Source organism: Corynebacterium nasicanis (assembly GCF_042658165.1).
In the GTDB taxonomy this organism is placed as follows: domain Bacteria; phylum Actinomycetota; class Actinomycetes; order Mycobacteriales; family Mycobacteriaceae; genus Corynebacterium; species Corynebacterium nasicanis.
The window spans coordinates 337187-449990 of sequence record NZ_JBHSQE010000001.1; the positions used below are offsets into that span (position 1 = coordinate 337187).

At 67.9% G+C, this 112804-nt stretch carries 105 protein-coding genes, 3 tRNA genes, 1 other RNA gene and 1 riboswitch (1 of these 110 only partly in view); of the genes, 40 read left to right on the forward strand and 69 right to left on the reverse strand.

What is annotated here, in order from left to right; genetic code table 11:
- Positions 1-1980: the 3' portion of a Stk1 family PASTA domain-containing Ser/Thr kinase gene (gene pknB / locus ACFPUZ_RS01705; RefSeq protein ID WP_376999257.1), read on the forward strand. Its footprint begins 138 nt before the window's first position; only the last 1980 of its 2118 coding nucleotides appear in the window; the start codon falls outside the window, past its left edge; it ends in the stop codon at positions 1978-1980.
- Positions 1981-2038: 58 nt separating this feature from the next.
- On the opposite strand, the gene ACFPUZ_RS01710 is transcribed toward pknB, so the two are convergent.
- Together ACFPUZ_RS01710 and ACFPUZ_RS01715 are read right to left on the reverse strand one after the other, a co-directional pair.
- Positions 2039-3427 carry a class II 3-deoxy-7-phosphoheptulonate synthase gene (locus tag ACFPUZ_RS01710; RefSeq protein ID WP_376999259.1) on the reverse strand — a complete coding sequence of 463 codons (1389 nt, stop codon included), beginning with the start codon at positions 3425-3427 and terminating at the stop codon, positions 2039-2041.
- Positions 3428-3483: 56 nt separating this feature from the next.
- Positions 3484-3996: a polyadenylate-specific 3'-exoribonuclease AS gene (locus ACFPUZ_RS01715; RefSeq protein ID WP_376999261.1), complete on the reverse strand. Its 513-nt coding sequence runs from the start codon at positions 3994-3996 to the stop codon at positions 3484-3486.
- Between the two features lie 45 nt (positions 3997-4041).
- On the opposite strand from ACFPUZ_RS01715, the gene ACFPUZ_RS01720 reads away from it, so the two are divergent.
- A complete protein-coding gene (locus ACFPUZ_RS01720) occupies positions 4042-5226 on the forward strand; it encodes a glycosyltransferase 87 family protein (protein ID WP_376999263.1) in 1185 nt (394 codons plus the stop codon).
- Here ACFPUZ_RS01720 and ACFPUZ_RS01725 read toward each other — a convergent pair.
- The 12 genes from ACFPUZ_RS01725 to ctaC all read right to left on the reverse strand — a co-directional run bounded on the left by ACFPUZ_RS01725 (position 5154) and on the right by ctaC (position 17971).
- A complete protein-coding gene (locus ACFPUZ_RS01725) occupies positions 5154-6272 on the reverse strand; it encodes an acyltransferase family protein (RefSeq protein ID WP_376999265.1) in 1119 nt (372 codons plus the stop codon). The genes ACFPUZ_RS01720 and ACFPUZ_RS01725 overlap by 73 nt on opposite strands.
- 144 nt (positions 6273-6416) lie before the next feature.
- On the reverse strand, positions 6417-7157 hold the full coding sequence (locus ACFPUZ_RS01730; protein ID WP_376999953.1) for a lysophospholipid acyltransferase family protein: 741 nt from the start codon (positions 7155-7157) through the stop codon (positions 6417-6419).
- A 3-nt stretch (positions 7158-7160) separates the two neighbouring features.
- A complete protein-coding gene (locus ACFPUZ_RS01735; protein ID WP_376999267.1) occupies positions 7161-8060 on the reverse strand; it encodes an ROK family protein in 900 nt (299 codons plus the stop codon).
- Positions 8061-9149, reverse strand: a complete 1089-nt coding sequence (locus tag ACFPUZ_RS01740; protein WP_376999269.1) for a glycosyltransferase family 4 protein — start codon at positions 9147-9149, stop codon at positions 8061-8063. It abuts the gene before it with no gap.
- A gap of 13 nt (positions 9150-9162) precedes the next feature.
- On the reverse strand, positions 9163-10182 hold the full coding sequence (locus ACFPUZ_RS01745; protein WP_376999271.1) for a C40 family peptidase: 1020 nt from the start codon (positions 10180-10182) through the stop codon (positions 9163-9165).
- A 185-nt stretch (positions 10183-10367) separates the two neighbouring features.
- Positions 10368-10982, reverse strand: a complete 615-nt coding sequence (locus ACFPUZ_RS01750) for an NlpC/P60 family protein (RefSeq protein WP_376999273.1) — start codon at positions 10980-10982, stop codon at positions 10368-10370.
- Between the two features lie 9 nt (positions 10983-10991).
- A riboswitch (cyclic di-AMP (ydaO/yuaA leader) is annotated at positions 10992-11154 on the reverse strand.
- A 414-nt stretch (positions 11155-11568) separates the two neighbouring features.
- Positions 11569-13197: a cytochrome bc1 complex cytochrome b subunit gene (qcrB, locus tag ACFPUZ_RS01755; protein ID WP_376999275.1), complete on the reverse strand. Its 1629-nt coding sequence runs from the start codon at positions 13195-13197 to the stop codon at positions 11569-11571.
- Positions 13197-14417, reverse strand: a complete 1221-nt coding sequence (gene qcrA, locus ACFPUZ_RS01760; RefSeq protein WP_376999277.1) for a cytochrome bc1 complex Rieske iron-sulfur subunit — start codon at positions 14415-14417, stop codon at positions 13197-13199. The genes qcrB and qcrA overlap by 1 nt, the downstream gene beginning before the upstream one ends.
- Positions 14414-15313 (reverse strand): cytochrome bc1 complex diheme cytochrome c subunit, encoded by a 900-nt coding sequence (gene qcrC / locus ACFPUZ_RS01765; RefSeq protein ID WP_376999279.1) that lies wholly within the window; start codon positions 15311-15313, stop codon positions 14414-14416. Before qcrC ends, qcrA begins: the two co-directional genes overlap by 4 nt.
- Positions 15314-15378: 65 nt before the next feature.
- A complete protein-coding gene (gene ctaE, locus ACFPUZ_RS01770; protein WP_376999281.1) occupies positions 15379-15993 on the reverse strand; it encodes an aa3-type cytochrome oxidase subunit III in 615 nt (204 codons plus the stop codon).
- A gap of 436 nt (positions 15994-16429) precedes the next feature.
- Complete coding sequence (gene ctaF / locus ACFPUZ_RS01775) at positions 16430-16861, reverse strand: aa3-type cytochrome oxidase subunit IV (RefSeq protein WP_376999283.1); 432 nt, start codon at positions 16859-16861, stop codon at positions 16430-16432.
- Positions 16862-16876: 15 nt separating this feature from the next.
- Positions 16877-17971, reverse strand: coding sequence for an aa3-type cytochrome oxidase subunit II (ctaC, locus tag ACFPUZ_RS01780; protein ID WP_376999285.1), 1095 nt, complete (start codon positions 17969-17971; stop codon positions 16877-16879).
- A 415-nt stretch (positions 17972-18386) separates the two neighbouring features.
- Between ctaC and asnB the strand changes: the two genes are divergently transcribed.
- Both asnB and ACFPUZ_RS01790 read left to right on the forward strand, forming a co-directional pair.
- A complete protein-coding gene (gene asnB, locus ACFPUZ_RS01785; protein ID WP_376999287.1) occupies positions 18387-20309 on the forward strand; it encodes an asparagine synthase (glutamine-hydrolyzing) in 1923 nt (640 codons plus the stop codon).
- Positions 20309-20947, forward strand: a complete 639-nt coding sequence (locus ACFPUZ_RS01790) for a DUF1345 domain-containing protein (protein WP_376999289.1) — start codon at positions 20309-20311, stop codon at positions 20945-20947. The genes asnB and ACFPUZ_RS01790 overlap by 1 nt, the downstream gene beginning before the upstream one ends.
- Positions 20948-20964: 17 nt before the next feature.
- Here ACFPUZ_RS01790 and ACFPUZ_RS01795 read toward each other — a convergent pair whose 3' ends face one another.
- Entirely contained in the window at positions 20965-21309 is a 345-nt protein-coding gene (locus ACFPUZ_RS01795; protein WP_376999290.1) for a HesB/IscA family protein, read from the reverse strand.
- A 143-nt stretch (positions 21310-21452) separates the two neighbouring features.
- Between ACFPUZ_RS01795 and ACFPUZ_RS01800 the strand changes: the two genes are divergently transcribed.
- Positions 21453-22142, forward strand: a complete 690-nt coding sequence (locus ACFPUZ_RS01800; RefSeq protein WP_376999292.1) for a DUF3043 domain-containing protein — start codon at positions 21453-21455, stop codon at positions 22140-22142.
- Positions 22143-22144: 2 nt separating this feature from the next.
- Positions 22145-23125, forward strand: coding sequence for a nicotinate-nucleotide--dimethylbenzimidazole phosphoribosyltransferase (locus ACFPUZ_RS01805; protein ID WP_376999294.1), 981 nt, complete (start codon positions 22145-22147; stop codon positions 23123-23125).
- Here ACFPUZ_RS01805 and ACFPUZ_RS01810 read toward each other — a convergent pair.
- Positions 23122-24228 (reverse strand): branched-chain amino acid aminotransferase, encoded by a 1107-nt coding sequence (locus ACFPUZ_RS01810; protein ID WP_376999296.1) that lies wholly within the window; start codon positions 24226-24228, stop codon positions 23122-23124. The two genes, ACFPUZ_RS01805 and ACFPUZ_RS01810, sit on opposite strands and share 4 nt — an antisense overlap.
- An 81-nt stretch (positions 24229-24309) precedes the next feature.
- Here ACFPUZ_RS01810 and ACFPUZ_RS01815 point away from each other — a divergent pair, with 81 nt between their 5' ends.
- Complete coding sequence (locus tag ACFPUZ_RS01815) at positions 24310-25788, forward strand: leucyl aminopeptidase (protein ID WP_376999298.1); 1479 nt, start codon at positions 24310-24312, stop codon at positions 25786-25788.
- A gap of 17 nt (positions 25789-25805) precedes the next feature.
- Here the strand turns inward: ACFPUZ_RS01815 and ACFPUZ_RS01820 are convergent, their stop codons facing one another.
- Positions 25806-26198: an oxidoreductase gene (locus ACFPUZ_RS01820; protein WP_376999300.1), complete on the reverse strand. Its 393-nt coding sequence runs from the start codon at positions 26196-26198 to the stop codon at positions 25806-25808.
- A 105-nt stretch (positions 26199-26303) separates the two neighbouring features.
- On the opposite strand from ACFPUZ_RS01820, the gene sucB reads away from it, so the two are divergent.
- The 8 genes from sucB to ACFPUZ_RS01860 all read left to right on the forward strand — a co-directional run bounded on the left by sucB (position 26304) and on the right by ACFPUZ_RS01860 (position 37267).
- Entirely contained in the window at positions 26304-28445 is a 2142-nt protein-coding gene (gene sucB / locus ACFPUZ_RS01825; RefSeq protein WP_376999302.1) for a 2-oxoglutarate dehydrogenase, E2 component, dihydrolipoamide succinyltransferase, read from the forward strand.
- A 91-nt stretch (positions 28446-28536) separates the two neighbouring features.
- Positions 28537-31377, forward strand: coding sequence for an aminomethyl-transferring glycine dehydrogenase (gene gcvP / locus ACFPUZ_RS01830; protein ID WP_376999304.1), 2841 nt, complete (start codon positions 28537-28539; stop codon positions 31375-31377).
- Positions 31378-32481 (forward strand): glycine cleavage system aminomethyltransferase GcvT, encoded by a 1104-nt coding sequence (gcvT, locus tag ACFPUZ_RS01835; protein ID WP_376999306.1) that lies wholly within the window; start codon positions 31378-31380, stop codon positions 32479-32481. It abuts the gene before it with no gap.
- Positions 32482-32514: 33 nt separating this feature from the next.
- Positions 32515-32901 carry a glycine cleavage system protein GcvH gene (gene gcvH / locus ACFPUZ_RS01840; protein ID WP_376999308.1) on the forward strand — a complete coding sequence of 129 codons (387 nt, stop codon included), beginning with the start codon at positions 32515-32517 and terminating at the stop codon, positions 32899-32901.
- Entirely contained in the window at positions 32901-33647 is a 747-nt protein-coding gene (lipB, locus tag ACFPUZ_RS01845; protein ID WP_376999310.1) for a lipoyl(octanoyl) transferase LipB, read from the forward strand. Before gcvH ends, lipB begins: the two co-directional genes overlap by 1 nt.
- 43 nt (positions 33648-33690) lie before the next feature.
- Positions 33691-34734 (forward strand): lipoyl synthase, encoded by a 1044-nt coding sequence (lipA, locus tag ACFPUZ_RS01850; protein WP_376999312.1) that lies wholly within the window; start codon positions 33691-33693, stop codon positions 34732-34734.
- A 33-nt stretch (positions 34735-34767) separates the two neighbouring features.
- Positions 34768-35556, forward strand: a complete 789-nt coding sequence (locus tag ACFPUZ_RS01855) for a DUF4191 domain-containing protein (protein ID WP_376999314.1) — start codon at positions 34768-34770, stop codon at positions 35554-35556.
- Between the two features lie 91 nt (positions 35557-35647).
- Positions 35648-37267 (forward strand): aspartate:alanine exchanger family transporter, encoded by a 1620-nt coding sequence (locus ACFPUZ_RS01860; protein WP_376999316.1) that lies wholly within the window; start codon positions 35648-35650, stop codon positions 37265-37267.
- A 5-nt stretch (positions 37268-37272) separates the two neighbouring features.
- Here ACFPUZ_RS01860 and ACFPUZ_RS01865 read toward each other — a convergent pair whose 3' ends face one another.
- Positions 37273-37749, reverse strand: a complete 477-nt coding sequence (locus tag ACFPUZ_RS01865) for an RDD family protein (RefSeq protein WP_376999318.1) — start codon at positions 37747-37749, stop codon at positions 37273-37275.
- A gap of 179 nt (positions 37750-37928) precedes the next feature.
- Between ACFPUZ_RS01865 and glnA the strand changes: the two genes are divergently transcribed.
- Together glnA and ACFPUZ_RS01875 are read left to right on the forward strand one after the other, a co-directional pair.
- On the forward strand, positions 37929-39365 hold the full coding sequence (gene glnA / locus ACFPUZ_RS01870; protein WP_376999319.1) for a type I glutamate--ammonia ligase: 1437 nt from the start codon (positions 37929-37931) through the stop codon (positions 39363-39365).
- 145 nt (positions 39366-39510) lie between these two features.
- A complete protein-coding gene (locus ACFPUZ_RS01875) occupies positions 39511-39900 on the forward strand; it encodes a hypothetical protein (protein WP_376999320.1) in 390 nt (129 codons plus the stop codon).
- Positions 39901-39903: 3 nt separating this feature from the next.
- Here ACFPUZ_RS01875 and ACFPUZ_RS01880 read toward each other — a convergent pair whose 3' ends face one another.
- Positions 39904-40467, reverse strand: coding sequence for an NADPH-dependent FMN reductase (locus tag ACFPUZ_RS01880; RefSeq protein ID WP_376999321.1), 564 nt, complete (start codon positions 40465-40467; stop codon positions 39904-39906).
- A gap of 100 nt (positions 40468-40567) precedes the next feature.
- On the opposite strand from ACFPUZ_RS01880, the gene ACFPUZ_RS01885 reads away from it, so the two are divergent.
- Positions 40568-41365, forward strand: coding sequence for a DUF1206 domain-containing protein (locus tag ACFPUZ_RS01885; RefSeq protein ID WP_376999323.1), 798 nt, complete (start codon positions 40568-40570; stop codon positions 41363-41365).
- On the opposite strand, the gene ACFPUZ_RS01890 is transcribed toward ACFPUZ_RS01885, so the two are convergent.
- Genes ACFPUZ_RS01890 through ACFPUZ_RS01900 form a run of 3 tightly spaced genes read right to left on the reverse strand, consistent with a single transcriptional unit; the run spans position 41366 to position 43897 of the window.
- Positions 41366-42112 carry a metal ABC transporter ATP-binding protein gene (locus ACFPUZ_RS01890; RefSeq protein ID WP_376999325.1) on the reverse strand — a complete coding sequence of 249 codons (747 nt, stop codon included), beginning with the start codon at positions 42110-42112 and terminating at the stop codon, positions 41366-41368.
- Positions 42109-42945 (reverse strand): iron chelate uptake ABC transporter family permease subunit, encoded by an 837-nt coding sequence (locus tag ACFPUZ_RS01895; protein ID WP_376999327.1) that lies wholly within the window; start codon positions 42943-42945, stop codon positions 42109-42111. The genes ACFPUZ_RS01890 and ACFPUZ_RS01895 overlap by 4 nt, the downstream gene beginning before the upstream one ends.
- A gap of 13 nt (positions 42946-42958) precedes the next feature.
- On the reverse strand, positions 42959-43897 hold the full coding sequence (locus tag ACFPUZ_RS01900) for a metal ABC transporter solute-binding protein, Zn/Mn family (RefSeq protein WP_376999329.1): 939 nt from the start codon (positions 43895-43897) through the stop codon (positions 42959-42961).
- 124 nt (positions 43898-44021) lie between these two features.
- Here ACFPUZ_RS01900 and ACFPUZ_RS01905 point away from each other — a divergent pair, with 124 nt between their 5' ends.
- Positions 44022-44378: a zinc ribbon domain-containing protein YjdM gene (locus ACFPUZ_RS01905; protein WP_376999331.1), complete on the forward strand. Its 357-nt coding sequence runs from the start codon at positions 44022-44024 to the stop codon at positions 44376-44378.
- Between the two features lie 10 nt (positions 44379-44388).
- Here the strand turns inward: ACFPUZ_RS01905 and ACFPUZ_RS01910 are convergent, their stop codons facing one another.
- The 4 genes from ACFPUZ_RS01910 to thrC all read right to left on the reverse strand — a co-directional run bounded on the left by ACFPUZ_RS01910 (position 44389) and on the right by thrC (position 50496).
- Positions 44389-44916, reverse strand: coding sequence for an NUDIX hydrolase (locus ACFPUZ_RS01910; RefSeq protein ID WP_376999333.1), 528 nt, complete (start codon positions 44914-44916; stop codon positions 44389-44391).
- A 15-nt stretch (positions 44917-44931) separates the two neighbouring features.
- On the reverse strand, positions 44932-48072 hold the full coding sequence (locus tag ACFPUZ_RS01915) for an exonuclease domain-containing protein (protein WP_376999335.1): 3141 nt from the start codon (positions 48070-48072) through the stop codon (positions 44932-44934).
- On the reverse strand, positions 48069-48926 hold the full coding sequence (locus ACFPUZ_RS01920; protein ID WP_376999337.1) for a trypsin-like serine protease: 858 nt from the start codon (positions 48924-48926) through the stop codon (positions 48069-48071). The genes ACFPUZ_RS01915 and ACFPUZ_RS01920 overlap by 4 nt, the downstream gene beginning before the upstream one ends.
- 127 nt (positions 48927-49053) lie before the next feature.
- Positions 49054-50496: a threonine synthase gene (gene thrC / locus ACFPUZ_RS01925; RefSeq protein WP_376999339.1), complete on the reverse strand. Its 1443-nt coding sequence runs from the start codon at positions 50494-50496 to the stop codon at positions 49054-49056.
- A gap of 126 nt (positions 50497-50622) precedes the next feature.
- Between thrC and ACFPUZ_RS01930 the strand changes: the two genes are divergently transcribed.
- Together ACFPUZ_RS01930 and ACFPUZ_RS01935 are read left to right on the forward strand one after the other, a co-directional pair.
- The gene (locus ACFPUZ_RS01930) at positions 50623-51933 is read left to right on the forward strand and encodes an MFS transporter (protein ID WP_376999341.1); all 1311 of its coding nucleotides are present in this window, start codon (positions 50623-50625) and stop codon (positions 51931-51933) included.
- Positions 51934-51992: 59 nt separating this feature from the next.
- On the forward strand, positions 51993-52394 hold the full coding sequence (locus tag ACFPUZ_RS01935) for a hypothetical protein (RefSeq protein ID WP_376999343.1): 402 nt from the start codon (positions 51993-51995) through the stop codon (positions 52392-52394).
- A gap of 4 nt (positions 52395-52398) precedes the next feature.
- Here the strand turns inward: ACFPUZ_RS01935 and ACFPUZ_RS01940 are convergent, their stop codons facing one another.
- From ACFPUZ_RS01940 to ACFPUZ_RS01955, 4 genes are all read right to left on the reverse strand, one after another.
- Positions 52399-53103: an AAA family ATPase gene (locus ACFPUZ_RS01940; protein WP_376999345.1), complete on the reverse strand. Its 705-nt coding sequence runs from the start codon at positions 53101-53103 to the stop codon at positions 52399-52401.
- 40 nt (positions 53104-53143) lie between these two features.
- Complete coding sequence (locus tag ACFPUZ_RS01945) at positions 53144-53467, reverse strand: hypothetical protein (RefSeq protein ID WP_376999347.1); 324 nt, start codon at positions 53465-53467, stop codon at positions 53144-53146.
- A gap of 102 nt (positions 53468-53569) precedes the next feature.
- Positions 53570-56647, reverse strand: a complete 3078-nt coding sequence (locus ACFPUZ_RS01950) for a bifunctional [glutamine synthetase] adenylyltransferase/[glutamine synthetase]-adenylyl-L-tyrosine phosphorylase (protein ID WP_376999349.1) — start codon at positions 56645-56647, stop codon at positions 53570-53572.
- A 21-nt stretch (positions 56648-56668) separates the two neighbouring features.
- A complete protein-coding gene (locus ACFPUZ_RS01955) occupies positions 56669-58006 on the reverse strand; it encodes a glutamine synthetase family protein (protein ID WP_376999351.1) in 1338 nt (445 codons plus the stop codon).
- Positions 58007-58201: 195 nt separating this feature from the next.
- Here ACFPUZ_RS01955 and ACFPUZ_RS01960 point away from each other — a divergent pair, with 195 nt between their 5' ends.
- Together ACFPUZ_RS01960 and ACFPUZ_RS01965 are read left to right on the forward strand one after the other, a co-directional pair.
- On the forward strand, positions 58202-59296 hold the full coding sequence (locus ACFPUZ_RS01960; protein ID WP_376999353.1) for a DUF2786 domain-containing protein: 1095 nt from the start codon (positions 58202-58204) through the stop codon (positions 59294-59296).
- A 68-nt stretch (positions 59297-59364) separates the two neighbouring features.
- Entirely contained in the window at positions 59365-61236 is a 1872-nt protein-coding gene (locus ACFPUZ_RS01965; RefSeq protein WP_376999355.1) for a CYTH and CHAD domain-containing protein, read from the forward strand.
- A 63-nt stretch (positions 61237-61299) separates the two neighbouring features.
- On the opposite strand, the gene ACFPUZ_RS01970 is transcribed toward ACFPUZ_RS01965, so the two are convergent.
- The gene (locus tag ACFPUZ_RS01970; protein ID WP_376999357.1) at positions 61300-61518 is read right to left on the reverse strand and encodes a hypothetical protein; all 219 of its coding nucleotides are present in this window, start codon (positions 61516-61518) and stop codon (positions 61300-61302) included.
- 113 nt (positions 61519-61631) lie between these two features.
- On the opposite strand from ACFPUZ_RS01970, the gene ACFPUZ_RS01975 reads away from it, so the two are divergent.
- Positions 61632-62909 carry a galactokinase family protein gene (locus ACFPUZ_RS01975; protein ID WP_376999359.1) on the forward strand — a complete coding sequence of 426 codons (1278 nt, stop codon included), beginning with the start codon at positions 61632-61634 and terminating at the stop codon, positions 62907-62909.
- On the opposite strand, the gene ACFPUZ_RS01980 is transcribed toward ACFPUZ_RS01975, so the two are convergent.
- Positions 62906-63619 carry a TetR/AcrR family transcriptional regulator gene (locus ACFPUZ_RS01980; RefSeq protein ID WP_376999361.1) on the reverse strand — a complete coding sequence of 238 codons (714 nt, stop codon included), beginning with the start codon at positions 63617-63619 and terminating at the stop codon, positions 62906-62908. The genes ACFPUZ_RS01975 and ACFPUZ_RS01980 overlap by 4 nt on opposite strands.
- Before the next feature lie 101 nt (positions 63620-63720).
- Between ACFPUZ_RS01980 and ACFPUZ_RS01985 the strand changes: the two genes are divergently transcribed.
- A complete protein-coding gene (locus ACFPUZ_RS01985) occupies positions 63721-64638 on the forward strand; it encodes an alpha/beta hydrolase (RefSeq protein WP_376999363.1) in 918 nt (305 codons plus the stop codon).
- Here the strand turns inward: ACFPUZ_RS01985 and ACFPUZ_RS01990 are convergent.
- The 5 genes from ACFPUZ_RS01990 to ACFPUZ_RS02010 form a co-directional block, all read right to left on the reverse strand.
- A complete protein-coding gene (locus ACFPUZ_RS01990; protein WP_376999365.1) occupies positions 64635-66032 on the reverse strand; it encodes an RNB domain-containing ribonuclease in 1398 nt (465 codons plus the stop codon). The two genes, ACFPUZ_RS01985 and ACFPUZ_RS01990, sit on opposite strands and share 4 nt — an antisense overlap.
- A gap of 61 nt (positions 66033-66093) precedes the next feature.
- An RNA gene (gene rnpB, locus ACFPUZ_RS01995) (RNase P RNA component class A) lies at positions 66094-66490 on the reverse strand.
- Between the two features lie 32 nt (positions 66491-66522).
- On the reverse strand, positions 66523-67677 hold the full coding sequence (locus ACFPUZ_RS02000; RefSeq protein WP_376999367.1) for a bifunctional RNase H/acid phosphatase: 1155 nt from the start codon (positions 67675-67677) through the stop codon (positions 66523-66525).
- On the reverse strand, positions 67674-68399 hold the full coding sequence (locus ACFPUZ_RS02005) for a zinc ribbon domain-containing protein (RefSeq protein ID WP_376999369.1): 726 nt from the start codon (positions 68397-68399) through the stop codon (positions 67674-67676). The genes ACFPUZ_RS02000 and ACFPUZ_RS02005 overlap by 4 nt, the downstream gene beginning before the upstream one ends.
- A gap of 11 nt (positions 68400-68410) precedes the next feature.
- Entirely contained in the window at positions 68411-69544 is a 1134-nt protein-coding gene (locus ACFPUZ_RS02010) for a Nif3-like dinuclear metal center hexameric protein (RefSeq protein WP_376999371.1), read from the reverse strand.
- Positions 69545-69588: 44 nt separating this feature from the next.
- On the opposite strand from ACFPUZ_RS02010, the gene ACFPUZ_RS02015 reads away from it, so the two are divergent.
- From ACFPUZ_RS02015 to ACFPUZ_RS02030, 4 genes are all read left to right on the forward strand, one after another.
- Entirely contained in the window at positions 69589-70245 is a 657-nt protein-coding gene (locus ACFPUZ_RS02015; RefSeq protein WP_376999373.1) for an HAD hydrolase-like protein, read from the forward strand.
- The gene (locus tag ACFPUZ_RS02020) at positions 70220-70732 is read left to right on the forward strand and encodes a low molecular weight protein-tyrosine-phosphatase (RefSeq protein WP_376999375.1); all 513 of its coding nucleotides are present in this window, start codon (positions 70220-70222) and stop codon (positions 70730-70732) included. Before ACFPUZ_RS02015 ends, ACFPUZ_RS02020 begins: the two co-directional genes overlap by 26 nt.
- A gap of 43 nt (positions 70733-70775) precedes the next feature.
- Positions 70776-71687 (forward strand): SURF1 family cytochrome oxidase biogenesis protein, encoded by a 912-nt coding sequence (locus tag ACFPUZ_RS02025; protein ID WP_376999377.1) that lies wholly within the window; start codon positions 70776-70778, stop codon positions 71685-71687.
- 76 nt (positions 71688-71763) lie between these two features.
- On the forward strand, positions 71764-72483 hold the full coding sequence (locus tag ACFPUZ_RS02030; protein ID WP_376999379.1) for a hypothetical protein: 720 nt from the start codon (positions 71764-71766) through the stop codon (positions 72481-72483).
- Between the two features lie 75 nt (positions 72484-72558).
- Here the strand turns inward: ACFPUZ_RS02030 and ACFPUZ_RS02035 are convergent.
- Together ACFPUZ_RS02035 and ACFPUZ_RS02040 are read right to left on the reverse strand one after the other, a co-directional pair.
- Positions 72559-72634: transfer RNA gene (locus ACFPUZ_RS02035), tRNA-Val, on the reverse strand.
- Between the two features lie 61 nt (positions 72635-72695).
- A complete protein-coding gene (locus tag ACFPUZ_RS02040; protein ID WP_376999381.1) occupies positions 72696-73121 on the reverse strand; it encodes a DUF3052 domain-containing protein in 426 nt (141 codons plus the stop codon).
- A 386-nt stretch (positions 73122-73507) separates the two neighbouring features.
- On the opposite strand from ACFPUZ_RS02040, the gene aceE reads away from it, so the two are divergent.
- Positions 73508-76261: a pyruvate dehydrogenase (acetyl-transferring), homodimeric type gene (gene aceE / locus ACFPUZ_RS02045; RefSeq protein WP_376999383.1), complete on the forward strand. Its 2754-nt coding sequence runs from the start codon at positions 73508-73510 to the stop codon at positions 76259-76261.
- An 86-nt stretch (positions 76262-76347) separates the two neighbouring features.
- On the forward strand, positions 76348-76983 hold the full coding sequence (locus ACFPUZ_RS02050; RefSeq protein ID WP_376999955.1) for a DUF1707 domain-containing protein: 636 nt from the start codon (positions 76348-76350) through the stop codon (positions 76981-76983).
- On the opposite strand, the gene ACFPUZ_RS02055 is transcribed toward ACFPUZ_RS02050, so the two are convergent.
- A complete protein-coding gene (locus tag ACFPUZ_RS02055; protein ID WP_376999385.1) occupies positions 76980-77789 on the reverse strand; it encodes a serine hydrolase domain-containing protein in 810 nt (269 codons plus the stop codon). The two genes, ACFPUZ_RS02050 and ACFPUZ_RS02055, sit on opposite strands and share 4 nt — an antisense overlap.
- A 5-nt stretch (positions 77790-77794) precedes the next feature.
- Positions 77795-78829, reverse strand: coding sequence for an alpha/beta fold hydrolase (locus ACFPUZ_RS02060; RefSeq protein ID WP_376999387.1), 1035 nt, complete (start codon positions 78827-78829; stop codon positions 77795-77797).
- A 46-nt stretch (positions 78830-78875) separates the two neighbouring features.
- Here ACFPUZ_RS02060 and ACFPUZ_RS02065 point away from each other — a divergent pair, with 46 nt between their 5' ends.
- Positions 78876-79115 carry an acyl carrier protein gene (locus ACFPUZ_RS02065; RefSeq protein WP_376999389.1) on the forward strand — a complete coding sequence of 80 codons (240 nt, stop codon included), beginning with the start codon at positions 78876-78878 and terminating at the stop codon, positions 79113-79115.
- 163 nt (positions 79116-79278) lie between these two features.
- Positions 79279-80274, forward strand: coding sequence for a class 1b ribonucleoside-diphosphate reductase subunit beta (gene nrdF, locus ACFPUZ_RS02070; RefSeq protein WP_376999391.1), 996 nt, complete (start codon positions 79279-79281; stop codon positions 80272-80274).
- 70 nt (positions 80275-80344) lie between these two features.
- Here the strand turns inward: nrdF and ACFPUZ_RS02075 are convergent, their stop codons facing one another.
- Both ACFPUZ_RS02075 and ACFPUZ_RS02080 read right to left on the reverse strand, forming a co-directional pair.
- On the reverse strand, positions 80345-80749 hold the full coding sequence (locus ACFPUZ_RS02075) for a hypothetical protein (protein WP_376999393.1): 405 nt from the start codon (positions 80747-80749) through the stop codon (positions 80345-80347).
- A 176-nt stretch (positions 80750-80925) separates the two neighbouring features.
- A complete protein-coding gene (locus tag ACFPUZ_RS02080; protein ID WP_376999395.1) occupies positions 80926-81069 on the reverse strand; it encodes a hypothetical protein in 144 nt (47 codons plus the stop codon).
- A gap of 67 nt (positions 81070-81136) precedes the next feature.
- On the opposite strand from ACFPUZ_RS02080, the gene ACFPUZ_RS02085 reads away from it, so the two are divergent.
- Entirely contained in the window at positions 81137-81613 is a 477-nt protein-coding gene (locus tag ACFPUZ_RS02085) for a hypothetical protein (RefSeq protein WP_376999397.1), read from the forward strand.
- 55 nt (positions 81614-81668) lie between these two features.
- On the opposite strand, the gene ACFPUZ_RS02090 is transcribed toward ACFPUZ_RS02085, so the two are convergent.
- From ACFPUZ_RS02090 to ACFPUZ_RS02100, 3 genes are all read right to left on the reverse strand, one after another.
- Entirely contained in the window at positions 81669-82016 is a 348-nt protein-coding gene (locus ACFPUZ_RS02090; RefSeq protein ID WP_376999399.1) for a hypothetical protein, read from the reverse strand.
- Positions 82009-82704 (reverse strand): CdiA C-terminal domain-containing protein, encoded by a 696-nt coding sequence (locus ACFPUZ_RS02095; protein ID WP_376999401.1) that lies wholly within the window; start codon positions 82702-82704, stop codon positions 82009-82011. Before ACFPUZ_RS02095 ends, ACFPUZ_RS02090 begins: the two co-directional genes overlap by 8 nt.
- A 312-nt stretch (positions 82705-83016) precedes the next feature.
- A tRNA-Ile gene (locus tag ACFPUZ_RS02100) sits at positions 83017-83090 on the reverse strand.
- Between the two features lie 175 nt (positions 83091-83265).
- Here ACFPUZ_RS02100 and ACFPUZ_RS02105 point away from each other — a divergent pair.
- Positions 83266-83338: transfer RNA gene (locus ACFPUZ_RS02105), tRNA-Asn, on the forward strand.
- Positions 83339-83535: 197 nt separating this feature from the next.
- Here ACFPUZ_RS02105 and ACFPUZ_RS02110 read toward each other — a convergent pair.
- From ACFPUZ_RS02110 to ACFPUZ_RS02120, 3 genes are all read right to left on the reverse strand, one after another.
- Positions 83536-84390 carry a YwiC-like family protein gene (locus tag ACFPUZ_RS02110; protein WP_376999403.1) on the reverse strand — a complete coding sequence of 285 codons (855 nt, stop codon included), beginning with the start codon at positions 84388-84390 and terminating at the stop codon, positions 83536-83538.
- Positions 84391-84670: 280 nt separating this feature from the next.
- The gene (locus tag ACFPUZ_RS02115; RefSeq protein WP_376999405.1) at positions 84671-85339 is read right to left on the reverse strand and encodes an HAD family hydrolase; all 669 of its coding nucleotides are present in this window, start codon (positions 85337-85339) and stop codon (positions 84671-84673) included.
- Positions 85336-86304, reverse strand: a complete 969-nt coding sequence (locus ACFPUZ_RS02120; protein ID WP_376999407.1) for an ATP-grasp domain-containing protein — start codon at positions 86302-86304, stop codon at positions 85336-85338. The genes ACFPUZ_RS02115 and ACFPUZ_RS02120 overlap by 4 nt, the downstream gene beginning before the upstream one ends.
- A 219-nt stretch (positions 86305-86523) precedes the next feature.
- Between ACFPUZ_RS02120 and ACFPUZ_RS02125 the strand changes: the two genes are divergently transcribed.
- Positions 86524-86763 carry a hypothetical protein gene (locus ACFPUZ_RS02125; RefSeq protein WP_376999409.1) on the forward strand — a complete coding sequence of 80 codons (240 nt, stop codon included), beginning with the start codon at positions 86524-86526 and terminating at the stop codon, positions 86761-86763.
- On the opposite strand, the gene ACFPUZ_RS02130 is transcribed toward ACFPUZ_RS02125, so the two are convergent.
- The 15 genes from ACFPUZ_RS02130 to dnaG all read right to left on the reverse strand — a co-directional run bounded on the left by ACFPUZ_RS02130 (position 86760) and on the right by dnaG (position 104158).
- Entirely contained in the window at positions 86760-87305 is a 546-nt protein-coding gene (locus ACFPUZ_RS02130) for a YdcF family protein (protein WP_376999411.1), read from the reverse strand. The two genes, ACFPUZ_RS02125 and ACFPUZ_RS02130, sit on opposite strands and share 4 nt — an antisense overlap.
- Positions 87306-87377: 72 nt before the next feature.
- Entirely contained in the window at positions 87378-88457 is a 1080-nt protein-coding gene (locus ACFPUZ_RS02135; protein ID WP_376999413.1) for a glycosyltransferase, read from the reverse strand.
- Positions 88454-89698 carry a lipopolysaccharide biosynthesis protein gene (locus ACFPUZ_RS02140; RefSeq protein WP_376999415.1) on the reverse strand — a complete coding sequence of 415 codons (1245 nt, stop codon included), beginning with the start codon at positions 89696-89698 and terminating at the stop codon, positions 88454-88456. The genes ACFPUZ_RS02135 and ACFPUZ_RS02140 overlap by 4 nt, the downstream gene beginning before the upstream one ends.
- The gene (locus ACFPUZ_RS02145; protein ID WP_376999417.1) at positions 89698-91065 is read right to left on the reverse strand and encodes a hypothetical protein; all 1368 of its coding nucleotides are present in this window, start codon (positions 91063-91065) and stop codon (positions 89698-89700) included. The genes ACFPUZ_RS02140 and ACFPUZ_RS02145 overlap by 1 nt, the downstream gene beginning before the upstream one ends.
- Positions 91062-92192, reverse strand: coding sequence for a non-hydrolyzing UDP-N-acetylglucosamine 2-epimerase (wecB, locus tag ACFPUZ_RS02150; RefSeq protein ID WP_376999419.1), 1131 nt, complete (start codon positions 92190-92192; stop codon positions 91062-91064). Before wecB ends, ACFPUZ_RS02145 begins: the two co-directional genes overlap by 4 nt.
- Positions 92193-92194: 2 nt before the next feature.
- Positions 92195-93286, reverse strand: a complete 1092-nt coding sequence (locus tag ACFPUZ_RS02155) for a polysaccharide biosynthesis C-terminal domain-containing protein (RefSeq protein ID WP_376999421.1) — start codon at positions 93284-93286, stop codon at positions 92195-92197.
- On the reverse strand, positions 93283-94308 hold the full coding sequence (locus ACFPUZ_RS02160) for a polysaccharide biosynthesis protein (protein ID WP_376999423.1): 1026 nt from the start codon (positions 94306-94308) through the stop codon (positions 93283-93285). Before ACFPUZ_RS02160 ends, ACFPUZ_RS02155 begins: the two co-directional genes overlap by 4 nt.
- Entirely contained in the window at positions 94309-95550 is a 1242-nt protein-coding gene (locus tag ACFPUZ_RS02165) for a glycosyltransferase family 4 protein (protein WP_376999425.1), read from the reverse strand. It abuts the gene before it with no gap.
- 1 nt (position 95551) lies between these two features.
- The gene (locus ACFPUZ_RS02170) at positions 95552-96175 is read right to left on the reverse strand and encodes a sugar transferase (protein WP_376999427.1); all 624 of its coding nucleotides are present in this window, start codon (positions 96173-96175) and stop codon (positions 95552-95554) included.
- Positions 96172-97308: a DegT/DnrJ/EryC1/StrS family aminotransferase gene (locus tag ACFPUZ_RS02175; RefSeq protein ID WP_376999429.1), complete on the reverse strand. Its 1137-nt coding sequence runs from the start codon at positions 97306-97308 to the stop codon at positions 96172-96174. Before ACFPUZ_RS02175 ends, ACFPUZ_RS02170 begins: the two co-directional genes overlap by 4 nt.
- The gene (locus ACFPUZ_RS02180; protein ID WP_376999431.1) at positions 97305-99125 is read right to left on the reverse strand and encodes a polysaccharide biosynthesis protein; all 1821 of its coding nucleotides are present in this window, start codon (positions 99123-99125) and stop codon (positions 97305-97307) included. The genes ACFPUZ_RS02175 and ACFPUZ_RS02180 overlap by 4 nt, the downstream gene beginning before the upstream one ends.
- Complete coding sequence (locus ACFPUZ_RS02185; RefSeq protein WP_376999433.1) at positions 99122-100033, reverse strand: hypothetical protein; 912 nt, start codon at positions 100031-100033, stop codon at positions 99122-99124. The genes ACFPUZ_RS02180 and ACFPUZ_RS02185 overlap by 4 nt, the downstream gene beginning before the upstream one ends.
- Positions 100017-100640: an arsenate reductase/protein-tyrosine-phosphatase family protein gene (locus tag ACFPUZ_RS02190; protein WP_376999435.1), complete on the reverse strand. Its 624-nt coding sequence runs from the start codon at positions 100638-100640 to the stop codon at positions 100017-100019. Before ACFPUZ_RS02190 ends, ACFPUZ_RS02185 begins: the two co-directional genes overlap by 17 nt.
- The gene (locus ACFPUZ_RS02195; RefSeq protein ID WP_376999437.1) at positions 100630-102114 is read right to left on the reverse strand and encodes a tyrosine-protein kinase domain-containing protein; all 1485 of its coding nucleotides are present in this window, start codon (positions 102112-102114) and stop codon (positions 100630-100632) included. The genes ACFPUZ_RS02190 and ACFPUZ_RS02195 overlap by 11 nt, the downstream gene beginning before the upstream one ends.
- Positions 102115-102247: 133 nt before the next feature.
- Entirely contained in the window at positions 102248-104158 is a 1911-nt protein-coding gene (dnaG, locus tag ACFPUZ_RS02200) for a DNA primase (RefSeq protein WP_376999439.1), read from the reverse strand.
- A 40-nt stretch (positions 104159-104198) separates the two neighbouring features.
- Here dnaG and ACFPUZ_RS02205 point away from each other — a divergent pair, with 40 nt between their 5' ends.
- Together ACFPUZ_RS02205 and ACFPUZ_RS02210 are read left to right on the forward strand one after the other, a co-directional pair.
- Positions 104199-104609 (forward strand): guanyl-specific ribonuclease, encoded by a 411-nt coding sequence (locus ACFPUZ_RS02205; RefSeq protein WP_376999441.1) that lies wholly within the window; start codon positions 104199-104201, stop codon positions 104607-104609.
- 92 nt (positions 104610-104701) lie between these two features.
- On the forward strand, positions 104702-105073 hold the full coding sequence (locus ACFPUZ_RS02210) for a hypothetical protein (protein WP_376999443.1): 372 nt from the start codon (positions 104702-104704) through the stop codon (positions 105071-105073).
- Positions 105074-105083: 10 nt separating this feature from the next.
- On the opposite strand, the gene ACFPUZ_RS02215 is transcribed toward ACFPUZ_RS02210, so the two are convergent.
- Together ACFPUZ_RS02215 and ACFPUZ_RS02220 are read right to left on the reverse strand one after the other, a co-directional pair.
- The gene (locus ACFPUZ_RS02215; RefSeq protein WP_376999445.1) at positions 105084-106349 is read right to left on the reverse strand and encodes a deoxyguanosinetriphosphate triphosphohydrolase; all 1266 of its coding nucleotides are present in this window, start codon (positions 106347-106349) and stop codon (positions 105084-105086) included.
- Between the two features lie 4 nt (positions 106350-106353).
- A complete protein-coding gene (locus ACFPUZ_RS02220; protein WP_376999447.1) occupies positions 106354-106974 on the reverse strand; it encodes a YdcF family protein in 621 nt (206 codons plus the stop codon).
- Between the two features lie 24 nt (positions 106975-106998).
- Between ACFPUZ_RS02220 and ACFPUZ_RS02225 the strand changes: the two genes are divergently transcribed.
- Complete coding sequence (locus ACFPUZ_RS02225) at positions 106999-109017, forward strand: TPM domain-containing protein (RefSeq protein WP_376999449.1); 2019 nt, start codon at positions 106999-107001, stop codon at positions 109015-109017.
- Positions 109018-109173: 156 nt separating this feature from the next.
- Entirely contained in the window at positions 109174-110217 is a 1044-nt protein-coding gene (locus ACFPUZ_RS02230; protein WP_376999451.1) for an Abi family protein, read from the forward strand.
- A gap of 82 nt (positions 110218-110299) precedes the next feature.
- Here ACFPUZ_RS02230 and ACFPUZ_RS02235 read toward each other — a convergent pair whose 3' ends face one another.
- From ACFPUZ_RS02235 to ACFPUZ_RS02245, 3 genes are read right to left on the reverse strand one after another with little or no spacing between them, the layout of a single operon-like run.
- The gene (locus ACFPUZ_RS02235) at positions 110300-110755 is read right to left on the reverse strand and encodes a hypothetical protein (protein WP_376999453.1); all 456 of its coding nucleotides are present in this window, start codon (positions 110753-110755) and stop codon (positions 110300-110302) included.
- A gap of 10 nt (positions 110756-110765) precedes the next feature.
- Positions 110766-111272 (reverse strand): hypothetical protein, encoded by a 507-nt coding sequence (locus ACFPUZ_RS02240; protein WP_376999455.1) that lies wholly within the window; start codon positions 111270-111272, stop codon positions 110766-110768.
- Between the two features lie 2 nt (positions 111273-111274).
- Positions 111275-112654: a glycine--tRNA ligase gene (locus ACFPUZ_RS02245; protein ID WP_376999457.1), complete on the reverse strand. Its 1380-nt coding sequence runs from the start codon at positions 112652-112654 to the stop codon at positions 111275-111277.
- Positions 112655-112804 lie beyond the last annotated feature (150 nt).

Consider the following 112804-nt stretch of genomic DNA (forward strand, 5'->3'; position numbering starts at 1 on the left):
GAGAAGTACATCGCCGACCCCGTCTTCCGGCAGCGTTTCCGCCGCGAGGCCCGCGCGATGGCGCAGCTCAACCACCCGAATCTGGTCAACGTCTACGACTTCGGCTCCGACGGTGACCACCTCTTCCTCATCATGGAGCTCATCACCGGCGGCACGCTGCGCGAGCTGCTCGCCGAGCGCGGGCCGATGCCCCCGCACGCGGCCGCCGCCGTGCTGCGCGCGCTGCTCACGGGCCTGTCCGTGGCGCACTCCGCCGGCCTGGTGCACCGGGACATCAAGCCCGACAATGTCCTCATCAACGGTGATCACCGCGTGAAGCTGGCGGATTTCGGCCTGGTCCGCGCCGCGGCGGCCACCACGTCCAGTTCGCAGATCGTGGGCACCGCCGCCTACCTCTCCCCCGAGCAGGTCGACGGCAGCGACATCACGCCCGCCTCCGACGTCTACTCCGCCGGCATCGTCCTCTTCGAGCTGCTCACCGGCACCACCCCCTTCGCCGGCGAGACGCCGCTGGACCACGCGTATCAACGCCTCACAGAGGACGTCCCCGCGCCCAGCGCCCGCATCTCCGGGGTCCCCCCGCTTATCGACGCCCTCGTGGCCACCGCCACCTCCCGCGACCCGGAGGACCGCTTCGCGGACGCCGCCGAGTTCCTCGCCGCCCTCGACGACGTGGCCGGCGAGCTCGCGCTGCCCGCCTTCACCGTGCCCGTCCCGCAGAACTCCGCCGCCACACGCGCCGCCGCCGTGCCGACGGACATCACCGACCTGGTCGGCCCCCCGACGATGGTCACCGAGTTCACCGACTCCCCCGTCACCGAAACCCGCGTCCACGAGGCCACTCCCCCGGTGCCCGCCCAGCTCCCGGAGGAACCCCCTGTCCCCGCGGAGCCGGAGCAGCGCCCGGTGAGCAACCGCTCGAAGGTGGGCCTGACGGTGTGGCTGCTGGTGATCGCTCTGCTCACCGCCGCCATCGCCGTCGGTGCCTGGTGGTTCGGCTCGGGGCGCTACGGGGAGATCCCGCAGGTCCTGGGCCTCGACCGCACCGCCGCGGTGAGCACGGTGGAGGAGGCCGGGTTCCGGGCGGTGACCGAGATCGTCTACCACGACGACGTCCCCGCCGATCTCAGCGCCGGCACCGAGCCCGCCGACGGGGAGAAGGTGGTGCGCGGCCAGGACGTCACCGTGCTTCTCTCCCAGGGCCGCCCCACGGTGCCCGATCCGGAGGGCCGGGACATCATCTCCTACCAGGCCGCCGCCGCGGAACGCACGCTCAAGGTGTCCACCGGGGATCCCGTGTGGTCCGCGGATGTCGCGGAGGGCCACGTCGCCGAGACCGACCCCGCCGTGGGCGAGGCCGTGAAGATCGGCTCGACCGTCACCGTCCACCTCTCCCGCGGGCCGGAGCCGGTGCAGGTCCCCGCCATCGTGGGCACGCCCCTGTCCGAGGCGGAGACCCGCCTGGCGGAGCTGGACCTCACCATCACCCGGGTGGAGCACCGCTTCGACCCGGACGTACCCACCGGGCAGGTGCTCGCCGTCTCCCCCGAGACCGGCACCACCCTCACCCGCGGCAGCGAGGTCTCCCTCGTGGTCAACAACGGTCTGACCGTTCCCGACGTCGAGGGCATGTCCGAGGCCGAGGCGACCGCCTCCCTCCAGGCCGCCGGATTCAGCGTCGACGATTCCCGCCGGGACCGTAACGCCGTGGGCGCCCGGCCGGACACCGTCGTGCGCACCAGCCCCGCCGCCGGGGAGATCGTCGACCCGGAGGAGGCGTCGATCACCCTCACCCTCGCCGGGCGCGTGACGGTCCCCGACGTCGTCGGCATGACCGGCGGGCAGGCCCGCGCCGCCCTCGAGGCCGCCGGCCTGAGCACCTCCGCCCGCGAGCGTGAGGACGCCCGCCCGGTCACCCGCCAGCGCCCCGAGGCCGGCACCGATGCCCGCCTCGACTCGACGGTCCGGCTCACCTTCTGACAACGCAGAGACGCCGCGCTCCCCGGGGAGGGAAGCGCGGCGTCGATAAGCAGACGACCTAGTTGCGGAGCATCTCCGCGACGAGGAAGGCCAGCTCGAGGGACTGCTGGGTGTTCAGGCGCGGGTCGCAGGCGGACTCGTAGCGGCCCGGCAGGTCGACATCGGTGATGTCCATGGCGCCGCCGAGGCACTCGGTGACGTCCTCACCGGTGAGCTCGATGTGGATGCCGCCCGGGTGGGTGCCCAGCTGACGGTGGACCTCGAAGAAGCCCTGGACCTCGTCGATGACCTTGTCGAAGTGACGGGTCTTGTAGCCGTTGGACGCGGTGAAGGTGTTGCCGTGCATCGGGTCGGACTGCCAGATGACCTTGTGGCCGGCTGCCTCGACGGCCTCGATGACCGGCGGCAGCGCGGTGCGCACCTTGTCGTGGCCCATGCGGGCGACCATGGTCAGGCGGCCCGGCTCGCGCTCCGGATCGAGCTTCGCGGCGTAGGCGACGGCCTCCTCCGGGGTGATCGACGGGCCGATCTTGATGCCGATCGGGTTGGCGATGAGCGCGGCGAAGTTGACGTGGAAGTCCTCGATGCCGCGGGTACGCTCGCCGATCCACAGCTGGTGCGCGGACAGGTCGTAGAGGCGGGTCTCGCCGTCCTCGTCCTCGTGCAGGCGCAGCATGGCGCGCTCGTAGTCGACGAGCAGTGCCTCATGCGAGCAGAAGATGTCGGAGGTGCGGAGGGAATCGTCGTGGACACCGCAGGCGTCCATGAAGCGCAGGCCGCGCTCGATCTCCTCGGCGAGGGCCTCGTAGCGGGCGCCGGCCGGGGAGTTGGCCACGAACTCCCGGTTCCACTCGTGGACGCGGTTGAGGTCCGCGGTCCCGGAGGACACGAGGGCGCGCACCAGGTTCATGGCGGCCGAGGAGTTAGCGTAGGCGCGGATCATGCGCGCCGGATCGTGGCGACGCGCCTCCGGGGTCGGCTCCACACCGTTGACGATGTCGCCGCGGTAGTTCGGCAGGCCGTTCTCATCCAGATCCTGGGAGCGCGGCTTGGCGTACTGGCCGGCGATGCGGGCCAGCTTCACCACCGGGGTGGAGGCGCCGTAGGTGAGCACGACGGCCATCTGCAGCAGGGTCTTGATGTTCGAGCGGATGTGGGGCTCGGTGTTGGACTCGAAGGTCTCGGCACAGTCACCGCCCTGCATGAGGAAGGCCTTGCCCAGCGCGACGTCGGCCAGCTGACGCTTCAGCTCGGTGACCTCGGGGGCGACCACGGTCGGCGGCACCGACTCGAGGATCTTGCGGACGGTCTCCGCCTGGTTCCGGTCCCAGCTGGGCTGCTGCTTGGCCTCGCGGGAAATTACGTCCTCGAACCGCTCCTGCAGGCCGGCGGGAAGCGGCGGCAGGTCGGGGAGAACCTCTTTAGGGATGTCAACAGTCCAACTCACACCCATATTCATAGCACGGGTGTCCAGTCATGTGCCCCCGTGCAGGTGTTTTCCGCCTAACGGAGCACCCGGTTCCCGCGCCCCAGGGGAAGAATCTCGGCGCAGAGGCGGAACTTCTCCAGGTTGTGGCGCGCATCCACCAGGGCGTCATGCGAGGCGTCCGGGGCCTTGGGCAGGTGGGGCCTGCCCGCCATCTCCCAGTACTGCTTGAGCTCGCGGGTGTAGCGCGGAATGACGCGGGGCAGCCCGGCCATGTCCCCCCACAGCTGGGCCAGAACCACGTGGTCATAGGCCCCCACCCAGGCCCACAGCTCCGGATCCCCGTCGCGTGCCGACGTCAGGAACGCCAGCACCTCCGCGCGGATCGTATCCAGGGAACGCCACACCGGCGCCCCGGGGTTGGGGAGCTTGTCCAGCACATTGTCGCGCACCCAGGCGTTCGCGCGGGAGGCGTCGAAGTCCGTGGAGACGGCGTAATACTCGCGCCCGTCCTCGGCGACGATGCCGATCGAGACCAGCTCGATGGTCCGGCCGTCCTCGATGAACTCGGTGTCGTAGAAGTAGCGCACCAGCCCAGCCTAACCTGCCCACCCCGGGCGATTACACTTCATGCGGTGATCACCGTTTCTCCCGCGCCCCGCTTCACCTCCCGCCGCGAGCGGGGGTGGGTGGTGCTCGCCGTGCTCGCCTCCATGGCGGCGCTGCTCCCCTGGCTTATCGACGCCGACCTCACCCTGCGCTACGCCATCGACATCGACGTCTACCGCGCGGGCGCCCGGGCCTTCCTCGAGGGGGACAACCTCTACACCCGGGGCTACGAGGTCGGCGGCATCACGCTGCCGTTCACCTATCCCCCGCTGGCCGCAATCCTCTTCATCCCCGTGGCCCTGCTCCCCTACGGCGTGGCACTGGTGGCCTGGACGTTCGCCTCGGCGGTGTTGCTGTGGTGGTGCCTGACCATCGTCCTGCGCCACGCCGTGCCCGGGCTGGCACCCGCCGATCACCGCGTCCTCGCCGCCTGGATCCTCCCCCTGGCGCTGCTGGCCGAGCCCGTCCGGGAGACCCTCGGATTTGGGCAGATCAACATCATCCTCATGGCCCTGGTCCTGGCCGACACCCTCACCCGCCGCCCCTGGCTGCCCCGCGGCGTGCTCATCGGCCTGGCCGCCGCCATCAAGCTCACCCCGGCGGTGTTCATCCTCGTCTTCCTCGTGCGTCGTCAATGGCGGCACGCGGCGGTGACCTTCTGCGCCGGCGTGGGCTTCACCCTCCTGGCGGCGCTGCTGAGCTGGCGAAACTCGCTGACCTATTGGTTAGAGACCCTCTCGGACACCGGCCGCATCGGCGGAGAGTCCTACGCCTCCAACCAGTCCCTCCGCGGGCTGCTCGCACGCCTGGCCGCCCCCGGCGAGCAGGCCGATTCCCGCCTCTGGCTGCTCCTGGTCCTGCTCGCCCTCGCGCTCGTCATCGTGGCGATGTGGCGGGCGCAGACCAAGCTGGCCACCGTCCTGCTGGCCTCCACCGTGGCGCTGCTGTGCTCTCCGGTGTCGTGGTCCCACCACTGGGTGTGGCTCGTGCCCATGGCGGTGACCCTGCTCGCCGGCGCGGGGCGCATCCTCGGGGTATTCGTGCTGGCCGCCGTCTTCTTCTCCCCGCACTGGCTGCTGCCGAACAACCACGGCCTCGAGCACGCGTGGCCTTGGTGGGCGCAGCTGGTGGGTAGCTCCTACCTGCTGGTGACGCTCGCGGTCGTCGGCGCGGCGGGTGTCGCGCCGCGGGTGCTCGCGGGGCGTCGATAAGCACGGCCCACCTGCGGGGGCATGACCGTCCACCGCAGGTACGGCACGCGGGTGACCAGCCACAGGGCCAGCGCGCCCAGGGCGGAGATGAGCAGGCCGAGGACCATCCACAGCGCCGTCTGGTGCAGGGCGGTCTCCGCGTCCCGGGAGATCGGCAGCTCCCAGGCGCGCATGTTGTACTGGTAGAGCACGGTGAGGGCGATGGGGTGGCCGAGATAGATGATCAGCGTGTGCCGCCCGAGGAAGGACAGGACGTCCACCACCACCGGAACACGGGAGAGCAGCACCGCGACGATGACCGCCATCGGCAGCATGAGCAGCTGCACCACCGCGTTGACGATGAGCCGCAGATCGACGAATCCGACCGTCTCCGCGAAGGGCAGCGGCCAGCCGAAAGACACGTCGGAGACGGTGTTCCACCAGGCCCACACGGCCGCCACGCTGAAGCCCACGGCGTAGAGAACCGTGCCGCGCGTGAGGTGACGCAGGGTCGTCGCCGACTCCGCGAAACGGCGGATGTGCAGGCGCAGGTGCGCGCCGAGCAGGAAGGCCGGCAGGTAGAGGACGGCCTTGCCGATCATGTGCTGCTCCGCGTGCAGCGGCAGGATGAGGATCGGGGCGAAACCGACGAGCACCCCCGCCCACCAGGGAAGCTTGCGGGTGAGCCACAGAATGATGTTGAAGATGACCAGTGCGTAGAGGAACCAGTACATGTTCCGCCCCTCGATGAGGTGCTCGACGTACTGGGACAGCTCCGGCATCGCCTTGCCGTCGTGGAGGTGCCACTCGCGGTACTTGAACCACAGCTCGATGGGCACCCAAACGAGATAGGGCACGAGGAAGAACCACAGGCGACGGAGGAAGAGTTCCCGGAATGTGAAACCGAACACCTTCGCCGAGAAGAGGCCACTCACCATGAAAAACAGCGGCATCCGCAGGGGGTCGAGGAAGCGGTTGAGGTGCGCCGCGGTGGTCTCCATACCCTCCGGCACGGCCAGGCTGACATGGAGGAGGACGACACCCACGATGGACAGTCCCTTGGCCACATCGGGCCAGCGTAGGCGGGTTGTCGGGGCAGTGATGCCGGGAGCTGACACGCGCCTCACCTCATCCCGTACGCGCAGCTGACTTACTCGGTACCGGAACGCTCCGGCACAGTCCAGCCGTCAAGTATAGGGAAACCCCGGCAATCAGCCAAGAGTCGGCTCGGAACCTGCGGGCCAACCGCGTCCGGCTGCCAGGGAATCCTTGACCTCGGAGGCGTAGATGTCCACGTATTCCTGCCCGGAGAGTTCGGTGAGCACGGCCATGACGTGGTCGGTGAGCGGGCGGGCGGCCTCGCGGGAATCCGGGTCGATGCCCAGGGAGGCGACGTAGGCGCGGCCGTCGATGGGCTCACCGATGCGCATCCGGACCTTCGCGGGACGCGGGATCCACGTGCCGATCGGGTTGGCGTTGCGCGAGCCGATCATGGCCAGTGGGATGATCGGGGCGTCCGTGGCCAGGGCGATGCGCGCCATGCCGGTCCGCCCCTTGTAGATGCGCCCGTCCGGGGAGCGGGTGCCCTCCGGGTAGATGCCCAGGACATCGCCGCGGCCGAGGACGGTGCGGGCGGCGGCCAGCGTGGCGTCACCGGCGCCGGCGGCACCGCGGTGCACGGGGATCTGGCCGATGGAGGTGAAGAACCACTTCTGCAGGCGGCCGACCAGGCCCGGGGCGGTGAAGTACTCGGACTTCGCCGGGAAAGTGATGGTGCGCGGGCTCAGCGCCGGGAAGAAGAAGGAGTCCATGACCGCCTGGTGGGTGGAGGCGACGATCGCGGCACCTGACGCCGGTATATTCTCCACTCCCTCGATGGTGGGGCGGTTCCAGATCCGGAGGAAAGGGCCGATGAGGACGTTCTTGTACAGCCAGTACCACTTCTTTTCCATCATCTACTCCCCTTGAGTGTCGGTGCGCGCCAGATCGGACACGCCGATCATACCCGCGTGGGCGCCGAGTTCGGCGGTTCCCACGACCGGGAGCCGCCGGTGCCCCGCACCCACTATGGACCTGCCCATTTCGGCCACTGCGCCGGCCAGGAAGAGGTCGGCGTCGTCCGACACTCCCCCACCGAGCACGATGAGCTCCGGGTCCAGGACGTCCGCGACGATGCTCAGCCCCTGCCCCAGCCAGCCGGCGAACTCCGCCAGGACGGCCCGCGCCCGCTCGTCGCCGGCCCGGGCGGCCTCCATGATGGCGTGGCCGCTGAGCCGCGGCGCCATCCCGTGGGCGACGGCGGTATCGGCCAGCGCCGTGCCTGAGGCGTAGCGTTCCAGGCAGCCCCGCTTGCCGCAGGCGCACTCGCGCCCACCAGGCACGACGGTGAGATGCCCGAACTCCGGGGCGGTACCGAAGGCCCCGCGGAACAGCTGACCGTCGATCATGAGCGCGGCCCCGATCCCGGTCCCGACGGCGAAGAACACCCATGTGCCTGCCCCGCGCGCCGAGCCGAAACGGTACTCCCCCCAGGCGGCGGCGTTGGCGTCGTGTTCCAGCACCACCGGCAGCGCGAGCCGCTCCTGCAGGCGGGCGCGGACGGGGGCGTCGCGCCACGGCAGGTGCGGGGCGAAGCGGACGATCTCCCGGGCCGGGTCGAGGAACCCGGCGACGGCCAGCCCGACGGCGGCGGGTTCGAGGGGGCGCAGCTCATCCACGAGCCCGACGATCGCGTCCTCCAGCGCGGGAACCGTGCGCGGGGTGGGCACGGAGCGCTGCGCGAGGATCTCCCCCTCCTGCGTCACCAGGGCGGCCCGGCACTGAGTCCCGCCGATGTCGAAGCCGAGCGTGTTCATCTACCGGAGTATATCGCGCAGCCGCGCGCCCATGATCTCCCAGGTCCACTCCGCCAGTGCGTATCGACGCCCCGCCTGCCCCATCCCGGCCGCCCGGTCGGGGTCATCCAGCAGGGTGAGAAGGGCGTCCGTGAGCTGGTCCTCGTCGCGCCCGTCCACGACGAGGCCGGTCTCCGGGGTGACGGTCTCCGGGGCGCCGCCGGAATCCCCGGCGATGACCGGCACGCCGCAGGCCTGCGCCTCCAGGTAGACGATCCCCAGGCCCTCCACGTCGAGCCCGCGGCCCCGGGTGCGGGCGGGCATGGCGAAAATATCGGCGGCGGCGAGTGCGTCACGCAGGGCCGTGGTGTCCAGCGGCCCGGTGAACTCGACCGCCGCACCGAGAGGGGCGGCCAGCGCGCGCAGGGTGCGCTCGTGGGGGCCTGATCCGATGATCCGCAGGCGGGCCTCCGGATGCCGCTCCAGCACGCGCGGCCACACGCGGATGAGCATGTCCTGCCCCTTCCGGGGCACCAGGCGGGACACGCACACCACCGTCGGCGGCCCGGGCGGGCGGGCGGCCGGGCGGAACCACTCGGTGTTCACCCCGGAGGGCAGGTGGCGGAACTCAGGGTGGCTGCCGAAGGCACGGCGGAAGCGGCGCAGAGTGTAGTCGGAGATGTAGGTGACCACGTCCGCGGTATTCCCGATCCGGCGCAGCACCTGCCGCGCCCCCGGCACCATGGACCAGCCCACCTCGTGGCCGTGGGTGCTGGCGATGATGCGCCGGGCGCCGGCGGCGCGGGCGGCCCGTCCCATGAGGGCCAGCGGGGCGGCCGCCCCGAACCACACCGTGTCGATGTCCAGCTCCCCGATGATCTGGCCCATCGCCTCCGCCGTCGCCGGAGTGGGCAGCATGACCTGGCGCGGCCAGCGGATCACCCGGTAGGGCACCTGCGCGTCGTGCGCGGCCGCAGCCTGCGCGTCCTGCGTGGAGGCGAACACCACGACATCCTGCGGGTCGAGGGTGCCCAGGAAGTCCCGGAGGTAGGACTGAATGCCCCCCACCGTCGGGGGGAAGTCATTGGTGACCAGCAGGATCCGGGGCATGCGGTGAGAGGTCCTAGTAGCGGACCGCGCCCGCCCAGGGCATGGAGTCCACGGAGACCACTTGCACCGGGATGCCGTAGTCGGAGGCGTGGACGAGCTGGCCGTTGCCGATGTACATGCCCACGTGCGTCACACCCGGGTAGTAGCCGACGATGTCACCCGGCTGCAGATCCGCCCGCGACACCGGGGTGCCGCCGGCCAGCTGCGCCTGCGAGGTGCGCGGAATGGACTTGCCCTGCTGCTGGTGGGCCCACAGCATGAGCCCGGAGCAGTCGAACTGGTCGGGGCCGGTGGCGCCCCAGCCGTAGGGGGAACCCAGCTTGCTCAGCGCGGCACCCACGGCCCCCTCGCCGGTGAGGGAGAACGGCGCGAGGGGATTGTTCTTGCTCTCCCAGCGGGCGCGGGCCGCCGCGTCGAGGGTGGACACCTTCTCCTCGATCTCCCGGATACGGGCCTGCAGCTCCTCCTGCTCCGCGGCGAGGGCACGGTGCTGCTCCTCGAGCCGGGACTGCTGGAAGTTGGCCTCTGCCACGATCCGGGAGGCGTCGGTGTGTGCGCGCCCGGCCTCGGCCGTCGCGGCCGCGAGCTTATCGACGGCCCGCTCCGTGTTCCGCGTCAGCGTACCGAGGTAGGCGGCGCGGTCGATCGCGTTCTGCGGGTTGGCGGCGGCGATCGCGTTGGTCACCGGGTCCACCATGAGGCTGCGGTACTTCGCGCCGGCCAGGTCGTTGACATCACCCTGGAACGCGCGCTGTGCCTCCTGCGCCCCCTGGGCCCGCACCCGCGCCTCCTCGGCGTCCTGCTTGAGGGTGTCGATGCGCTCCTGGCCCTGCTCGATGTCGAGCTCGAGCTGCTTGACCTCCTCGCTCTTGGCGGTGGCCTCGTGGGAGACCTCCTCCATGGAGGTGATGAGCGCCTCGACGTCATCGGCCGCGGCCTGCGGGACGCTCAGCCCACCGGCCAACAGGGCGGCACTGACCAGGGTGGCGGTGGTGATTCGGAGGGTGTGGGATACGCCGGGGAGGAAACGCACGGATGACTCTTTCGCTGACACGGTGGCCGGGGCTGGCCAGGAACAACTATAGACACTTGATAACAGGTGAGTAAATACCTCATCACGAGGTCGTGACCCGTGTGACTTGTGGTGTCCTTACCCCGGAAAACGGCGACGCCCATCCCCGGCCGAAGCCGAAGATGGGCGGTGCAGTGCGGTCGCGCTTAGAAGCGGACGGCGGAGTGGATCGGCTGGAAGTGCAGCGGGCGCTCGCCCACCGGGGAGCCGGAGTTCAGGGCGTCGACGATCATGCCGTTGCCGACGTAGATGCCCACGTGGGACGCGCCACCGTAGTAGGCGATGATGTCGCCCGGCTGCAGCTGGTCCAGCGGCACGCGCTGGCCCTGGGAGGCCTGGGCCTGGGAGGTGCGCGGGATGGACTTGCCGACCTGCTGGTAGGCCCAGGTGGTCAGGCCGGAGCAATCGAAGGCGGAGGGGCCGGTGGCACCCCAGGAGTACGGTGCGCCGATCTTGGAGCGCACGGCGTTGGCGATGGCCTGGCCCTGGGAGGAGCCGGCCTGCGCGGCGGGGGCCTGCGCGACAACGTTGGCGACGTAGGCGTTGGCGGTCTCCTGGACAGCCGGTGCAGCCGGAACGAACTGTTCGATGTTCGGGACGTTCTCCAGGCCCGGAACGTTCACGGAGAAGTTCGTGTTGGGGATGGCGACCTCGAAGGCGTTGGCCACGCCCGGTGCGAGAACGGTGGTACCCATGACCACCGCGGAGGCGGCGGCGATACGGCGGGTTGCGGTCTTGTTGAGGCGACGGTGCTGAGCCACGAATGTATCTCCAGATCTTCCTTGTGCCTACCGGGTTAGCTGTCGGGTTGGGATCTTGGAAGCTTCCCCCCTCCGCTCCGCGTCTCAGAGACGCTCTCGCAGAGGGTTCACCCCAGAGAACACTGTGTGGTTCCCCGGCTCCCCGTGGACGGGGATTAGGCCTTGTTTTCAGTTCAGTCATTCGGCGGCTTCATCTGGAAGCCCCGCAATGTCTCGATCAGGTTACGAAACAACAACGAATGTTGTCCAACCCAACCGTCGAACCACGCGCTGTTATCGAGCTGTTATCGACGCTCCGGAGGATCCGCTTTCCGCCACACCCCTCCCGTCACCCCTCCACGGAGCGCCGGATACATGGCGCTGACCTGCAGCAATGCGCCCATTCCGCGGAAATGGGACGCCCTCCAGCCGCCCCGCCCGCCGACAACTACGGCCACCCCATAACGGTAGAGTGATTCCGGTCACATCCCCTAGGGGATTGCCCCTAGAAACCCAGAAACCACAGGGGTAACACTCTCAGGCATAGAGGAAACCCCGCCTCCCCCAGGTACCGGGGAGACGGGGTTTCGACTCGTGAGCGCAGGAACTAGTCCAGGTGACCGGCCTCGCGGTCCTTCGCGCGGTTCGCCTCGTTGAGGCTCTCCAGCATGGCGACCTCTTCGCGATGGTTCGCGTGAGCGTTCTCCACGGCAGCGTCGGCGAAGCGCTGCTCGTCTGCCTTGACCAGCGAGCCGCGGGAGATGCGGTCGGCGAAGCCGAGCTGGTTGAGGCGCTTCGGCACTGCGGCACCGGCGTAGGCCAGCGGCACCGGGTGGCCGTGTGCGTCCACCGGGCCGAGCGGCTGGTGGATCTCCACGAAGGCACCGTTCGGCAGCTGCTTGATCACACCGGTCTCCATGCCGTGCTCGAGCACAGCGCGGTCAGAGCGCTGCAGGCCGACACAGATGCGGTGGGTGATGAAGTAAGCGATCGGCGGCAGCAGGATGACACCGATACGGCCGACCCAGGTCATCGCGTTGAGCGAGATCTGGAAGAAGTGCGCGATGTGGTCGTTACCACCGGAGATGGTCACCAGCAGGAAGAAGGTGATGGCCATGGCACCGATGCCGGTACGCACCGGCACGTCGCGCGGACGCTGCAGCAGGTTGTGGTGAGCGTCGTCGCCGGTGGCGTTCTTCTCGATCCACGGGTAAGCGAACAGCAGGACAACCATGAGACCACAGACCAGGGCGACCCAGAAGGCGGACGGGATGGTGTAGTTGCCCAGGTAGAGCTCCCACGCCGGCATGACACGGGCCACACCGTCAGTCCACAGCATGTAGACGTCAGGCTGGGAACCGGCAGAGACCTGCGAGGGGTTGTAGGGGCCGATGTTCCAGATCGCGTTGATCGTGGTGAGGCCGGACATCAGCGCCAGGACACCGGCGGTCAGCAGACCGTAGCCGATGGCCTTGGTGGCGAAGACCGGCATGATGCGGACACCGACGACGTTGTTCTCGGTGCGGCCGGCGCCCGGGAACTGGGTGTGCTTCTGGTACCAGACCAGCGCCAGGTGAGCGGCGATCAGGCCGAGGATGATGCCCGGCAGGATGAGCACGTGCGCGATGTAGAAACGGTCGAGCATGAGGTCGGACGGGAAGTCGCCGCCGAAGATCAGCCAGTGCATCCAGGTGCCGATGATCGGCAGGCCCAGGATGATGGCGGACATGATGCGGAGGCCGACGCCGGAGAGCAGGTCATCCGGGAGGGAGTAACCCATGAAGCCCTCGGCCATGCCCAGGATGATCAGGGTGCAGCCGATGATCCAGTTGGCCTCACGCGGGCGTCGGAAAGCACCGGTGAAGAAGACACGCAGCATGTGCGCGACCATGGACATCATGAACATGAGGGCGGCCCAGTGGTGCATCTGGCGGACGAAGAGTCCACCGCGGACCTCGAAGGAGATGTCCAGTGCGGTTGCGTAGGCACGGGACATTTCGACACCGTTGAGCGGCAGGTAACCGCCGTCGTAGATCACCTTGGTGATGGACGGGTCGAAGAACAGCGCCAGGTAGACACCGGTCAGCAGCAGGATGATGAAGCTGTAGAGAGCCATCTCACCGAGCATGAAGGACCAGTGCGTCGGGAAGACCTTGTTCAGCTGCGGACGCAGCAGACCGGACGCGGTGTAGCGCGAATCAATGTTGTTGGCAGCTTGGGCCAGCTTGTTGCTCATTAGGACTTACGCTCCCAGAATGCAGGGCCAACGGGCTCAATGAAGTTGCCCTTGGCGATGAGGTAACCCTCTTCGTCAACCGTGATCGGCAGCTGCGGCAGTGCACGGGCGGCGGGGCCGAAAACCGGCTTGCCGTACTGCAGTGCGTCGAACTGCGACTGGTGGCACGGGCACAGAATGCGGTTGGTCTGTGCCTCGTACAGAGAGGTCGGGCAGGCGATGTGGGTGCAGATCTTCGAGTAGGCGTAGTAGTCGCCGTAGTGGAAGTCCTCCTGGCCCTCGCGCTCGATGGCCTTCTCGGCATCGGCGGTGCGCAGGCGGATCAGCATGACGGGGTTACGCGGGCCGTGCACGGAGTGCATCTGCTCGACGTAGACGTCGCGGTCCGGGTTGTACTCCGCACCGTCGTTGACGTACTCCTCCGGCAGCGGGTACACGGTCTCCATGCCGCCGGCGTCGAGATCCTCCGGACGGACGCGGACCAGGCGGGACACGCCGGTGGTGGTCCAGTGTGAACCGGTGTCGCCGGAGTGCTGCTCGGCGATGGCGCCGGTGTCCCGGGCGAGGTACAGCTTGACGCCGTTCTCGTGGAGGGTCCAGCCGGAGGTCCACAGGGTGCCGTCACCCATGATGCCCAGCTCGCCCTTCTTCCACGGGTTCTTGATCATGCCGCCCAGCGGGGCGACGACGACCAGACCGAAGAGGATGCCGGCACCGCCGAGCAGACCCTGCAGTGCCTTGCGGCGACCGAGGGTGGAGGTCTCCCAGGAGTCGTTGAGCAGAGCGGTCAGCGTGCGGCGGTCCACCTCGGAGGAGGGGCCGTCGTGGCGACGCTGCACCGAGATCTCCTCGGGGATGATGGTCTTCACGTAGAGGACCACCGCGATACCCAGGGCCAGGATGGAGATACCCGAGGTGAGGCCGAGAACCGGGGTGTAGAAGGTGTGCCACAGGTGGCCCTCCTCGCCCAGGTTCTTGAACTCCCACGGCCAGAAGATGTAGGTGGCCAGGAAAGCGAGGGCGGCGATGATGCCGACGATGACCCAGATGGTCACCGCACGGGCGGCACGCTTCTCGGCGGGATCGTTGGCGACCGGGAAGCGCTCCTTGCGGAACGCGACGGTCACGTCGTCCAGCTCGGTACCCAGACGCGCGAGCTCATCGTTGCTCATCGCGTTGAGTTCCTGCTTGGTGTAGTTCTTCTTCACTTCGTTGCTCATGAACGCGATCCAATCCACATAGCGGCAAGACCCAGGATGGTGATGCCGATGAACCACATGGCCATACCCTCAGAGACCGGGCCGAGGCCGCCGAGGCCCCAACCACCCGGAGACGGCGTCTCCTTGGTGGCCTTGATGAAGGCGATGATGTCCTTCTTCTCGTCGGCGGAGAGCTGACGATCGGAGAACTTCGGCATGTTCTGCGGGCCGGTGAGCATGGCCTGGTAGATCTCCTGCTCGTTGGCCGGATCCAGGGTCGGGGCGTACTTACCGGAGGAGAGTGCGCCACCGCGGCCGGTGAAGCTGTGGCAGGACGCGCAGTTGAGGCGGAACAGCTCGCCACCACGGGCGATGTCCTGTGCGTCGATCATGCCGTTGTAGTTCTTGCCGCGGAGCTCCTCCATGGCAAGGGTGCCGTCCTCGTTGTACACGAGCTCCGGGCCGCCGCCGTTGGCTGCCACGTAGGCGGCCATGGCGAGGGACTGGGCCTCGGTGTAACGCGGGGTCTTGCGCTCAGCCTGAGCGTCGTTCGACATCATCGGCATACGGCCGGAGTGCACCTGGAAGTACACGGCGCCCTCGCCGATACCGATGAGGGAAGGACCGCGGTCCTGGACACCCTGGAGGTTGGCTCCGTGGCAGGTGATGCAGGCGACGTCGTAGAGGTCCTTGCCCTCCTGGATGAGAGCCTGGTCGTCCCGCTGTGCGGTGGCGACCTGCGCGTCCGGGGTCAGGGCGGTGGCGAGGACGCCGGCGCCGGTGAGACCCAGGGTGAGCGCGAAGGCACCGACGGCAGTCCGACGCATCTTGCGACGGCTGCGGGCCTTCTTGGCCGACGCGGACGACACGGAGGAGGTGTCGCCGCTGGCGGCAATGTTCGGATTGGTATCCATCATTTTCCTTTAGAAATTTCGGTGTGGAAAGTGAATGGCTGCAGGCCGATTGCTCGGCAGGCTACGGCCTACTGGACAAGGTAGAGAGTGATGAAGACGCCCACCCACACGACGTCGACGAAGTGCCAGTAGTAGGACACTGCCATTGCGGCGGTGGCCTGTGCCGGCGTGAACTTGGACACGGAGATACGTCGCAGAATGACAATGAAGGCGATAACACCTGCAGTCACGTGTGCGGCGTGGAAGCCCGTGATGATGTAGAAGACCGAGCCGAAGACACTCGACTGAACGGTCACTCCGTGGAGGATGAGCTCATACCACTCGTAGGCCAGGAAGGCGAGGAAGCCAAGTGCCAGACCGACGGTAATGAGGTACCAACGACGGAGTCCGTAAACGTCACCCCTTTCTGCTGCGAAGACGCCGAACTGCGAGGTGACCGAGGAGGCGACCAGAATGGTCGTGATGATGAAACCGAACAGCACGTTGAGGTTTGCTGTCTGCTCGTTCCAGTCGCCTGCCAGGCCGTTCGCACGCGATGTGAAGTACATCGCGAAGAGTCCGGCGAAGAACATCAATTCCTGAGACAGGAACACAATCGTGCCGACACTGACCATGTTGGGTCGGTTCAGTGCGGGAACACGCTGTGGTGCTGCCATACCTGAGTTTGAAACTGCGCTCGTCACGTTGACTAGTATGACCGCTCCCGCGCCCAAAGTCACTTCATCTCCCCCCGCTCAGACGGGGAAAACGGGAATATCACCTGCGGTTTTGTTTGTTGAAACGCCGCGGAAAAATTCCTCTACACCCGTGGGAACTTTTTGCGCTGCTATCCGACGCCCCATTCGTGCAGGTCATCTTCCCCCGTACCGCCGAATACCCCCCTTGGCACTCGTTGGGCGTTACCCTACCGCATTCCCCGCGCCCCGTCCGGCGATCGACACCGCGACCGCGAGAGATGTAAATCACACGGACTTTCCGCCGCTCACAGCGGGTTCCAACTTTCGGATGACCCCCTTTACGCTGCGCTTTCCCTCCCCCCAACGCGAGAAGGCACCCGACCCCGGGGCGGGGTGGGTGCCTTCTCGTGAAGTGTGTGGCGGGGTCAGACCGCCGCAGGAGCTAGTGCTTCTCCCTCGGCATGCCGTACTGCAGGCTCAGGCCGTAGGAGGCCCAGATGAGCAGGATCGCGCCCATGGCGATGAGCCAGAAGTGCCAGAAGGCGATGCCCAGACCGGTGACGCCGACGGCGCCGGCCATCCACACCGGGTAGATGGAGTTCGGGGCGAAGAAGCCGAGGATGCCGGCCTTGTCCTCGACCTCAGCCTCTTCCCAGTCTTCCGGGAGGATGTCGCTGCGGACGGAAGTGAAGTGGAGGTACACACCGAGCATGACTGCCAGGGCCGTGGACAGAACCAGTGCCGTCACGCCGACCCACTCGGTGCCACCGAGGTAGCCGTCGTCGCCGACGAAGCCGGTGCCGAAGATGTAGATGACAGCCATCAGAGCGAGGAACGCGGCGATGCCGTACATCAGTTTAGAACCAGAGTTCATGGTGTCATTCCTCCGTTAGATGTTGGCGTTGTTGTCAACGTAGTTCTCGCCGTCCCAGGTCTGACGGGACGAGTTGAACGGGTGGGTGGTGGTGGCGTACGGGGCCTCACCGATCGCGGCCAGTGCCTCGGAGTTCGGGGCGTCCGGGTTGTCCAGGCGGAACTGCAGGTACTCGGTGAACGCCTCCGGGGAGACGACGCGGAGCTCGAAGTTCATCATGGCGTGGTAGGTACCGCACATCTCGGCACAGCGGCCGACGAAGGCGCCCTCTTCCTCGATCGCCTCAATCTGGAAGGCACGCTGCTGCTGGTTGGCCTCGGGGTGAGCGTAGGCATCGCGCTTGAAGAGGAACTCCGGGATCCAGAAGGAGTGGGCCACATCGCCGGAGGCGAGCTGGAACTCGATCGGGGTGTTGGAGGGGAGGACCAGGACCGGGATCTCGTCGGTGGAGCCGACGGTCTCGATCTGGTTGAAGTGGAGGTAGGACTGGTCGCCCTTGGACATGCCGTGGATCGGGTTCGGGTTCTTCACCGTCTCCGGATCGTCATGGCGGGTGAGGTCGGCCAGGTCCTGACGGACCTCATCGCGACCCTCGTAGTCGGAGCCGGTGGGGCTCAGGCCGGCGGCGACGCTCTGGTAGCCGAACTTCCAGTTCCACTGGAAGGCGGTCACGTCGACGGTGACCTCCGGGTTCTTGTCCAGCGCGGTGACCTTCTGCTGGGTCTGGACGGTGAAGAAGAACAGACCCATGACGATGAAGATCGGCAGGATGGTGAGCACCAGCTCGAGCGGAACGTTGTACTGCAGCTGCTTCGGGAACTCGCCCTTGCCAGCTTTCTCAGCCTTCTTCGCGTTCCAGCTGAAGACGGCGACGAGCATGAGGGCCCACATGATGATGCCGATGATCCAGGCGGTGACCCAGACCCAGACCCAGAAGTTGTACATGGCGGTGGCTTCCGGGGTGATACCCGTCGGCCAACCCATGCCGATGATCCTGCCGACGCTCTCCGGGGGAGCCACGTCACAACCGGCGAGGGCGAGGCCGCCGAGGGCCATCACACCGCCGAGACCCGCCTTGCGGGCGAAGCCACGCTTCTTACGCTGTTCCACGTGTGTCTGCCTTCCTGTCCACACTAAATCCTTGAACACTGGTTTAAGCATTCCTGATACTGCAGGATAGTTCATTCACGGCGGTTATCCACGCTGTTTCCATCCTGTAGCCCAGCTGCGGATGCGACCAGTGTTCCTCGAAGTACCCCGGATGTTACAGCCCATGTGCAGTAACCCGCGAATGTTGCCCCACCCGGCACTTCTGGGGTGTAACCCAATTCACAATCCGCAGGTCCGGGCATCATCCGAAAGTATCCACCCGTAAGTGGACCCTTTTCACCCCCTGGGTTCCCCACCCACCATTCCGGCAATCGAACAGCCCCCGCCTGTTTGCCCGTGCCGGTGTCGCTCTCGGCCGCCCCGCGCCGTATCGTAGGACCGACTACACCCGTTATATAGAGGAGAACATTTCCACATGTGCGGTTTTCTTGGCATGCTCACGGCCGACGGTTCGGCCGGCTCTTTCGTCGACGCAGTGACCCGGGCGTTGCCGTGCATGCGCCACCGCGGCCCCGATGACGCGGGCACCTGGCACGACGCGGACGTCGTGTTCGGTTTCAACCGCCTCTCCATCGTCGACCTCGAGCACTCCCACCAGCCCCTGGTGTGGGGCCCGGAGGACAACCCGGACCGCTATGCGCTCATCTTCAACGGCGAGATCTACAACTACGTCGAGCTCCGTGAGGAGCTCAGCGCCGCCGGGCACGAATTCCGTACCCAGGGCGACTCGGAGACCATCGTCGTCGGCTACCACCACTGGGGTGAGGACGTCGTCGAGCACCTGCGGGGCATGTTCGCCTTCGTCATCTGGGACACCCAGGAGAAGGTGCTCTTCGTCGCCCGCGACCAGTTCGGCATCAAGCCGCTCTACTACGCCACCACGGCGGCCGGCACGGTGTTTTCCTCGGAGAAGAAGTCCATCCTGGACATGGCCCCGGAGCTGGGTCTCGGCCTGGAGCTTGACCGCCGGGCCATCGAGCATTACGTCGACCTCCAGTACGTCCCGGAGCCGGAGTCCCTCCACACGGAGATCCGCCGCCTGGAATCGGGTTGCACCGCCACGCTGCGTGCGGGCGAGACCGTGGAGGCCAAGCGCTACTTCAAGCCGCGCTTCGAGGTCACCCCGGTGCCCAAGGGTAAGGAGCAGGATCTCTTCGACCGCATTGCGCGCGCCCTGGAGGACAGCGTCGAGAAGCACATGCGCGCCGACGTCACGGTGGGCTCCTTCCTCTCCGGCGGTATCGATTCGACCGCCATCGCCACCCTGGCCAAGCGCCACAACCCCAACCTGCTGACCTTCACCACCGGTTTCGAGCGGGAGGGCTACTCCGAGGTCGACGTCGCGGCGGAGTCCGCGGCCGCGATCGGGGTGGAGCACATCGTCAAGGTCGTCTCCCCCGAGGAGTACGCCGCGGCCATCCCGAAGATCATGTGGTACCTCGATGATCCGGTCGCCGATCCCTCCCTGGTGCCCCTCTACTTCGTCGCGCAGGAGGCCCGCAAGCACGTCAAGGTCGTGCTGTCCGGCGAGGGCGCGGACGAGCTCTTCGGCGGCTACACCATCTACAAGGAGCCGCTGTCGCTGGCCGGTTTCGAGAAGGTCCCCACCCCGTTGCGCCGCGGCCTCGGCCGCCTGTCCCGGGTGCTGCCGGACGGCATGAAGGGCAAGTCCCTCCTCGAGCGCGGTTCGATGACGATGGAGGAGCGCTATTACGGCAACGCCCGTTCCTTCAACTTCGAGCAGTTGCAGCGGGTGCTGCCCTGGGCGAAGGAGGAGTGGGACCACAAGGAGGTCACCGCCCCGATCTACGCCGAGTCCCGGCACATGGATCCGGTGGCGCGGATGCAGCACCTCGACCTGTTCACCTGGATGCGCGGTGACATCCTGGTCAAGGCCGACAAGATCAACATGGCCAACTCCCTCGAGCTGCGCGTGCCCTTCCTGGACAAGGAGGTCTTCGAGGTGGCGCAGACCATCCCGCACGACCTCAAGATCGCCGGGGGCACCACCAAGTACGCCCTGCGGAAGGCCATGGAGCAGATTGTTCCGCCGCATGTCCTGCACCGCCGGAAGCTGGGCTTCCCGGTGCCCATGCGCCACTGGCTGGCCGGCGACGAGCTCTTCGGCTGGGCGCAGGACACCATCAACGAGTCGCAGACCGATGACATCTTCGACCGCGCCGCCGTGCTCGAGATGCTCAAGGAGCACCGCGACGGCGTCTCCGACCACTCCCGCCGCCTGTGGACGGTGCTGGCGTTCATGGTGTGGCACGGCATCTTCATTGAGAACCGGATCGACCCGGGGATCGAGGAGAAGGACTACCCGGTCGACATCTGATGCGCACCGCCCGCCAGGAGGCCCGCCACCGGGCCGTCATCATGGTGCTCGTGGGAGTGTCGGTGACGGTCCTCGTCTCGCTGCTCAGCGGGTGGTGGCGCGGCCCCGCCATGGGCTGGGGCGCCGCCGCACTCACGTACGACATCGCCGTGTGGGCCTCCATCGCCCGGATGTCCCCCTCCCGGACGGCCGATCACGCCGGCGGCGAGGTCCCCTCCCCCGCCGCGCGGGCGTTCCTGCTCAACTCCGCGACGATTCTCTCGTTGGTCACCGTCGCGCTGCTGCTTATCGACGCCACCACCACCCACGGCCTCGAGCGCGCCCTGCTGGGCCTGCTCGGCCTGGGCACCGTCGCGGCCAGTTGGCTGCTGGTGCACACCGTGTTCACCCTGCACTACGCAGCCCAGTATTACAGCGCGCAGCCGCCGGGCGGGGTGAGCTTCAACCAGGAGGAACCCCCGGCGTACGTCGATTTCGCCTACCTGGCGTTCTCACTGGGCATGACGTACCAGGTCTCCGACACCGCGATCTCCTCCCGGCAGATCAGGACGTCGGCACTCATCCATTCCTTCTACGCCTTCATCTTCGCCACCGCCATCACAGCGACGACCATCAACCTGGTGGTCTCGCTGTTCTGAGGTGGCGCGGCCGCGGCCTAGTTGAAGGAGTCGCCGCAGGCGCAGGCGCCGCCGGCGTTGGGGTTGTCGATGGTGAAGCCCTGGGACTCGATGGTGTCCGCGAAGTCGATCTTCGCGCCGCTGAGGTAGGGGACGCTCATCTTGTCCACGACGAGGCGGACCCCGCCGATCTCCTCGACCTTGTCACCGTCGAGGTCACGATCGTCGAAGTAGAGCTGGTAGCGCAGCCCGGCGCAGCCACCCGGCTGGACGGCGATGCGCAGAGCCAGGTCATCGCGGCCCTCCTGGTCGAGGAGCGCCTTGGCCTTGGCGGCGGCGGCGTCGGTGAGGATGACGCCGGTGCTGGATGCGGGAGCGGTCATGGTCTGGATCTCCTTGCGTGTGCGAGCTAAGTTACGGGCCCACCATACTCGTCGCCCGAGAATGGGTGCGCCTACCCATTCCCAACGCGGCGACCCAGACCCGTATTCCCGCTGCACCGCATCGGCCTTGTAGCCTGGGAGCCGTGAAACTCCCCTGGCAGAAATCCGAAGAACCGTCCCCGGTCGAGGCCTCCGCGACCCCGGAGCCCGCGCCCGCCGAGGATCCCCGCCCGCGCGGTTACACCGCACCCAAGGGCCGCCCCACCCCGAAGCGCAAGGAGGTGGAGATCGAGCGCGGCGTCATCCGTGACCGTCAGGCCCCCCGCTCCCAGGCGCAGGCGAGCGCCCGGCGCAAGGAACTGAAGAAGTCCATGTCCAAGGAGGAGTGGAAGGCCTACAAGGCCAAGGAGCGCACGGAGCACCGCCAGCAGCAGAGGGAGGTGCAGAAGGCGATGGACTCCGGCGACGAGCGTTACCTGCTCCCCCGCGACCAGGGCGTCGAGCGCCGTTTCATCCGCGACTGGGTGGATTCCCGCCGCTTCATCAACAACTGGGTGCTGCCGGTGGCGCTGGGCCTGCTGGTGATCATGTTCATCGGCACGTTCGCGCCGACCTTCGCCAACATCATGTCGCTCATCGCCATGGCCCTCATGGTCGTCTTCTTCATCGAGGGCGTGTGGGCCGGTTCCGCCGCGAACAAGGCGGTCCGCGAGAAGTTCCCCGACACCACCGCCACCGGCCTGGGTCTGGGCTTCTACACCTACTCCCGCATGACGCAGCCGCGGAAGTGGCGTTCGCCGAAGCCGCGCGTCGCGGTCGGCGATAAGGTGTAGGCATGCTTGCCGCCCCCGCCCCGCTCACCGCTCCCGACGCCGCCTCCGCGGAGGCCGCTCTGCAGGCCTCCGAGTCGGCGGGCACCGGGCGCCTCCGGGATCTCGGCGCCTGGGTCGCCGCCTGTCAGGGGATTTTCCCCCCGCGGCCTGTGGAGCGCTGCCGGGTGATCGTGTTCGCCGGTGATCACGGCGTCGCGCAGCGGGGCATGTCGCTCCTTGCTCCCGGGCACTCCGTCGCGCGCGCGCAGGAGATCGAGCAGGGCGCGGCGGTGGTCAATGTGCTGGCCCGGGCCACGGGGGCGTCGGTACGCGTCGTGGACATCTCCCTCGACCACGAGGCCTGGGGCGAGGAACGGGTGGCGCGCTCCTCCGGGGCCGTCGACGTCGAGGACGCCATGGACGCCGAGCAGTTCGCGCGCGCCGTGGAGATCGGGCGCCGGGTCGCGGACCAGGAGATCGATTCAGGCGTTGACCTGCTCATTCCGGGAGATCTCGGGGTGGGCGGCACCACCGTCGCGGCCGCCGTCCTCGGGGCGTTCACGGGCACGGAACCGGTGGCCGTCGTCGGCCCGGGGGCCGGCACCACCGACGAGCTGTGGAAGATCAAGGTCGAGGCCATCCGGGACGCGATGTTCCGCGTCCGCGGGCTCAGCGACGACCCGGAGGAGGTCCTGCGCCGCATCGGCTCGCCGGACCTGGTGGCTCTGGTCGGTTTCATCGCCCAGGCCGCCGCGCGCCGGACTCCCCTGCTTATCGACGGCGCCCCCGTCGCCGTCGCCGCCTACCTGGCGGAACGTTTCTCCCCCGGCGTCCGTGCCTGGTGCCAGGCCGGGCAGCTGACCCCGGAGCCCGCGCACCTCATCGCGCTGCAGGCTCTCGAGCTCACGCCCCTGCTGGCCCTGGACATGAACGCCGGGCAGGGCACGGGCGCGCTGGCGGCGCTCCCGCTGGTGCAGGCCGCCGCCGGGCTGCTGGCTGATTAGGCCGTAACCAGGGTGTGCACCCACCCGTGGCGGTCCTCGTACTCGCCGCGCTGGATGTGGGTGAGTCGCTCGCGCATCGCCATGGTGATCTCGCCGGGCTGGTTGCCGTTGATCTCGAACTCCCCGTCGTTGGACAGGACCCGCCCGACCGGGGTGATGACGGCGGCGGTGCCGCAGGCCAGGGTCTCGGTCATGGCACCGGAGGCGACGTCGTCGCGCCACTCGTACTTGGAGATCTTGCGCTCCTCCGTCTCGTAGCCGAGATCGCGGGCGACCTGCAGGAGGGAATCACGGGTGACGCCGGCCAGCAGGGATCCGGAAAGTTCCGGGGTGACGATGCGGGCATCCGCACCCGAGCCGTACACGAAGAAGAGGTTCATGCCGCCCATCTCTTCGATGTAGGTGTGCTCGATGGCGTCGAGCCACACGACCTGGTCGCAGCCCTTCTCCTCGGCCTGCGCCTGCGCGAGCAGGGAGGCGGCGTAGTTGCCCGCGAACTTCGCGGCGCCGGTGCCGCCCGGGGCGGCGCGGACGTAGTCCTCGCTCAGCCACACGGAGACGGGCTTGACGCCACCGGTGAAGTAGGCGCCGACGGGCGAGGCGATGACGAAGAAGGTGTACTTGTTCGCGGGGCTCACGCCGAGGGAAACTTCAGTGGAGATCATGAAGGGTCGTAGGTAGAGGCTGGCCTCGCCGCCGGCGGCGGGGACCCAGTCCCGGTCGACGTCGACAAGCAGGCGGATCGCTTCGAGGAAGTCGGCGGTGGGGAGCGGCGGCATCGCCATGCGCTCGGCGGAACGCTGCATGCGCTCGGCGTTGCGCTCGGGGCGGAAGGTGGCGATGGAACCGTCCGGCTGCCGGTAGGCCTTGATGCCCTCGAAGATCGCCTGTCCGTAATGGAACACGGTGGTGGCCGGGTCCATGGGGATCGCCTCGTAGGGGCGCACGCGCGCGTCGTGCCAGCCCTTCTCCTCGGTCCACTCGATGGTGACCATGTGATCGGTGAAGTTCTTGCCGAACCGCGGATTCCCCAGAATCTCCCCGCGCACCTCGTCGGACGTCGGGGTGCTCGTGCGGTTGACGGTGAAATTGAGAGACGTCATGTCGACAACGCTACACCGACACCTCAGTGGTGATCTCTATAAGCTGGATGCATCCCCACGCCACAAACAGGAGGAATATCCATGGCCAAGCCCACCTTCACCCTGCCGGCCCGCGGCACCATCCCCGCCGTCGAGTTGGCGAAGAAGGCCCCCAAGAAGACCGACGCGCTGCTGGTGCCGCTGCTCAGCGGCGAGGACGGCCCGGAGCTGCCCACGTCGACCCTGCTTGACGACGCCGCCTCCCGCCAGGTCCTCGCCCACCTCAGCGCCGTCGGGGCGAAGGGCAAGGCCAACGAGATCACCCGCGTCCCCTTCGGGGACAGCTCCGTCATCGCCGTCGGCCTGGGCGACCCGGAGGAGCTCGACGACGAGACCGTGCGCCGCGCCGCCGGCAGCGCCGCCCGCGCCCTCAAGGGCCTGGGTACCGTCGCCACCTCACTCGGCGTCTTCGGGCTCGCCCCGGCCGTCGAGGGCCTCATCCTCGGCGCGTACCACTACCGCGGGATCCGGAGCGAGGAGGAGGAGAACGGCGGCGTCGATAAGGTCGTGTTCGTCGACGGCGACAAGAAGGCCTTCCAGACCGCCGTGACCACCGCGGAGGCCGTCGCCTTCGCCCGCGACCTGGTCAACACCCCCTCCTCCCACCTCTACCCCGAGTCCTACGCCGCCGTGCTTGCCGACGCCGCCCGCGAGGCCGGCGTCAAGGTCGAGGTCCTCGACGAGCAGGACCTGGAGAAGCAGGGCTTCGGCGGCATCCTCGCCGTCGGCCGCGGCTCCGCCCGCCCCCCGCGCCTGGTGCGCCTGACCTGGGCGCCGAAGAAGGCGAAGAAGAGCGTCGCGCTGGTGGGCAAGGGCATCACCTTCGACACCGGCGGCATCTCGCTCAAGCCCGGCGCGAACATGGAGAACATGATCTCCGACATGGGTGGTTCCGCCGCCGTCGCCGCCACCGTCCTCGCCGCCGCGCAGCTCAACCTGCCGGTGCGCATCACCGCCACTCTGCCGCTGGCGGAGAACATGCCCGACGGCCTGGCCACCCGCCCCGGCGACGTGATCACCCACTACGGCGGCATCACCTCCGAGATCATCAACACCGACGCCGAGGGCCGCATCGTGCTGGCCGACGCCCTCGCGCGCGCCTGCGAGGACAACCCCGACTACCTCCTCGAGGTGGCCACCCTCACCGGCGCCCAGATGATCGCCCTGGGCACCCGCACCACCGGAGTCATGGGTTCCGAGGACCTGCGCGACCGAGTCGCCGCCGTCGGCCGTTCCATCGGCGAGCCCGCCTGGGCCATGCCGCTGCTCGAGGAGCACGAGGAGACCATCAAGTCCCCCACCGCCGACATCCGCAACGTGGACAACACCCGCTGGGGCGGCATGGAGTACGCGGGCCTGTACCTGTCGAAGTTCATCACCGAGGGCACCGAATGGGCCCACCTCGACATCGCCGGGCCGTCCTTCAACTCCGGCTCCGTCCACGGCTACACCCCGAAGCGCGCCACCGGCGTCCCGGTGCGCACCTTCCTGGCGCTGCTGGTGGAGATCGCCGGAGAGTGAGGCGACCGCCGGGTCACCTAGTCCGGCAGCTCGCCCCGCTCGAAGGCGGCGCGGCGGCGCTTCTGCTCCTCACGCTTGCGCAGGATCCGCTCGCGTTCGATCCTTTCGCGCATGCGTTGGGGGTACCCGGTCTCCTCCACGTCGAAGATGGGCACTCCGAGGAGTTTCTGCAGGGCGTCGATGCCCTTGGGGCCGCCGATGCGGCGGCGGGTGAAGTCGCCGTGTTCGTCGACAAGCACGACGGACATCTCGTTGACCACCGTCTCCGGCTCGACATAGGCCTCGACGAAGGCCTTGCCCCGGCACCAGGTGCGGAGGTGCTCGGCATCCTCCGCGCGGATGGTCTCACCTGGTGCGCGTGGGGGTCTCAGCCCGGACCGGGACTTGTTGCGGCCGAATAGATTGAACACGCTTTACAATTGTAGGGGCACTGGTCACCCGGCCGTACAAACCCCGGTACGCTTGGGCCTATTAGCTATCGATCAACAAACGACTTTCGAGGAGTCAGAAACACTATGGCGTTCTCCGTAGAGATGCCCGAACTGGGCGAATCCGTTACCGAAGGCACCATCACCCAGTGGTTGAAGCAGGTCGGTGACCGCGTCGAGGTCGACGAGCCGCTGCTCGAGGTCTCCACCGACAAGGTCGACACCGAGATCCCCTCCCCCCAGGCCGGCGTGCTGCTGGAGATCAAGGCCGAGGAGGATGACACCGTGGATGTCGGTGCCGTCATCGCCATCATCGGCGAGGAGGGCGAGGCAGGCGCTGAGTCCGACTCCGCCGACGACGCTGAGGCTGACGCTGAGGCTGACGCTGAGGTCGAGGCTGAGGAAGAGGTGGAGGAGGCTCCCAAGGAGGAGAAGAAGTCCGCCCCGAAGTCCTCCGGCCAGGCCACCGACGTGGAGATGCCGGAGCTGGGCGAGTCCGTCACCGAGGGCACCATCACCCAGTGGCTCAAGCAGGTCGGCGACACCGTCGAGGTCGATGAGCCGCTGCTCGAGGTCTCCACCGACAAGGTCGACACCGAGATCCCCTCCCCCGTCGCGGGCACCATCATCGAAATCCTCGCCGACGAGGACGACACCGTCGACGTCGGCGCCGTCATCGTCCGCATCGGTGACGCCGACGCAGCAGCCGGCGACAGCGGCAGTGACAGCGACGACGAGGATGAGGACGTCCCCTCCGAGGAGGCCATCGAGGAGGCGGAGTCCAAGGACGAGAACGAGACCGTCGAGGACGCTGCCGAGGCCGATGAGGACGCCGACGAGGACGTCTCCGGCGACTCCACCGACGTCGAGATGCCCGAGCTGGGCGAGTCCGTCACCGAGGGCACCATCACCCAGTGGCTCAAGCAGGTCGGCGACACCGTCGAGGTCGACGAGCCGCTGCTCGAGGTCTCCACCGACAAGGTCGACACCGAGATCCCCTCCCCCGTCGCCGGCACCCTGCTGGAGATCCTCGCTGACGAGGACGACACCGTCGACGTCGGCGCCGTCATCGCCCGCGTCGGTTCCGGTTCCCCGAAGAAGGCCGCCCAGAAGGACGCCCGGGACGAGGACAAGAAGGACACCGACAAGGCGCAGGCCGAGGCTGAGAAGCTCGCCGCGGAGAACGAGAAGGAAGAGGCTCCGAAGCCGGAGCCGAAGAAGGAGGAGCCCAAGAAGGAGGCTCCGAAGCAGGAGGCTCCGAAGGCCGAGAAGGCTGAGAAGTCCTCCAACGCCGACGTCCCCTACGTCACCCCGCTGGTGCGCAAGCTCGCCGACAAGCACGGCGTCGACCTCACCACGGTGACGGGCACGGGCGTGGGCGGCCGTATCCGTAAGCAGGATGTCCTGGCTGCCGCCGAGGGCGGCGCGGATGTCAAGGCCGATGCCGCGGTCGAGGAGTCGGCCCGCTCCAACTGGTCCACCAAGTCCGTGGATCCGGAGAAGGCCGAGCTCATCGGCACGACCCAGAAGGTCAACCGCATCCGCGAGATCACGGCGAAGACGATGCTGGAGTCCCTGCGGAACTCCGCGCAGCTCACTCACGTGCAGGAGGTCGACATGACCCGCGTCGCGGAGCTGCGCAAGGAGGTCAAGGAGGCGTTCGTGTCCAAGCACGGCGCGAACCCGACCTACCTGGTCTTCATCGTCAAGGCCGTGGCGGAGGCGCTGGTCTCCCACCCGAACGTCAACGCGTCCTACAACGCGGAGACCAAGGAGATGACCTACCACGCGGACGTCAACATTGGCATCGCCGTGGACACCCCGCAGGGCCTGCTGGTGCCGGTGCTGAAGAAGGCGCAGGATCTGTCCCTGGCGGAGATCGCCGCCGGGATCGCCGATCTCGCCGAGCGTGCCCGCAACCGCAAGCTGCGCCCGGACGATCTGTCCGGCGGCACCTTCACGGTGAGCAACATCGGTTCCGAGGGCGCGCTGCTGGACACCCCGGTGCTCAGCCCGCCGCAGGCCGGCATCCTGGGTACCGCGGCCATCGAGAAGCGCCCGGTGGTGGTCACCGACGACGGCGTCGACTCGATCGCCATCCGCCAGATGTGCTACCTGCCGTTCACCTACGACCACCAGGTCGTCGACGGTGCCGATGCAGGCCGCTTCGTCACCACCATCAAGGACCGCCTGGAGACCGCCAACTTCCAGTCGGATCTCGAGCTCTAGTCTCGTCCTGAGAACAACCGTCACCCCGCCGGGGTGGCGGTTTTTCTTATACTTGGGGTCATCCGATCCGCTACCGAGGAGTCGTTCCCGCATGACCCTGCCACCGATCACTGACCCGGCGTCCTACCTGGCGCGACACACCGGTCCGGACGAGGCCGAGGAGCGGGTGATGCTGGAGTCGCTGGGCTACGGCTCCCTCGACGAGCTTCTCGACGCCGCCCTCCCCGCCGACATCCGCCTCGACGAACTCCCCGCGCGGGAGGCGCTCAGCGAGACGCAGGCCCAGGCCCGGCTGCGTGACTACGCCGAGCGCAACACCGTGCTGCGCGCCTTCTACGGGCAGGGCTTCTCGGACACGATCACCCCGCCGGTGATCCGTCGCAACGTGGTGGAGAATCCGGGCTGGTACACCGCGTACACGCCGTATCAGCCGGAGATCTCCCAGGGGCGCCTCGAGGCGCTGCTCAATTTCCAGACGATGGTCTCCGAGCTCACCGGGCTGCCCGTGGCCAACGCCTCGCTTCTCGACGAAGCCTCCGCCACCGCCGAAGCCATCGGGCTCATGTCCCGCGCCCGCAAGAAGGGGCGCGGCGTGGTGCTCGACGAGCGCCTGCACCCGCAGGTGCTCGCGGTGGCGGCCGAGCGGGCCCGGGCCATCGACCTGGAGGTGACCGTCGCGGACCTCTCGCAGGAGCTGGTGGGCGAGGACTACTGCGGGGTGGTCATCGCCTACCCCGGCACGGAGGGTGACATCAGTGATCCCCGCCCGGTCATCGCGGCCATCCAGGAACGCGGCGGCCTGGCGACGGTGGTCACCGACCTGATGGCGCTCATGCTCATCGAGTCCCCGGGCGAGCTGGGGGCGGACATCGCGGTCGGCTCCTCGCAGCGCTTCGGCGTCCCGCTGTTCTACGGCGGCCCGCACGCGGCGTTCATGGCGGTCTCGGATGCCCTCAAGCGGCAGATCCCCGGTCGTCTGGTCGGCGTCTCCGTTGACGCGGAGGGCGCACCCGCCTACCGCCTGGCGCTGCAGACCCGGGAACAGCACATCCGCCGGGAACGGGCGACCTCGAACATCTGCACCGCGCAGGCCCTGCTGGCCGTCACCGCCTCCATGTACGCCGTCTACCACGGCCCGGAGGGGTTGCGGAGGATCGCGCAGCGCATCCACGACCTGGCCTGTGACTTCGCGGCCTCCGTGCCGCAGGTCAGGCACCGGGCCTTCTTCGACACCGTCGCAGTGGAGGTGGCGGACGCCCACGCGGTCGTCGAGAAGCTCGCGGAACACGGCTACCTCGTGCGCCCGATCAGCGACACCCTGGTCGGGGTGAGTTTCGGTGAGTCGGCGACGGAGGGGGACGTCGAGAAGCTCGTGGCGGCCTTCGGGGGCACGCCCGCCGCGGGCGCATCCGACCTGGCCGTGCCCCGGCAGACCCCGGCGCTGACGCACGAGATCTTCACGTCGATCCACTCGGAGACGCAGATGCTGCGCTACCTGCGGCAGCTGGCGGACAAGGATCTGGCGCTCGACCGCACGATGATCCCGCTGGGGTCGTGCACGATGAAGCTCAACCCGACGGCCGGGATGGAGACGATCACGTGGCCGGAGTTCGCGGGCATCCACCCCTTCGCGCCCGCCGAGCAGGCCCGCGGCTGGCTCGATCTCATCGCGGAGCTCGAGGGTTGGCTGGCCGAGCTCACCGGCTACGCGCAGGTGTCGGTGCAGCCCAACGCCGGCTCGCAGGGGGAACTCGCCGGACTGCTGGCGATCCGCCGCTACCACGTGGCGAAGGGCGACGGGGAGCGCGACATCTGCCTGGTCCCGGCCTCGGCGCACGGCACGAATGCGGCCTCCGCCACGCTCGCGCACCTGCGGGTGGTGGTGGTCGCCACCGCGGACGACGGCTCCATCGACCTCGCCGACCTCGACGCCCAGCTGGCGGAGCACGGTCCCCGGGTGGCGGCGATCATGATCACCTACCCCTCCACACACGGCGTCTTCGAGGACACGGTGCGGCAGGTGTGCGACAAGGTCCACGCCGTCGGCGGGCAGGTCTACATCGACGGCGCAAACATGAACGCGCTCACCGGGCTGGCGCAGCCGGGCCAGTTCGGCGGCGACGTCTCCCACCTCAACCTGCACAAGACCTTCACCATCCCGCACGGGGGCGGCGGCCCGGGCGTGGGCCCGGTATGCGTGGCGGAGCATCTCGTCCCCTTCCTGCCCTCCGACCCGACGCTTCTCGACGCCGCCTCCCCCGCCGCCGTCGGCACCGGCGTGCCGATCTCGGCCACCCGCCACGGCTCCGCGGGCGTGCTGCCCATCTCCTGGGCGTACATCGCCATGATGGGCACCGCCGGGCTGGCCCGCGCCAGTGCGGGCGCCATCCTGTCCGCGAACTACGTGGCCCGCGCGCTGGAGGACAGCTTCCCCACCCTATACACGGGCCGCAACGGGCTGGTCGCGCACGAGTGCATCCTCGATATCCGCCCGCTGACCGCGCAGTCTGGGGTCACCGCAGCGGACGTGGCCAAACGCCTCATCGACTTCGGCTTCCACGCCCCCACCCTCGCCTTCCCCGTCGCCGGGACCCTCATGGTCGAGCCGACCGAGTCGGAGGACCTCGCCGAGCTGGACCGCTTCATCGAGGCTATGCGCACCATCCGCGCGGAGATCGACGAGATCATCGACGGCCGCGTCGCCTACGAGGAATCCGTCCTCCACCACGCCCCCTACACCGCGTGGAGCGTGTCCCGGGACGAGTGGGATCATCCCTTCACCCGCGAGCAGGCCGCCTGGCCGGTGCCCGCGCTGCGCCGCACCAAGTACTTCCCGCCGGTCCGCCGCCTCAACGAGGCCTACGGCGACCGCAATCTCGTCTGCTCCTGCCCGCCGCCGGCGGCCTTCGACGTCACCTCCGAGGAGAACTAAGTGTCCGATCTGCGCCACAGCCCCCTGCACGAGCGCCACCTCGACCTCGGCGCCACCTTCACCCCCTTCGGCCCGTGGACGATGCCGCTGAAGTACGACAACGAGCTCGCCGAGCACCGCGCCGTCCGCTCTACCGCCGGCCTTTTCGACCTCTCCCACATGGGTCAGATCCGGGTGCGCGGCCCGCAGGCGGGCGAGTTCCTCGACCACGCCCTCATCTCCACCTTGTCATCGATCCCGGTGAGCAAGGCAAAGTACTCCATGATCGTCGACGAGGACGGCGGCATTCTCGACGACCTCATCTCCTACCGCCTGGCCGAGGACGAGTTCCTCGTGGTGCCCAACGCCGGCAACACCGCCGTGGTGTGGGAGAAGTTCCGGGAGCGCGCCGCGGAGTTCGACGTCGAGCTGACCGATGAATCCCTCGGCACCGCCCTCATCGCGGTGCAGGGCCCGCGCGCCGAGCAGATCATCGCCGACCTCGTCGCCGGGGATGACGAAACCGTGGTCCGCGGCATGAAGTACTACGCGGCCGCCCCGCTCACCATCGCCGGAGTGGATGTCCTGCTGGCCCGCACCGGCTACACCGGCGAGGACGGCTACGAGCTCTACCTGCCCAACGCCGCGGCCGAGGAGCTGTGGGACGCCCTGCTCAATGCCGGGTCCGCCTACGACATGCTGCCCGCCGGCCTGGCCGCCCGCGACTCCCTCCGCCTCGAGGCCGGGATGCCGCTCTACGGCCAGGAACTGGGCACCGACATCACCCCGGTGGAGGCCGGGATGGCCCGCGCCTTCGCCACCAAGGAGGCGGACTTCGTCGGCCGGGAGGCACTGGTAGGCCGGGAACCCGCCTCCGCCATCGTCGGCCTGCGGGGCCTGGGGCGACGCGCCGCCCGCGAAGGTGCGGAGGTCTTCCGGGAGGGTGAGAAGGTCGGCGTGGTCACCTCCGGGCAGCCCTCCCCGACCCTCGGCCACCCCATCGCCCTGGCCCGCCTGCACCCGGAGTTCTCCGCGCCCGGCCTGAGCCTCGAGGTGGACATCCGCGGCAAGCGGCACCCCGTCGAGACGGTCGCGCTGCCCTTCTACCGACGCCCCGAGCGCTAACATCGACCCCACACCCCCACGGAAGGCACACCCATGAGCACCCTGCCCGAGCACTTCTCCTACTCCGCGGACCACGAGTGGATCGACGCCACCGCCCCCGCCGCGGGTGACACCGTCAAGGTCGGCATCACCTCGGTGGCCGCCGACCGCCTCGGCGAGGTCGTCTTCGCCGAGCTGCCTGCGGTCGGCGACACCGTCACCGCCGGCGAGCCCTGCGGCGAGGTCGAATCCACCAAGTCCGTCTCCGACCTCTTCGCCCCGGTCACCGGCACCGTCACGGCCGTCAACGACGCCGTGCACGAGGACTACGCCATCATCAACTCCGACCCCTTCGGCGCCGGCTGGCTCTTCCAGGTCGAGGTCACCGAGGTCGGCCCGCTCATGACCGCCGCCGAGTACGCAGAGGCCAGCGGCGTCTGATGACAGCCCCCCGCAAGCCCTTCTTCCCCGCCGAGCGCTCCATCCGCGCCACCGCCGCGCCCCTGGAGATCCGCCACCTCGGCGTGGTCGACTACCAGGAGGCCTGGGATCTGCAGGCCGCGTTGGCGGCGCAGCGCGCGGCGGAGGAGATCGGCGACCAGATCCTCCTCCTCGAGCACCCCAGCGTCTACACCGCCGGGAAGCGCACACAGCCTAGCGATCGCCCGACCAACGGCCTGCCCGTCGTCGACGTCGACCGTGGCGGCCGCATCACGTGGCACGGGGAGGGCCAGCTCGTCGCGTATCCGATCATCCGTCTGGCGGAGCCGGTGGACGTCGTCGACTATGTCCGCCGGCTCGAGGAGGCGGTGATTGCGACGGTGCGGGAGGTGGGCGTCGATAAGGCGGGGCGTATCGACGGCCGCTCCGGCGTCTGGGTCCCCGCCGACGAGCAGCGGGGCGACCGGAAGGTCGCGGCGCTGGGCATCCGCGTCACCCGCGGGGTGACGATGCACGGCCTCAGCCTCAACTGCTCCAACACGCTCGAGCATTACGGGCACATCGTGGCCTGCGGCATCGACGACGCCGACGTGACCACCCTCAGCCTCGAGCTGGGGCGCGAGGTCACCGTCGGAGAGGTCACCGACCCGCTTATCGACGCCCTCACCGCCGCCCTCGCCGGCGAGCTCGCCGTCTCCGACCACACCTTCGGCTCGGCGCCCGATCCGACGAAGATCAGCCGCTGACCTGCTTGTTACCGCCTATCAATAGAAAGAGTATGGTGGCGGTGTGACTATCGCACCTGAAGGACGCAAGCTGCTCCGCGTGGAGAAGCGCAACGCGCAGACCCCCATCGAGAGCAAGCCCCGTTGGATCCGCAACGCGGTGAAGACCGGGCCCGAGTACGAGGACATGAAGAAGAAGGTCGCCGGGGCCTCCCTGCACACGGTGTGCCAGGAGGCCGGTTGCCCCAACATCCACGAATGCTGGGAATCCCGGGAGGCCACCTTCCTCATCGGCGGCGCCAACTGTTCGCGCCGCTGCGACTTCTGCCAGATCAACTCCGCCAAGCCGGAGCCGCTGGACCGCGATGAGCCGCGGCGTGTGGCCGAGTCCGTCCGCGAGATGGGCCTCAATTACTCCACCATCACCGGCGTCACCCGCGACGACCTCGAGGATGAAGGCGCCTGGCTCTACGCCGAGGTCGTCCGCCAGATCCACGAGCTCAACCCGCACACCGGCGTGGAGAACCTCGTCCCCGACTTCTCCGGGCGCCCCGAGCTGCTGGAGCAGGTCTTCGAGTCCCGCCCCGAGGTCTTCGCCCACAACGTGGAGACGGTGCCGCGCATCTTCAAGCGCATCCGCCCCGCCTTCCGCTACGAGCGCTCCCTCGACGTCCTCCGTCAGGCGCGGGACTACGGGCTGATCACCAAGTCCAACCTCATCCTCGGCATGGGCGAGACGGTCGAGGAGATCCGCGAGGCCCTCACCGACCTGCACAGCGCCGGCTGCGACATCATCACCATCACCCAGTACCTGCGCCCCGGCCCGATGTACCACCCCATCGACCGCTGGGTGAAGCCGGAGGAGTTCGTCGAGCACAAGGACTTCGCCGAGGAGCTCGGTTTCGGCGCCGTCATGTCCGGCCCGCTCGTGCGCTCCTCCTACCGCGCCGGCCGCCTCTACTCCCAGGCCATGGCCGCCCGCGGACGCGAGATCCCCGAGCACCTCCAGCACCTGGCGGAGACCTCGCAGGGCTCCACCGACCAGGAGGCGACGACCCTGCTGGCCAAGTACGGCCCCTCGCAGGACACACCGGTCACCTCCCGTTAGGCAGCCGCAATCCCCTGACCTAAGGTAGAGGCCATGGCAGACGACAAGCAGAAGGCGGCAGTGAAGGCCGCGAAGGCAGAGGCCCGTGCCGCCAAGCGCGCGAAGAGCAAGGAGACCCGCTCGCAGCTGTGGCAGGCCTTCAACCTCCAGCGCAAGCAGGACAAGCTGCTCATCCCGCTCATGGTCCTGTCCGTCGTGGGTGTGGCCGCCCTGTTCTTCCTCATCGGCCTCGCCTGGGGCGGCCAGTGGTTCATGCTCATCCTCGGCCTCGGCCTGGGTGCGGTGCTGGCGATGTACCTCTTCTCCCGTCGTCTGCAGACCTCGATGTATGACCGCATCGGCGACCAGCCTGGCGCTGCCGGGTGGGCGCTGGACAACCTGCGCAACACCGTGGGCATCGTGTGGCACACCAAGCAGGGTGTGGCCATGAACCGGACCTTGTCGGCCATCGTCCACCGCGTGGTGGGCAACCCGGGTGTGGTCCTCGTCGCCGAGGGCAGCCCGAGCGCCGCGAAGACCCTGGTCAACGAGCAGAAGCGTCGCCTGGACCGCCTCGCCGGCGATGTCCCGGTGTACGAGATGTTCGTCGGCGACGGCGAGGGCCAGGTGCCGCTGAAGAACCTGCAGCGCGAGCTGCTCAAGCTGCCGCGCAACTACCGCAAGAACGAGGTCTACGCAGTCAACGCGAAGATCGAGGCGATGGACACCATCGGTTCCTCGCAGCCGGGCGCCGGCCTGCCGAAGGGTCCGCTGCCCAAGGGCGGCAACCTCTCCGGCATGAACCGCCGCATGCGTCGCGCCAACGAGCGCCGCGGAAAGTAAGCTTCCGCCACCTCCCGCACGTCCCGTGCTCCCTCTCACAGGGAGTCCGGGACGTGCGGCCTTTTCAGGATGGGTCTGGCACGATGAGTGAGTGAGCATCTTCGTGGAGAATCCCCTTCTCGCCCTCCTGGTCATCATGGCGGTGGGTCTGTTCCTCGGCCGCCTCGAAATCTTCGGTTTCCGCCTCGGCGTCGCTGCCGTCCTCTTCGTCGGTCTCCTCATGGCGGCCATCGAGCCGGAGATCCATATTCCCCCGCTCATCTACATCGTCGGCCTCGCCCTGTTCGTCTACACGATCGGCCTGGAGTCGGGGCACGATTTCTTCGCCACCTTCCGCTCCAAGGGGCTGCGGAACAACACCCTCGCCATCGGCGTGTTCGTCATCATCACGGCCGCCGCCTACGGGCTCGTGCGGCTGCTGGGTATCAACCCGGTCACCGGTGCCGGCATGTTCACCGGCGCGCTGACCAACACCCCGGCCATGGCGGCCGTCGTGGATGCGCTGCCCGCGCTCATCACGGACACCGCCGAGTACCGCGCCGTGGAGGCCCTGCCCCTGGTCGCCTACTCCCTCGCCTACCCGCTGGGCGTCATCGTGGTCATCATCGCCATCGCCGTGCTGGGCAAGGTCTTCCGCATCGACCACCAGCAGGAGGCCATCGACCACGGGGTGGCCGTCCACGAGCTCTACACCCGCCGCATCCTCGTGCAGCGCGATGACCTGCAGGCGATCGCCGATCTCCCGGAGGACCTGGGCCTCGAGGTCATCGTCTCCCGCCTGGAGCGCGCCGGCGAGCAGCGCCTGCCCGGCAACGGGGCCTGGGCGAAGCCGGGCGACGTGCTCTCCGTCGTGGGCACCGCCGAGGAGCTCGACCGCGCGGCCGTGCTCATCGGCGAGGCCCTGCCCGGCGACCCCTTCCACGGCCACGACCTGGATTACCGCCGCATCTTCGTGTCCAACAATGATCTCGTGGGCATCCCGCTGGAGAAGTTGCGCCCGCAGCTCTCGGGGATGCTCATCACCCGCGTGCGGCGCGGCGACCATGACATGGTGGCCACCCCGGAGACGATCCTGCAGCTCGGCGACCGCGTGCGGGTCGTCGCCGCGTACGAGCGCATGGGCAAGGTCACCCGCCTGTTCGGCGATTCTTATCGACGCCTCTCGGACGTCAACCTTCTCCCCCTCGTCATCGGCCTCGTCATCGGCGTGGCCGTGGGCATGATCGCCGTACCCCTGCCGGGTGGCGCCTCCCTCAAGCTGGGCACCGCGGGCGGACCGCTGGTCGTGGCGCTCATCCTCGGTGCTCTCGGGCGTTCCGGGCGCGTCGTGTGGCAGGTGCCCTATGGTGCGAACCTGGCGCTGCGCCAGCTGGGTATCACGCTCTTCCTCGCGGCGATCGGCACGACGGCGGGAGCCGGATTTCGCTCCGCGCTCTCCGATCCGACGTCCCTGACCATCATCGGCGTCGGCGCGCTGATCACGCTGCTCATCTCCGTGCTGGTGCTCGTCATCGGACACAAGGTGATGAAGCTGTCCTTCGGCGAGACGGCCGGCATCCTGGCCGGCATGCAGACCCACCCGGCCGTGCTGTCCTATGTCTCGGACGTGACCAAGAACGATCTCCCGGCGATGGGCTACACCTCGGTGTACCCCGTGTCGATGGTGGCGAAGATCCTCGCGGCGCAGGTGCTGTTGTTCCTCCTGCTCTAGCCTGTTTAGCCGCGGATGACGGAGGTGCCGGTGGCGCGGTCGTGCAGACCGCGGCCGTCGGAATCGACCATGGCGGCCGGGAGGATGAGTCCGGTGAGCAGCGTACGGACCACCGCGCGCCAGAGGCCGACCTTGGCGCCCCCGACGTCGACACGCGCGACGCCCATGCCGAGCAGCATGTGGCCCGGGGTGCGGGCGAAGAGCCACCCGAAGACGATGCCGAGGATGACCCAGAAGATGTAGACCACTGTGCCGGTGGAGCCCAGGGCGTCGGAGTAGTTGGTGAAGACGATTGCCAGACCGAGGCAGAGGAACCAGTCGATGAGCACTCCCCCGGCGCGACGGGCGACGGAGGCGAGCGAGCCGGGGCCCTTTTCCGGGAGGCCGAGTTTCTCGCCGGGGTAACGTCCGGGTGCGAAGGGATCGTCGTGTTCTCCGGGGATCTGGGGGCCGTCGAGCCAGCTGCGCTTGGGATTCGCCATACTGTTGACCTTAGCCGGGGGCCCGGGGGCAGCGGAAATGTGTTTCCTGCGCCGCCACTATTGATAGATCGACAGATAATAGTTTAGAATGGTCGACAGGTAATCGAGCGCAGGTACCCCCACCTGTAGACTGGCCGAGATACCGAACGACCGAGAGCGTCAACAATCAAGGAGTCATCGTGGCCTTCAACACGATCGAAGATGTCGTCAAGTTCATCAAGGACGAGAACGTCGAGTTCGTCGACGTCCGTTTCACGGATGTCCCGGGAAGTGAGCAGCACTTCACCATCCCGGCCTCCATGTTCGACGAGGAAGCCGCCGAGGAGGGGCTGGCCTTCGACGGTTCCTCCATCCGCGGCTTCACCACCATCGACGAATCCGACATGAACCTCCTCCCGGACCTCGCCACCGCGAAGCTCGACCCCTTCCGCGAGGCCAAGACGCTCAACATCAAGTTCTTCGTCCACGACCCCTTCACCCGCGAGCCCTTCTCCCGCGACCCCCGCAACGTCGCCCGCAAGGCCGAGGAGTACCTGGCCTCCACCGGCATCGCCGACACCTGCTTCTTCGGCGCCGAGGCCGAGTTCTACCTCTTCGACTCCGTCCGCTTCGAGACCGGGACCAACCTCGGCTTCTACGAGGTCGACTCCGATGAAGGCTGGTGGAACCGCGGCAGCGACGAGCGTCTCGACGGCCAGCGCAACCTCGGCTACACCACCCGCGTGAAGGGCGGCTACTTCCCGGTCCCGCCCTACGACCAGACCGTGGACATCCGCGACGAGATGGTCCGCCACCTGGCCAACTCCGGCTACCACATCGAACGCTTCCACCACGAGGTGGGCACCGGCGGCCAGCAGGAAATCAACTACCGCTTCAACACCCTCCTCCACGCGGCCGATGACCTGCAGTCCTTCAAGTACATCGTGAAGAACACCGCCTTCCAGAACGGCAAGACCGCCACCTTCATGCCCAAGCCCCTGGCCGGCGACAACGGCTCCGGCATGCACGCGCACCAGTCCCTGTGGAAGGACGGCGAGCCGCTCTTCCACGACGAGTCCGGCTACGCAGGCCTGTCCGACATCGCCCGCTACTACATCGGTGGCATCCTCCACCACGCCGGCGCCGTCCTGGCCTTCACCAACCCGACGCTCAACTCCTACCACCGCCTGGTCCCGGGCTTCGAGGCCCCGATCAACCTCGTGTACTCCCAGCGCAACCGCTCCGCCGCCGTGCGCATCCCGATCACCGGCTCCAACCCCAAGGCCAAGCGCATCGAGTTCCGCGCCCCGGACCCGTCCGGCAACCCCTACCTCGGCTTCGCCGCGATGATGCTCGCCGGCCTCGACGGCGTGAAGAACCGCATCGAGCCGCACGCTCCGGTGGACAAGGACCTCTACGAGCTCCCGCCGGAGGAGGCCGCCTCCATCCCGCAGGCCCCCACCTCCCTCGAGGCCTCCCTCGAGGCCCTGCAGGAGGACATGGACTTCCTCACCGAGGGCGACGTGTTCACCGAGGACCTCATCGACACCTACATCAAGCTCAAGTACGACAACGAGATCGCGCCGGCCCGTCTGCGCCCGACCCCGCTCGAGTTCGAGATGTACTACGACTGCTAGTACGTTCCGAAGTTTTGTGACCTGCACCGATATCTTCGGTGCAGGTCACAGTTTTTTCCAGCTCCCGTGTTCGATGAAGAACCAGGACATGTCAGCCCCTGCCGATAGCTTTCCTTTCAGTACCCGTTCCTGAAAGGAAGACTCCATGTCTGCTCCCCTCCCCCGTCCCCGTCCGACCCTGGCCAGCAAGGGCTGGATCTGGGCACTCGCCGTGCTGCTTTTTGCAGCGATTTGTCTGGGTGCCATGGTCGCCTGGGCGCAGCACAGGGAGGGAAGGATTGTGGCCGCGGCGACCGAGGCGTGTCAGGAATCGATCACGGAGTACGCGAAGTACCCGGGCGGCGTGTCCTTCCCCCATGACATGGAGTTCACCCCGGGCAAGACGGACCGTGAGATTCTGACGAGCGAGGGGACGGTCGACTTCCCCAACGGATGGGGCACCCCGGTCAGGCATGACTACACGTGCCTCGCCATCGTCAAAGGCCCCGACGACGTGATCCCCCTCGCTGTCGTCGAGGCCCGTGACCGGGATTAGCTTTTAGGCGTCGACGGCGACGGCGGTGCGCTCGAGGGCGTCGACAAGCTCGTCGGCGACGGCGTGGAGCATGTCGGCGCCGCGCTCACCCGGGGTGAAGACGTAGTCGGGGAAGAATTCGCCGAAGGCGAACTGGGCGTCGGCGGCGAGGTTGATCATGCCGACGCGCTCGGTGATGTCGCGCCAGTGCTTGACGGCGCCGCCACCGCCGCCACCGCCGTAGGCGAGGTAGCCGACCGGCTTGTTCTTCCACTCGATGTGGAGCTGGTCGTAGGCGTTCTTCATCATGGCCGGGACGGAGGCGTTGTGCTCGGCGGTGACGAAGAGGTAGCCGTCGAAGCCGGCGATGAGCTGGGACCAGGCAGTCGTCTTCGGATCCTCGTAGACGCCCTGGGCCATGCCCGGGAGGACCTCGGCGGTGAGCGGGTCGATGTCCTGCTCGAGGAGGTCGACGATCTCGTAGGTGTGGCCGTCGTTGCGGGCCTCGAGCTGCTCGAGGGCCCACTCGCCGATGGTGCGGGCGTAGCGGCCCTGGCGGACGGATCCGAGGAATACTGCGATCTTCATGAACTTTCCCTTTCGTTGGTGACGTGTCAACGTTAACGAATTGGTGACGTCTGCACAAGTCGCTGTGGCTGAGATCACCGGGACAGGGTTGAATAGACTTATGGATACCCGCAGCGCGAAGAACACCGCCAGCAAGGCCAACGAACACCCCGCCGTGACGATGATGGCCCGCGGCGGCTTCATCGTCATGGGCGTGCTCCACATCCTCATCGGCTGGATCGCCCTCCGCATCGCCACCGGTTCCGGCGGCGGCGAGGCCTCCAATTCCGGGGCCCTGGGCACCATCGCCGAGGCCCCCGGCGGGAAGATCCTGCTGTGGGTCGCGGTCGCCGCTCTCGCCGCCCTGGCCGTGTGGCGACTCACCCAGCTGTTCGTCGGCGAGGAGCTCAAGGACAAGGCCAAGGGCGGGGCGCTCTTCCTCGTCTTCACCTCCCTGGCGCTGACCACCGCCACCTTCGCCCGCGGCGGGCAGACCTCGGACGGCGACACCGCCACCGACGTCACCGCGCGCGTCCTCGAGCAGCCGTGGGGAGCGGCGCTGGTCATCATCGGCGGGCTCGTGGTGCTCGGCGTCGGCCTGTTCAGCATCTACAACGGCGCGACCAAGGGCTTCAAGGACGACCTCGAGGCCGGCGCCGGGGCCGGGAATGTCGGTACCGCCATCGTCGGCGCGGGAATGGCCGGTTACATCGCCCGCGGCATCGCCTTCGCCATCCTGGGGCTGCTCATCATCGTCGCCGGCTGGAAGTCCGACCCCTCGCAGGCCGCGGGCCTCGACGCCGCCCTGCGCACCCTCGGCGAACAGCCCTTCGGCTCGGTGCTACTCATCATCATCGGCGCCGGGCTGGCACTCTACGGCCTCTACTCCATCGCCCGCGCCCGCTACGTCAAGATGTAGCTAACACTCCTCGTGCGGGCTGTCGATGAACAGCCCGTCGTTCTCGTGCAGCTCGCCCAGGTTGTAGGCCTCCCGCAGATTCCCCTCGGTGAGAACCTGCGCGGGCGGCCCGGAAGCGACCACCCGCCCCGACATGAGGACCACGTGGTCCGCCGCGCGGGCCTCGGCCAGGTCGTGGGTGGTGAGCACGACGGTGCGCCCGCGGTGTGTCTCATCGTGGATGATGTCGTCGATGATGCGCGCGGAGACGATGTCGAGGCCGGTGAGGGGCTCGTCGAGAAGCAGCACGTCATGGTCCTGCGCCATGCCCTGCGCCACGTACACGCGCTGCCGCTGCCCGCCGGAGAGCTCCTCGAGGTGGCGTTTCTCCAGGTCATGGACGTTGAGTCGGTCCATGACCTCCTGCACCCGCTGCTTATCGACGCCCCGGAACCGCCCGAACCAGCCCGCCGACGGGTAGCGACCCATGCGGACCACCTCACGCACCGACAAAGGGACACCCTCCGGGAAGGCGACCGACTGCATGACATAGGAGATGCGGTGGCGCGGGTACGCCACCTCCAGCTGCCCGGCCTGCGGGGTGATGAGGCCGCCGATCGCGTGGAGCAGCGTCGATTTGCCCGACCCGTTGGGGCCGATGATCGCGGTCAGCTTCCCCAGCGGGATGGTGACGTCGGAGGGCTGGACCGCCACGATGCGTTCGTAGCCGAGCTGGAGGCCGCGGCCGACGGCGAGATCCGTGCTCATGCCGCCCTCCTGCCGAAACGTCGCCGGAGATACTGGGCCTCCATGATGAGCAGGAAGGCCGCGATGGGGACCAGCGCCATCGTCGCGGCGGCCGCGGTGCCCAGGTGGAAGGAGAGGATGAGGCCGATGACCACGGAGGCGGCGCCGATGAGCGCGGACACGGCGATCATCGTGGGGATGGACCGCGAGAGCAGCGCCGCAGTCGCCGGGGGCGCCACGAGCAGGCTGAACACGAGCATGGTGCCCACCGCCTGGAAACTGCCGATGACGCTGGTGGCGATGAGCACCAGCAGCAGCGCGTGCGTGAGCTTCGGACGCATGCCCAGGCTCTCCGCCTTCACCGGCGAAAAGGACAGGGCCATGAGCGGGCGGTAGAGCAGCAGGGATCCCGCGATGACGATGACCGCCAGCACCGCCTGCTGGCGGATCGCCTCCCAGGACACCCCCAGGGCATCGCCGAAGAGGATGCTGGTCAGCGAGCCGGAATAGGAATCCGAGCGGGAGATGATCACCACGCCGAGCGCCATCATGCCCACGAAGAGTAGCCCGATGGCGGTGTCCTCCTTGAGGTGCGTGTGCCGGTGGATCACCTCCACCGCGCCGACCATGACCGCCGCCGCGACGGCTGCACCGAGAATGGGATTGAAATCGAAGACGACGGCGGCGGCGATGCCCGGCAGCACTCCGTGCACGAAGGCGTCACCGAAAAAGCTCATGCCGCGGAGGACGAGCCATACGCCGACGGTGGCGCTCATCACCGCGGCGATGAGCCCGCCGATGAGCGCCCGTTGCTGGAAGCCCAGCAAGAAGGGATCGAGAAGCCAGTCAGTCACGGGGCAACTCTACTCAGCCGAGGGCCTCGACGATGAGGCGGGCGTTCTCCCGCATCATCCCCTGGTAGTCGGCGGCCGGGGAGTCCTGCGGACCGACGGAACCCTCGTAGAGGGACACCACCTTCACGTCCTCCCCCACCTCGGCGGCGAGCGCGTCGACCAGCGTCTGCTTGACGGCGGCGTTGGTGAAGATCACCGGCACGTTCTCCGCGCGCATGACCCCGGCCAGCGCGGCCAGGTCCTGGGAGGAGGGCTGCGCCTCGGTGGAGCCACCCGGGATGACCACGCCTGCGGAGTGGAAGTCATAGGCGCGGTTGAAGTAGCCGAAGGCCTCGTGATCGGTGACGATGGTCCGACGTTCCTCCGGAATGACCGACAGCGTGGTGCGGATCTCCTCGTCGAGGGCGCGCAGCTCGTTCGCGACCTGCGAGCCGCACTCCGCCCAGCGCTCGTCCCCGACGCGCTCGCCGATGAGTTCCGCGGCGGCGGCCATCCGGGAGACGTCGAGCCAGAAGTGCGGGTCGAGGTCGCCGTGCGCGTGCCCCTCGTGGCCGTGTTCGTCGTGCTCGTGCTCGTGATCCCCCCACGGCAGCGGGTCGATGTGCTCGGCGACGTGCAGCACCTCCGTGCCGTCGGCGGCGACCTGCTTGAGCGAGGCGTCGAGACCCCCTTCGAGCCCGAGCCCGTTGGCGATGACCAGGTCCGCCTTCACCATGTCCGCCACCTGGGCGGAGGAGGCGGCGAAGTCGTGCGGGTCGGCGTTGACGGGCATGAGGGTGGTGGCGGAGCCGCCGGCGCACTCCGCGATCTGGCCGGTGACCGAGCCGAGCGGGGTGGTGGTGACGACGATGGACGTGCCGTCGGCGGCGTCACTGTCCGTTCCGGTGTCGGAGCAGGCGGACAGGGCGAGTGCGGTGGCGGCGGCGAAGCCGAGGGCGAAACGAGCCCGCATGCGGGGCCTCCTGAAATCCTTATTGAAAAACTACTGAAAACTGTTCTCAATAATACCCTGCCGTCCGACACCCGGCACGTCACGGGGGTGGGCAGCCGCGCCGAGCAGTGCGATAATGACCGACATGAGCGACACAACTTTCCCGCCCTGCCCCGAGTGCGGCAGCGAGTACACCTATGAGATGGATCCCCTGCTCGTGTGCCCCGAGTGCGGCCATGAGTGGGACCCCAACGCCGCAGCCGCCGCCGACACAGACACAGGGCCGGTGATCAAGGACTCCGTGGGCAACATCCTGGCCGACGGCGACACCGTCACCGTGATCAAGACCCTCAAGGTCAAGGGTGCGAACCAGCCGATCAAGGCCGGCACCACCGTGCGCAACATCCGGCTGGTCGACGCCAGCGACGGCCATGACATCGACGCCCGCGTCGAGGGCTTCGGGCAGTTGAAGCTGAAGAGCTCCATCGTGAAGAAGATCTAACTGCCCGCAATCACGAGCGCTTCCGGTACCCCATCCGCGGGCGGAACCCGGCCGGGTGCTTCATCTGTGCCACGGCGTCGGCGATGACCATGCGGAAGCGCGGGTAGATCGGCGGGAGCTGCGCGACGGAGAACCACCCGACGTCGGTGGATTCCTCGTCGCCCACCGCGGGCTCGTCGGAGCCGACGACGCTCAGCCGCAGGGTGGTGTCCATGTAACTGGTGATGTCACCGTTGACGTGTTCCACCGGCCCGATGGCGCCGACGCCGAGGAGGGCCTCGACGCGGGCGTCGAGGAGCGTCTCTTCCTTGACCTCCCGCACGGCGGTGACCTGCGGATCCTCCCCCGGTTCGCAGATGCCGCACACGGGGGTCCATTCGCCGTTGTCGGAGCGGCGCACGAGGAGCACGGACGGCACCTCCCACAGCGGGGCGCCCGGGGGGACATCGCGGAGGACCACCGCGGTGACGGCCGGCAGCCACAGTTCCTCGGTGCCGATCTTCTCGCGCAGGCGGAGGATGAATTCGGGGGTGGGCACGCGGGTGCTCCTTTCTCAGAGGGTGGTGATGAGGTCGGCAATGTCATCCTGGCGGCGGTGCCGGAAACGCGCCACCGTGCGCCGCCGCGGGGCGCCGGAGGCGAGACCGAGGGCCTCGTTGAGGCGCTCCAGTGCGGCGGGATCCGCGGCGCTGATCCAGGTGTCCAGGCCCGTGACGTTGAGCACCTCCGCCAGGCCGGCGGCGTCGCGGCGGGGGGTGGCGCGCTGGACGTCGAAACGCCCGTCGGCACTGAACTGCAGCCAGATGCGCTCGCCCTCGCCGATGCCGGCGGCCTCGAGGAAGCGGCGGATGGTGCCGACCGTGGCCCCACTGCGCCCGTTGCTCACGGACTGCTCCCCCAGGTCGCTGGCCAGGGACTTCTTGTCCAGGACGGGGATGTCCAGGGCGACCGCCACCCCGCGGGGCACGCCGGAACCGGAGCCGCGGAGATGATCGGAGGTGACGGTGGTGAGCAGGTACAGATCGCCGCCGATGCGGTAGAGACCCGGGGTCTCATCGGGGTCGGCCTCGATCTCCTGGACCTCCGTGGCGCGGCTGACCAGCCCGTCGACGGTCTGGAAGTCCGCCGAGGACGCGTACAGCCGGATGGAGCTCTCGGCCACGCCGAGAGAGTCGGCCTCCTCGAGCAGGCGCAGCAGGGGCACCGGGCCTGTCTCGACGCGCTGGCCGATCCACTCCGCGAGCGTGGAGTACTCCTCCATGCCCCAGTCGGCCAGGGCCCAGCGGTCGCGGCCCACGCGGACGATGCGCGGATCGGCGCCCATGGCGTTGTAGAGGGAGCGCGGGTTGAGGTCGCCGAGCAGGTCCACCAGTTGCGGTCCGGCCAGCGGCTCCCCCTCGATGGCCAGGAGGGCGGCGGCCCGGTCCTGCGCCGAGCGGTTGCTGGTGAGCACGTGCTCGCCGTGGACGAGGACGTCCCCGGCCAGCCGCTCGGTGAGCAGGTGCTTATCGACGCCCAGGTTGTCCGCCACCGCCGCCAGCGACACGACCCCGAAGTCGTCGGCGAAATCCTCGAGCGCGCGGGTGAGGTCCTCGTCGAACCCGCTGCGCTGGAACCACTCGCCGCGCAGCTCCCAGGAGTCCGCCAGCCAGGCCAGGACCTCGAGCATGGTGTGCCCGGGGGTCGGACCTTCCTCTCCGAGGGCGGGCAGGTCGCGGTGGAGAGCGGAGACCGGCGCCAGCGCGCCGTAGCGGCGCGGCAGGGCGTCGAGCACGAGGTGGAGGGTGTCGTCCGGCTCGACGAGGCGGCGCTTGAGCTGGGTCTCCAACTGGCGGATGCGCTCGCGGGTGACGCCGTGGTTGGCGCCGAGCTCCTCCAGGGTGCGGGTACCCATGATGCGCTCGGCGAAGATGTCGCTGTCACGGACGTCGGTGCCGATGCGGCGAACGAGCTCGCCGCGCACGCGGCGGATGGCCTCCCCGGCGGGGTCGCGCCAGTAGGCGTCGGATGCCAGGGCGTCCAGCGCGCGGCGCACGGGGGCGGGCAACTCCTCATCGAAGGCGGGCGCGGTGCCGGTCAGGGCCAGCCATTCCGCGAGGGTGGGGAGCTCGCGCGGCGGGGCGTCGGCCTCGTCGTCAAGGTAGATGTCCTCCGTGGCGACCGTCAGGTAGTCACCCGCCGGGGCGTCGAGAGCCGAGTGCACGGCCGCGACGATGGTGCGGTGGACACGCAGCCGGCCGAAGCCGGGGACGTCCGCCAGTTGGGTGGCGGAGGCGTCGAGCGGGCGCGGGTAGAGGTTGAGCCAGCGGGAGACGATCGCCCCGGTGCGGGGCAGGGAATCCGGGACCTCCGCCGGGTCGAGGCGCGGGGAGAGCTCATGGAGCGGGACGGTGCGGTGGCGCTGCATCCAGGCCTGGGCGATGTCGTCCGGGCCGGAGGGCTGCACGCCGAGGGAGCTCAGCCACGGGAAGACGGCGTCGAAATCACGGGGTGCGGGCTCGGCGGTCTCCTCCACCGGGCTCAGGCCGTGGAGCATGCGGGCGAAGGTGGTCTCGTCGACGATGGGCACGTGGTAGTCGCGGGCCCGGCGGGCCTTGCCGCTCATGGAGTCCGGGTTGGCGGCCACGAGCACGGCGCTGCCGCGCGTGATGCCGCCGACGTCGAGCCCCGCCCGGCGGGCGCGTTCCTCCCAGGTGTCGCGCCCCAGGGCCAGGGCTCCGGTGAAGGTGACGCGGTCGCCGGGGCGCAGGCCCTGGTCCTCCGCCTCCCCGTGGACCGGTTCGGCGAGCAGCTCGTCGACGGAGCCGGGATCGACGGCCAGCTGCACGGCGACGTCGTGCAGATGCCGGCGTTCCTCGGCGGTGACCACCCCGTCCGACCAGGCCTCCACGGCCATCTGGCGGACGTAGTCGAGGTGGATGTCAAGGACCTCCGTACGGTGCAGGCCCAGTGTCTCGGCCTCGGCGACGAGCTGTTCGATCTCGGTGAGCGAGAGATGGTGGTCGAGCAGCGCCCCCCGCAGCAGGCGGCGGTAGCTGTCGACTTCGGCGACGCCGGTGGCGGGCACGTTCGCGGTGAGGCGTTCGAACCAGTGGCCCGTCTCGCTGCGCCCGCGCACGCGGAGGGTTTGCGCCGGCAGGTCGGGGCGCGGCCAAGGCAGTGGGTGGACCTGTTCGCCGCGGGCGCCGTGCTCAGTGACCAGGCAGCGGAAGAGGTCGGCAGTGGCGGCGGCATCGGCCACCGCGGCGTGGGGCAGCTCGTTGTGCAGCCCGACGGTGCGGAGGCAGTCCGCGAGCTTCTCCGGGGCGCCCGGCAGAAGTGTGCGCGACAGGACCCGGGTGCACAGGGACCACCCGGCGGCCGCGGGCAGGTCGATGTCGAGGCGGGCGAACTCGGCGGCGAGGAAGCGGGTGTCGAAGGAGGCGTTGTGGGCGACGAGGACGCGGTCGTCGAGAAGCTCCGCCAGCTCGGCGGCGATGCCCCCGAAACGCGGCGCGCCGACGAGGTCGGTGGCGGTGATGCCGTGGACGTGGGAGTTGGCGATGTCCCGGTCCGGCTGCACGAGGGTCTGCCAGGTGTCCTCGACGGCGAGGTGTTCGTCGAGAAGCACGACGCCGACCTCGATGACCCGGTCGGAGGAACCGAAGCCGGTGGTCTCGAGGTCGAGGACGGCGGTCTTGAATGCGAGGGTCACTGGTAGTCAGCCTCCGGTATCACCCGGTCCAGGACGGTCTGGATCGCGGGCATGGACGTGTAGGACATGGTCATCGGGCCGGCGGCGGGATCCTCGCAGCTCAGTTCCCGGGCGGCGTCGCGGGTGCCGGAGACGAGGCCGACGATGACGCGGCGGCCATCGAGATCCGCGTACACCGGGCCGCCGGAATCCCCCGCGCGGGCGCAGACGGCGGCGGTGGCGGCCACCGCGCGCAGCTCCTGCCCGTCATGGTCGGCGAGGATCTCCACGCCGGTCTGACTGATCGGCGGGCCACAGGTCTCCCCCGTGGTCATGCCGTACTTGCAGATCGTCTCCGGCAGCTCCCCGATGAGATCGGCCACGACCGTGGGGCCCGTCTGCTCCGGCGCGCTCATGGCGTACCAGGGGTTGGTGATCTCGATGAGGCCGACATCCAGCCGACTCGACTGCTCGTCATAGAGGTCCGAGTAGAGGAACTGCCCCACCGGTGCGGAGAAGTCCGCCATTTCCCCGTCCGCCGTGGGCCACACGTGATTGCCGGGGACACCGCAGTGGGAGGCCGTGACGGCGAAGGCCCGCTCCCCGGCCGTGAAACTGTAGGCGACCGTGCACTGCCCCACCTGGATCGTCTCGCCCGGCACGGGCAGCGTTCGGGTGATCATCACCGAGGTGCCCGGCGCCCAGGGGCTGGCCGCGGGCTGCCGGTACTCGGCCTCCACCTGGGCCGGGGCGGCGGCGATGATCTCCGCGATCGGCGTCGGATGCTGGCGCTGCTCAGTAACCGACCAGGCGATGGTCCCGGCCACCGCCGTGGTGCTCACCGCCGCCAGTCCCAGCCAGGCGGGGATTCTCACTGCTTATCGACGCCGTCGTCCTCGGCCTGCTCCGCCGCCGCCCGCGCCTTGATCATCTCGGCGAACTTCTCCGGATCGAAATCCTCGAAGTACTCCTGGCTCATCTTGAACTCCATGGCCATGGCGTCTACACCGCCGTGGTGCGGATGGAATCGGTGATGAACTGCTTGACCGTCTCCGCGTCGTTGGGGAGGTCGGTGACGTGGCGCTCGGCGTCGAGAATGCCGGCGAAACGCTCCGGGGTCTCCGGCGAGGTGCCCGTGGCCTCCTCGATGGTCTCGGCGAACTTCACCGGCAGGGCCGTCTCCAGGCAGACGATCGGGGTGTCCACCTGCGCGCGCCACTCGCGGGCGACCTTGACGCCGTCCGCGGTGTGCGGATCGAGCATGATGTGCAGGCGCTCCCACACATCCCGGATGGTGTCCAGGCGATCCTGGTGCGTGGAACGTCCGGAGAGGAAACCGAAGTCCGCAGCTGCGGACTCGAAGGCCGGGTCCGCGGCCAGGGAGAAGCCCTCGCCGCGGACGTCGACGCCGAAGTGCTGCGCGGTGCGCGCGGCGTCGCGGCCCAGCAGATCGAAGATGAAACGCTCGAAGTTGGAGGCTCGGGAGATATCCATCGACGGCGAGGACGTCGCCATCGTCTCCGCCGCGGGGCGCGGGCGGTAGTTGCCGGTGCGGAAGAATTCGTCGAGGACGTCATTCTCGTTGGTGGCCACGATGAGGCGGTCGATCGGCAGGCCCATCTGACGGGCGATGTGCCCGGCGCAGATGTCACCGAAGTTGCCGGTGGGCACCGAGAAGGACACCTTCTGGTCGTTGGAGTCCGTCACCCGGATCCACGAGGTGATGTAGTAGACGACCTGCGCCATGAGGCGCGCCCAGTTGATGGAGTTGACCGCGCCGATGCGGTTCTCGGCCTTGTAGGCGGCGTCCGCGGAGACGGCCTTGACCACGTCCTGGCAGTCGTCGAAGACACCGTCGAGCGCGATGTTGAAGATGTTGGGGTCCTGCAGGCCGAACATCTGCGCCTGCTGGAACGGCGTCATGCGCCCCGCCGGGGTGAGCATGAAAACGCGGATGCTCGCGCGGCCCCGCATGGCGTACTCCGCGGAGGAACCCGTGTCCCCGGAGGTGGCCCCGAGGATGTTGAGGGTCTCGCCGCGGCGGGCGAGCTCGTACTCGAAGAGCTCGCCGAGCAGCTGCATCGCCATGTCCTTGAAGGCCGCGGTCGGGCCCTCGGAGAGATGGCCGATGTAGAGGCCGTCCTCCAGCTCGGTGACGGGGACGATGTCCTCGTCGGCGAACTTCGGGAAGGTGTAGGCGCGGGCGGCGATGGCCTCGAGGTCCTCCGCCGGAATGTCGTCGACGAAGAGCTTGAGCACCTCCGCTGCCACCGCGGCGTAGCCCTTGTCGGCGAGCAGGACCCGCCAGGCGCTCAGCTGCTCGTCGCTGAGCTGCGGGTACTCGGCGGGCAGGTAGAGGCCGCCGTCCGGAGCCAGCCCACCGAGCAGGATGTCGGTGAAGCGGGCGGGAGTACGGGAGGAGTCGCGCGTCGAAATGTAATCCACGGTGAACACCTTACGTGTCCCCGCTGCGGGTGTGCCCGTCATCCCACCCACTCCTGTGGTCTGACCGGAGGGTATATGGTGTGATGCGTGACGCAATCGATACTGACCCCCCACCCTCGCGAGCAGGTGACCCGTAAAGCACTCATCGTCTGGGTAACCGCCGTGATGGTCTACGTCGTCGCCATCACGGGGCGCACCTCCTTCGGTGTCGCCTCCGTCGACGCGATCGACCGTTTCGGTGTCGACGCCTCCCGCATCGCGGTGTTCACCGCCGTCCAGATCGGTGTGTACGCCTTCGCGCAGATCCCGGTGGGCATGCTCATCGACAGGTTCGGGCCGCGCAGGCTCCTCGTCGTCGGAGCCATCATCATGGCGGCCGGGCAGGTGCTGCTCGGCTTCACCAGTTCCTACTGGGTGGCCATCGGCGCCCGCGTCCTCATCGGCGCCGGCGATGCCACGGCCTTCCTGTCGGTCATGCGCATCCTGCCGTACTGGTTCCCGCTGAAGAAGACGCCGCTGTTCACCCAGATGACCGCCGCGCTGGGGCAGATGGGTCAGTTCCTCTCCGCCGTCCCCTTCCTCGCACTGCTGCACGGTCCCGGCTGGACCACGGCGTTCCTCAGCCTGGGAGCCACCGGCCTGCTCATCGCCATCGCCGCCGGTGTCGCCGTCGCCGATTCCCCGGAGACGTGGGCCGCCTCGAAGGTGGCCCGCGACCCCGACCACGTCCGCGCGGCGCAGGCCCCGCCCGACAAGATGCCCATCGGGCGGCTGCTGCTCACCGTGTTCCGGGAACCCCTGTGCTGGCAGGGCTTCTTCAACCACTACGCCTCGATGATGCCGCAGATCGTGTTCACCCTGCTGTGGGGCGTGCCGCTCATGACCCTCGGCATGGGCCTGTCGGCCACGACCGTCGGCATGGTCCTGACCATCAACGTCCTTGCCTCGATGTGCGCCGGCCCCATCCTCGGCCCGATCTCCGCCCGCCTCGGCCACAACCGCGTCGTCGCCGCGATCGTCTTCGCCGGGTGCATCGGCTTCTCGTGGATCATCTTCTTCCTGCCGGAGGAGCCGCGGGGCGTGACCGCGATCATCCTGGTCAACATCGTCATGGCCCTGTTCACCCCGACCTCCAACTACGGTTTCGACGACATCCGCGAGGACCTCGACCGCCGCATCGTCGCCACCGCCACCGGCATGTCCAACATGGGCGGCTTCTTCGCCGGCATGTTCGCCGCCCAGGCCGTCGGCCTGCTCCTCGACCACTTCTCCCAGGGGGAGGCCTACACGTGGGCCGACTTCCGCGCCTCCTGGTGGGCGGTCACCCTCGTGTGGGCCTTCGGTTGGCTGGGTCTCATCACCTTCCGCACGGTCGTCGCCCGTCGCCGCAAGCGCCGCACGCGCACCGTCCGCATCGTGGAGAGCTCGGAGGGCTGATCCTCGGGGGGTATGCTGGCAGGGACATCTCCCCTGCTTATCGACGACAGTGAGCCTCCATGCAGCCCTCCCCCCGCCCGGCCCAGCGCCTGCGATCCGTGCTGGCCACCATCAGCGTCGGCTGCGGTGTCCTCTTCTTCCTCGTTTCCCTCACCATGGGCACGTGGCGGGACCCGATCGTCGGATTCTTCTTCGCCGTGGGCTTCGGGCTCCCGGGTGCCTGGTGGTTCTGGAAGGAAAAGGTCGACCGGGACAACGCCGCCCGCTACGCGGAGGCCGTGCGGCAGCACTCGTACTTTGAGGGCCTGCTCGGCTCCACCGACCCCGGCATCGTCGCAGGCATGGGCGAGCCCACTCCCCCGCAGCCGTCCCCGCGCCGTTGGGGGATGATCATCATCGCATGCCTGGCCGCCTTCATCATGGCGACCTGGTTTATCCCGCCCGTCGAGGTCACGCCCTGAATCGTCAGCCCAGGATGTAGCGGATCGTGCCCTGCGGATCCTCGAGGAACTCACGGGTGGCGATGACCGCCTCCGCCTCCTCGTAGACCGTCTCCTCGAGACCGTGGTCGGTAATGTCGACGATGGCGGCGTCCGGGATCGCCAGGATGATCGGGGAATGCGTGGCAATGATGAACTGCGCTCCCCGCTTCACCGCCTGATGGATCTCCGCGACGAGCGCCATCTGCCGGACGACCGACAGCCCGGACTCGGGCTCGTCGAAAATGTAGAGACCCGCCCCCTCGACATGGTCCCCGAGCACCGACATCACGGATTCGCCGTGCGACATCTCGTGCCTCAGCTCGCCGGCCTCGGCCTGCCGGTCATGGATGGTGACTGTGTCGTAGTGGGTCTCGGCGCGGAGAAAGTAGCCGCGCAGCGGGATGTCCCCGCCGCGCAGGTGAATCCAGCGGGACAGCGGGGAATGCGTCGGGTGGATGACGCCCCGGAACTCCCGGTCCCGCAGTGGCCCGCCTGCCGCGTCGAATCCGGCGGCGATGGCTATGGCCTCGACGAGGGTGGACTTCCCGGAGCCGTTGTCGCCGACGAAACACGTCACCGGCGAGGTGAATTTCAGTGCCTCGAACTCCTCGAGGTGGCGCACCACGGGGAGCTGGCGGATGTAGGAGTCCTCGCGGATGGGCTCCACACGCACTGAATTGATGAACATATCTCCAATGCTAATGGGGAAGCATTCCGCCGGGAAACAATCATTCGGCCCGGCGCGGCGGCTCCTGGCGTCCGGTGAGGATGTCGATGACACTGCGGATCGCCGCGTCGCCGATCTGGCCACCCTGCCCACCCCAGTTCCCGGAGCTGAAGGGGCCACGGGGCGAATGCTCCGTGCGGGGGCGCTCGGGCCCGGACGCATCGACTACGCGGTCCGCGGTGCCCTCCGAGGTGACGATGAGAGTGGTGTCCTCCAGCTCAACCCGGACAGAATCCTCGACCCCGGCGGTGCGGGCGGCGTCGACGAGGGCGCGCAGATCGGCGAAGGTGGCGTCAGTGAGATCGATGGACAGGGACACGGCCATGGTGGCTCCTCATGAATTCGATGCGGTTTATCTGAACACGCCCCAGCGTAGGTGCTGTTCCCGGGCGTGTCACCACCCTTAGGGGAGGTGCCTCACCCCGCCTCAGGGTTCCAGTGCCGTCTCCCCCCAGAACACCTCGTCGACCACCTGGCGGGCCTTCCGGGTCAGCCGCAGGTAATGCTCGAGGAACCCCTGATAGTCCTCGGGATCCCAGCCGGCGGCACCCGCCACCTGTGCCAACGCAGGGCCCGGGCCCGGCAGCTGATCGGTGCGTCGGCCCTTCACCAGAACCAGGGCGTTGCGGGCGTTGGTGGCGCACAGCCACGCCTCCCGCAGGATGGCGACCTGCTCCGGAGGAATGATCTCCTCCTCCGCCACGACGTCGAGCACCTCGAGGGTCGAGGTGTTGTGCAGTCCCGGGTGCTCGTGGGCGTGCATCATCGTGAGCAGCTGCGCCGTCCACTCGATGTCCGTCAGCGCACCGCGCCCCAGTTTCGTGTGGGTCGTGCGGTCGGCGCCGCGCGGGAGACGTTCGTCGTCGATACGCGCCTTCATGCGGCGGATCTCCCGGATGTCGCTGGCCGACGCCCCCTGCTCCGGGTAGCGGAATCGGTCGATCATCTCGAGGAACCGGGTGCCCAGGTCCTCGTCGCCCGCGACGACCGTTGCGCGGAGCAGGGCCTGGATCTCCCACACCTCACCCCACTGCCGGTAGTAGCGCTCATAGGAATCGATGGTGCGCACCGCCGCCCCGGAGCGCCCCTCCGGGCGCAGCCCCAGGTCCACCTCCAGTGGCGGGTCGCCGGAGGGTTTCGCCAGGCGGGAGCGCATGCCGTCGCAGATGCCGATCGCCCATTTCACCGCGTCGGTGTCCTCGACTCCCTCCACGGGCTCGCACACGAACATGACATCGGCGTCGGAGCCGTAGCCGAGCTCGGCCCCACCGAGGCGGCCCATGCCGATGATCGCGATGCGGGCGGGCGGCTCCTCCAGGCCCTGCTGTTCGAGGCTCCAGCGGATCTCCGCGAGGAGGCTGGCCTGCAGCACGGCGACCCACACGAGGGAGAGCTCCATGCACACCTGGTCAACGGGCATGAAGTCGAGCAGATCCGCGGAGGCGATGCGCGCCAGTTCCACCCGCCGCAGGGAGCGGGCGACGGACACCGCACGATCCGGGTCCTTGTGGCGTTTCGAGGAGGCGACAAGCGCCTTGCACACCTGGTCAGGCGCCGGATCCATCACCTTCGGGCCAGCCGCCCCGTCGCCGAGCTGCTTGACGAAGTCCGGCGAGGAGATGATGAGGTCGGAGGTATAGGGCGAGGTGCCCAGAATGCGCATGAGCCGCTGCCCCACGACGCCTTCATCGCGCAGCATGCGGAGGAACCACACCCGGTTGTAGGCGGCGTCGGAAAGCTTCCGGTAGTTGAGCAGGCCGGCATCGGGATCGGCCGTTTCCGACAGCCACGTCATCAGCGTCGGAAGGAGCATGGCCTGCAGCTTCGCCTTGCGGGAGCCACCGGCGGCCAAGGCAGTGAGGTGCTCGAAAGCCCGCGCCGGATGTCGGTAGCCGAGCGCCGCCAGCTGCAGCTTCGCAGCCTCCGGGGAGAGTGTGATCTCGTCCACCGACAGGTTGACCACGGTGTGCAGCAGCGGGCGGTAGAAGAGCCGCTGGTGCAGGTCGGAGATGAGCAGGCGGATGACCCGCAGCTGCTTCTGCAGCTCGTCGACGGCCGTCTTCTTCCCGGAGGCACTGAACCCCGAGGTGGTGGCCAGCCAGGAGAGGTGCCGCTCATCGTCGTCAGCGGGCAGGGTATGGGTGCGCCGCAGCCGGTGCAGTTGCAGTCGGTGCTCGAGGAGGCGGAGAAACTCATAGGCCTCGATGAGCTGATGCCCGTCTTCACGCCCCACGTAACCGCCGCTGACCAGCGCTTCCAGGGCGTCGACGGTGGCCAGCACCCGCAGCGACTCGTCGGAGCGACCGTGCACCAGCTGCAGGAGCTGGATGGCGAACTCCACATCGCGCAGGCCACCCGTGCCCAGTTTGAGCTCGCGGTGACGCAGCGCCTCCGGGACGTTCTCCAGCACGCGGCGGCGCATCGCCTGTACGTCGTCGACAAAGGAATCACGTTGGGAGGCGGTCCACACCAGCGGGGCGAGGGCCTCGACATACGCGTGCCCGAGCGCGAGATCGCCGGTCATGGGGCGCGCCTTGAGCAGGGCCTGGAACTCCCACGTCTCCGCCCATCGCCGGTAGTAGGCGACATGGCTCTCCAGGGTGCGCACGAGCGCCCCCGAACGGCCCTCCGGCCGCAGGTTCGCGTCGACCTCGAAGAACGCCGTCGATCCGATCCGCATGAATTCCCCCGCCAGGCGCGTGGCCTTCGGGGTGACCGGCTCCGCGACGAAGATGACGTCGACATCCGAGATGTAGTTGAGCTCGCCCGCCCCGCACTTGCCCATCGCCAGCACGGCCAGGCGAGTGTCCACCTCCCCGTCCGCGCCGTACACCCCCGCCACCGCAAGCGCCAGAGCGGCGGTGAGCGCGGCGTCCGCCAGTGCTGTGAGCAGCAGTGTGACCGTAGTGAAAGGCAGGGCGGGCTGCTCCGGCACCTCACCCCGGCGCGCCTCGAAAGTCCCCGCAAGATCGTGGGCGGCGATCCGCATGATGAGGGTGCGGTAGGTGAGTTTGAGGGCCGTCACGGCCTCCGGACCGGTGACGCGGGCGCGGTAGGTACCGGGTGTCGACAAATCCGCGGTGGCGGTGTCTTCCGCGTCGTCGTCGGTAGCGCTGCTCTCCGCAGGAACGGCATCGATGCACCCGAGCATGGACCGCAGCAGCTCCGCCGGGCCGGGCGGTTCACCACTCAATTCCCGCCATAGGGCGGGGTTCGCCGCCAGATGGTCACCGAGGGCGGTCGACCCTCCAAGCAGCGCGAACAGCCGCACGCGCAGCGCCGGGTCCTGTCGGAGCTCGCGGTCGAGGTCGGCGCGCTCCTCCCCGAGTGCCGTCATGACCCTGATGAGGGTGTTGAGCGCCAGATCCGGGTCCCCCGCACCCGACAGGGCCCACAGCAGCTCGACAGAGTCGGGGTTGTCCCAGCCCAGCCACGCCAGGTCCGCGGCGGCGCGGGCACCCCCGAGGCGGAGAACTGCCGGGGACGGGACGATGCTTCGGGTCATGGTGCGATGCTCCTCAGGTGGCTAGTAATCCAGCGTGTTCCGCAGTTCCCAGGGCGTGATCTGCTCCTGGTAGTTGTGCCACTCATTCCATTTCGAACGCAGGAAATACTCGTAGACCTGCTCGCCGAGGATGTCGGCGACGAAATCCGACTTCTCCAGCACCCGCAGCGCCTGGTCGAGGGAGGAGGGCAGATCCTGGTAACCCATCGCCAGCCGCTCGCGTCGGGTGAGCGCCGAGATGTCATCCTCCGCCGGGTCCTCCAGTTCGTACTCCTCCCGGATGCCCTTGAGACCGGCCCCGAGGAGAACCGAGTACGCCAGGTAGGGGTTGCAGGCGGAGTCCAGGGACCGGACCTCCACGCGGCGGGAGTCCGCCTTCGCCAGCCGATAGGTAGGCACCCGGACCAGCGCCGAGCGGTTGGATACACCCCACGTCGCCGAGGTCGGGGCCTCATTGCCGAACACGATGCGCTTGTAGGAGTTCGGCCACTGGTTGGTCACCGCGGAGATCTCGGGGGCGTGCCGCAGAATGCCGGCGATGAAATGTTTCGCGGTCTGCGACAACGAGAATTCGTCGTCGGGGTCGTGGAAGGCGTTGGTGTCCCCCTCGAACAGGGAGATGTGCGAGTGCATCGCGGAACCCGCGTACTCCGTGAACGGCTTCGGCATGAACGTCGCCCGCACGCCATTCGACGCCGCCACCTGCTTGATCAGGTAGCGGAACGTCATGACGTTATCCGCCATGGTCAACGCGTCCGCGTGCCGCAGATCGATCTCCTGCTGCCCGGGTGCGGTCTCGTGGTGCGAGAACTCGGTGGCGATACCCATCGCGTCCAACGCCGTCATTGCTTCTCGACGAAAGCGTGGCGCCATGTTGTGCGTGGCCTGGTCGAAGTAACCGCCGTTGTCGGTCGGGATGATCTCTCCTGCTCCCCCGCCCTCACTGAACAGGTAGAACTCAACTTCCGGGGAGATCATGCAGGTGAAGCCCTCGTCGGCCGCCAGCTCGACCTGGCGGCGCAGGATCTGCCGCGGATCCGACCAGGAGGGCTGCCCGTCCGGCATGGTGATGTCGCAGAACATCCGTGCCGTCTGCAGCTCCGGACTGTCCGCGTCGAAAGGCAGGACCTGGAACGTGGAGGGGTCCGGCAGGGCGATGGTGTCGGACTCCGAGATGCGGGAGAAACCCTCGATGGAGGAGCCGTCGAAGCCGACCCCCTCCTCGAACGCACCTTCCAGTTCTGACGGACTCATCATGACGGACTTCAGGTACCCGAGAATGTCCGTGAACCACAGGCGGATGAAGCGGATGTCCCGTTCCTCCACTGCGCGCAGCACGAATTCCTGTTGACGATTCATGCCCCCAACTCTAATTGCGCCGCCGACATGACCGTCCCAGGCCCCCTCCCCACGCCCGTCCCGGGGGTGGCCAAATAGACCCGTTTTCCCAGCTCCTGCCGCTGTGCTCACCCTCTCGGGGGTGGCTATGTCAGGGGCGGATGATCTACTGCAGTCGAACACGCAATAGAACACCCATTCGCCAAGGAGTAATCCATGTCCGCTCACCTTCCGCCGCTCAGCTTCGACGACGCCCCCTCCTCCGCCCCCTCCTCCACCGACGCCTACCGCACCGCCCTGCAGACGCTCGTCATCGACCGGCTCGTTCATCTGGCACGCGAGGGCTGGACGCCGGACGACATCCGCCACGTTCTCGGCCACACGGTGGACCCCCATCTGCGTTTTGCCCTGCGCACGGCGACCATGGTCGCCCCCGACCGGGTGTCCGCCATCTGGACGAGGCAGTCACGGCCACCGGCACCACGCACGTCTCGCAGCACACCTCTCCCCGAGCTGGAATCGCTCTGGGATTCTCTGAGCAGCGACCTCCCACCACTGGGCGGAACGGCGGACCTCATCGACCTCGCCGCCCTGCAGAATGCGGAAGGTTCGCAGGCACTCAGCACCGAGCAGGTGAGGGCACGCAAGCGAATCAGTGGTCTGCTGAAGAAGGCGGAATCCACCACCTTCGCGCACGAGGCGGAGAGCCTGGTCGCCAAGGCTCAGCAGCTCCGGCAGCGCTACCGCATCGACAGCCTCGATCCGGATATCCCTGACGACATGGTCACCGCCCGACTCCATCTCAGCGCGCCCTGGGTGCGTTTCCAGCACCTTCTCCTGAGCAACATTGCCGTGTCCAACTCCTGCCGCGCGGTCCTCCTCGGAAACGTCGATATCTCCTCGCTCGTCGGACACCCCGACGATGTCCGGTACACGGCCGAGCTTTTCACCAGCCTCAATCGCCAGCGCGACTACTACATGCGTCACTCTCCCGGTGCTGCCGACGCTGCCCTCCGTGGCGAGACCGCCGCCTATCGCCGCTCCTTCCTGCAGACCTACGCCTACCGGATCGGTGATCTGCTCACGGAAGCCACCACTTCCACCACGGTCAGTACGGAAGAAGTGGCCAGCGCCCTGCCGGTCCTTGCCCGACGCAGCGCCCTTGCGGAGGACGCCTTCGCCCGGAACTTCCCCGGAAGTACCTCCCTGACCATGGGTCACCGCTTCCACGCTCCCGGCGCGACCGACGGCATCCACGCTGCCGAGCGCTCTCACCTGGGACCGGAGAGGACTGCCGTGGGCGGCGCTTGACAGCGGTAGATTGGAATCAACACATCACACCTCCCCGTTTTGAACCCCAGCCCCAGGAGGAATCCGCCATGTCCACCAGTACCTTTCTCGAAGTAGAGGCGAAATTCGCGGTACCCCGCACCGCAGTTGTCCCGGACCTCACCCGGTTGGAGGGCGTCGACTCCATCGCCTCGACCAAGACGCACCGCCTCACCGCGGTGTACTACGACACGGCCGATCTGCGGCTGACCCGGTCGAAGATCACCCTGCGCCGCCGCGAAGGTGGCGACGATGACGGCTGGCACCTCAAGCTGCCGGGTATCGGCGGAAGACTGGAGGTTCATGCCCCCCTGGGAGAGATGGTCAACGGGCGTTTCGAGGTTCCCGAGGACATTGTGGCGCAGGTCCGGGTGCTGGTCAGGCGGGAGGAGCTCAATCCCATTGCTCAGGTGGACAACGAGCGGGTCGAGTCCACGCTGGCTGCCGGGGACGGCACACCGGTCGCCGAGTTCTGCGACGACCACGTGTCCGCCTGGTCTCTCCTGCCGGGCGGTGCGCACAGCTCCTGGCGGGAGTGGGAGATCGAACTGAGCGGGGACTCCCCCGCCACTGCCATCGGCAACCCGCTGCTGCTCTCGGCCTCCCAGGTCTTCCTCAGTGCCGGAGCGCGCGTTTCCTCCTCCCCCTCCAAGCTCGCGATGGCCCTGGGTGACTCCGGCTCCTCCGCCCCGCAGCCCCCCTTCCTCATCACGGCGGATGTGGATCCCGAATCTCCGGCCGCTGCAGTGATCGCGGCGCTCAAGCTCAACCGCGACAAGCTCCATGCCTACGATCCGAAGGTCCGTCGTGACGAATGGGACTCGGTCCACCAGATGCGGGTGGCCACCCGTGAGCTGCGCAGCCATATGGAGACCTTCAACGGCATCCTCGGAGGTGAGGAACTGGAGTACATCGAGTCCGAACTCAAATTGCTCGCCGGCATGCTCGGCCACGCCCGAGATGCAGAGGTGGTCGAGGAGAGGTTCCTCCGCCTGCTCGACTCCGAGGATTCCGACGTCCTCGACGACACGACCCGCGAGCACCTGCGGATGGACATGGGGGAGGAATACCGGCGCGCCCACCGGAGGGTGATCGCCACCCTCAACTCCGACCGTTATCTCGATCTTCTCGACGCCGTCGACGCCCTGCTGGCTGACCCCCCGGTCGCCGGCGCCCACGCCTACCTGCCGCAACCGCAGGAAGAGGTGACGGATCCCGCCACCGAGGAAGAGGTCGCCGCCGATCTGGAGATGGGAGCTGAAGGCGGAGCGGGGCAGCCGACGATGGAGGTCTCCACCGATGGCGTCGATCCCGAGGAGGACACCTCCGAGGAAGAGACAGAGATGGTGGCCGAAGGCGGTCCCGTGGATACGGATCTGCCGGCGGAGGCTCAGGTCGGCTACGCCCAGACCCCCGAGGAAGTCGAGCAGATCCTCTCGGAACACCTCGAGGAGGCGTACCGGAAGCTGATGAAGCGGCACAAGAAGGCCGTGGACAACTGGGACAACCTGGAGCTGTCTCTCCATGAGCGGGAGGAGAACTTCCATGACATGCGCAAGTCCGCCAAGAAGCTGCGCTACGCCGCCGAAGCGGTGGGGGCGGCCACGTCACTGAAGACGAAGCGGCTCTATAACGCCTGCAAGGCCATGCAGTCCAGCCTCGGCGACTTCCAGGACGCCGTGACCTCCCGGGACAAGCTCGTGCACATGGCGCAGGCCGCCCGCCGTCGGGGGGAGGACACCTTCGGTTACGGCCTTCTCTACCAGCGTGAGCGTGCCCTCGGATTGCAGTCGCTCGAGGTGTACGCCGAGGAGGTGAAGGCCATCAAGGCCGCTTACGAAAGGCTCATGAAGTCCGTCAAGGACAACCGTAAGGAAGAACTCAAGAAGGCGGCGAAGGCCGCGAAGAAGAACAAGAAGTAGACACACACGAAGCGGCCCCGGCTCCCACGCACCATGGGAGTCGGGGCCGCAACGGCGGGGAGGCTACTTCTCCCCCTCCCAGGAGGCGGGCTCACCCCAGTCGTCCTCGGACTTGTCCTCCGCGTCGGCGGCAGCGTTACGGGCCGCGGCGATCTCGAGGGCACCGGCTGCTTCTTCGCGGGTGTCGTAGGGGCCCATGCGATCGTCCCAGGCTCCCTCCTTGCCCTGGGTGACCTCACCGGTCGACGGGTCGAAGTACCACTTCAGGTCATCGGGTTCCATGCTGTCCTCCTTGAGAATTGTCAGGTGATCTACTGAGCCCAGGCTACCCGTGCTCGGAGCCCGGAGTCGACGACTAAGGTGGGAAATGTCACGAATGTAAGGAGACACCGATCATGCCGATGTGGCCCGTCAACGAGGTGCCTGTAGCCCAGCGCGCGAGAATCGCCCACGAGGAACGGACCGGGCGGACGCCGTCCCAGGTGGCGCACGCCCCCGCGACCTGGCTCCTCATCGGTGAGCATGTGGACCATTCCGGGGGTGTGGTTCTGGCGGCGCTGGCGGAACCCGCCGTGGCGGTCGCATTGTCCGCGCGCGCGGACGATCTGGTGTCGGTCGTCATGCACGACACCACGGTCCAGGGCACCGAGGTGCTGAGCGACGAGGTGAGCATGGGGGTCATCGCCGAATTGGCGGCGGCCCGCCAGCCTGTCATCGACGACCGGGGCCGCCCGGCGGCTCCCCCCGCGAGCGAAGGCGGTCTGGCGGTGCAGCTCGCCGGTATCGTCTGGACCCTCATCAGCCGCCAGCTGCTCTCCCGCGACACGGGAGGTCTGGATGTCACGATCGTCAATGACATCCCGGACGGCGCCGGTCTCGGAGATGAGGCCGCGCGCGGTGTCGCTTTCGCGCTTGCGCTGCTCGGTAAGGAAGAAGACCTGGGCGAGGCGCCGGTGCGCGCCCGGATCGCCGAGGTCTGCACCCAGGCGGCCGAGATGTTCTCCCCCGTCCCTCCGCTGCGCGCCCGCTTCACGGCGGCCTTGCGCGGACAGTCGGACACGATCTCCGTCATCGATTACGCCGACGGCTCCGTCACGCAGGCCCCGCACCCGCAGTCGAGCAGCCTGGAGTTCTACGTCATCACCGTGGAGCGCGCCCGGGTGGACCGTTCGGAGGAGATCCTGCGGAGGCGGCGTTTCGTGGAGGAGGCCAGCCGCGCCTTCGGTACCGAATCCCTCCGACTGCTCCCCGACGCCTCCCAGCGCGTCATCGAGTGGCTGAGTGCGGTGCACAAGGTGCATGGTGAGGAGAACACCCCGGAGATCGGCGAGGCCGCCGCCTGGCTGAGCTTCGAGGACCGGGAGACCGTCCGCGCGCAGCGCGTGGCACGCGCTCTGCGGGCGCGCCGGACCGAGGAGATCTGGCCCCTGCTCGCGCAGTCGCAGTCCGGGCTGACCGGCCCTTATGGCCTGTTGGGCTCGGAGGCCATGGTCCAGCTGTGCATGGTCCGGGGAGCTCTGGCGGCGCGCGCCGCCTCCGCCGGCAACGTCGAGGCGGTCATCGCCGCCGTCGATGGCCGTCGGGCCCCGAACTTCACGCAGGATCTGTCCGCTGACGGGCTGGTGGTCATCCGGCTCGGGCGTGGCGCGGTCGCCGACCTGGCCGACAACTAAGGCCTATCGCGTAGCTCGGCCAGAGTCGCCCGCATGGTGGCCAGCAGAATCCGGAGGGTCCGCGGGTAAGTGTCCAGCCCCGCGAGACCGCCCACGACGTTGACGTTCGCGGTGATCGCGGGGTAATCCTCTGGCGACACAGTGCCGTAGATGTCCTTCCACCGGGAGATGTCGCGCTTGCGTTCCTCCTCGGGCAGCAGCTTTTTGGCCGAGTCCCAGCGGGCATAGGCGAGGAGCTGGGAAATGAACAGCTCGTAGAACATCACCGCGTGACCGGGCGGGAAGCCGGCATCCCGCAGCAGGGAGACGATGGCCTCGACCCCGGCGAGCTCCGGGTCCCCTCCGGTGATGCGGGTGGCGGCGATCTGCGCCGCAGCGGGGTTGTCCATGTAGACCGCATGGGCACTGAGCCCCCAGCGCTCGAGATCTTCGTACCAGACGCCTGTCGCGTGCCAGGTGCTGGTGCCCCGGGCGATCAGCTCGTCCGCCAGGGCGAGTTCCAGCTCATTCATGTTCCGGAAGTAGCGGTAGATGGCGGTGTGATCGGCTCCCAGCGCCCGCCCGAGGCGGCGGGTGGACAACCCCTCCTGGCCGCCCTCCCGCAAGAGCCGCAGGGCGGTGTCGACGATGGTCTTCTCGTCGAGGACGGCCCCCGACTGCGTCGTCCGGCGGCGCCGCCGCCGCTCCGGGGGCATGTCACGGCTGGTCATGGCGGGAACCTCCTTATGTCAACACCGTTGAAAGTTATGATACCGCCCACGTTAAATCACTCCTGAAGGTTCCACCACCCCCCACCTGAAGGAGAATCCACATGTTCGTTCACCCCGACGCCACCCGTTTCCTGGAGATCGTGGCCGACGCACCTCCGCTGGACACCCTCTCCGTCGAGCGCAACCGCGCGGACGTCGACGCCGCCGCGGAAATCTCCGGCCCCACCACCGCCTGCGAGCGCGTCTACGACACCACCATCGCCGGGGTTCCGGTGCGGGTCTACATTCCCGTCGAGCAGGATGCCGCGCAGCCGGCGTTCCTGTGGATCCACGGCGGCGGCTGGGTCACCGGCTCCCTCGACCTGGCCGACACCGCCGTGCGGGACATCGCCACCGCCGCCGGCGCGATCGGCATCAGCATCGATTACCGCCTGGCCCCCGAGCACCCCTTCCCCGCCGGACTGGAGGACTGCCTGGCAGTCGCACGCGCCGTGCTGTCCGGTCAGTCGGGCGTGAACGTCATCCCCGAGCAGGTGGCCATCGCCGGCGACAGCGCCGGCGGCAACCTCTCGGCGGTCGTCGCCCAGGAGCTCCGTGCGCACACCCCGGCGCTCACCCACCAGGTGCTCGTCTACCCGGTGACGGATGCCGCCTCGACCGACACGGAGTCCTACTCCACCTTTGCGGACGGCTACTACCTCACGCGCCGGAACATGCAGTACTTCATCGACACCTACGCCGGCGGCGCCGACCGCGAGGATCCGCGGATGTCCCCGCTGCGCAACCCCGATCTCACGGGTCTGCCCCCGGCCACCTTCATCCTGGCCTCCCACGACCCGCTGGTCGACGAGGGACGGGACTATGCCGCGGCGCTCCTCGAGCAAGGTATCCCGGCCACGGTCATCGAGTTCGCGGGCCAGGTCCACCCCTTCGTCTACCTGGCGGGGGTCATCGAGGACGGGGCCGTGGCGCGCCGGCTCATCGGCTCGCAGATCAGGGCCTCCTTCGACCGCGCCTAATCAGCCGGCCAGGCGAAGACGACGTCGCGGGTCTCCACGTCCGCGCGCACCAGAGACACCCGCGCGGTCGTGCCCTGCGGCGGAGCACCCACCGCTTCCGCCAGCACCGGCGGATCGGTGACGAATATCCGGGCGCGCTTGCGGGCGGCATCAGAGGTGAGGACGTCAGCGTCGAAATTGTGCCCGACCCACGGCGCCAGCACGGTCGCCTCGGTGAGGTCGAGGCACGCGCGGTCGACGTTGCTGGCCAACGCGGAGGTCTGTTCCATGATCGAGACCACCTCGTCCGCCCGGGAGGTGGCCCACGCCGGAACGGAGGTCCCGGCGCAGATCGCCAGGCAGTATTCCGTGGCGAAGCGGTCGATGAGACGTCGCAACGGCGCCGTGACGTGCGAGTAGTAGCCGCCGATGCCGGAGTGGACCTCCGGCTCGCCGCTGGCCAGGTTGACATATCCCGAGCCCCGGAGCAGCTTCTGCGCCTCCCGCATGACGGCCATGCCGCGGGCGTCGGTGGCGTCGACGGTCTGGAGGAATTCACCGATCTCGCGGTCGTCGGCAAGCTCGTACCCCAGCGCCCGGACCTCCGCGCGGAAGACCTCCTCCGCCTCCCTGGTCGCCGGGCCGAGGGTGCGCAGCAGTCCCGCCCCGTGCCGGACCATGAGCACGCCCGCGCACATGCCCGTGAGCAGGGAGATCTCCGAGTTCCAGTCCATGACCTCGTGGCGCGGCTCGACGATGAGCTCGAAGGTCCCGTCCTCGAGCGCGCGGACCCGCTGGGAGGGAAGGCGGAGGTTGATGGCGCGGCGGCGCAGGGCGGAGACCTCGCGCAACTGCCCCACCTCCGGAAGCAGCGCGATGGACGGGTGCATCCTGCCCGCGAGATAGTCCGCGTGCACGGAGTCATAGTCCAGGCGCGCCTGCGAGCGGGCGAGCACGCGCTCGACGTGGAAGTGCTCCACCTCCCCGGCCTCGTCGAGGTCGAAGGTCCACAGGACGGCGGGGCGGTCGACGTCAGGAAGCAGGGAGGCGGAGCCCTCCGACAGCTCCTCGGGGTGGAGCCGGGCGGGCTCATCCGGCAGGTAGATCGTCTGACCGCGGCGCAGGGATTCGGCTTCCAGGGCGCTGCCCGGGGCGACGAAGGCGGCGACGTCGGCGATGGCGTAGTGGACGCGGTAGCCGCCCGGGCGGTGTTCGATGTGCACCGCCTGGTCGAGGTCCATCGACCCGAGCGGATCGATGGTCACCAGCGGCACATCCCGGATGTCGCGGCGCTGGCCGGCGTAGCGGTCGGTGGCCGCTGCCGCCTCCGCATGCAGCTGCGCGGAGAAGTCGGTGGGAACCTCGAATTCCTCGGCGATTCCCCGGAAGTTGAGCGGCGCGGCGTAGAGCTTCATGGCGCCCCATTGTTCCACAACAATGGGCGCACACGGGGGCGTCGAGAAGCATGACGCAGCGCGAATGAGCCGGCCTATAAGCCGGATTCTGTGCCCGCGAGGGCGGTGATCATCCATCTGGGCAGGTCATCGCTGACCGCCTCAAGCAGCTACCTTCGGACTCGGGCGAGCAGCCCTCAAGCGTCCGATCCGGTCTGCGGCGTGGCAGACCATGATGCCTTGCTCCCGGTGGGGTTTACCTGGCCGGGACAGTCACCTGCCCCGCCGGTGCGCTCTTACCGCACCCTTTCACCCTTACCCGGCCGAAACCGGGCGGTCTACTTTCTGTTGCACTGGCCCGCGGGTCGCCCCGGGTTGCCGTTAGCAACCACCGTGCTCGGTGGAGTCCGGACTTTCCTCGACGCCCTCCTGCCCCGACAACGAGGTGGTGAGGTCGCCGCGATCACCCGGCCGACTCATTCGCGGTTCCCCACCTTACTCCGCGCCTCCCCTAACGGGAAGAGCGCAGGTGAGCGGTGTCGTTGAACACCCGCAGGCAGGAGCCGACGCGGGCGCCGGCGTCCCCGAAGAACTCCACGACGGACAGGGAGGCCAGGTCGAGGAACATCCGCGCCACCACGTGCGGCCCGGCGTCGATCGTCTGCCGGACAAAGGACTTGATCGGCGAGACATGGCTGACCACCAGCACGGTCTGGCCCTCGTAGCGCTGCTGCAGTTCACGGCGGGTGTTACGGATGCGGCTGTGCAGCTTCTGCAGGGATTCACCGCCCGGCGGGGCGATGCTGGGGTCGGCGAGCCACTCGTCGTGCTGCTGCGGATTCAGCGCGTGGGCCTCCTCGAAGGTCTTGCCCTCCCAGGCGCCGAAGTCCTGCTCGATGAGGGTGTCGATGATCTCCACCTCGAGGCCCAGCTCCTCCGCCACGGCCGCGGCCGTCTGCCGGCACCGGGTGAGCGGGGAGGAGACAATGACGTCGATGTCGCCGCGTTCCCGCAGCGCGCGGGCCGCCGCCCGCGCCTGTTCATGGCCCAAATCGGTGAGCTCCGGGTCGGAGTGCCCGGAGTACTGCTTCGCGGCGGACATCGCCGTCTGCCCGTGGCGCAGCAGGACGAAACGCGTCGGGCGGGACGTCGCCCCTGCCCAGTGGGCCGGGGAGCCCACCTGCGACCCCGCTGCAGAGGCCGGAGTGTCAGCCACAGTCTCCCCCACAATTCCGGGGTCAGCCCCGGCGGCGGCGGCGTCCATCGCCTGGTTGGACAGGGCGTCGGCAGCGGCGTTGCGGGCGCGGGGCACCCAGGTGTAGCTGACGGAGTCGAAGGATTCCGCGATCCGGCGGGCCTCGAGGGCCAGGGCCTGCATGTCGGGGTGCTTGATCTTCCAGCGCCCGCTCATCTGCTCGACGACGAGCTTGGAGTCCATGAACATCTCGACGCGGCGGGCGCCGAGGTCTCGGGCGGCCTCGAGTCCGCGCAACATGCCGTGGTATTCGGCGACGTTGTTCGTCGCCTTCTTGCCGACGACATAGACGATGTCACGCAGTACCGTGCGACCGTCCGCGGCGTAGACGACCGTGCCGGAACCGGCGACCCCCGGGTTTCCCCGCGAGCCGCCGTCGGCGTAGATGATCACATGCTCGGCAGTGGTCACTCGGCCTGCTTCCGGATGAGGTAGGTGCCGCATTCCGGGCAGCGCGGCATCTCATCGGCCGGGGCCCGGTTGATGCGCTGCTGGTCGAGCCCGGTGAGCACAATGTAGCAGCCGCCGCAGGTGCGGCCGTTGAAGTCCGCGGCCCCCACGTCGGATTCGTTCTTCTGGGCGTCGTAGGCGGCGACGACGCTCTCCGGCAGCTGGGCGCGCAGCGCGGCGATGTGCTCGACCGGGTCCGGGATGGCGGCGGCGGCCGCGTTGGCGGCCTCGGCGGCGCGGCGGGCAACCTCGAGCTGGCGGGCGAGTTCATCGCTCCGCGCACCGTGGTTGTCGCGGTTGTTGCGCAGGGCGTGGATCTGGTTGTGGCATTCGGTGAGCTCGCCCATGAGGTCGGCGATGCGGGACTTCGCGGAGTAGCGGTCGTGCTCGAGATCGCGGCGGCGCACGGGATCGGTCTCCGCGCTCAGCTGCGCCTTGTCGTCGGCGGCGCGCTTGCGCAGCTTGCGCTCGTCCTCCTGGATGCGCAGGATGTCCGCCTCCATGTCGTCGACGGCCATCTGCGCGGCCGCCGAGGCGTTGAGCATGCGCTGCTGTTCGGCGACGAGACGCTCCACCTCCTGCTGCTCCGGGGTGACGAAGGCCGTGTCGCCCACCACGTCGAGGGATCGTTCGGTGTTGGCCAGCTCCAGCAGGAGGATCTGCTGCGTGGGATCGAGTTTCATGTCTGTTCTTTCTACTCGCTTGCGTGGGCGGACAGGGTCCAGGGGTCGGTGCGCAGGTTGATGACACGCGTCTCGACGCCCGCCTTCTCCCCCACCATCTCAGCAGCCTGCGACGTCCAGGGGAATTCGCTGGCCCAGTGAGCGGTGTCGATGACGGGCGGGCCCCCGGCGCGCAGGTACTCGTCGACGGGGTGATGCCGCAGGTCAGAGGTGACGTAGACGTCCACCCCCAGCCCGCGGACAGCGTCGAGGAAGCTGTCGCCGGACCCGGAGCTGACGGCCACCCGCTGCACCATCGTCTCGGGATCGCCGGCGGCGCGCACGCCCCACTCGGTGACCGGGAGGGCGTCGGCGACCTGCTGGGTGAACTCCCGCAGGGTCATCGGCTGCGGTAGTTCGCCGATGCGCCCCAGCCCATAGGCCAGGTCCGCGTCGGTGGTGTCTGCCATCTCGAGGATGTCGAAGGCCGGCTCCTCATAGGGGTGGGCGGCCCGGAGGGCGTCGATAAGCGGGCGCCGGAGGCGGGCCGGGGCGATGAACTCGACGCGGACCTCGGCGGCGCGGAAGGTCTCGCCGATGGTGCCCTCGGTGGGGTCGGCGCCCTCCCCGGGCGTGAACTGCCCGGTGCCCTCGATGTCGAAGGAGCAGTCGCGGTAGTTGCCGATGTGCCCGGCGCCGGCGTCGAAAAGAGCCTTCTTCACGGTGTCGACGGACGCCGGCGGGATGTGGACCCCCCACTTGTCCATTGCGGCGCCGGATTTCGGCAGGATCGGACGGCCGGGTGTGATGCCGACGAGCTCGGCGAGGAGGTCGTTGACACCGGGGCGGGCGGAATCGGCGTTGGTGTGCGCCGCAAAGAGGGCCACCCCGCCGCGGATGAGGGTGTGGATGACCTTGCCCTTGGGCGTGTCGGCCGCGACGGAGGTCACGCCGCGCAGCAGCAGCGGGTGATGCACGACGAGCATCTGTGCGCCACTGCGCACCGCCTCCTCCGCCACCTCCTGTGTGCAGTCGAGGGCGAAGGCCACGGTGTCCACCTCGGCGGCGGGATCTCCGCAGATCAGCCCGACGGCGTCCCAGCTCTCGGCGAGTGACGGCGGGTAGGCGGACTCCAGGATCGACACGATTGAACCGACGGTACTCATGGCCCCCAAGTGTAGACGCCCGATTCTGTGGCACATTGGGGGCCGTGAGCATTCTTCTTCTCGACGTCGACGGCACACTCATCGATTCCCTCCCCGGCATCCGGGCGGGCTTCCTGCACACCCTCGACCAGCTCGGATGGCCGCACCCGGACGAGGAGTTCCAGCGGCGCATCGCGGGCCCGCCCATGGAGGTGACGCTGCGCTCGCTGGGCATGTCGCCCGCGCAGGCGCAGGCGGGCCTGCAGGTCTATCTCGACTACACCCGCCGGGGCGGCTGGGCGGATGCCACCAGTTTCCCGGGGATGCTCGACCTGGTGCACCGTTGGAAGGACGCCGGCCTGACGATCGCCACCGCCACCTCCAAGGGGGAGGGTTTCGCCCGGCTCATCCTCGAACGGGAGGGCTTCCTGCCGCACCTCGACTTCATCGGGGCGGCGCAGGAGGACGGGCCCCGCCGGAGTAAATCCGCCGTCATCGATCACGTTCTCTCCACGAACGGGTGGGCGGCGGACAGTCACGATATCCTCATGGTCGGCGACCGTTCCCACGACATCACGGGGGCTGCCGCGCACGGTATTGATACAGTGGCCGTCTCATGGGGTTACGGAACCCCCGAGGAGTGGGCCACCGCGGCCCACACCGCACACACTCCCCAGGCTCTGGAAGGGATCGTCCATGACTGGCTCGCCGCACGAGGATGAGCGCTACCACGTCGACTTCGTCTGCACCGGCAACATCTGCCGCTCCCCCATGGCTGAGGTGATCTTCCACGACGCCGTCGAGGCGGCGGGACTCGCCGACCGCGTGCGGGTGTCCTCCTGCGGTATCGGGGGCTGGCACGTGGGCAACGGCGCGGACCGCCGGGCCGTCGCCGAGCTACGCAGCGCCGGCCATGACGGTTCCGATCACGTCGCCTCCCAGATCGGCCCGGAGGATCTCGCGGCCGATCTCCTCATCGCCCTGGACACCGGCCACGTCGCGGAGCTCCTGGCCCGTGACGTCCCGGAGGAGCGGATCCGCCTGCTGCGCAGCTTCGACCCTGCGGCTCCCGAGCAGGCCTGCGTCGCCGATCCTTATTACGGCGGGCCCGAGGGCTTCGTCGAGACCCGTGAGCAGATCGAGGCCGCCGTCGCGGGCCTGCTGGCGCACGTCCGCGCGGCCGTGCAGGTGAGCACTCGGGCTCGGTAGGCTCGGTAGGCGCAGTAGACCCGGCCTGTACACTGAACTTTCGATGGATACGAACAGGCAGCGCTACGGACGTCGGCAAGCACCAGGCCGGAAGGGACTCCTCGTCTTCCTCCGGCCCGGCTGGATCATGATGCTGCTCATCATCATCGCGTTCTCCTACATCGCCTTCACCTTCCTCGCCCCCTGGCAGCTGGGCAAGGACGACGCCATCGTCCACCGCAACAACCAGATCGACGCCGCCTTCCGTACCGATCCCGTCCCCGCCACCGAGGTCTTCGGCGCGCAGGGCGAGATCACCCCGGACGAGGAATGGCGGCGCGTCACCCTGCAGGGCAGATACCTCACCGAGGATGAGGTGCTCCTGCGCATGCGCCCCGTCGACTCCTCCCCCGCCTTCCACGCACTCACCCCCTTCCGCCTCGATTCCGGTGAGACGTTCCTGGTCAACCGCGGTTTCACCGTCCCCATCGACGGCAACATCCCCGACATGACCGCCGCCCCCGCAGGCGAGGTCACCATCCACGGCCACGCCCGCCTCAACGAGATCGCGCCGACGAGCGCCCCCATGGAGGACCAGGGCTACCGCCAGGTCTACGGCATCCACACCCAGCAGATCTCCGAGGTCGTCGGCGTGCCACTCGCGCAGGACTACGTGCAGCTCTCCGCCGGCGAACCCGGCGAACTCAACGCCATCCCGGTCCCCAAACTCGACCGCGGTTCCCACCTGTCCTACGGCTTCCAGTGGATCGCCTTCGGCATCATGGCCCCGCTCGGCCTCGGTTATTTCATCTGGGCCGAACTCCGTGAACGTCGCCGGGTCCGCGACGAATCCCAGGAGCTTATCGACGCCCCACTCGACGCCCCCTCCGAGCCCGCCACCCGCCGCGAACGCTACGGCGATGCCCGCCCGGACCACTACGAACGCTTCGCCAAGCGCGAGCGCGACCGCTTCTGAACGTTCTCCCGGCAGAACCTTCCGCAGCACACTATGGTGGGGTCACACACCCCAACTAGTTTCCGCAGGAGACACCATGGGCTTTTGGAATCGCCTACTCGGTTCCGGCGCTGACCGGCTCGTTGACGCCCGCGCGGTCGGGGCGGCCCTGCCCCGTCGCTGGCGCACGCCCGAGCCCACCCAGCTGAGCTACGACCCCCGCGAAGCCGCCCAGGTGCTGCTGCTCGCGCTGGACAACGCCGCCTCCTTCGGACTGCACCCCTCCCGCGAGATCATCGTCGACGACATCGACTTCGACTACTACAACGGGCCCCAGGGATTCCGCCTCGAGCACCTCAGCGCGCTGCTGCGCCTCTCCGAGGACGACGGCACCCCGCTGTTCCCGCGTTCACTGGTCTTCGACCCCGAGTGCGTGATCTCCAACGACTCCTACGCCCTCTTCCTCTGGGAGGCCGCCGACGCGGCGGGCACCCGCGACCGTTTCACGCAGGTCCACTGCGACCTCCACTTCGGGCCGCACTTCACGGACAACCCGGTCGGCGAACTCTCCTACCTCAAGGGCGGGGACGCCGTGCACCTCGACGTCGCGGTGGAGGGCGAGTGGGCGGACCCCGACGTCATCCGCCACATCCTCGAGGACGCCTCCCCCGAGGGCCACCGCTGGGTCTCCACCGGTGACTACGCGGTCCACGTGTGGGTGCCCGAAGAGCACGCGGCCGACGTGGCCCGCATCTTCGCCGCCGAGGACACGGCCGCCGAGGCCCGCATCGCCGGGCGGCTCCACGAGCAGCGCTGAGGGTGTTTAAGCAGTAAGGTTCCCCGAAATACAGGCCGTATTTCGGGGAACCTTACTGCTTAACTACCTCACCGGTGGTGCGCTCTGACGGGCTCGAACCGCCGACCTACTGGGTGTAAACCAGTTGCTCTTCCAGCTGAGCTAAGAGCGCCTGACTCGCTGTACGGGTTGAGAAAGAGTATCACGGGCCGGATGAGCGCCCGCGATACGGGTCACTTCTGGCCGCGTGCCTCGAGGCAGGAGCCCTGCCAGGCGCCGAGGCGGGTGGAGGTGGTCTGGACCAGGCCCGCCAACTGGGCGGATTCGGAGATCTCGCCGGGGGCGATGGTGCCGGGCTTGCCGGCGCCGGGGGTGAGCAGCCAGATGCGGCCGTTCTCGGCGAGGGGGCGCAGGGAGTCGACGAGACCGTCGACGAGGTCCCCGTCCTCTTCGCGCCACCACAGGAGGACGACGTCGCAGAGTTCGTCGGTGTCGTCGTCGAGAAGCTCTTCTCCGATGGCGTCCTCGACGGCCTCCGAGATGGCCGTGTCAGAATCCTCGTCCCATCCGACTTCCTGGACAGTCATTCCCGACTCGACGCCGAGAATCTGTGCGTAGTCCTGGGCGTTCTTCTTCACTACGCCCGGAGCGTCCACCACGTCGTTCTTCCTCCTTGTTCTCGGCCGTTCCCCGTATGGGATCGGCCTTATACGGTTACTGCTAGGCAGGATACAAGGTGTGCTGCGGTTTTTCTTGATTTCCCCCCTCCCCCGTGCCGATCGTGCGGCGGAAAGCAATCGGGGGTACACGGTCCCGAATTAACAACATGTCGCTGTGATGGGCGACACAAGGTGATGACGTGGGGAAACGGGGCGTCGATAAGCGTGCCTGATAGACGGGCCAATCTTCGCAAAGTTTTCAAATGCCCCGAGGAACCTTGGCCAATGAAAACACGTATCCTGGAAACCGACATTCAGGCCCGTCCGGAACACCTAGCCGGCGGGCCCGATGCTCCATCTCACCATCACAAACCTGGAGGCTCACCATGGCAGATGACCTGAACGCGAACGGCGGCACAGGCAACTCCCACTACCCCGCGATCCGAGACGGCGTCGCGTCCTACCTCAACGACACCGATCCGGAGGAGACCCAGGAGTGGATGGATTCCCTCGACGGTCTGCTCGAGGAGAAGGACCCGGCCCGCGCGCGCTACCTCATGCTGCGCATGCTCGAGCGCGCCACCCTCAAGCGCGTTCCGCTGCCGAACCTGACCTCCACGGACTTCGTCAACACGATCCCCACCACGATGGAGCCGGAATTCCCGGGTGATGAGGAGATCGAGAAGCGTTTCCGCCGCTGGATGCGCTGGAACGCCGCCATCATGGTGCACCGCGCGCAGCGTCCGGGCATCGGCGTCGGTGGGCACATCTCCACCTACGCCTCCGCCGCCCCGCTCTACGAGGTCGGCTTCAACCACTTCTGGCGCGGCAAGGACCACCCGGGTGGCGGCGACCAGATCTTCTTCCAGGGCCACGCCTCCCCCGGCATCTACGCCCGCGCCTTCCTCGAGGGGCGTCTGAGCGAGGACGACCTCGACGGCTTCCGCCAGGAAGTCTCCCGCCCGCAGGGTGGTATCCCCTCCTACCCGCATCCGCACGGCATGCCGGACTTCTGGGAGTTCCCGACCGTCTCCATGGGCCTGGGCCCGATGGACGCGATCTACCAGGCGCGATTCAACCGCTACCTGCACAACCGCGGCATCAAGGACACCTCCGAGCAGCACGTGTGGGCCTTCCTCGGCGACGGCGAGATGGACGAGCCGGAGTCCCGCGGCCTCATCCAGCACGCGGCGCTGAACAACCTGGACAACCTCACCTTCGTGGTCAACTGCAACCTGCAGCGCCTCGACGGCCCGGTCCGCGGCAACACCCAGATCATCCAGGAGCTGGAGTCCTTCTTCCGCGGTGCCGGCTGGTCCGTGATCAAGGTCATCTGGGGCCGCGAGTGGGACGTCCTGCTGGAGAAGGACAAGGACGGCGCCCTGGTCAACGTCATGAACACCACGCCGGACGGTGACTACCAGACCTTCAAGGCCAACGACGGCGCCTACGTCCGTGAGCACTTCTTCGGCCGCGACGAGCGCACCGCCAAGCTCGTCGAGGACATGACCGACGAGGAGATCTGGGCCCTGCCCCGCGGTGGCCACGACTACCGCAAGGTCTACGCCGCCTACCAGCGCGCGCTGGAGACCAAGGACCGCCCGACGGTCATCCTCGCCTTCACCATCAAGGGCTACGGCCTGGGCCACAACTTCGAGGGCCGCAACGCCACGCACCAGATGAAGAAGCTGGCCGCGGAGGATCTCAAGAGCTTCCGCGACAAGCAGTCCATCCCGATCCCGGACGAGGTCCTCGAGGCCGATCCCTACCTGCCGCCGTACTACCACCCGGGCGAGGACGCCCCGGAGATCCAGTACATGAAGGAGCGTCGCGCGGAGCTGGGTGGGTACGTCCCGGAGCGTCGTCAGTCGTACACGCCGCTGCAGGTGCCGGACATCGAGAAGCTACGCAGCGTGCGCAAGGGCTCGGGCAAGCAGGAGGTCGCCTCCACGATGGCGCTCGTGCGTGCCTTCAAGGAGCTCATGCGCGACAAGGAGCTGGGTCGCCGCGTCGTGCCGATCATCCCGGACGAGGCCCGCACCTTCGGCCTCGACTCCTGGTTCCCCACCCTGAAGATCTACAACCCGCACGGCCAGAACTACGTGCCGGTGGACCACGACCTCATGCTCTCCTACCGGGAGGCCACCGACGGTCAGATCCTCCACGAGGGCATCAACGAGGCCGGCTCCGTCGCCTCCTTCATGGCCGCCGGTTCCTCCTACGCCACCCACGGCGAGGCGATGATCCCGCTGTACATCTTCTACTCGATGTTCGGCTTCCAGCGCACCGGCGACGGCATCTGGGCCGCCGCCGACCAGATGTGCCGTGGCTTCCTCATCGGCGCCACCGCCGGCCGCACCACCCTGACGGGTGAGGGCCTGCAGCACATGGACGGCCACTCGCAGATCCTGGCGTCGACGAACCCGGGCGTCGTCTCCTACGACCCGGCCTTCGCCTACGAGATCGCCCACCTGCTCCACGAGGGCATCGACCGCATGTACGGCCCCGACCGCGGCGAGAACGTCATCTACTACCTCACCGTGTACAACGAGCCGGTGCCGCAGCCGGCCGAGCCGGAGAACCTCGACGTCGAGGGCCTGCACAAGGGCATGTACCTGTTCTCCCGCGCCGAGGAACTCGAGGTCGACGGCGGCCCCGAGGCCTCCATCCTGGCCTCCGGTGTCGGCATGCAGTGGGCCCTCAAGGCCCAGCAGATGCTGGCCGAGGAGTACGGCGTCAAGGCCAACGTCTTCTCCGTCACCTCGTGGGTCGAGCTGGCCCGCGACGGCGCGGCGAAGAACAAGGAGCAGCTGCGCAACCCGGCCGCGGAGATCGAGGAGGCCTTCGCCACCCGACAGATGAAGAAGGTCTCCGGCGGCACCTTCGTCGCGGTGTCCGACTTCGCCACCGACCTGCAGGAGCAGATCCGCGCCTACGTGCCGGGCGAGTACATCGTCCTCGGCGCCGACGGCTTCGGCTTCTCCGACACCCGCCCGGCGGCACGTCGATACTTCAACATCGACGCCGAGTCCGTCGTCGTCGCCGTGCTCATGGGCCTGGCCCGCGAGGGCAAGCTCGACATCTCCGTGGCCCAGCAGGCCGCCGAGAAGTACCAGCTGGACGACCCCACCGTCGTGTAAGCCAGCAAGCGTCCAGGCCCTGCCCTCCGGCAGGGCCTTTTCGCTTTTCGACGCCCGCCCCCAGCCTGGGTATCGTTGACAGGGTGATGCACCGCGACAACCGACCGATCCCACCCCGTGATGACGAACGCGAGCAGCTGCAGGCCGACCTGACCCGGCTGGTCGGCGCGGGCCGGCTGTCCTTCGAGGACTTCGACCGGCTCAGTGACGTGGTGTGGTCGACGCAGGACGTCTCCGTGCTCCACCGCATCCGGGTGCAGCACCTGGGCGCGCCGCCGCCGCATCCCCAGCTGCCCAACACCCCGGTGCCCATGGCCCAGGCGGGCGCGTACCTGGCGCTGCCGGTGGAAAACCAGCCGGTGGTGTCGACGATGGGTGAGATCAAGCGCGTCGGGCAGTGGACCGTGCCCGAGATGTCGCGCTTCAAGCTCAACGGCTCCACCCTCAAGCTGGATCTGCGCCAGGCCCAGGCGGCCGCCCCGGTGTGCACCTTCGACATCACGGCCAACATGTCCGTCGTGGAGGTCATCGTCCCGCCGGGCGTCTACGTGGAGAATCGGCTCCGGGACACCCTGTCCACCGTCACCGTGGAGACCACCCAGCCCCACCCCAACGCCCCGCGGGTCATCCTCAGCGGCGTGGTGCGCGGCTCCACCGTCAAGGTGATCACGCGGCAGGCGCCGGACACGAACTCCCTGTGGAACAAGCTCTTCGGTGGCTAACCCTCCAGCTCGGCCCAGATCGCTTCGTTGGTCTCGGACCACAGGAGCTTGGCCCAGTCGCCGAAGGGGCGGTCGGTGAGCGCCACCATGGCGCGCCCGGTGCCGGGGGCGACCCACAGGTAGGTGCCGGACTGCCCGAAGTGGCCGAAGGTGTCCGCCGGCATGGAGGGCCCGGTCCAGTGGGGGTTCTTCTCGCCCTTGATCTCAAAACCCAGGCCCCACGGGCAGGGCTTCATCATGCCGTAGCCGGGGACGATGCCGTTGAGCTCGGGGAACTGGACGGTGGTGGCCTCTGCCATCGTCGAGGGATGCAGCAGGGTGGGGTGCATGAGCTCGAGGAGGAAGGTGATGAAGTCGTGGGCCGTGCCCTCGGCCTGCCAGCCGGCGGCGCCGAGCAGGCGGGTCCACTTCATGCCCAGCGGGTCGAGGACGCCCTCCTGCAGGTAGGCGGCGAAGCTCATGCCGGCGGCAGCGGAGACGGCGTCGGCGAGAATCTCGAAACCGTAGTTGGAGTAGATGCGGCGCTCCCCCACTCCGCGGATCCGGTCGCCCTCCTTAAAGCCGACGCCGCTGGCGTGGGCCAGGAGGTGGCGCACGGTGGAGCCCTCGGGGCCGAGCGGGGTGTCGAGGTCGAAGATCCCCTCCTCCATGGCCAGGAGGAAGCCGTAGGTGGACAACGGCTTGGTCACGCTCATGAGGTCGAAGACCTTGCCCAGGTCGCCGACCCGGTCGATGTCGTCGCCGTCGATCACCGCCGCCGCGTACGTGTCGACGGGCCAGTCCTTCACCAGTTCCAGAGCAGTCACGCCGCTCAGTCTATCTGTTTCAGAGTGCGGATCATGAGGCGGTCGATGGCGGCATTGAGCACCTCCGGCGCCTCGAGCGGCACCATGTGCCCGGCGTGCCGGGGGATCTGCAGCCATGCCTCGGGCCACACCTCGATGAGCCTTTCCGCCTGGGAGATCGGGGTGACATCGTCCTTGTCGCCGGCGATGACGTACCCCGGGATGCCCTGCAGGTGCTCGCCGGCCGCGAGTTCATCGTGTTCCTGCAGGTCCCCGAAGAATCCCACGAAGGTCTCCAGCGGGGTCTCGTGGATCATGGCGGCGTGGAATTCGATGATGCGGTAGTCCGTCTTGCGGTGGAACACGGTCACCGCCAGCGTCGGGGCCAGGATGAGCGCGGCCTGCTCCTTGAACTTGCGGGCCTCCTGCGGGGAGCTCTCCACCGCGTTGTACACCTGGTCGGCCACCGGGGAGGCGAGGATCTGCGGCAGGCCCTGGTCGGAGAGCGCCTCGATGGAGGTGGCCACCAGGACGATGCCGGCGATGTTGCCGCGCAGGATGTCCGGGCAGCGGCGCACCAGGTTGAGCACGACCAGCCCGCCGAGGGAGTGCCCCACGAGGATGAGCGGCCCCTCCGCCCCGCGCGCCCGTAGTACCGCCAGGGTGTCGTCGGCCGCGCCCTCGACGGTGCAGAGGGCGGGGTCGACTTTGCCGGTCTGGCCGTGGCCGCGGACGTCGAGAAGCAGGATCCGGGCGCCGGGCCACTTCTCCCGCAGGTGATTGACCTGCAGGTAGAAGGATTCGGCCGCGAGAGTGAAACCGTGCACGAAGACGATGGTCACCGCGGAATCGTGCGCGCGGACATCGCCGTACTCGTACCAGTGGACCAGGACGCCGTCGTTGTCGACGGTGCCGACCCTGTCCATGCCCGTCAGGCCCGGTTCGCGCGTCCCGGAATGCAGTTCGCCGAGCTTCAGGGCGAGTCGACGGCGGCCTCCCGGCGACAGCCGCATCACCCAGCTGCGGAGGAGCTGCGGAAGGTCATGTGGGGCGAAAGCCATACCTCCGAGACTACCGATGGCCCTTCCGCCCACTAGGATCGGTGCCATGACCACACCTGTCCCCTCCCCGGAACTCGCCCAGATCATCGAAGAAGCCTCCGGGGTCGAGCCGGAGGCGCTCACCCCGGACACGAAGCTCACGGACCTGGGCATCTCCTCCCTCGCGATGATCGAGATCGCGGTGCGGATCGAGGACACCTTCGGCGTGCGTCTCGACGACGCCACCATCTTCTCCCTCCCGACCGTCGGCGAGCTCGACGCCCACATCGAGGCCCACCGGTCTTAACGCGCCTGCATCGAGAAGTAGAACTCCCGCGCGCGGGGGGCTAAGGTGTGGACTCGTGAGGGCTGTCCCCTTGGCCCGCCACCCCCACAGGGGATTTCCCATGGTGTAACTGGTCACACGCTGGTCTTTTCCGGCTCTCGGGTTCGATTCCCGGTGGGAGAACGTGAGCACAAAGACAATCAGCACCCCCGTCCATTACGAGTCCGGCGACGTCCTCGATTCCATCGACTGGAACCGCATCCCGGACCAGACCGACCTGGATATCTGGAACCGCCTGACCACCAACTTCTGGCTGCCCGAGAAGGTCCCCGTGTCCAACGACATCCCGTCGTGGCGCAACATGACCGATGAGGAGCAGCTGGCCACCATGCGGGTGTTCACCGGGCTGACCTTCCTGGACACGATGCAGGGCACCGTCGGCGCCATGTCGATCCTGCCGGATGCGGTCACCCCGCACGAGGAGGCCGTGTACACGAACATCTCCTTCATGGAGTCCGTGCACGCCAAGAGCTACTCCAACATCTTCATGACGCTGGCCGACACCCCCGAGATCGACGCCGCCTTCCGCTGGTCCCGGGAGAATGAGAACCTGCAGTACAAGGGCCGCACCATCATCGAGCAGTACCAGACGGGCAGCCCGCAGCGGAAGAAGATCGCCTCGGTCATGCTCGAGTCCTTCCTCTTCTACTCCGGCTTCTACCTGCCGCTGCGCTTCGCCTCGATGGGCAAGATCACCAACTCCGCGGACATCATCCGCCTCATCATCCGCGACGAGGCCGTCCACGGCTACTACATCGGTTACAAGTTCCAGCAGGCCGCCAAGCAGCTGTCGGCCGAGGAGAACGAGGCGGACAAGGAGTTCGCCCTCGAGATGCTCCTCGACCTCTACGACAACGAGGCCCACTACACCCAGGACATCTACGATCCGATCGGGTGGACCGAGGACGTCAAGGCCTTCCTGCGATACAACGCCAACAAGGCCATGAACAACCTCGGCTACGAGGGCATCTTCCCGCCGGACTCCTGCCGCTTCAACGCCGGCGTGATGACCTCGCTGGACCCCTCCGCCAACGAGAACCACGACTTCTTCTCCGGCTCCGGGTCCTCCTACGTCATCGGCACCGCCGAGGAGACGACGGACGACGACTGGGACTTCTAGTCCCCCGCTTATCGACGCCGCGTGCGCCCCGTTCCCGGGCCCACGCGGCGTTCGTGCGTTCTCAGCCGGCTCAGCCGGCGAGGGCCAGCTCCGCGTCGAAGCAATAACGGTCCGCCAGATTATCGACGATCGCCCGCAACCTCTCGAACTCCTCCGGAGTGCCCGTGAGCACCTGCCGGCACGCCACATGCAGGCCGGGACCGCGCCCACCGGAACGCCGCCAGGGAGTGAACCAGTCAGAAGTGAGCGGATCCGCCCCCGGGATCTCCAGGGCGGAATCACGCGAGAGGCACAGAACCATGGCGGTCTCAATGCGGGGGCGCAGGGCCCGAGGCATGCCGGAGATGGTCAGGACCCCGGTGCGCGCGGTGAGGATCGCCGGGGCGCTCACGTCAGGGGTCTCCCACAGGTGGTCCGGTGCCTTCGAATCGGCGGCGCCCAACCATCGTGCGAGCGAAGGTGCAAGGGTGGTCATGTCGAAGATCCTTCGGCAGGAACGGCCACCGCCTGAGTCCGCGGTCGGCGGATCAGGCAGTGTCAGACGAGGGTCGTCTTCCCCAACGGCCTCGTGAAATCACCTTGCTGTAACACGAACCAGTGTCCATTTGGCTCGCTCGGCGGGCAACTCTAAACCCCCACTTCAACCCCCGTTTATTCAAGTTGAGGTTGAGGTTGAGCGGTGGGTGGACTTGTACCGGCGGTGGCGGTCAGTTCGCTTTTCGGGTGAGCGATCGACTTGCCTGGAGTTTGCCGCATCCAGGGATGCTGCTGGGACTGACTGAAGAGCTTGCCCATGCAAGGCCCCTAGGACGTCGACATTGCTTCCGCTTCACCGCGCATCTGCTGGGATGTCTCACCTTGGATGCGGTCCGCCATCGCGGCGGGGATTTTGAACTCGGCCGCCAGCTCGGCAAGCGTCGACGTACGTTCGTGGGCGGCGATCAGCGCCTGCGCCGTCGGATTACTTGGAGTCGATGTCCTTGCGGTCAGCCTCGGCCTTCTCGGCGTCGGTCATCTGGGCGCGCTCGAACTCTGCGACCTTCGCCTGGAGCTCGTCGCGCTCGGCCTGGAGGGACTGGCGCTTGTCACGCTCCTTCGCGAGATCAGCGAGAACAGCTCGCTTCGATCCACTCGCGTCTGGGTCCTCGCCGTCCTTGCCGTCGTCCTGACTCGCGTCGGTCGACGGGGTAGTGCCCTGCGCGGACTGCTCCCCGGCGCCATCTGGGCCGGGGTGGGGTCCGGCGTGGCCGGCGCGGAGCCGGTGTTCTCGTTCAGGCCTTCGATGAAACGCAGCCAGGGACGATTATTGTTCATGCGAGTTGATCCTCTCGATCAGTAGGTGGGCATAGAAAAACCCGCTACCGGGTCGGTAACGGGTGCGTCGCGGTCAGCGTCTAGGACGGGGTCCAGGGCTCGGCGGGAAGGGCGTTCTCCGGGCGAAACACAGTTTTTTCATCGTCCTTGTCAAAGCGTCGACATTCGTACGGCAGCTGTTGCAATACGCGAAGGATCTCATTTTGCAAAGCAAGTTCATCCCAGTCGACCGAGATGAACGTCTCCAGCTCGTCGACAGTTGACTTAGGCCCGTAATCTAGGGCTATACGCTGTCCGCGCGGTGTGATTAGCCAGTAGGTGAGCTCTTCAGACGCGACTACTTCGGCTTCGATGGAAGTGGCATCCAGCAGGAGGGGCAGCACGAGATCGATCGGAGCATCTGTGGCAGTCGCCAGTTTGTTACTCATATTCGAACCTCACCTCGTCTCCATTACGACCAATTACGATAACTTCCAATAACTTTCCAGTATACCTTGCCTTTGACAGCTTCAGGTCGTCTAGGACCTGACTGATGGGGCGGTCACTTTGGAGCAAGTCGATCACTAGCCGGGACGCCTGTAGTCGGCCGGTCTTCAGCTGGTTGTTGATCGTGTTGTTTCCGCTTCCTGTAGGCGTCTTGGCGTCGAAGAGATAACCATCAATCAAGGCGTCGGGCGACTTTTTGTCTGTCCGAGGCAGGATGACCACCTCATGGCCGTTCTCTGCGAGTCTCACGAACGTGGCCCACTCATGGAGGTGGGGTTTGTCCTTATGCTCTCCCTCGATCCGCCACAGACGGTCCGTCCACGTTCCACCTGCTGCGATCGCGAACGTCGTAAATACTTCGCTCGGGACTTTCGGACGGACTGCCATGGAGACCTGTTCGAACATTTCCGAGTCGTCAGCCACTCGAGCGACGGTCTGCTCGAGGTATCGGAGCGGCTCCGGCTCGGGCCCTCCCAGCGCCACCGGAGGCTTACCCGGGGGCGGCTTGATCGGCGGCACCCCCGAACTGCCACGCAGCGTAGCCAGCACTTCGTCTGCCTTCTCCCCCCGGCGCAACATCAAGGAGATACCCGTGACGGTAAAGCTGAGCAATGCGACGCTGCGGATCACCCTCCGTCTGGCGGATAATCTGCGGCACCGACAACCGATCAAACATCGGCTGGCCACGCAGAGAACCATCCTCGCCGAGGAAGTAGCGCATCGCCTGGCCCCGGTTGGTGGCCCCGGCACGGGTGAACCGATCCTCAACCGACGACATGCCCGACAGTGAGTTGATCAACTTCGCCGAACGACACATTATGGGGGACAGGTGTTCTAGCCCGTACCCTAATGCCCCTTATACCCTTTCGCCATTACTGCAGTTCAACGGCCGAAAATGGGCGAAACCCCAGACCAGTGACAGTCTGGGGTTTCGGTTCAGTGTGGGGCCAGCGGGGCTCGAACCCGCGACCTACGGATTATGAGTCCGCGGCTCTAACCGACTGAGCTATAGCCCCCGGACGGGGAGGTCCCCGTACTGAACTCCGTCAGTATAACTGGGCCGGTCCCGGACCCCGCAAAGGCATCCTTTTTCCGCGATGACCTGGCGATTTGGCACCTACGGCAAAGTCTCATATAGTTAAGTCTCGTTGCAGGGAAGCACACCAGCGGAACGGCAGCAGAACAAGTTAATCCGCCATAGCTCAGTTGGCAGAGCATTCGACTGTTAATCGAAGGGTCACTGGTTCGAGCCCAGTTGGCGGAGCAGATAGGACGGCCACCGGAATTCCGGTGGCCGTCCTTTTTTCACCCCTTGCCTTCCCGTGTGATCCAGGTTACGCTCCAGGTAATGCTTCACAGAGCCGGTTCCAGGAGCAGCGGAACCCGAATTGTGGAGAAGTGAATCCCGGGAGCGTCGTTTCTACGACACCTAACCCGGGATTTGCGCCGTGCGGGGGCGGCTCAGAAGAAGATCGCAGCCAGAACCGCCACGCAGGCGCTGAGCAGGACGGGGACCTCAGCCATGCCGACGCGCCGCGCGGTCCACGGCTCTCCCCGCCGCGCAGACCAGGGGATCCACACCGCCCGCCCCAGAGCCACCGCCATGGTGAGAACTGCAAGCCCACCCACCATCCAGCTCCCCGACCAGAGCGCCCACGCGAGCACGGCCAGCATCGCCAGGACGTGGTAGCCGATGGAGATGCGGAGATAGGTCGGGTTGTTGCGCTCCCGGATCATCGTCTTCACGAAGGGGATGGTCCCGGAGAAGTACAGTGCCAGAAACACCATGCTCAGCCAGATCATGGCGGGCACCGAATCGATGGCGCCCGCTCCCCCGCCGACCGCGGTGAGGGCGGGCAGGAGGAGCGCTGAGGCGAGGACCGTCGATACGCCGGACAACGCCGAGCGGGCCCGCCCGCGGAGGGTCTCCCCCACCGCGACCGCGACGAGCGGCGCGAAGGGCAGCGCCCACCAGAGCAGGTGCGGCTGCAGGAGCAGGGCCACGGCGATCCCGACCAGGGAGATGGATCCGTAGACATAGACGGGCGGGAGATAAGTGGCGCGGCGCTCCCGCGTGCGCGCCTTGGCCGCCAGCCCGAACGCGAAGAAGGCGAAATAGCCGAAGAACCAGGCGACGAGCACGGCCGGGAGGACGAGGAGGGGGCGGTGGGAGGGGGCGTCGATAAGCAGGTGGGCCCGGAGGCCGGCGACGAGGCCGAGGACCGCGGGGCTGATGAGCATCGCCCAGGCTCCGTGCTGGTTCGGCACCCACGGGGAGATGCCACGTCTGCGTCGCTGGACCGTGGTCGCCGTCATGGCCACCACGTTAGCATCAACCGAAAGTTTGATACGGAGACGGCCGGGGTATTATTCCGCCGGGCTCTCGACGTCCGCCTCCGCCCACAGACGTGCGAGGCACAGCGCGGCGAGGGCGAGCGCTGCCGAGGCATGACAGTTGAGCCTGATGCCCGGGCGCTCGCCGCTCATCTCCACCTCCACACTCCGTTGGTAATACGAAGATAGCGCAGCGGAGGGGGCGTGTCCGGAAAACGGTGATTACATTCATCTAACGCTATCTTTCGGGCCCGGCGCGCCCTCAGTGCAGGATGTCGAGCATCCCCCCGAAGCCGTCCACCCGCGCGTCCGGGCGAGAACTCTCCGCGTCGTCCGCCTCGGCGTGGAGCCCGAAGGGGCGCACCATCCGCACCGCCTGCCACCCCAGTTCCGTGGGTCCGACGAAGTCCTTGTGGGGGTTGTCCGCGATGTAGACACATTCAGCGCCGTGGACACCGAAGGCCTCCTCCAGGTGCCGGAAGGGCAGCAGCGAAGGCTTGTGCCAGGTGGGACCGTGTTCGCCGGTAACGACGAACTCGGTGACCCAACGATCCAGCCCCAGGGCCTCAATCTTGTTCCGCTGACTGGCAACCGGGCCGTCGGTGACCACCCCGAGGTGAAAGTCCCCGGCCACCTCGTCGAGGAAGGCCCGCGCGTCCGGGCACAGGGTGATGTCCGGCCGGTGGTTTCGGTAGACGGCGACCAGGTCGGGGACGGAGGGACGGCGGTCGTCGGGCAGCATCGTCAGGACCTCGTCGAAAATGTTCCCGCGCCGCCCGGCCAGGAAGGACTCCCACGCATGATCGTAGAATCCGCCGAAGCCGAACTCCTGGTCCACGTAGTCGGAGACGGCCCGGAAGCCGCTGCGGACATAATCGCATTCCAGGTAGAGGGTGTCATCGACGTCGAGGACGATGAGGCGCGTCCTCACAGGTTCTCTCCCTGGTAGTCGGGGACGAACACGGCGTCGTCGAAACGCAGCATGAGCAGGTTCTCCTGCCAGGAGTCCACGGGCCCCTCAGAGCCGGAGATGAGCCGCCGGAAGAAGTCCGCGCCGGCGGCATCCGACAGCGGGTAGCCGCCGCCGACCCTGGCGTTGAGCTCGAGGACCCGGAAATCGCCGGTCTCCTCGTTGAGGAAGACCTGCACGTTGAGGACGCCGTAGGCCCCGGGGAGCGTCGCCGCGAACTCCCGGACGAACTCCTCCAGGGCGGGGTGACGCACCGTCACGCCCTTGGACACCTCGCCTCCCCGCACCTCGATCCTTTTGCGCGGCACGGCACCGAGGAACTCGCCGGTCCGCGACACCGCGAAATCGATGGTCACCTCGACGCCCTCGATCTGCTCCTGAATGATGTACTCCGGGCCGAGGCCCGCCAGATCCAGGTGCTCGGCGCTCACCGCCCGGTGGACCCCGATGGAGGAGGATCCCCCGCGCGGCTTGGCGACGACCGGCCCACCCAGCAGGTCCGGGGAGAAACCTTCCCTCTCGAACGTCCGGATGGCCGGAAAGCCGTTGGCCATGAGCCAGGAATTGAACTTCCACTTGTCGGAGGACAGCTCGACGACCGCGGGATCGGACACGAGAACATCCACACCGAGCGCGGCGAACCGTCCCTTGTGGCTGGCCAGGATCTCCAGTTCCGTGTCGATCGTGGGCACGACGGAATTCACCTGGTACGTCCGGCAGATGTCGAGCAGCCGTGGGATGAAATCAGGGTGCGCGATGCGGGGGACCAGCTCGAAGTGCTCCGCCAGGTGCCCCGCGGCCGAGAGCTGCGAGGCATCAGTGACGACGACGGTGGATTGACCCCCGTCGTCGATGTTCTGCAGGATCCTCAGCAACGCTCCCCTTCGGCCGCCGCTGGACAGCAGCCAAACATGCCCCTGATTCACGATCCATACTCCTCAACAGTTCAACGTGCGGGTCAGTCTACCAGCAGCGACCCTGCTCCCTGCGGCTGCTTTTCGACGTCCGCGGGCGCCCCCTTTCCCGGCCCCGGGTGGGCAACGGGTGGGCAACGGGTGGGCAACGGGTGGGCAACGCCCCCACGGCCGACAGGTAGGCTGGCCGGTGGAATTTTCTTGACGATCCCCGAAGGAGCCTCAACCCACATGATCCAGTTCGTCGTAGGAGCCGCAGCAGGCTACGTCCTGGGCACCAAGGCCGGCCGCAGGCGATTCGAGCAGATCAAGAAGGGCTACACCGCTGCCGTCAACTCTCCCGTGGCCAAGAAGGCTGTCGACGCCACCCGCAAGGCAGTGGCCGACAAGCTCGACCCGCAGCCGCGCATGCGCGAAGTGAAGAACCTGCGTACCGACAACCAGCAGGTGCTCGAGCCCGATCAGGACTAACAGGGGCGGGTGAACCAGAACTTGAGGTGACCGCCGATCTCCCGGGCGATGAGGATGCCGAGGATGTCCTTGTCCAGGGTCTCGACAGGCAGCACTGTCGCCCGAAGATCCGTGCACCGGTCCAGCACCAGCTGCACCCGCCGCGCGTGCGTCCGGCTGGTCACCGCGATGACCGACGACCATCCCTGCTCCTGCGCCAGTGTGGCGAAGGTCTGCCCCTCACCGGTGGTGGTCTCGGGCGTGGGGTCCATGCACCACACACCGCCCGGCGCGGCCGGCCGGTCCTCGCCTGCGCAGTGGGCGTAGCCGTAGATGTCCTTGCTGCCCTCCGGGTTGGACACGACGTAGTTGTCCGCCATGCCTTCCTCCACCAGCTGCGCCCCGAGTTCGTGGCGGCCGTCCCAGGAGCCGGCGATGACGAAGACGGCGTCGCTGTGCGTCACCTCGGGGCGCGGGGGAAAGATGAGCCACACCGGTACCAGCGCCAGCACCACGAGCAGGACGAGGGTGACGAGGCTGATGACACGCATCGCTCGGACCACGGACCTCGCCTCCCCCTTCGTCGTCTCGTCGGCACGTTCTCGTGCTCGAATATACGGGACGGCCGCGCCGGTCTACAGGGCCCGTCGCAGTTCCTCGACCATGCGCTCCCATCCGCCGCCGTGGACGGCGCCTCCGCTGAGCCGCTCGCGCTCCTGCCGGGAGGAGTTCCACGCCTTTTCCATCGCCGCCGCGAGGGAGGCTGCGTCCTGGGGGTCGAACCACGCGACGAGCGGGTATTCCTCCAGTGCCTCCCGGGCGTAGGCGAGGTCGGCGGCGACGATCCACACCCCCGCCTCGCGGGCCTCATAGAGCGGCAGCCCCAGGGACTCCACGAGGGAAGGGAACACCAGGATGGAGTCTCCGTGAAGCGCCAGTACCTCCTCGTGGCTCAGCCATCCCCGGAAGTCAAAGCGGGCGAAGTCCGCAGCGGCAGACTCCCCGATGAGTGTCCGCAGATCCTGCTCCTGGAGGGTGAGCGCCACCGGGCCCGCCACTCCCCTGTCCTGCAGCATCTGCACCGCCTCGTGCAGGACGCGGTGATTCTTGTAACTCGAGGCCGCGGCGGGGAAGAAGAAGCGGTTCTCCCGGACTGTCGGCCCATAAGGGAGATCCCCGCGGTCGGCCTGCTCGAAGCCGATGCTGCGCACGCGCGCGCCCGGGACGGCACTGCTCAGCTCCGCGGCCAACCACGACGTCTGGACGAAGGTGACCGCTGCCTTTCGGACGGCATGGAGGATGGGAAAGCGCAGGAGGTACTGCCGCCAGGCCAGCCCCCGCTCCCGGGGGTCGCGCCACGACAGGCGGTAATCGCGTTGGAACGGCAGGGCCTGCTGGACATACACCGCGAGGGGGAACCGGCCCCGTGCCAGGGTGTCGATGTTGTGCAGGGAGACAACCACATCGGGATGGAAGGACTGCACGGCCCGGCGGCCGACAGTCAGCTCCCCGCGCAGCCGCGACCTCCAGCCGCGGTAGTCCGGGCACGCCCGCACGATGCTCACCCGCTCCGTGGCCGCCGGGAGCTCCTGATCGGAGACGATGAACTGCCACTCGTTCCCGGTGTCTGCGGACACGGCATAGTCGACGAGGCTCTGCAGGACCGTCAGCCCTCCCCCACTGCGGGAGGCGATGCACATCACGGAGATCTTCATGAGGACTGCTCCTTCTTTTCAACGTGCTGGTCGGCACCCCGGAAAGCGCGGGCCGCGAACCAGACATAGATCAGCAGCTGCGCGAGCTGACCGCAGGCCAGCGCCCAGCCGGCGAATTCGGCGCCCCGCGTGGGCAGCCACAGCAGCGCCAGCGCCAGCGTGACCACCATGTTGATCACGCTCGTCCACAGCACCCCGCTGCGCATGCCGCCGGTGATGAGCACGGAGCGCAGGGCCGAGGCGATGTACTGCAGCGTGGCCCAGACGAACAGCGCGATGAGCACCACCTTGCCCTGGGCGAATTCCGCGCCGTAGAGCAGGCGCAGGATCGTGTCACCGAACAGCGCCGAGACCAGCAGGGAGAGCAGGCCGATGAGTCCCACCAGGGCGCAGATGCGGAAGGCGTTGTTCAGCGCGCGGCGTCCCTGCCCCGCGCGCCAGTAGGAGCTGAACCGGGGCATGAGGCCCTGGGTGACGCTGTCCACCACCGTGTTGGCCAGCACGATGACGTAGGACACGGCGGCGAACACACCGAGGGCCTCGACGCCGTTGTAGGACTCGATGAGGAAACGGGGGCCGTTCACCGTCAGGGAGCCGATGAAGAAGCCGAGGCCGATGGACCAGGAATCTCGGGTGAGCAGGAGCATCGCCTGCCGGGAGGAGCCCGCCGAGCGGGCCGTGCGCGGCAGCGTCAGGTGCCCCTGCGCAGCAGGGACGAGCAGGATCACGGCCGTCAACCAGATGGCCACGATGGCGCTGCCGCTGAAGAAGAGGGAGAGACTGAAGACGAGGGCGTAGAGGATTCCGCGCACCAGCTGGATTGCGGCGACCACGCCCATCGCCTCGAACCTCATGTGTTCGGTGAGGGAGACGTTGATCAGACCCTCGATGTTCTTCAGCACCGTCAGCCCGAGGACCATCGCGAAGGTCTCCCGGTCGGGGGCGAAGGCCAGGCCCAGGCCGATCGCCACGGGAGAGGCGAGCAGCTGCATGGCCACGCGCTGATACACGAAGGTGCGGTAACTCACCTGCTCCGGCGGGGAGGAGAGCTGGATCTGGCTGGTCCGCATGTCGGCGAAGAGGAAGATCGGGCTGGTCAGTGCCAGGGCCCAGGAGAAGCGACCGACCTCCGCCAGTGTGGCCCACTGGGCCAGGGCCACGAATGCCACGAACTGCGCCCCGAGGTAGGCGAGGTTGCCGAAGGTCAGGCGCAGCAGCTTGGCCTTGATTCCTCCCGCCATCAGCGCACCCGTCTCCGGCTCACCCGGGTCTCCCAGAACCACAGCCCGAGGAGCAGGGCCAGGGGAAAGAGCGTGCGTGCGGCCGCCGTCGACCAGCTCCCCCAGATGATGTTGAGGAGGGTGCCCGAGAGCATGGCGACGAGCATGAGGACGAGGAAGGTGGGGAACTGCGGCGCCCGGTCCAGCAGGGAGGCCAGCTTTCGGTCGAGCAGGCGGATGAACGCGATGAAGGCGAACAGGTACACCGGCGCCAGCCAGACGCCGAAGTTCCACACCGCTTCCCCGATGAACGTGCCCGCGTCACTGTGTTCCTTGGTGGCCGTCATCCACGGCTGGGTGAGTTCGACGATCTCGCGTCCGAAGCCCACGGGCTTGTCCGGCCAGATGGAGCGGGGCACGCCGGTGACGGCAGCGTTGAAGAGGGTCTTTCCCCAGGACAGTTCCACCTTTCCCTGGAGGATGGCCTCCACGATGGTGCCGGCGCTGTGGAAGGGGCCGACGACGGAGCCCACACCCTCTGATTCATCGACCAGTCCCCCCTTGCGCTGGGATTCCAGGTAGGCCAGCCGCTGGTTGACCAGGTACCACAGGATGGGGCCGGTGAGCAGCGCGGTGGCCAGCTTGGCGGTCCACGTGCCGGTGCGCAGGGAGACGACGACCACCAGCGACAGGCCGAGGACGGCGAGGTTGAGGCGTCCGAATCCGCCCAGGGACAGGCCGGTCTCCGCCAGGAACGCCGCCGCCACGACGGCCACACCCCGCAGCCGGGCGGGCATTCCGGAGGACCAGAACGTGACGATGGTGCCCGCGAGCATGGCCACCCAGGCGAAGCCGGCGGCGGAGATGTCCGCCCCGACGGCGTGGGCGCCCAGCGAGAGCACGAACATGACCACGGACAACCGGAACACGCGGGAGATGACCGCCGGGTTCTCCCCCAGCGTCCCGCTCCCGCTCGGCCGGGAGATCCGGGGCAGGCGGTCAGCGACGAGGAGCAGCCCCGCTTGAAAGAGGAACGCGAGCAGTACGACGATCGTCAGGCTGCGCGCGGTGTAGGCCTGGCCGCTGTTGTATAAGCCCAGGGCCCCGAAGCACGCGGGGAAGCCGATGAACATGAGTACGCCGTAGCTGGCCACGCTCGAGGCGGTCACCGTCTTCCGCCCGCACAGGAAGAAGCTGTAGAGGCTGAAGGCGCAGAGCACAGCGGCCGGGAGGAGGATGTCCGGCTTCTCGACGATCGGCTGCGCAAGCGCGAGCGCGGCAATCATGGCCAGCGTGAAGGCGATCGTGGCCAGCACCTGCCCGGAACCCCGGAACTCGGGCTCGGCGCCTACCTGCCCAGCCGATCGTGCGGTGGTGCGGGCCGTCATTTTCTGATGCCGGTGCGCTGAAAGTGTGAGTGCGCAGCGGAGCGGATGAAGGCCAGCACCCGGGCCGAGGTGTCGGTGATGGCGTAGTCGGCCGGCAGGACCGACTGCCTCCGCGACTCGAAGAGGGAGAGGGCGATCTCCACGGCGTCGAGAACATTGTCGCGGTCCAGCCCGGCGGCGATGATCGCGCCGGTGTCCTGGGATTCGGGGCGCTCGATGAAATCGCGCATGGTCACGGCCGGGAAATCGAGGATGCTCGACTCCTCGCTGATCGTGCCGCTGTCGGAGAGCACCAGCTTGGCGTCCTTCTGCAGCCGGATGTAGTCGTGGAATCCGAAGGGCGGATGGAACACGAAGCCCTCCTTCTCCTGCACACCGAGCGCCTCGAGGCGCTTCCGGGTGCGCGGGTGGGTGGAGACGAGGACGGGGAGATCGTACTTCTCGTGCAGGGCCGCGAGCGTCTCGATCGCCGCCTCCAGCCGCTCGGGCTTATCGACGTTCTCCTCCCGGTGCAGGCTGACGAGGAAATATCCCTGCGGGCGCAGGCCCTGCTTCTCCAGGGCATCGCTGGCGTCGATCTGCGCGGCGTTGTCCTGCAGGACCTCCCGCATCGGGGAGCCGGTGAGCAGGATCCGCGAGGAGTGAATGCCCTCGGCGAGGAGGTTCCGGCGGGCATGCTCGGTGTAGACCAGGTTGTAGTCGGACACGTGGTCCACCAGGCGGCGGTTGGTCTCCTCCGGCACGTTCTGATCGAAGGAGCGGTTGCCGGCCTCCATGTGGAATACCGGGATCTTCATGCGCTTGGCCATGAGCGCGGAGATGCAGCTGTTGGTGTCCCCGAGCACGAGGAAGGCGTCGGGGTTCTCCTCCTGCAGCACCTTCTCCGTCCCGGAGATGATGGTGCCGAGCGCGGAGCCCAGCGAGCTCGTGTCCGCCGCGAGGAAGTGGTCCGGTGAGCGGAGGCCGAGGTCCTCGAAGAAGACCTCGTTGAGTTCGTAGTCGTAGTTCTGCCCGGTGTGCACGAGGACGAGATCGGTGTGGGCGTCGAGAAGCTTGATCACAGAGGACAGGCGGATGATCTCCGGCCGGGTCCCCACGACGGTGACGATTTTCAGACGGGTCGACATGGTTACACAGCCTCCACAATGGTGTCCGGGTTGTCCGGGTCGAAATGGTCGTCGGTCCAGAAGTTGGTGAGCAGAATGTCGTCGCCGGTGTTCTCGATGCTGTGCGTCCACATCGTGGGCATGTCGATGGCCACGGGCTCGTCGCCGCTGACGTCGAAATGCCGCACCTCGTCGGTGAACATCTTGCGCAGGGAGATCCGGGCCCGCCCGGAGAGGACGAGGAAACGCTCCACCTTGCGTCGATGGTAGTGGCCTCCGCGCACCACGCCCGGCACCGTCGTGGAGAAGGAGAACTGCCCGGTCCCGCCGAAGGTGCGGATGATCTCCGTGAAGGACCCGCGCGGATCCGCGTGCTTGAGCAGCGGCATCTCGGGGCGCGCCAGGAACATGTACGAACGGTAGGTGTTGAAGAGGTCCCGGGTGAACTTCTCCGAGAGGTCGGGGATCTCGCCCGCGCGGTACACGCGGTCGATGTCCCGGAGCCGGGCCAACAGCCCGGAGACGGTCTCCTGCTGTTCAGGGGCGGTGTCGACGGTGTCGACGGTGCCGATGAGCAGGTCGGCGGCGTCCTGCGCGTGCAGGAGGGTCAGCTGCTTATCGACGTCCACGCTCGGCGCCTCCCCCGCCACCAGCAGGTGGCAGAAGGTGGCGGTGACCGCGTTGTAGAAGGGGCGGCCGTGCTCCCCGAAGAGATTGGGCAGCACGACGTCGACGAACTGCGCCCCGACGGACTCCGCCGCGGCCCGCAGGATGTCCCCGGCCTCCGCCTTCGCGGAACCGTACACGCTGCCGTTGCCCGCCTGGGTCGAGTTGGCGTAGACCACCACGGGCGGCGGGGTGGCAACAGTGGTGAGCGCCTCGGCCATCTGCCGGGCGAAGAGCAGGTTGCCCGCGCGGACCTCGTCCTCGGAGGCGCGGTTGACGCCGGCGAGGTGGATGAGACGCTCCGCGCCGTCGAGGGCCCGGCGGGCCTGCTCGACGTCGAAGTGTTCGCCGACGGGGAGCACGGCGACGTCGGCACCCTGCTCCTGCAGGGCGGCACGGGTGTGCCAGCCGAGGAAACCCCGGCCCCCGGTCAGTGCGACGCTGCTCATGACCGTGCCTCCACCAGCTGGCGCATCTCCGGCAGCTGCAGCAGGAGCTCCTTGGTTTCTGCGATGCTCAGCTGCTGCGTGGACAGCGACGTGTAATCCTCAGCCAGGGGCAGCTTGGAGGCCCCGGCGTCGAAGTAGAGCTCGTACTGGAGGGAACGGGCGTCGAGCGGGACGCGGAAATAGTCGCCCTCGTCGACGGCCTTGGCGATCTCCTCGCTGCTCAGCAGGGCCTCGTGCATCTTCTCGCCGTGGCGGGAGCCGATGACCTGGATCTCCGGGTCATCGTTGCCCAGCACGCTGGCCACCGCCCGCGCCAGGACCTCCACGGTCGCGCCGGGCGCCTTCTTCACGTAGATGTCCCCGGGGTTGGCGTGGAGGAACGCATACTCGACCAGCTCGACGGAATCGGCCAGCGACATGAGGAAACGCGTCATGTCCGGGTCCGTCAGGGTAAGCGGCTTCCCCTCCTGCAGCTGGCGGACGAACATGGGGATGACCGAGCCGCGGGAGTACATGACGTTGCCGTAGCGGGTCACCGACACCGTCATGTCCGAGTCGGGGAAGTTACGCGCGAACGCCTGGGCCGTCTTCTCCATGAGGGCCTTCGACATTCCCATCGCGTTGACCGGGTACACGGCCTTGTCGGTGCTCAGGCACACCAGGGAGCGCACCCCGGCCTCCGCCGAGGTCTTGATGACGTTGTCGCTGCCGACCACATTGGTCAGCACGGCCTGCTGCGGGAAGAACTCGCAGGACGGGACCTGCTTGAGGGCCGCGGCGTGGAAGACGAAATCGGCCCCGCGCACGGCCGGAGCCAGGCTCTGCGCGTCCCGGACATCGCCGAGGAAGAAGCGCAGACGCTCATCGTTGAAGCGGCGGCGCATCTCGTCCTGCTTCGCCTCGTCCCGGCTGAAGATGTTGATCTGCGCGGCACCCTTGTCCAGGAGGTTGCGGGCCATGGTGGATCCGAAGGACCCCGTACCACCGGTGATGGTGACCACCGTGTCATCGAATGAGCTCATCTACTTGTCCTTGTCGATCGAATCGGTGGGGTTGTACACGGTGCCTGCCGCGGCGGCGGCCAGCACGGCCTCCACCGCGTCCACGCCCGAGCGGCGGGAGAAGCGCTCGAGATAGACCTCCCGGGTGCGCCGCCGCAGGTCCCGGTACTCGGCCGGGTCCATGCTGTCCGCCGCGCGGAACACCCGCGCCAGGGCCTCCGGGTCCTCCCCGTCCGCGGTGAATCCTACGCCGAGGTCGTCGACCAGCATGCGCAGATCGCCCTGCACGGTGGTGATCACCGGCACCCCGTGGGCGATGGAGCCCTGGAACTTCGAGGGGATCGTCCCGCGGAAGACCTCCAGGTCACGGAGGGTGACCAGGGAGAAATCCGCCGCCTCGTAGATGGCGGGCATCTCCTCGCGGGGGACGGACCCCCGGAAGGTGACGTTCGTGCAGCCGAGTTCCTCCGCCAGCGCCTTGACCTTCTCGCGGGCGATGCCGTCGCCGACGAGGGTGACGTGGACGGAGGTGTCCTCCACGAGGTGGGCGGCCCGCACCACGGTCTCCAGGTCCTGCATGTCGCCGATGTTCCCTGCGAAGAGGATGGAGGTGGTCGCGGGATCCTTCTCCTTCTCCGCGGGGGCAGCGGAATCATCCGCCCAGTTGTAGATGAGCGAGGTCCGCGCGGCCGGGGAGCCCCGGCCGATGAGGGTGCGCACCATCGTCGGCGCGATGCCGATGACGGCGGCGGCGCGGTCATAGACCCGCCGCAGCCAGGGATTGAGCACCGTCCGGATGACGGGGCCGGCCGGGGACTGCGCGATCATCGAGGATTCGAGGATGGAGTCCGGCCACAGGTCCTGGACGTGCAGGACGTAGGGGGCGCCGCGGAATTTCCGCCACAGCCAGGGCCCCAGGGCCGGGGTCATCTGGGTCGCGTAGACGTAGATGACGTCGACGCCCCGGGCATAGCCGCGTGCCGACGCCGCCGTCAGCGCGAAGGACACGTAGTTGAGGATCCGCCGCGCGGGGTTGTCGGAGTGGTCGGCCAGCAGCGGCACCCGCAGCACCTGCACGTCACCGTGCTGCTCGCGGCTGCGCCAGCGCTGTCGGTAGCCCGGGAAGATCTTGCCCTCCGGGTAGTTGGGGAAGCCCGTGAGCACACGGACCTCATGGCCGCGCTCGGACAGTCCCTGGGCGATCTCGGCAGGGATCGCCGCGCCCTCCGGCGGGTAGTACTGCGTGAGAACGAGAATCTTCACCCTATTCTCCCTTCTTCCCGAGGTCCGCGAACGGGGTCATGGTGACGTGCCCTTCCTCGCTGATGCCACTGCGGCGCAGGACCGTCCCCAGGGTGTCCCGCAGAATTCGCAGGTCCAGCGCGAGGCTGCGGTTGTCCACGTACTCGACGTCGAGCTCGAAACGACGCTCCCACGGCACCTGGTTGCGGCCGCGGACCTGGGCCAGGCCGGTGACCCCGGGGCGCACCTCGTGGCGGCGGGCCTGCTCAGGTGAGTAGTGCTCCAGGTACTCGACGAGCAGGGGGCGGGGCCCGACCAGACTCATGTCGCCCTTGAGCACGTTCCACAGGGTGGGCAGTTCGTCGAGGCTGGTGGAACGCAAAAACTGCCCGAACGTGGTCAGCCGCTCCTCGTCCGTCTGCCGGTCCTCGCTCGGGGGCAGCATGGTGCGGAACTTCACCAGTTCGAAGACCTGGCCGTTCCGGCCCGGGCGGGGCTGCCGGAAGAGGACCGGGCTGCCCAGGCGCGCCCGGATGAGTCCCGCCACGAGGAGCTGCACGGGGGCGGAGACAACCAGGCCGACGGCGCTCACCGCGATGTCGGCCAGGCGCTTGGTGATGTCGAACAGCGCGCGACGGATGTTCATCGTGCCTCCAGGAAGCCGGTGACTGCATCTTGGATGCGGGCGATCTGCGCGGGCTCCAGGTTGGAGCCGCTGGGCAGCGAGAGTCCGTGGCGGAAGAGATGCTCGCCGGTGCCGTCGGTGAACACGCGGTGCCCGGCGTACACCGGCTGCAGGTGCATGGGCTTCCAGATGGGACGGGACTCGATGTTCGCCGCCTCCAGCGCCAGGCGCAGATCGTCTGCGGTGAAGCCCGCCGGGCCCGGATCCACGAGGATCGAGGACAGCCAGAAGTTGTCGCGGGTCTCTCCCCCGTCCACGCCGGAGGGCTCACCGAAGACGGACACGCCGGGGGTGTCGGCGAAGAGCTCCCGGTAGAAGGCCCGGTGCCCGCGGCGGCGCTCGATCATGTCGTCCAGGCGGGAGAGCTGGGCGCGGCCGAGGGCGGCGAGGATGTTTGACATGCGGTAGTTGTAGCCGACGTCGACATGCTCGTAGTGCACGACGGGCTGGCGGGCCTGGGTGGCCAGGTAGCGCACGTGGTCGGCGAAGTCCTCGTCGTCGGTGAGCAGCGCGCCGCCGCCGGAGGTGGTCATGATCTTGTTGCCGTTGAAGGACACCGCCGCGGCCTGGCCGAACGCCGCCGCGGACCGGCCATTGCGCACGGCCCCGAGGGATTCGGCGGCGTCGGAGAGGACGGCGGCGCCGTTGAGCTCCGCGAGGGCGTCGATACGCTCATGATCGACGACCTTGCCCAGCAGGTCGACCGGGACCACGGCCTTGACGTTGTCGATGGACGCGAAGGCCCGCTCCAGCAGGGCGGGGTCCATGTTGCCGGACTCGTCGGCGTCGATGAAGACGGGCTCGGCGCCGGTGTACATGATCGCGTTCGCCGTGGCGGCGAAGGTGAGCGAGGAGGTGAGGACCACATCACCCGGGCCCACGCCCAGGGTGAGCAGCCCGAGGTGCAGCGCCGCGGTGCCCGAGGACAGCGCGACGGCGCGGCGGCGACCGCAGTAGGCGGCGAGCTCCTCTTCGAAAGCGTTGACCTCGGGGCCCAGCGGGGCGACCCAACCGGAACGGATGGCGCGGACGAGGGCGGCCTCCTCCAGCTCCGTGACATCGGGCGACGACATGTAGATCTTGTCGGTGCTCATCGAGACGATTCCTTCGTGTTGTGGGGGGTCGTGCCGAGGCGGCGCATGAACGACTCCTTGTCCAGGTGGTCGGGTGCCAGGGTGTCCACGGACGTGTGGGAGATGAGGGGATGGAAGGGGCGGTCCTCGCTCTCCCCGGCACCGACCAGTTCCTCGTGCAGCTTCTCGCCGTCCCGGAGACCTGTGAAGACGATCTCGATGTCCTTCCCCGACATGGCGATCATGCGCTGCGCGACCTCGAGGATGCTCACGGGCTCGCCCATGTCGAGGATGAGCACCTCCCCCGAGCGGCCGATGCCGCCGGCCTGCAGCACGAGCTGGCAGGCCTCGGGGATGGTCATGAAGTAGCGCGTGGCGTCGGGGTGGGTCACCGTGAGGGGCTTGTCCTCGGCGATGAGGCGGATGAACGTCGGCAGCATGGACCCGCGGCTGCCGATGACGTTGCCGAAACGCACCGAGAGGTAGTTGCGGCCGGTGGTGTGGCCGAACCAGGCGGTGATCTTCTCCGCCACGCGCTTGGAGTGCCCGAGTGCGCTGGTGGGGTTCGCGGCCTTGTCGGTGGAGATGTTGATGAACGTCTCCACGCCGACGGCCTCCGCGGCCTGCAGGACGTGGAGGGTGCCCAGGACGTTGGACTTCCAGGCCTCGTCCGGATACTGCTCCAGCATGGGCAGGTGCTTGAGCGCCGCGGCGTGGAAGACCACCTCAGGCCGACGCGCGCGGAAGATGGCCTCGAGCGTGTCGGCCTCGCGGATGTCCGCCAGCACGACGGCGTTGGTGTCCAGCAGGCCGTTGCCGTGCACGCTGATGAGCGCCTGCTGCAGACCGGTCTCATCCCGGTCGAGCATGATGAGTTCGGCGGGCCCGTACTTGGCGATCTCGGTGCACAGCTGCGAGCCGATGGAGCCGCCGGCCCCGGTGACGAGCACGCGCTTGTCCATGAGATAGGACGCGATCTCGGAGACGTCCGTCTCCACCGGCTGGCGGCCGAGAAGATCCTCGATGGAGAGGTCACGCAGGTCACCGCCCTGCACGCCGCGCGCGACGACCTGGCCGATCGGCGGCATGACCTTGACGGAAAGCCGACCGCGCTTGGCCGCGTCCTGCACCCGGCGGAGCAGGGCGGCGTCCGCGGCGCCGATGGCCACGATGAGCACCGTGGCACCGGTCCTCCGGGCCGCCTCCTCGATGTCGGCGAAGGTGCCGACCACCTGCACCCCGTGGACGTTCCGGCGCGCGAGGTTCGGGTCATCGTCGATGACGCCGACGGGGCGGTACGGCGACGCGGGATCGGACATCATCCAGCGGATGAGGTTGCTGCCCACGTAACCGCCGCCGAGGATGAGGGCGGGCTCGGAGTCGGGGCCGGGCTGGCGCGCCCGGCTGACCAGGATGCGGGCGAGGAAACGCACGCCGAGCATCATCATGAGCGCGCCCGGGGTGGCGATGAGCATGACCCCCCGCGAGATCCCCCACGTGCCGCCGAAGATGAGGGAGACGATCCACAGGACGCTGCCCACCGCGGCGGTGGCGAGGAACACTCCCACCGTGTCCTCGAATCCGCCCGCCCGGAAGCGCATTCCCTTCCGGTAGAGGTTGAGGACGAGCCCGAACACCAGCTGCAGAGCGGCCGCCCCGACGAAGAAGCCGGCGTAGATGCTCCAGGAGATCTGGTCGACGGCGAACTCGTAGCGCAAAAGCGCCGCCAGCACGATGGCGATCATCCAGAGGAGGACGTCGATGAAGTAGAGGAACCTGCCGACCGGGAACTTCCGGAGGTACTTCTCCCCCAGGAGGCCGCGCGAGTGAGCCGTCATGCCGCACCACCGAGGGCGAGGGTCGTCAGCTCATCGCCGACCCACAGGAGGGTGGATTCCCCTGAGTTGGCCAGTGCGATGCGCCCCTCCGGGGCGCCCGTTTCGTGGCAGTCGGACGCCAGGACGGTGCCGACGTGGTCGATGGTGGTGAGCCGGATCCCACGGCAGGTGCCGTCCCCGGCCTGGGCCAGGATGAAGGCGTCTCCGGCCGTGGCCGCCGCGAGGACCTCGCCCGTGTCCGGGCGGCTCCAGCGCAGACCGCGGTCGACGGAAAGTGCCGGGGAACCGTCCCGGCAGGTGACGATGGCGTGGTAGCCGTTCGCGGACATTCCGGTGCCCTCACACGGCAGGGACTGCGGCCCCTCCGGTGCGCCGACGGTCTCCGGGTCGGCCGGGTTGAAGAACCAGGTGCCCTCGACCGGCAGCGGGCCGGTCCAGGTCGCGCCGCGGTCGACGGAGCGGTAGAGGCCCGGCGCGCAGTCCTCGTCGAGCGCGACGACCTCCAGGTGCGTGCGCCCGAGGGGCAGCAGCCGGAGGATCTGCGTGGCGCCTGCTGCCGCGGGGGAGACTTCCGGACCCCACTCGCGGCCACCGTCCAGGGAGATCTCGACGGAACCGGGCTCCGCGCAGGAGCCTCCGTCCGAGCGCATGGCAACGTCCCCGGCGAGGGCCAACAGGTCCTGGGACAAGGGCGGGGCGGGAGGTGCCTCGGTCGGGGTCACCTCCGGGACGGAGGTGGGGATGGCGGCCGGCCGTTCCGGCAGTCCCCCGTGTTCGCGTGCCGACGTCCCGGTGACGGCGAGGTAGGACAGCGCCACGGCCACCACTCCGAGGAGTGCGATGAGCAGCACGGGCAGCAGCAGGGAACGCTGTCCCCCACTGCGGGACTGTTTATGACGTGGAGACATGTGAATCCTCCTGAGCAACCCGCACGAGCAAGGCCACGACGGCGTCCACCGCGGCTTCGATGTCCGCCGCCGAGGTCTCGTGGACCGACAATTCCCGACGGTAGGGATCGACGACGTCGTCCTCCTCCGGATCGGCAGGCAGAGCGTGCATGCTGCGGCTGAGCGCCACGGCGCGCACGGCCGCGCGGAGTCGCTCAACCGGGGAGGCCGCGGCAGCCCGCAGTTCCTCCTCCAGGATGTCCTCCGGCAGGGCTGCGGCCAGCCGCGCGAACTCCCGGATGGTGAACACCCGACGCGTCACCGGCGGGTGGAGCTCCACCACGTGACGACGGTGCTCGCGTGACATCGCCAGCACCAGATCCGTTCCGGCGAGCAGCTGCTCGGTCGCCGCGCGGGCGCGGTGATCGGAGGTGTCCTCCACTCCGAAGGACTCCGCCACCGCACGGCTGACGTCGAACATCGGGGCGCCAGTGAGCGGATGCGTCCCCGCAGAATCGACCTCGATCTCCGGGATGTCCCGCAGCTGGGCCGCCAGCAGATACTTCGCCAGCGGCGAGCGGCAGATGTTTCCTGTGCAGATCGTGAGGATACGGAAGTTATCGCTCACTGGACTCGACCTCGGCACTAGATGTCAAGGCATGCTGCTCGGCAGCGAGCACCACGTCGTTGTTTTCGGCGGTGTCAGCGGTGTCGGCAGGCTCCTCGGTCGTCGAGAAGCTCGGGTCTCCGTAGGTGTAGGCGCCGTAGCCGTAACCGTAGAGACCGCTCTTCTTGGCGGGCATGCGGGTGGCCACGATGCCGTACACGTTGGCGCCCGCCGTCTCGAGCGAACGCAGGGCCTCCGCCAGTTCCGGCTTCTGCGAGGAACCGGTGGCCAGGACGACGAGCAACCCGGAGGCGAGCTTGCCCAGCACCGCGGCATCCGTCACCGCGAGGACCGGAGGGGCGTCGACGATGACGTAGTCGAACTCTTCGCGCAGCTGCTGAAGCAGCGCGTCCATGCGGTCGGAACCGAGGAGCTCACTGGGGTTGGGGGGAATTCGGCCGGCCGGCAGAACGTGGAACTGGTCGCGACCCCACCGCTGGAGCACATCGTCGAGCTCCGCGCGGCCGATGAGGACATCGGTGAGGCCGGCGCCTCCCTCGATCCCCAGGTACTTGCCGAAGACCGGCAGGCGGAGGTCGCCCTCCACCGCCACGACCCGCGCGCCGGTCTGCGCCAGGGCGAGGGCGAGGTTGAGCGAGGTCGTCGACTTACCTTCGCCGGGCTTGGCGGAGGTGACGGCGAACACCTTCCCTTTGGCGTCGGTGTTGAGGAACTGCAGGTTGGTGCGCAGCGTGCGGTAGGACTCCGCCTGCGGGCTGTTGGGCCGCGTCTGCACGACGAAGCGCTCGTTGCGCACGTTGGCATTGTCGACGATGTGCCCGAGGATCGGCTTCTGGGTGATGTTCTCGATGTCCTCGTGGGAGTAGATGCGCCTGTCGAGGACGCTGCGCAGCACCGCGATACCGAAACCGATGACCAGGCCGGCCAGCAGGCCGAGTGCCAGGTTGACCGGCACGTTCGGGCTGACCGGCTCCTCGGGCACCAGCCCCGTCTGGGTCGGGGTCAGGCTGACGAGGCTGCCTCCGTTGACCTCCGGTTCCAGCTGCGTGTGCACGACCTCCCGAAAGCTGGCGCCGACCGCGTTGACGATCTCGGCGGCCTGCTCGGCCGAGGGGCTGGTGGCCACGATGTTGATGAGGGCCGAATCCGCCGGCGAGGAAGCGGAGACGAACTTCGCCAGCTCCGCCCCCGACATGTCCAGGTTCAGTTCCTCGACCACCGGGTCGAGGACCACGCTGGAGGTGACCACGGCGACGTAGCTGTTGACGATCTGGCGCGAGTAGGTCGCACCCTGCACCAGGTCACCGGTGTTTCCGCCGTCGGAGCGCACCGAGACGTAGAGCTGGGTCCGAGACTGGTACTCCGGCGTGATGAGGAGGGACGCTCCGGCACCGGCGATGAGGCCGATGAGAGTGGACACCACCACGAGCACCCAATGTTTGCGGAGGATGAGTGCGTACTCGCGTAGTTCCATTGGCGGTGGGCCCTTCTGAGACAAATGACTATACCGGTGGGACACTATCAAAACGGGACGACGTCCGTCCCATCACGATCCCCACCTGGATCATCGCTTGCTCTCAGCATTTCGTAACGTCGGGCATCCCGCGTCACTCCCCCGGCAGCCCCCGGAATGCGCGTTCGTTGAGGTTTCGGCGCGCCTGCTCGAGGGCCACGAGGTCGGCGAAGAGGGAGTTGTAGGCCTGTTCGTCGTCGGAGGGGCGCATGCGCTGCAGCTGGCTCTTCAACTGCGCGATCTGGTTGCCCACCTCGGCCTCCTGGAGGCGGGAGAGCACGGAGTCGGCGTAGTCGCGCAGATGCTGGGCCTCGATGATGATCTCCTCGACGGCCAGTTCCGAGACGAGGTTGCGCCCCAGAAGGTCGGTCATCTCCCCCGCGACGGTGGCGATCCAGTCCACCCCGCTGTGTGCGGCGGCCACTCCCCCGGCGCGGCTCATCCCCTCGCGCACCAGGCGGTAGGCGGGGTGGGTGAAGGCGTCGGCACTGAGCCCGTCGAAGTAGGAGCCGGCCGTCTCCGGGTGCTGCAGGGCGAGCTTGAGCGATTCCCGCTGCGGCCACAGATAGGGGTCGCGCGGGTTGGGCATCGGCACGGCCGGGGTGTTCTGGACGGGCGTGGAAGTGGCGTCGTCGAAACGCACGGCGCGGCGCTTCTTCTCCTCCTTGGGTCGCCGGGCCTCGGCCCGCACCTGCTGGACGACCTCTTCGGTGTTCGCCCAGCCGACCCAGCCAGCAAGCTGCCGGGCGTATTCGGACTGCAGGACCGGGTCCTTGATGCCGGCGACGACGGGCACCGTGCGTCGCAACGCCTGGAGGCGGCCCTCAACCGTGTCGAGGTTGTGCTCGGCCAGCATCGACTCGACGACGAACTGGAACATGGGGATGCGGTCGGCGACGAGGTCGCGCACGGCGGCGTCGCCCCGCTCCAGGCGCAGATCGCACGGGTCCATCCCGGCGGGGGCGACGGAGACAAACGACTGGCCGGTGAACTTCTGATCCCCCTCGAAGGCGCGCATGGCGGCCTTCTGGCCCGCCTCGTCGCCGTCGAAGGTGTAGATGAGTTCGCCGCGGAAGTAGTTGTCGTCGAGCATGAGGCGGCGCAGGATCTGCAGGTGATCCTCGCCGAAGGCCGTGCCGCACGACGCGACGGCCGTGGTCACCCCGGCGGCGTGCATGGCCATGACGTCGGTGTAGCCCTCGACGACGACGGCCTGGTGCCCGGCGGCGATGTTCTTCTTCGCCACATCGAGCCCGAAGAGCACCTTCGACTTGTTGTACAGGAGGGTGTCGCGGGTGTTCATGTACTTGCCCATCTGGTCATCGTCGAAAAGCTTGCGGGCACCGAAGCCGATGACGTTGCCGGACAGATCCTTGATGGGCCACAGGAGGCGCCGGTGGAAGGCGTCGATGGGTCCCCGCTTGCCCATCTTCGACAGACCCGCGGCCTCGAGCTCCTTGAACTCGAAACCCTTGCGCAGCAGGAACTTGGTCAGGGTGTCCCAGCCCTCCGGGGCGTATCCGCACTCGAAGGCGTAGATGTGCTCCTGGGAGAAGCCGCGGTCGAGGAGAAACTCCCGGGCCTTCTGCGCCTGCGGGGTCTCCAGCTGCTCGCGGTAGAAGAGGTGGGCGGCCTTGTTGGCGTCGATAAGCCGCTTGCGCGTGCCCGGCTCCTCGCGCCGCGCGCCCGTGCTCCCGCCCTGGTAGTTGATCGTGTACCCGATCTGCTGGGCGACGGCCTCGACCGCCTCGGGGAAGGAGATGTGCTCCATCTCCATGAGGAAGGAGAACACGTCCCCGCCCTTGCCGGAGGAAAAGCAGTGGAAGTAGCCGCGGTTGGGGCGCACATGGAAAGAGGGGGTGCGCTCGTCCTTGAAGGGGCTCAGACCCTTGAGGGAATCGTGCCCGGCGGGCTTGAGCTGGACGTACTCGCCGACGATCTCCTCGATCTGGGCACGCTCGCGGATCGCCTGGATGTCACTGTCCGGAATACGCCCCTTAGCCATGGTGAACAGGGTACCGCGCCGGTCAAGTTAGAATCCGGGCGTGAAGAAGAACTCTGTCCTGGCGACCCTGGGCGCCGTCCTCCTCGCGGGTGCCGCCACGTTCTACGGCGTCAACATGGACCCCACCGCAGACCCCGCCACCGACGACCCCGATACGTGCGCAGTGGCGACCCTTCCCGACGAGGCCGCACCCGTCATCGACGACATCCTCTCCGGCGGCCCCTACGAGTACCCCGGCGAGGACGGCGGTCACTTCGGCAACTACGAGGGCCTGCTGCCACCGGAGAAGAACAGCTATTACCGCAGCTTCACCGTGGACACCCCGGGCATGCGCCACCGCGGCCCGAAGCGCATCGTCGTCGGCGGCGGCACGAAGACGGACCCGGAGGTCTGGTACTACTCCGAGGACCACTACGAGAGCTTCTGTCTCATCCCTGACGCGGAAGACTGACGCGGAAAAGTAGGGCCCTTAATAGCGCCCGTTGAGCGGGCGGCGTTGCTACTCTCAAGGTGACATTATCCGTGACACGCAAGGAGCTCCCCATGATCAAGTCCCGCCGCATCATCGCCGCCACCGCGGCCCTCACCTTCGCCGCCTCCGCGTTCCTCTCCCCTGTCGCCTCGGCGCAGGACCGGTGCAACAACGAGTGCGAGCGTCAGTCCTCCGAGGCAGCTGTGCCGCTGCTCGTCCTGGGTGGCCTGGCGCTGAGCAGCCACGGTCCGGTCGGCGATCAGCTGGCTGCCGTGAACACCCAGGTCCAGCAGTCGCTCGGTATCTTCAACAAGCAGCTGGCCGACACTGCCGCCCAGTTCGCCGGCCCGGTCGCCCACGTGGGTGGCGCACTGCTCGTCGGCAGCGCCATCGTCGGTTCCAGCCAGGACTCCGGGTGCCAGAACGAGTGCGGGCCCCGCTAGGACCCCTCTCCTACCCCAGATGCACAGCCAGTCCCGCCGAGCGCTTCGCCAGCCGCTCCAGGCGGGACTCTGTCATGGAGGCGATCTGATCGACGATGACGCGCTGCCGCGCCGCGTCCGAGGCCGCCTCCTCCCACCACGCCCGGTACATCGGATCGAGTGATCCGGGGGCCCCGGCGGTGAGGTAGTCGAAGACGCGGAAGATCCTCTCGCGCTGGCGGTCCTGCCGGTCGAGGTGGGTGGGCAGGTCCATGACGTAGAGCACGGCGATGGTCTTGAGCAGCGTCACCTCGGCCAGCGCCTGCGGCGGCACCACCAGCTCGCCGTGCTGACGGCCGAGCACCGGCTGCCCGGCCGTGGCACCGACGGTCGCGCCGACGTAGCGGCCCACCAGTTCCGAGGTCATCTTCTTCAGGTGCGCGTACCCGGCCAGGGTGTGGTCGAAGTCGACGGCGCGGTTGACCACGGCGAGCTGACGGAGGGAGTCGGCGGCGTCGAGAAGCATTTCGGGGGTGCCGCCGAAAGCACGGGCGCCCTTCTCTGCCAGCGCGGCCAGTTCCACGAGGTCCCACAGCACGTGGAGGGTGATGCGGCCGGAGACGATGCCGTCCTCGACATCGTGGACGGAATAGGCGATGTCATCAGCCCAGTCCATGGTCTGTGCCTCCATGGAGGGGCGCTCGTCGGTGTGACCGGCGCGCAGCCAGGCCAGCACCTCCGCGTCCTCGTCGTAGCAGCCGTACTTGCGGTTGATGCTCCCGTCCGGACTGGTGCGGGTGCGCGGGTACTTGCAGGCGGCGTCGAGCGCGGCGCGCGTGAGGTTGAGCCCGAAGCTCACCCCCTCCTCCGAGACGATCTTCGGCTCGAGGCGGGTGAGGATGCGCAGCGTCTGCGCATTGCCCTCGAAACCGCCGCAGTCCGCGGCCACCTCGTTGAGGGCGACCTCTCCGTTGTGCCCGTACGGCGGGTGCCCGATGTCGTGGGTGAGGCCGGCCATCTCGCAGAGATCCGGGTCCAGGCCCAGCCCCGCGCCGATCCCGCGGGAGATCTGCGCCACCTCGAGCGAGTGCGTCAGCCGCGTGCGTGGGGTGTCGCCGTCGCGGGGGCCGACGACCTGGGTCTTGTCGGCGAGGCGTCGCAACGCGGCGGAGTGCAGCACGCGCGCCCGGTCCCGGCCGAAATCCCCCCGGTGGTCGGGCCGCGAGTCGGCGAATTCACTGCCCTTGGGGGTCTCCGCGTACCGACGCTCGACGTCGGCCGCCGTATATTCGTACATCACTTCACTCTCCGGCCAGCGCATCATGACGCGCCCGACGTGAGGGCCGCAGACCGGCCTCCACCCCGCGCAACAGTGTTTCCAGCCTATCCGCCCAGTACCTGCCCAGGACGCGGGACACATCGACCACGAGCATCCCGCCGACCTCATGCACCAGCGTGCGCCACCACGCGGCCGCGGGCCAGCGCGTGGGACTGGTCTGCGTCGGCGAGGCCACCGCCTCCATCCCCGCCTGCCGCGCCAGGATCTCCGCGCGCAATGCGTGGTGGGGGTCGGTCACCACGATCACCCGCCCGGGTTCATGCTTATCGACGAGCCCCCGGTACGACCCCACCGTGTCATTGCCCTGCGCCACCTCGGTGACGGCGCCCGCGGGCACGCCCCTGTCCACGAGGTAGCTCCGGCCGACCTGCGCCTCGGTGAAACGGTCGCCGGGCAGTTTCCCGCCGAGGGTGTACACATGCCTCGCGGCACCCGCGTTCCACAAGGTGAGCGCATGGTCGAGCCGGGCAGCGAACTGGCGCGAGGGGGTGCCGTCGTACTGCGCCGTACCCAGCACCACGAGGCTGTCGGCCGGGGCGGGAGGACGGCGGCGTCGATAAGCGTGGAGGAGAATACGGATCACCCACCAAACGGTAGTCTGGGCGGCATGAAACGCATGCTGCCCCGCCCGAAGACCCTGGCCGCCGCCGCCGTGATCGGCGCCGCCGCGCTCATCGGTGGCGCCCCGCTGGCCCTGTCGGCGACCACCGTCCAGGCGCAGGCCCCGGCCACCTCGGTCGCCCCGGAGAACCTCACCACCCCGGTCACCGACTACTCCGGTGTGCTCGATGCCTCGCAGAGCGCGGACCTCACGGACAAGATCCAGCAGTACAAGATCGACTCCTACAAGACCATCTACGTGGTCTACCTGCCCAGCTTCGGCGGCCTGAGCCCCGAGGAGTGGACCGAGCAGGCGGTGACCGCGAACGGCGGCGACAACACCGTGATCATGGCCGTGGCCACCGCGGACCGCCAGTTCGGCATCAACGGCGGCAGGGAATGGCCGCAGTCGGAGGTCGACCGGATGGCGGACGCCGCGTTCCCGCACCTGGCCACCGACGACTGGTACGGGGCCGCCGACGCCGCCGTCACCGCCGCCGCCACCTCGGGCGAGATGTCCGGCGAGTCGCTGGCCTGGCTGGGAGGCGGCGCGGCCGCCGCCATCGCCGCGGGTGGTGGCATCTACACCTACTCCCGCAGGAAGCGGAAGCAGAACGAGGCGGCCGTCCTCGCGGATTCCCGCGCCATCGAGCCGAGCGACACCCGCCGCCTCTCCGCCCTGCCGATGGAGACCCTCGAGCAGCTCGCCCAGGAGGAGCTCATCTCCACGGACGAGTCCATCCGCCGCAGCCGCGAGGAGCTCGACCTGGCCATCGCCGAGTTCGGCCCCGAGCGCACGCGCTCCTTCACCAAGGCGATGAACCACTCGACCACCACCCTGCAGAAGGCCTTCGCCCTGCAGCAGCGCCTCAACGACTCCATCCCGGAGACCGAGGCCGAGCGCCGCTCGATGCTCGTGTCCATCATCTCCTCCTGCGGCCAGGCCGACGACGCCCTCGATGCCGAGGCCGAGGCCTTCCACGAGATGCGCAACCTGCTGGCCACCGCCGACCGCAAGATCGACGAGCTCACGCAGGCCACCGTCGACCTGCGCACCCGCCTGCCGCGTGCCGCGGAGCAGCTCGGCGGCCTGCGTTCCCGCTACGCCCCCGAGGTACTGGAATCCATCGACCACAACGTCGACCTGGCCGGCGCCGCCCTCGACGAGGCCGAGAAGTCCCTGGCCACCGCCCGCGAGCTAGAGGCCCGCCCGGCCGGTGAGCAGGCCGGTCTCGTCGACGCCATCCGCGATGCCGAGCACGCCATCGAGGTCGCCGACCGCATGCTCGGCGGCATCGAGCGTGCCGACGACAACATCGCCACCGCTCAGGCCCAGCTCGGCGACCTGCTGCAGGAGGTCGAGGACGAGATCCGCGAGGCCGGCGACCTCAAGCGCCGCGGCATCTCCGAGGGCGCGCGCGCCGACTGGCAGACACTCGACGAGGTCGTCGGCCGCGCCATCGGCATCGTCGATAAGGCCCGCTCGATCTCTTCGCAGGATCCCCTCGGTGCGTTCACCATGCTCACCGACATCGACGGCGAGCTGGACGAACAGCTCGACCGGGTCCGCGAGACCACCGCCGACCAGACCCGCCAGCTCCAGCTTCTCGACCAGCAGCTGCAGGCCTCCGGCGTGTCCATCCAGTCCGCCGAGGACTTCATCGCCTCCCGCGGCCGCGTGGTCAAGGCCGAGGCCCGCACCATGCTTGCCGACGCCAAGCGCCTCCAGGCCCAGGCCCTCCAGGTGCGTACCTCCGAGACCCGCCAGGCCACCGACTTCGCCCGCCGGGCGACAACCGCCGCCAAGCGCGCCCTCCAGCGCGCCCAGGCCGACTACAACGACTACCAGCGCCGCCAGCAGATGAACCACCGGGGCGGCGGATCGAACATGGGCGGAATCGTCACCGGCATGGTCATCGGCCAGATTCTCGGCGGCGGCGGCCGCGGAGGCGGATTCGGCGGTGGTTTCGGCGGCGGAGGAGGTTTCGGCGGCGGAGGCGGCGGCTTCCGCGGCGGCTCCTTCTAGGCCCACCCTGAAAAACTGACCTCGCCCCCGTTCGGGGTGGGCAATGTGACCGCACGGAAGTCACCTGCGTAATCTGGGTCGCATAAGCCACCGGCCCCCTCTGTCAACTTCGGTTGTCAAGGGGCCGGTTTTCATGTTCTCGGTTAAAATCCCGCCATGATGGACGTGAAGCCGTACCTAGACCATGGTGACCTCGTGGCGGGGCTCATAAACACGGGTTTGAGAATCACGGACGTTGACGCGGCCGCAGTCCTCCTGCAGAAGTACGGTTACCACCGACTGTCCGGATACCGTTATCTCTACCGGCAACGGCTCGCGCAAGAAGAAGTTTCGCGGGAATCCCGGCGGTTTCGCAGTAAAGAGCACGTACCAGGCTCGTCCCTTGACGACGTCGTCCAGTTGGCTGAATTCGATGTCCGACTTCGTTCCGTCATGGCGGAGGCCATCGAAGACTTTGAAGTTCGGCTCAGAACGGCAGTGGCACATGCGATCGCACGCAGGTCGGAACTTGGGCACCTGTTCGTCGAGCATCTCGACAAGGGACGCTGTTCCAAAGTTCCCCCCGGCAGGAGTCAGACGAGCCATGAGATCTTCCTCTCGCAGGTGCAGGAAGTAACAGAACTGGCCCACAGGCGAAACGACGACTTCGTGGTCCACCATCGTCAGGTCTACGGTCCCGATCTCCCGGTGTGGGCGGTTGTGGAGCATCTGACTTTCGGCACGCTCGTGTTCCTCCTGGACTACCTCAAGGACGAGGACAAGCGGTCGGTGGCCAACACTTTCGGGGTGCGGCACCCGGCCCAGTTCGTCAAGTGGGTCCGCGCCATCGGAGCACTCCGAAACGATGTCGCGCATGCTGTACGGCTCTTCAATAAACCACTGAAGAACCAGATTGCGATCCCCGGCAACGCCGCCAGCGAATGGCCCCTGCTGTGCAAGACGGCACGACATCTCGGGCGCGGCAAAAACCTCCCCGAGGCCCAACGCCCCTCTCGACGGGTGTATGCGCACGCTGCAGTTTTGGCCTACCTCCTCAGGATTCACCCAGCCGGGTCCTTGTGGTGGGACTCCTTCCGGCAGATCGTGGACGGATTCCCGGAACACCCGACCGTCGCGCTCTCCCCTGAAGAGAACATGGGCTTTCCCGCCGGGTGGAGAGACGACCCACTGTGGTGTCCCGACGATCTAGGCCCACCCTGAAAAGCTGACCTCGCCCACCTGGAGTTCGGAGAAACCCCAGGTGGGCGAATGTATTGATGTCAGCGAATCAGGCAGGCCCCGGTCAGACCCGCGGGCGACGCACCGGGGAGTCGACGAGGACGCAGCCCCAGGACAGGAACACGGCGTCGATGGGCGGCAGTGATTCGTAGCCGGGGCCGGCGTGGAGTTCGACCCGCCCGGAGATGAGGGGGCGCACGCGGGCCATGACACGTCCGCGGGCATCGTGGATGTGGCGTTCCTTGCGCCAGAGGCTGGTGCGGCGCAGAACGTACTCGCGGCCGGCGCAATCGGCGTGGAGGGTGCCCACGGTGAAACCGTTCTGGGCCAGGGTGAACACGCGGCCGTCGCCGATGGTGGCCCGGGCACGGAACTGGATGGGCCCGGGCTCGGATTCCACGAGCAGGCGCTCGGCGCGGAAGAAGATGACGTCGGAGCGGACGGTGGCGATGAGCTCGCGGTGGGCATCAAAAAGCTCGTTACCCTCCCAGCACCAGGGGGCGGGCGCCCGTTCCTCCATGACCATCCGGCTAGAAGAGGAAGGCCAGGATCGCGGCGAGGGTCATGAGCGCGAGGGTGGCGATGACCGCCGTCGAGGAGCGGCTCAGTCGCTGCTCGAGGAGGAGGCGGGCCATCCAGCTGAGACCGACGACGGCGTCGCGCGGCAGATCGGTCTCACCCTCGAACTCGAGGATGGCCTGGCGCACGCCGTTGTTGCCGCCGGAGAACTGGGCGACCTTGTTCCCGTTCTCGTCGTCGATGATCCAGTTGTTGGATGCCTCGTTGACGAGGACGAAACTGCGGGTCCCGATGTTCACCGGGATCGACTTGTCCTTCTTGAAGTTGGCCTCGGCGGTGAGGACGGGGACGTCGATAAGCGTGGCGGTGGCGCCGCTCGCGGCGTCGAAGACCAGGGTCCACGTCGCGCCGTCGACCTCCGCGGTGTCCTTCCCGAAGCGCGCCAGCACCTCCGGACCGCCCTCGGCGAGGAGGACGGGCCGGTCGACGTCGCTGCGGTCCCAGCTGGTGTAGTGCATGATCAGCAGCCCACGAGGCGGGTGGCCAGGTAGTCCTGCAGATCCTCGATCTTCACGCGCTCCTGCGCCATGGTGTCGCGCTCGCGGACGGTCACGGCGTTGTCCTCGAGGGTGTCGAAGTCGACGGTGACGCAGAACGGGGTGCCGATCTCGTCCTGACGACGGTAGCGGCGGCCGATGGCGCCCGAGGTGTCGTACTCCACGTTCCACAGCTGACGCAGCTGCGCGGCGATCTCCTCGGCCGGGCCGGACAGCTCCGGCTTCTTCGACAGCGGCAGGACGGCCACCTTCACCGGCGCCAGGCGACGGTCGAGCTTGAGCACGACGCGCTTATCGACGCCTCCCTTGGAGTTCGGGGCCTCGTCCTCGGTGTACGCATCGACGAGGAAGGCCATGAAGGCGCGACCCAGGCCGGCGGCCGGCTCGATGACGTAGGGGATCCAGCGCTCGCCGGATTCCTGGTCGAAGAAGGAGAGGTCCTCGCCGGAGCCCTCCGAATGCACCTTGAGGTCATAGTCGGTGCGGTTGGCGATGCCCTCCAGCTCGCCCCACTTCGAGCCCTGGAAGTTGTAGGCGTACTCGATGTCGACGGTGCGCTTGGAGTAGTGCGACAGGGCCTCCTGCGGGTGCTCGTAGAAGCGCAGGTTCTCCGGGTTGATGCCCAGGTCGACGTACCACTGCATGCGGGCGTCGATCCACTGCTGGTGCCATTCCTCATCGGTGCCCGGCTTGACGAAGAACTCCAGCTCCATCTGCTCGAACTCGCGGGTGCGGAAGATGAAGTTGCCCGGCGTGATCTCGTTGCGGAAGGACTTGCCGATGTTGGCGATGCCGAACGGCGGCTTCATGCGCGCGGAGGTCATGACGTTCTTGAAGTTGACGAAGATGCCCTGCGCGGTCTCCGGGCGGAGATAGTGCAGGCCCTCCTCATCGTCGACCGGGCCGAGGAAGGTCTTGAGCAGGCCGGAGAAGGGGCGCGGCTCGGTCCAGTTGCCGGGCTGGCCGGTCTCCGGATCGTTGATGTCGGCGAGGCCGTTGGCCGGCGGGTGGCCGTGCTTCTCCTCGTAGGCCTCCAGCAGGTGGTCGGCGCGGTAGCGCTTGTGGGTGTGCAGCGACTCCACCAGCGGGTCGGTGAAGACCTCGACGTGACCGGAGGTGACCCACACCTGACGCGGCTGGATGATGGACGTGTCCACGCCCACGACATCGGGGCGGGCGGTGACCATGTGACGCCACCACTGGCGCTTGATGTTCTCCTTGAGCTCGACACCGAGCGGACCGTAGTCCCATGCAGAGCGGGAACCGCCGTAGATCTCGCCGGCCTGGTAGACCAGTCCGCGACGCTTGCACAGGTTGACGACGGTATCGATGACGGACGCCATGTGGCTTCAGACTCCTCTGGTAGGGGATTTAAGTCGATCGTGATTGACAACGAGTGTAGCCGCCCCACCTTCCCCGGGGCCGTCGGGGGTTGGGCACGCCCCGCAGGCGGGTAATGGTCTCCGCAGAAACCACGCCAAACTCAACCCCGG

Coding starts and splice junctions, on each gene's coding strand:
- ACFPUZ_RS01730 (WP_376999953.1), bottom strand. CDS start 7,157: ATGGAAAAGAAGTGGTACTGGCTGTACAAGAACGTCCTCATCGGCCCT.
- ACFPUZ_RS01735 (WP_376999267.1), bottom strand. CDS start 8,060: ATGAACACGCTCGGCTTCGACATCGGCGGGACTCAGTGCCGGGCCGCC.
- ACFPUZ_RS01740 (WP_376999269.1), bottom strand. CDS start 9,149: ATGCCCCGGATCCTGCTGGTCACCAATGACTTCCCCCCGACGGTGGGG.
- qcrB (WP_376999275.1), bottom strand. CDS start 13,197: ATGAGCAACAAGCTGGCCCAAGCTGCCAACAACATTGATTCGCGCTAC.
- qcrA (WP_376999277.1), bottom strand. CDS start 14,417: ATGAGCAACGAAGTGAAGAAGAACTACACCAAGCAGGAACTCAACGCG.
- qcrC (WP_376999279.1), bottom strand. CDS start 15,313: ATGATGGATACCAATCCGAACATTGCCGCCAGCGGCGACACCTCCTCC.
- ctaF (WP_376999283.1), bottom strand. CDS start 16,861: ATGAACTCTGGTTCTAAACTGATGTACGGCATCGCCGCGTTCCTCGCT.
- asnB (WP_376999287.1), top strand. CDS start 18,387: ATGTGCGGTTTTCTTGGCATGCTCACGGCCGACGGTTCGGCCGGCTCT.
- ACFPUZ_RS01790 (WP_376999289.1), top strand. CDS start 20,309: ATGCGCACCGCCCGCCAGGAGGCCCGCCACCGGGCCGTCATCATGGTG.
- ACFPUZ_RS01795 (WP_376999290.1), bottom strand. CDS start 21,309: ATGACCGCTCCCGCATCCAGCACCGGCGTCATCCTCACCGACGCCGCC.
- ACFPUZ_RS01805 (WP_376999294.1), top strand. CDS start 22,145: ATGCTTGCCGCCCCCGCCCCGCTCACCGCTCCCGACGCCGCCTCCGCG.
- ACFPUZ_RS01810 (WP_376999296.1), bottom strand. CDS start 24,228: ATGACGTCTCTCAATTTCACCGTCAACCGCACGAGCACCCCGACGTCC.
- ACFPUZ_RS01815 (WP_376999298.1), top strand. CDS start 24,310: ATGGCCAAGCCCACCTTCACCCTGCCGGCCCGCGGCACCATCCCCGCC.
- sucB (WP_376999302.1), top strand. CDS start 26,304: ATGGCGTTCTCCGTAGAGATGCCCGAACTGGGCGAATCCGTTACCGAA.
- gcvP (WP_376999304.1), top strand. CDS start 28,537: ATGACCCTGCCACCGATCACTGACCCGGCGTCCTACCTGGCGCGACAC.
- gcvH (WP_376999308.1), top strand. CDS start 32,515: ATGAGCACCCTGCCCGAGCACTTCTCCTACTCCGCGGACCACGAGTGG.
- lipB (WP_376999310.1), top strand. CDS start 32,901: ATGACAGCCCCCCGCAAGCCCTTCTTCCCCGCCGAGCGCTCCATCCGC.
- ACFPUZ_RS01855 (WP_376999314.1), top strand. CDS start 34,768: ATGGCAGACGACAAGCAGAAGGCGGCAGTGAAGGCCGCGAAGGCAGAG.
- ACFPUZ_RS01865 (WP_376999318.1), bottom strand. CDS start 37,749: ATGGCGAATCCCAAGCGCAGCTGGCTCGACGGCCCCCAGATCCCCGGA.
- ACFPUZ_RS01875 (WP_376999320.1), top strand. CDS start 39,511: ATGTCTGCTCCCCTCCCCCGTCCCCGTCCGACCCTGGCCAGCAAGGGC.
- ACFPUZ_RS01880 (WP_376999321.1), bottom strand. CDS start 40,467: ATGAAGATCGCAGTATTCCTCGGATCCGTCCGCCAGGGCCGCTACGCC.
- ACFPUZ_RS01885 (WP_376999323.1), top strand. CDS start 40,568: ATGGATACCCGCAGCGCGAAGAACACCGCCAGCAAGGCCAACGAACAC.
- ACFPUZ_RS01890 (WP_376999325.1), bottom strand. CDS start 42,112: ATGAGCACGGATCTCGCCGTCGGCCGCGGCCTCCAGCTCGGCTACGAA.
- ACFPUZ_RS01900 (WP_376999329.1), bottom strand. CDS start 43,897: ATGCGGGCTCGTTTCGCCCTCGGCTTCGCCGCCGCCACCGCACTCGCC.
- ACFPUZ_RS01905 (WP_376999331.1), top strand. CDS start 44,022: ATGAGCGACACAACTTTCCCGCCCTGCCCCGAGTGCGGCAGCGAGTAC.
- ACFPUZ_RS01935 (WP_376999343.1), top strand. CDS start 51,993: ATGCAGCCCTCCCCCCGCCCGGCCCAGCGCCTGCGATCCGTGCTGGCC.
- ACFPUZ_RS01940 (WP_376999345.1), bottom strand. CDS start 53,103: ATGTTCATCAATTCAGTGCGTGTGGAGCCCATCCGCGAGGACTCCTAC.
- ACFPUZ_RS01945 (WP_376999347.1), bottom strand. CDS start 53,467: ATGGCCGTGTCCCTGTCCATCGATCTCACTGACGCCACCTTCGCCGAT.
- ACFPUZ_RS01950 (WP_376999349.1), bottom strand. CDS start 56,647: ATGACCCGAAGCATCGTCCCGTCCCCGGCAGTTCTCCGCCTCGGGGGT.
- ACFPUZ_RS01955 (WP_376999351.1), bottom strand. CDS start 58,006: ATGAATCGTCAACAGGAATTCGTGCTGCGCGCAGTGGAGGAACGGGAC.
- ACFPUZ_RS01960 (WP_376999353.1), top strand. CDS start 58,202: ATGTCCGCTCACCTTCCGCCGCTCAGCTTCGACGACGCCCCCTCCTCC.
- ACFPUZ_RS01965 (WP_376999355.1), top strand. CDS start 59,365: ATGTCCACCAGTACCTTTCTCGAAGTAGAGGCGAAATTCGCGGTACCC.
- ACFPUZ_RS01970 (WP_376999357.1), bottom strand. CDS start 61,518: ATGGAACCCGATGACCTGAAGTGGTACTTCGACCCGTCGACCGGTGAG.
- ACFPUZ_RS01975 (WP_376999359.1), top strand. CDS start 61,632: ATGCCGATGTGGCCCGTCAACGAGGTGCCTGTAGCCCAGCGCGCGAGA.
- ACFPUZ_RS01980 (WP_376999361.1), bottom strand. CDS start 63,619: ATGACCAGCCGTGACATGCCCCCGGAGCGGCGGCGGCGCCGCCGGACG.
- ACFPUZ_RS01985 (WP_376999363.1), top strand. CDS start 63,721: ATGTTCGTTCACCCCGACGCCACCCGTTTCCTGGAGATCGTGGCCGAC.
- ACFPUZ_RS01990 (WP_376999365.1), bottom strand. CDS start 66,032: ATGAAGCTCTACGCCGCGCCGCTCAACTTCCGGGGAATCGCCGAGGAA.
- ACFPUZ_RS02005 (WP_376999369.1), bottom strand. CDS start 68,399: ATGAAACTCGATCCCACGCAGCAGATCCTCCTGCTGGAGCTGGCCAAC.
- ACFPUZ_RS02010 (WP_376999371.1), bottom strand. CDS start 69,544: ATGAGTACCGTCGGTTCAATCGTGTCGATCCTGGAGTCCGCCTACCCG.
- ACFPUZ_RS02020 (WP_376999375.1), top strand. CDS start 70,220: ATGACTGGCTCGCCGCACGAGGATGAGCGCTACCACGTCGACTTCGTC.
- ACFPUZ_RS02025 (WP_376999377.1), top strand. CDS start 70,776: ATGGATACGAACAGGCAGCGCTACGGACGTCGGCAAGCACCAGGCCGG.
- ACFPUZ_RS02030 (WP_376999379.1), top strand. CDS start 71,764: ATGGGCTTTTGGAATCGCCTACTCGGTTCCGGCGCTGACCGGCTCGTT.
- aceE (WP_376999383.1), top strand. CDS start 73,508: ATGGCAGATGACCTGAACGCGAACGGCGGCACAGGCAACTCCCACTAC.
- ACFPUZ_RS02050 (WP_376999955.1), top strand. CDS start 76,348: ATGCACCGCGACAACCGACCGATCCCACCCCGTGATGACGAACGCGAG.
- ACFPUZ_RS02060 (WP_376999387.1), bottom strand. CDS start 78,829: ATGGCTTTCGCCCCACATGACCTTCCGCAGCTCCTCCGCAGCTGGGTG.
- ACFPUZ_RS02065 (WP_376999389.1), top strand. CDS start 78,876: ATGACCACACCTGTCCCCTCCCCGGAACTCGCCCAGATCATCGAAGAA.
- ACFPUZ_RS02075 (WP_376999393.1), bottom strand. CDS start 80,749: ATGACCACCCTTGCACCTTCGCTCGCACGATGGTTGGGCGCCGCCGAT.
- ACFPUZ_RS02080 (WP_376999395.1), bottom strand. CDS start 81,069: ATGGGCAAGCTCTTCAGTCAGTCCCAGCAGCATCCCTGGATGCGGCAA.
- ACFPUZ_RS02085 (WP_376999397.1), top strand. CDS start 81,137: ATGCGGTCCGCCATCGCGGCGGGGATTTTGAACTCGGCCGCCAGCTCG.
- ACFPUZ_RS02090 (WP_376999399.1), bottom strand. CDS start 82,016: ATGAGTAACAAACTGGCGACTGCCACAGATGCTCCGATCGATCTCGTG.
- ACFPUZ_RS02110 (WP_376999403.1), bottom strand. CDS start 84,390: ATGACGGCGACCACGGTCCAGCGACGCAGACGTGGCATCTCCCCGTGG.
- ACFPUZ_RS02125 (WP_376999409.1), top strand. CDS start 86,524: ATGATCCAGTTCGTCGTAGGAGCCGCAGCAGGCTACGTCCTGGGCACC.
- ACFPUZ_RS02135 (WP_376999413.1), bottom strand. CDS start 88,457: ATGAAGATCTCCGTGATGTGCATCGCCTCCCGCAGTGGGGGAGGGCTG.
- ACFPUZ_RS02140 (WP_376999415.1), bottom strand. CDS start 89,698: ATGGCGGGAGGAATCAAGGCCAAGCTGCTGCGCCTGACCTTCGGCAAC.
- ACFPUZ_RS02145 (WP_376999417.1), bottom strand. CDS start 91,065: ATGACGGCCCGCACCACCGCACGATCGGCTGGGCAGGTAGGCGCCGAG.
- wecB (WP_376999419.1), bottom strand. CDS start 92,192: ATGTCGACCCGTCTGAAAATCGTCACCGTCGTGGGGACCCGGCCGGAG.
- ACFPUZ_RS02155 (WP_376999421.1), bottom strand. CDS start 93,286: ATGAGCAGCGTCGCACTGACCGGGGGCCGGGGTTTCCTCGGCTGGCAC.
- ACFPUZ_RS02160 (WP_376999423.1), bottom strand. CDS start 94,308: ATGAGCTCATTCGATGACACGGTGGTCACCATCACCGGTGGTACGGGG.
- ACFPUZ_RS02170 (WP_376999427.1), bottom strand. CDS start 96,175: ATGAACATCCGTCGCGCGCTGTTCGACATCACCAAGCGCCTGGCCGAC.
- ACFPUZ_RS02175 (WP_376999429.1), bottom strand. CDS start 97,308: ATGAGCACCGACAAGATCTACATGTCGTCGCCCGATGTCACGGAGCTG.
- ACFPUZ_RS02180 (WP_376999431.1), bottom strand. CDS start 99,125: ATGACGGCTCACTCGCGCGGCCTCCTGGGGGAGAAGTACCTCCGGAAG.
- ACFPUZ_RS02185 (WP_376999433.1), bottom strand. CDS start 100,033: ATGTCTCCACGTCATAAACAGTCCCGCAGTGGGGGACAGCGTTCCCTG.
- ACFPUZ_RS02195 (WP_376999437.1), bottom strand. CDS start 102,114: ATGGAACTACGCGAGTACGCACTCATCCTCCGCAAACATTGGGTGCTC.
- dnaG (WP_376999439.1), bottom strand. CDS start 104,158: ATGGCTAAGGGGCGTATTCCGGACAGTGACATCCAGGCGATCCGCGAG.
- ACFPUZ_RS02210 (WP_376999443.1), top strand. CDS start 104,702: ATGATCAAGTCCCGCCGCATCATCGCCGCCACCGCGGCCCTCACCTTC.
- ACFPUZ_RS02215 (WP_376999445.1), bottom strand. CDS start 106,349: ATGTACGAATATACGGCGGCCGACGTCGAGCGTCGGTACGCGGAGACC.
- ACFPUZ_RS02225 (WP_376999449.1), top strand. CDS start 106,999: ATGAAACGCATGCTGCCCCGCCCGAAGACCCTGGCCGCCGCCGCCGTG.
- ACFPUZ_RS02230 (WP_376999451.1), top strand. CDS start 109,174: ATGATGGACGTGAAGCCGTACCTAGACCATGGTGACCTCGTGGCGGGG.
- ACFPUZ_RS02235 (WP_376999453.1), bottom strand. CDS start 110,755: ATGGAGGAACGGGCGCCCGCCCCCTGGTGCTGGGAGGGTAACGAGCTT.
- ACFPUZ_RS02240 (WP_376999455.1), bottom strand. CDS start 111,272: ATGCACTACACCAGCTGGGACCGCAGCGACGTCGACCGGCCCGTCCTC.
- ACFPUZ_RS02245 (WP_376999457.1), bottom strand. CDS start 112,654: ATGGCGTCCGTCATCGATACCGTCGTCAACCTGTGCAAGCGTCGCGGA.